119 protein-coding genes and 2 tRNA genes (2 of these 121 running past the window's edge) are annotated in these 111,599 nt (G+C 59.3%); 44 read left to right on the forward strand and 77 right to left on the reverse strand.

What is annotated here, in order from left to right:
• The 4 genes from DX908_RS05085 to DX908_RS05100 all read left to right on the forward strand — a co-directional run.
• Window positions 1–2,013 carry the 3' portion of an efflux RND transporter permease subunit gene (locus tag DX908_RS05085; RefSeq protein WP_116391339.1) on the forward strand. It extends 1,206 nt beyond the left edge of the window, so the window shows 2,013 of its 3,219 coding nt (coding positions 1,207–3,219); the start codon falls outside the window, past its left edge; its stop codon occupies window positions 2,011–2,013.
• Between the two features lie 204 nt (window positions 2,014–2,217).
• Window positions 2,218–2,292 (forward strand) — tRNA-Asn (locus tag DX908_RS05090).
• A 188-nt stretch (window positions 2,293–2,480) separates the two neighbouring features.
• The gene (locus DX908_RS05095) at window positions 2,481–4,688 is read left to right on the forward strand and encodes a TonB-dependent receptor (protein WP_116391340.1); all 2,208 of its coding nucleotides are present in this window, start codon (window positions 2,481–2,483) and stop codon (window positions 4,686–4,688) included.
• A gap of 79 nt (window positions 4,689–4,767) precedes the next feature.
• Window positions 4,768–5,448 (forward strand): Fe2+-dependent dioxygenase, encoded by a 681-nt coding sequence (locus DX908_RS05100; RefSeq protein ID WP_116391341.1) that lies wholly within the window; start codon window positions 4,768–4,770, stop codon window positions 5,446–5,448.
• A gap of 6 nt (window positions 5,449–5,454) precedes the next feature.
• On the opposite strand, the gene rfbA is transcribed toward DX908_RS05100, so the two are convergent.
• From rfbA to proS, 4 genes are all read right to left on the reverse strand, one after another.
• Window positions 5,455–6,330, reverse strand: coding sequence for a glucose-1-phosphate thymidylyltransferase RfbA (rfbA, locus tag DX908_RS05105; RefSeq protein ID WP_116391342.1), 876 nt, complete (start codon window positions 6,328–6,330; stop codon window positions 5,455–5,457).
• The gene (gene rfbD, locus DX908_RS05110; protein ID WP_116391343.1) at window positions 6,327–7,202 is read right to left on the reverse strand and encodes a dTDP-4-dehydrorhamnose reductase; all 876 of its coding nucleotides are present in this window, start codon (window positions 7,200–7,202) and stop codon (window positions 6,327–6,329) included. Before rfbD ends, rfbA begins: the two co-directional genes overlap by 4 nt.
• Window positions 7,203–7,205: 3 nt before the next feature.
• Window positions 7,206–8,249: a dTDP-glucose 4,6-dehydratase gene (rfbB, locus tag DX908_RS05115; protein ID WP_116391344.1), complete on the reverse strand. Its 1,044-nt coding sequence runs from the start codon at window positions 8,247–8,249 to the stop codon at window positions 7,206–7,208.
• Window positions 8,250–8,351: 102 nt separating this feature from the next.
• Window positions 8,352–9,692 carry a proline--tRNA ligase gene (gene proS, locus DX908_RS05120; RefSeq protein ID WP_116391345.1) on the reverse strand — a complete coding sequence of 447 codons (1,341 nt, stop codon included), beginning with the start codon at window positions 9,690–9,692 and terminating at the stop codon, window positions 8,352–8,354.
• 134 nt (window positions 9,693–9,826) lie between these two features.
• On the opposite strand from proS, the gene DX908_RS05125 reads away from it, so the two are divergent.
• On the forward strand, window positions 9,827–10,252 hold the full coding sequence (locus DX908_RS05125; RefSeq protein WP_199564592.1) for a DUF7684 family protein: 426 nt from the start codon (window positions 9,827–9,829) through the stop codon (window positions 10,250–10,252).
• A gap of 48 nt (window positions 10,253–10,300) precedes the next feature.
• Here the strand turns inward: DX908_RS05125 and DX908_RS05130 are convergent, their stop codons facing one another.
• From DX908_RS05130 to DX908_RS05205, 16 genes are all read right to left on the reverse strand, one after another.
• Window positions 10,301–11,500, reverse strand: coding sequence for a hypothetical protein (locus DX908_RS05130; protein WP_116391346.1), 1,200 nt, complete (start codon window positions 11,498–11,500; stop codon window positions 10,301–10,303).
• A 22-nt stretch (window positions 11,501–11,522) separates the two neighbouring features.
• Window positions 11,523–12,305, reverse strand: coding sequence for an outer membrane lipoprotein-sorting protein (locus DX908_RS05135; protein WP_116391347.1), 783 nt, complete (start codon window positions 12,303–12,305; stop codon window positions 11,523–11,525).
• A gap of 22 nt (window positions 12,306–12,327) precedes the next feature.
• Window positions 12,328–14,727, reverse strand: a complete 2,400-nt coding sequence (locus DX908_RS05140; protein WP_116391348.1) for an efflux RND transporter permease subunit — start codon at window positions 14,725–14,727, stop codon at window positions 12,328–12,330.
• Between the two features lie 51 nt (window positions 14,728–14,778).
• Complete coding sequence (locus tag DX908_RS05145; RefSeq protein WP_116391349.1) at window positions 14,779–15,381, reverse strand: TetR/AcrR family transcriptional regulator; 603 nt, start codon at window positions 15,379–15,381, stop codon at window positions 14,779–14,781.
• Between the two features lie 87 nt (window positions 15,382–15,468).
• Window positions 15,469–16,542 carry an EscU/YscU/HrcU family type III secretion system export apparatus switch protein gene (locus DX908_RS05150; protein ID WP_116391350.1) on the reverse strand — a complete coding sequence of 358 codons (1,074 nt, stop codon included), beginning with the start codon at window positions 16,540–16,542 and terminating at the stop codon, window positions 15,469–15,471.
• A gap of 3 nt (window positions 16,543–16,545) precedes the next feature.
• Window positions 16,546–17,316, reverse strand: coding sequence for a flagellar biosynthetic protein FliR (locus DX908_RS05155; RefSeq protein ID WP_116391351.1), 771 nt, complete (start codon window positions 17,314–17,316; stop codon window positions 16,546–16,548).
• Window positions 17,316–19,421, reverse strand: coding sequence for a flagellar biosynthesis protein FlhA (locus DX908_RS05160; RefSeq protein ID WP_116391352.1), 2,106 nt, complete (start codon window positions 19,419–19,421; stop codon window positions 17,316–17,318). Before DX908_RS05160 ends, DX908_RS05155 begins: the two co-directional genes overlap by 1 nt.
• Before the next feature lie 4 nt (window positions 19,422–19,425).
• A complete protein-coding gene (locus DX908_RS05165) occupies window positions 19,426–19,686 on the reverse strand; it encodes a flagellar biosynthetic protein FliQ (protein ID WP_116391353.1) in 261 nt (86 codons plus the stop codon).
• A 12-nt stretch (window positions 19,687–19,698) separates the two neighbouring features.
• The gene (gene fliE / locus DX908_RS05170) at window positions 19,699–20,004 is read right to left on the reverse strand and encodes a flagellar hook-basal body complex protein FliE (protein WP_116391354.1); all 306 of its coding nucleotides are present in this window, start codon (window positions 20,002–20,004) and stop codon (window positions 19,699–19,701) included.
• Between the two features lie 2 nt (window positions 20,005–20,006).
• A complete protein-coding gene (locus DX908_RS05175; protein ID WP_116391355.1) occupies window positions 20,007–20,390 on the reverse strand; it encodes a flagellar basal body rod C-terminal domain-containing protein in 384 nt (127 codons plus the stop codon).
• Window positions 20,391–20,393: 3 nt separating this feature from the next.
• Window positions 20,394–20,726 carry a hypothetical protein gene (locus tag DX908_RS05180; protein WP_116391356.1) on the reverse strand — a complete coding sequence of 111 codons (333 nt, stop codon included), beginning with the start codon at window positions 20,724–20,726 and terminating at the stop codon, window positions 20,394–20,396.
• A gap of 62 nt (window positions 20,727–20,788) precedes the next feature.
• Window positions 20,789–21,259 carry a flagellar biosynthesis repressor FlbT gene (locus tag DX908_RS05185; protein ID WP_116391357.1) on the reverse strand — a complete coding sequence of 157 codons (471 nt, stop codon included), beginning with the start codon at window positions 21,257–21,259 and terminating at the stop codon, window positions 20,789–20,791.
• A gap of 9 nt (window positions 21,260–21,268) precedes the next feature.
• A complete protein-coding gene (gene flaF / locus DX908_RS05190) occupies window positions 21,269–21,649 on the reverse strand; it encodes a flagellar biosynthesis regulator FlaF (protein ID WP_116391358.1) in 381 nt (126 codons plus the stop codon).
• Between the two features lie 61 nt (window positions 21,650–21,710).
• Window positions 21,711–23,000 (reverse strand): flagellin, encoded by a 1,290-nt coding sequence (locus DX908_RS05195; RefSeq protein ID WP_116391359.1) that lies wholly within the window; start codon window positions 22,998–23,000, stop codon window positions 21,711–21,713.
• A gap of 128 nt (window positions 23,001–23,128) precedes the next feature.
• Window positions 23,129–23,452, reverse strand: coding sequence for a hypothetical protein (locus DX908_RS05200; protein ID WP_116391360.1), 324 nt, complete (start codon window positions 23,450–23,452; stop codon window positions 23,129–23,131).
• Entirely contained in the window at window positions 23,449–23,778 is a 330-nt protein-coding gene (locus DX908_RS05205) for a hypothetical protein (RefSeq protein ID WP_116391361.1), read from the reverse strand. The genes DX908_RS05200 and DX908_RS05205 overlap by 4 nt, the downstream gene beginning before the upstream one ends.
• Before the next feature lie 89 nt (window positions 23,779–23,867).
• Here DX908_RS05205 and DX908_RS05210 point away from each other — a divergent pair, with 89 nt between their 5' ends.
• Together DX908_RS05210 and DX908_RS05215 are read left to right on the forward strand one after the other, a co-directional pair.
• Entirely contained in the window at window positions 23,868–25,157 is a 1,290-nt protein-coding gene (locus DX908_RS05210; RefSeq protein ID WP_116391362.1) for a flagellar hook-length control protein FliK, read from the forward strand.
• Window positions 25,158–25,168: 11 nt separating this feature from the next.
• Complete coding sequence (locus DX908_RS05215; protein WP_116391363.1) at window positions 25,169–25,783, forward strand: flagellar hook assembly protein FlgD; 615 nt, start codon at window positions 25,169–25,171, stop codon at window positions 25,781–25,783.
• Window positions 25,784–25,795: 12 nt separating this feature from the next.
• Here DX908_RS05215 and DX908_RS05220 read toward each other — a convergent pair whose 3' ends face one another.
• The 9 genes from DX908_RS05220 to DX908_RS05260 all read right to left on the reverse strand — a co-directional run bounded on the left by DX908_RS05220 (window position 25,796) and on the right by DX908_RS05260 (window position 31,670).
• Window positions 25,796–26,335 carry a hypothetical protein gene (locus tag DX908_RS05220; RefSeq protein WP_116391364.1) on the reverse strand — a complete coding sequence of 180 codons (540 nt, stop codon included), beginning with the start codon at window positions 26,333–26,335 and terminating at the stop codon, window positions 25,796–25,798.
• Window positions 26,335–27,030, reverse strand: a complete 696-nt coding sequence (locus DX908_RS05225) for a flagellar basal body L-ring protein FlgH (protein ID WP_116391365.1) — start codon at window positions 27,028–27,030, stop codon at window positions 26,335–26,337. Before DX908_RS05225 ends, DX908_RS05220 begins: the two co-directional genes overlap by 1 nt.
• Window positions 27,027–27,404 carry a flagellar basal body P-ring formation chaperone FlgA gene (gene flgA / locus DX908_RS05230; RefSeq protein WP_116391366.1) on the reverse strand — a complete coding sequence of 126 codons (378 nt, stop codon included), beginning with the start codon at window positions 27,402–27,404 and terminating at the stop codon, window positions 27,027–27,029. Before flgA ends, DX908_RS05225 begins: the two co-directional genes overlap by 4 nt.
• Window positions 27,401–28,186 carry a flagellar basal-body rod protein FlgG gene (flgG, locus tag DX908_RS05235; RefSeq protein ID WP_116391367.1) on the reverse strand — a complete coding sequence of 262 codons (786 nt, stop codon included), beginning with the start codon at window positions 28,184–28,186 and terminating at the stop codon, window positions 27,401–27,403. Before flgG ends, flgA begins: the two co-directional genes overlap by 4 nt.
• Window positions 28,187–28,192: 6 nt before the next feature.
• On the reverse strand, window positions 28,193–28,909 hold the full coding sequence (locus DX908_RS05240) for a flagellar hook-basal body complex protein (protein WP_116391368.1): 717 nt from the start codon (window positions 28,907–28,909) through the stop codon (window positions 28,193–28,195).
• Window positions 28,906–29,763, reverse strand: a complete 858-nt coding sequence (motA, locus tag DX908_RS05245) for a flagellar motor stator protein MotA (RefSeq protein WP_116391369.1) — start codon at window positions 29,761–29,763, stop codon at window positions 28,906–28,908. Before motA ends, DX908_RS05240 begins: the two co-directional genes overlap by 4 nt.
• Window positions 29,764–29,830: 67 nt before the next feature.
• Entirely contained in the window at window positions 29,831–30,340 is a 510-nt protein-coding gene (locus DX908_RS05250) for a magnesium transporter MgtE N-terminal domain-containing protein (protein WP_116391370.1), read from the reverse strand.
• Window positions 30,337–31,173: a hypothetical protein gene (locus DX908_RS05255; RefSeq protein WP_158548519.1), complete on the reverse strand. Its 837-nt coding sequence runs from the start codon at window positions 31,171–31,173 to the stop codon at window positions 30,337–30,339. Before DX908_RS05255 ends, DX908_RS05250 begins: the two co-directional genes overlap by 4 nt.
• Before the next feature lie 2 nt (window positions 31,174–31,175).
• The gene (locus DX908_RS05260) at window positions 31,176–31,670 is read right to left on the reverse strand and encodes a flagellar basal body-associated FliL family protein (RefSeq protein WP_116391372.1); all 495 of its coding nucleotides are present in this window, start codon (window positions 31,668–31,670) and stop codon (window positions 31,176–31,178) included.
• Between the two features lie 118 nt (window positions 31,671–31,788).
• Between DX908_RS05260 and fliF the strand changes: the two genes are divergently transcribed.
• The 4 genes from fliF to DX908_RS05280 are packed head-to-tail and all read left to right on the forward strand — an operon-like array spanning window position 31,789 to window position 35,448.
• Entirely contained in the window at window positions 31,789–33,315 is a 1,527-nt protein-coding gene (gene fliF, locus DX908_RS05265; RefSeq protein WP_116391373.1) for a flagellar basal-body MS-ring/collar protein FliF, read from the forward strand.
• Window positions 33,316–33,335: 20 nt separating this feature from the next.
• Window positions 33,336–33,611: a FliM/FliN family flagellar motor switch protein gene (locus DX908_RS05270; protein WP_116391374.1), complete on the forward strand. Its 276-nt coding sequence runs from the start codon at window positions 33,336–33,338 to the stop codon at window positions 33,609–33,611.
• Entirely contained in the window at window positions 33,608–34,366 is a 759-nt protein-coding gene (gene fliP, locus DX908_RS05275; protein WP_116391375.1) for a flagellar type III secretion system pore protein FliP, read from the forward strand. Before DX908_RS05270 ends, fliP begins: the two co-directional genes overlap by 4 nt.
• Window positions 34,363–35,448: a FliG C-terminal domain-containing protein gene (locus DX908_RS05280; protein WP_116391376.1), complete on the forward strand. Its 1,086-nt coding sequence runs from the start codon at window positions 34,363–34,365 to the stop codon at window positions 35,446–35,448. The genes fliP and DX908_RS05280 overlap by 4 nt, the downstream gene beginning before the upstream one ends.
• On the opposite strand, the gene DX908_RS05285 is transcribed toward DX908_RS05280, so the two are convergent.
• The 5 genes from DX908_RS05285 to DX908_RS05305 are packed head-to-tail and all read right to left on the reverse strand — an operon-like array spanning window position 35,449 to window position 41,162.
• Window positions 35,449–36,549 (reverse strand): flagellar basal body P-ring protein FlgI, encoded by a 1,101-nt coding sequence (locus tag DX908_RS05285; RefSeq protein ID WP_116391377.1) that lies wholly within the window; start codon window positions 36,547–36,549, stop codon window positions 35,449–35,451.
• On the reverse strand, window positions 36,546–37,526 hold the full coding sequence (locus tag DX908_RS05290) for a flagellin (protein WP_116391378.1): 981 nt from the start codon (window positions 37,524–37,526) through the stop codon (window positions 36,546–36,548). Before DX908_RS05290 ends, DX908_RS05285 begins: the two co-directional genes overlap by 4 nt.
• Window positions 37,526–38,971: a flagellar hook-associated protein FlgK gene (gene flgK / locus DX908_RS05295; protein WP_116391379.1), complete on the reverse strand. Its 1,446-nt coding sequence runs from the start codon at window positions 38,969–38,971 to the stop codon at window positions 37,526–37,528. The genes DX908_RS05290 and flgK overlap by 1 nt, the downstream gene beginning before the upstream one ends.
• A 10-nt stretch (window positions 38,972–38,981) precedes the next feature.
• Complete coding sequence (locus DX908_RS05300; RefSeq protein ID WP_116391380.1) at window positions 38,982–40,283, reverse strand: flagellar hook protein FlgE; 1,302 nt, start codon at window positions 40,281–40,283, stop codon at window positions 38,982–38,984.
• A 12-nt stretch (window positions 40,284–40,295) separates the two neighbouring features.
• Window positions 40,296–41,162, reverse strand: a complete 867-nt coding sequence (locus tag DX908_RS05305) for a flagellar motor protein MotB (RefSeq protein ID WP_116392995.1) — start codon at window positions 41,160–41,162, stop codon at window positions 40,296–40,298.
• A 104-nt stretch (window positions 41,163–41,266) separates the two neighbouring features.
• Here DX908_RS05305 and DX908_RS05310 point away from each other — a divergent pair, with 104 nt between their 5' ends.
• Together DX908_RS05310 and DX908_RS05315 are read left to right on the forward strand one after the other, a co-directional pair.
• Complete coding sequence (locus DX908_RS05310) at window positions 41,267–42,151, forward strand: FliM/FliN family flagellar motor switch protein (protein ID WP_116391381.1); 885 nt, start codon at window positions 41,267–41,269, stop codon at window positions 42,149–42,151.
• A 62-nt stretch (window positions 42,152–42,213) separates the two neighbouring features.
• Window positions 42,214–43,398 (forward strand): amino acid aminotransferase, encoded by a 1,185-nt coding sequence (locus tag DX908_RS05315; RefSeq protein WP_116391382.1) that lies wholly within the window; start codon window positions 42,214–42,216, stop codon window positions 43,396–43,398.
• On the opposite strand, the gene DX908_RS05320 is transcribed toward DX908_RS05315, so the two are convergent.
• From DX908_RS05320 to DX908_RS05350, 7 genes are all read right to left on the reverse strand, one after another.
• The gene (locus DX908_RS05320) at window positions 43,395–44,300 is read right to left on the reverse strand and encodes a CHAD domain-containing protein (RefSeq protein ID WP_116391383.1); all 906 of its coding nucleotides are present in this window, start codon (window positions 44,298–44,300) and stop codon (window positions 43,395–43,397) included. The genes DX908_RS05315 and DX908_RS05320 overlap by 4 nt on opposite strands.
• A gap of 56 nt (window positions 44,301–44,356) precedes the next feature.
• Window positions 44,357–44,430 (reverse strand) — tRNA-Gly (locus DX908_RS05325).
• Between the two features lie 77 nt (window positions 44,431–44,507).
• Window positions 44,508–45,239, reverse strand: a complete 732-nt coding sequence (locus tag DX908_RS05330) for a thioredoxin domain-containing protein (RefSeq protein ID WP_116391384.1) — start codon at window positions 45,237–45,239, stop codon at window positions 44,508–44,510.
• Window positions 45,240–45,311: 72 nt separating this feature from the next.
• Window positions 45,312–45,875, reverse strand: a complete 564-nt coding sequence (locus DX908_RS05335) for a TadE/TadG family type IV pilus assembly protein (RefSeq protein ID WP_116391385.1) — start codon at window positions 45,873–45,875, stop codon at window positions 45,312–45,314.
• Window positions 45,876–45,883: 8 nt separating this feature from the next.
• Window positions 45,884–46,447 carry a TadE/TadG family type IV pilus assembly protein gene (locus tag DX908_RS05340; RefSeq protein ID WP_116391386.1) on the reverse strand — a complete coding sequence of 188 codons (564 nt, stop codon included), beginning with the start codon at window positions 46,445–46,447 and terminating at the stop codon, window positions 45,884–45,886.
• On the reverse strand, window positions 46,444–46,881 hold the full coding sequence (locus DX908_RS05345) for a TadE/TadG family type IV pilus assembly protein (RefSeq protein ID WP_116391387.1): 438 nt from the start codon (window positions 46,879–46,881) through the stop codon (window positions 46,444–46,446). Before DX908_RS05345 ends, DX908_RS05340 begins: the two co-directional genes overlap by 4 nt.
• 225 nt (window positions 46,882–47,106) lie before the next feature.
• Window positions 47,107–47,616, reverse strand: a complete 510-nt coding sequence (locus tag DX908_RS05350; RefSeq protein ID WP_116391388.1) for a DUF1993 domain-containing protein — start codon at window positions 47,614–47,616, stop codon at window positions 47,107–47,109.
• A 108-nt stretch (window positions 47,617–47,724) separates the two neighbouring features.
• Here DX908_RS05350 and DX908_RS05355 point away from each other — a divergent pair, with 108 nt between their 5' ends.
• The gene (locus DX908_RS05355; protein WP_116391389.1) at window positions 47,725–48,399 is read left to right on the forward strand and encodes a DUF938 domain-containing protein; all 675 of its coding nucleotides are present in this window, start codon (window positions 47,725–47,727) and stop codon (window positions 48,397–48,399) included.
• A gap of 155 nt (window positions 48,400–48,554) precedes the next feature.
• Here the strand turns inward: DX908_RS05355 and rsmD are convergent, their stop codons facing one another.
• Window positions 48,555–49,115, reverse strand: coding sequence for a 16S rRNA (guanine(966)-N(2))-methyltransferase RsmD (gene rsmD, locus DX908_RS05360; RefSeq protein WP_116391390.1), 561 nt, complete (start codon window positions 49,113–49,115; stop codon window positions 48,555–48,557).
• The gene (locus tag DX908_RS05365) at window positions 49,115–49,888 is read right to left on the reverse strand and encodes a pseudouridine synthase (protein WP_116391391.1); all 774 of its coding nucleotides are present in this window, start codon (window positions 49,886–49,888) and stop codon (window positions 49,115–49,117) included. Before DX908_RS05365 ends, rsmD begins: the two co-directional genes overlap by 1 nt.
• A gap of 148 nt (window positions 49,889–50,036) precedes the next feature.
• Between DX908_RS05365 and DX908_RS05370 the strand changes: the two genes are divergently transcribed.
• The 3 genes from DX908_RS05370 to DX908_RS05380 all read left to right on the forward strand — a co-directional run bounded on the left by DX908_RS05370 (window position 50,037) and on the right by DX908_RS05380 (window position 51,995).
• Window positions 50,037–50,690 carry a YiaD family glycine zipper/OmpA-like lipoprotein gene (locus DX908_RS05370; protein WP_116391392.1) on the forward strand — a complete coding sequence of 218 codons (654 nt, stop codon included), beginning with the start codon at window positions 50,037–50,039 and terminating at the stop codon, window positions 50,688–50,690.
• 119 nt (window positions 50,691–50,809) lie between these two features.
• Window positions 50,810–51,190: a VOC family protein gene (locus DX908_RS05375; RefSeq protein ID WP_116391393.1), complete on the forward strand. Its 381-nt coding sequence runs from the start codon at window positions 50,810–50,812 to the stop codon at window positions 51,188–51,190.
• A gap of 94 nt (window positions 51,191–51,284) precedes the next feature.
• Window positions 51,285–51,995: a hypothetical protein gene (locus DX908_RS05380; protein WP_147303733.1), complete on the forward strand. Its 711-nt coding sequence runs from the start codon at window positions 51,285–51,287 to the stop codon at window positions 51,993–51,995.
• Window positions 51,996–52,092: 97 nt separating this feature from the next.
• Here the strand turns inward: DX908_RS05380 and DX908_RS05385 are convergent, their stop codons facing one another.
• On the reverse strand, window positions 52,093–53,880 hold the full coding sequence (locus tag DX908_RS05385; RefSeq protein WP_116391395.1) for an acyl-CoA dehydrogenase C-terminal domain-containing protein: 1,788 nt from the start codon (window positions 53,878–53,880) through the stop codon (window positions 52,093–52,095).
• A gap of 246 nt (window positions 53,881–54,126) precedes the next feature.
• On the opposite strand from DX908_RS05385, the gene DX908_RS05390 reads away from it, so the two are divergent.
• Window positions 54,127–56,379 carry a tetratricopeptide repeat protein gene (locus DX908_RS05390; RefSeq protein ID WP_116391396.1) on the forward strand — a complete coding sequence of 751 codons (2,253 nt, stop codon included), beginning with the start codon at window positions 54,127–54,129 and terminating at the stop codon, window positions 56,377–56,379.
• 9 nt (window positions 56,380–56,388) lie between these two features.
• Here DX908_RS05390 and DX908_RS05395 read toward each other — a convergent pair whose 3' ends face one another.
• Both DX908_RS05395 and DX908_RS05400 read right to left on the reverse strand, forming a co-directional pair.
• Window positions 56,389–57,096, reverse strand: coding sequence for a 2OG-Fe(II) oxygenase (locus DX908_RS05395; RefSeq protein WP_116391397.1), 708 nt, complete (start codon window positions 57,094–57,096; stop codon window positions 56,389–56,391).
• Window positions 57,097–57,106: 10 nt separating this feature from the next.
• Window positions 57,107–57,829 carry a metallophosphoesterase family protein gene (locus tag DX908_RS05400; protein WP_116391398.1) on the reverse strand — a complete coding sequence of 241 codons (723 nt, stop codon included), beginning with the start codon at window positions 57,827–57,829 and terminating at the stop codon, window positions 57,107–57,109.
• 132 nt (window positions 57,830–57,961) lie between these two features.
• On the opposite strand from DX908_RS05400, the gene galE reads away from it, so the two are divergent.
• Genes galE through kdsB form a run of 3 tightly spaced genes read left to right on the forward strand, consistent with a single transcriptional unit; the run spans window position 57,962 to window position 60,110 of the window.
• Window positions 57,962–58,948 (forward strand): UDP-glucose 4-epimerase GalE, encoded by a 987-nt coding sequence (gene galE, locus DX908_RS05405; protein WP_116391399.1) that lies wholly within the window; start codon window positions 57,962–57,964, stop codon window positions 58,946–58,948.
• A gap of 29 nt (window positions 58,949–58,977) precedes the next feature.
• Window positions 58,978–59,364: a VanZ family protein gene (locus DX908_RS05410; RefSeq protein ID WP_158548520.1), complete on the forward strand. Its 387-nt coding sequence runs from the start codon at window positions 58,978–58,980 to the stop codon at window positions 59,362–59,364.
• Window positions 59,361–60,110 carry a 3-deoxy-manno-octulosonate cytidylyltransferase gene (gene kdsB / locus DX908_RS05415; protein ID WP_116391401.1) on the forward strand — a complete coding sequence of 250 codons (750 nt, stop codon included), beginning with the start codon at window positions 59,361–59,363 and terminating at the stop codon, window positions 60,108–60,110. Before DX908_RS05410 ends, kdsB begins: the two co-directional genes overlap by 4 nt.
• Here kdsB and DX908_RS05420 read toward each other — a convergent pair.
• Together DX908_RS05420 and DX908_RS05425 are read right to left on the reverse strand one after the other, a co-directional pair.
• Entirely contained in the window at window positions 60,107–61,651 is a 1,545-nt protein-coding gene (locus DX908_RS05420) for an ArnT family glycosyltransferase (RefSeq protein WP_116391402.1), read from the reverse strand. The genes kdsB and DX908_RS05420 overlap by 4 nt on opposite strands.
• Complete coding sequence (locus tag DX908_RS05425) at window positions 61,648–63,318, reverse strand: ArnT family glycosyltransferase (RefSeq protein WP_116391403.1); 1,671 nt, start codon at window positions 63,316–63,318, stop codon at window positions 61,648–61,650. Before DX908_RS05425 ends, DX908_RS05420 begins: the two co-directional genes overlap by 4 nt.
• Window positions 63,319–63,463: 145 nt before the next feature.
• Here DX908_RS05425 and DX908_RS05430 point away from each other — a divergent pair, with 145 nt between their 5' ends.
• The 3 genes from DX908_RS05430 (at window position 63,464) to DX908_RS05440 (ending at window position 66,555) form a co-directional block, all read left to right on the forward strand.
• Complete coding sequence (locus DX908_RS05430) at window positions 63,464–64,237, forward strand: glycosyltransferase family 2 protein (protein ID WP_116392996.1); 774 nt, start codon at window positions 63,464–63,466, stop codon at window positions 64,235–64,237.
• Window positions 64,238–64,323: 86 nt separating this feature from the next.
• A complete protein-coding gene (locus DX908_RS05435; RefSeq protein ID WP_116391404.1) occupies window positions 64,324–64,722 on the forward strand; it encodes a hypothetical protein in 399 nt (132 codons plus the stop codon).
• Between the two features lie 150 nt (window positions 64,723–64,872).
• Window positions 64,873–66,555, forward strand: coding sequence for a putative bifunctional diguanylate cyclase/phosphodiesterase (locus DX908_RS05440; RefSeq protein ID WP_116391405.1), 1,683 nt, complete (start codon window positions 64,873–64,875; stop codon window positions 66,553–66,555).
• Here the strand turns inward: DX908_RS05440 and efp are convergent.
• From efp to DX908_RS05455, 3 genes are all read right to left on the reverse strand, one after another.
• Entirely contained in the window at window positions 66,552–67,115 is a 564-nt protein-coding gene (efp, locus tag DX908_RS05445; RefSeq protein WP_116391406.1) for an elongation factor P, read from the reverse strand. The two genes, DX908_RS05440 and efp, sit on opposite strands and share 4 nt — an antisense overlap.
• A 325-nt stretch (window positions 67,116–67,440) precedes the next feature.
• Window positions 67,441–68,187, reverse strand: a complete 747-nt coding sequence (locus tag DX908_RS05450) for a YebC/PmpR family DNA-binding transcriptional regulator (RefSeq protein ID WP_116391407.1) — start codon at window positions 68,185–68,187, stop codon at window positions 67,441–67,443.
• A 75-nt stretch (window positions 68,188–68,262) separates the two neighbouring features.
• Entirely contained in the window at window positions 68,263–69,138 is an 876-nt protein-coding gene (locus tag DX908_RS05455) for a LysR family transcriptional regulator (RefSeq protein ID WP_116391408.1), read from the reverse strand.
• Between the two features lie 84 nt (window positions 69,139–69,222).
• Between DX908_RS05455 and arfB the strand changes: the two genes are divergently transcribed.
• On the forward strand, window positions 69,223–69,642 hold the full coding sequence (gene arfB, locus DX908_RS05460; RefSeq protein ID WP_116392997.1) for an alternative ribosome rescue aminoacyl-tRNA hydrolase ArfB: 420 nt from the start codon (window positions 69,223–69,225) through the stop codon (window positions 69,640–69,642).
• A gap of 307 nt (window positions 69,643–69,949) precedes the next feature.
• Window positions 69,950–70,786 carry a toll/interleukin-1 receptor domain-containing protein gene (locus DX908_RS05465; protein ID WP_116391409.1) on the forward strand — a complete coding sequence of 279 codons (837 nt, stop codon included), beginning with the start codon at window positions 69,950–69,952 and terminating at the stop codon, window positions 70,784–70,786.
• A 194-nt stretch (window positions 70,787–70,980) separates the two neighbouring features.
• Here DX908_RS05465 and DX908_RS05475 read toward each other — a convergent pair whose 3' ends face one another.
• The 6 genes from DX908_RS05475 to DX908_RS05500 all read right to left on the reverse strand — a co-directional run bounded on the left by DX908_RS05475 (window position 70,981) and on the right by DX908_RS05500 (window position 75,947).
• Entirely contained in the window at window positions 70,981–72,003 is a 1,023-nt protein-coding gene (locus tag DX908_RS05475; RefSeq protein WP_116391411.1) for a hypothetical protein, read from the reverse strand.
• A gap of 3 nt (window positions 72,004–72,006) precedes the next feature.
• Window positions 72,007–73,368, reverse strand: coding sequence for a vanadium-dependent haloperoxidase (locus tag DX908_RS05480; protein WP_158548521.1), 1,362 nt, complete (start codon window positions 73,366–73,368; stop codon window positions 72,007–72,009).
• Between the two features lie 149 nt (window positions 73,369–73,517).
• A complete protein-coding gene (locus DX908_RS05485; RefSeq protein ID WP_116391413.1) occupies window positions 73,518–73,967 on the reverse strand; it encodes a YaiI/YqxD family protein in 450 nt (149 codons plus the stop codon).
• Window positions 73,964–74,794, reverse strand: a complete 831-nt coding sequence (locus tag DX908_RS05490; RefSeq protein ID WP_116391414.1) for a TIGR00282 family metallophosphoesterase — start codon at window positions 74,792–74,794, stop codon at window positions 73,964–73,966. Before DX908_RS05490 ends, DX908_RS05485 begins: the two co-directional genes overlap by 4 nt.
• A gap of 101 nt (window positions 74,795–74,895) precedes the next feature.
• Window positions 74,896–75,633: a methyltransferase family protein gene (locus DX908_RS05495; protein WP_116391415.1), complete on the reverse strand. Its 738-nt coding sequence runs from the start codon at window positions 75,631–75,633 to the stop codon at window positions 74,896–74,898.
• An 89-nt stretch (window positions 75,634–75,722) separates the two neighbouring features.
• On the reverse strand, window positions 75,723–75,947 hold the full coding sequence (locus tag DX908_RS05500) for a tautomerase family protein (RefSeq protein WP_116391416.1): 225 nt from the start codon (window positions 75,945–75,947) through the stop codon (window positions 75,723–75,725).
• A 136-nt stretch (window positions 75,948–76,083) separates the two neighbouring features.
• Between DX908_RS05500 and DX908_RS05505 the strand changes: the two genes are divergently transcribed.
• Both DX908_RS05505 and DX908_RS16415 read left to right on the forward strand, forming a co-directional pair.
• Window positions 76,084–77,196 (forward strand): winged helix-turn-helix domain-containing protein, encoded by a 1,113-nt coding sequence (locus DX908_RS05505; RefSeq protein WP_199564593.1) that lies wholly within the window; start codon window positions 76,084–76,086, stop codon window positions 77,194–77,196.
• A complete protein-coding gene (locus DX908_RS16415; RefSeq protein ID WP_199564594.1) occupies window positions 77,151–77,555 on the forward strand; it encodes a hypothetical protein in 405 nt (134 codons plus the stop codon). Before DX908_RS05505 ends, DX908_RS16415 begins: the two co-directional genes overlap by 46 nt.
• Window positions 77,556–77,590: 35 nt before the next feature.
• On the opposite strand, the gene DX908_RS05510 is transcribed toward DX908_RS16415, so the two are convergent.
• Entirely contained in the window at window positions 77,591–78,898 is a 1,308-nt protein-coding gene (locus DX908_RS05510) for a class I SAM-dependent methyltransferase (RefSeq protein WP_116391417.1), read from the reverse strand.
• A gap of 252 nt (window positions 78,899–79,150) precedes the next feature.
• Between DX908_RS05510 and galU the strand changes: the two genes are divergently transcribed.
• A complete protein-coding gene (gene galU, locus DX908_RS05515) occupies window positions 79,151–80,014 on the forward strand; it encodes a UTP--glucose-1-phosphate uridylyltransferase GalU (protein WP_116391418.1) in 864 nt (287 codons plus the stop codon).
• Window positions 80,015–80,020: 6 nt separating this feature from the next.
• On the opposite strand, the gene DX908_RS05520 is transcribed toward galU, so the two are convergent.
• Entirely contained in the window at window positions 80,021–80,326 is a 306-nt protein-coding gene (locus DX908_RS05520) for a hypothetical protein (protein WP_116391419.1), read from the reverse strand.
• An 84-nt stretch (window positions 80,327–80,410) separates the two neighbouring features.
• Between DX908_RS05520 and DX908_RS05525 the strand changes: the two genes are divergently transcribed.
• On the forward strand, window positions 80,411–81,022 hold the full coding sequence (locus DX908_RS05525) for a hypothetical protein (RefSeq protein ID WP_116391420.1): 612 nt from the start codon (window positions 80,411–80,413) through the stop codon (window positions 81,020–81,022).
• Window positions 81,023–81,037: 15 nt separating this feature from the next.
• Here the strand turns inward: DX908_RS05525 and DX908_RS05530 are convergent, their stop codons facing one another.
• The 5 genes from DX908_RS05530 to DX908_RS05550 all read right to left on the reverse strand — a co-directional run bounded on the left by DX908_RS05530 (window position 81,038) and on the right by DX908_RS05550 (window position 85,214).
• The gene (locus DX908_RS05530) at window positions 81,038–82,036 is read right to left on the reverse strand and encodes an AAA family ATPase (protein ID WP_116391421.1); all 999 of its coding nucleotides are present in this window, start codon (window positions 82,034–82,036) and stop codon (window positions 81,038–81,040) included.
• On the reverse strand, window positions 82,033–82,605 hold the full coding sequence (pnuC, locus tag DX908_RS05535; protein ID WP_116391422.1) for a nicotinamide riboside transporter PnuC: 573 nt from the start codon (window positions 82,603–82,605) through the stop codon (window positions 82,033–82,035). The genes DX908_RS05530 and pnuC overlap by 4 nt, the downstream gene beginning before the upstream one ends.
• 27 nt (window positions 82,606–82,632) lie before the next feature.
• A complete protein-coding gene (gene nuoI, locus DX908_RS05540; protein WP_116391423.1) occupies window positions 82,633–83,121 on the reverse strand; it encodes an NADH-quinone oxidoreductase subunit NuoI in 489 nt (162 codons plus the stop codon).
• Between the two features lie 3 nt (window positions 83,122–83,124).
• Window positions 83,125–84,177: an NADH-quinone oxidoreductase subunit NuoH gene (nuoH, locus tag DX908_RS05545; RefSeq protein ID WP_116391424.1), complete on the reverse strand. Its 1,053-nt coding sequence runs from the start codon at window positions 84,175–84,177 to the stop codon at window positions 83,125–83,127.
• A 203-nt stretch (window positions 84,178–84,380) separates the two neighbouring features.
• Window positions 84,381–85,214 (reverse strand): hypothetical protein, encoded by an 834-nt coding sequence (locus tag DX908_RS05550; protein ID WP_116391425.1) that lies wholly within the window; start codon window positions 85,212–85,214, stop codon window positions 84,381–84,383.
• A 144-nt stretch (window positions 85,215–85,358) separates the two neighbouring features.
• Between DX908_RS05550 and DX908_RS05555 the strand changes: the two genes are divergently transcribed.
• The 6 genes from DX908_RS05555 to DX908_RS05580 all read left to right on the forward strand — a co-directional run bounded on the left by DX908_RS05555 (window position 85,359) and on the right by DX908_RS05580 (window position 90,324).
• Window positions 85,359–86,774: a tetratricopeptide repeat protein gene (locus DX908_RS05555; RefSeq protein ID WP_116391426.1), complete on the forward strand. Its 1,416-nt coding sequence runs from the start codon at window positions 85,359–85,361 to the stop codon at window positions 86,772–86,774.
• 50 nt (window positions 86,775–86,824) lie between these two features.
• Window positions 86,825–87,178, forward strand: a complete 354-nt coding sequence (locus DX908_RS05560) for a DUF2200 domain-containing protein (RefSeq protein WP_116391427.1) — start codon at window positions 86,825–86,827, stop codon at window positions 87,176–87,178.
• 143 nt (window positions 87,179–87,321) lie between these two features.
• Entirely contained in the window at window positions 87,322–88,170 is an 849-nt protein-coding gene (locus DX908_RS05565; protein WP_116391428.1) for an ABC transporter ATP-binding protein, read from the forward strand.
• Window positions 88,167–88,874 carry an ABC transporter permease gene (locus DX908_RS05570; protein WP_116391429.1) on the forward strand — a complete coding sequence of 236 codons (708 nt, stop codon included), beginning with the start codon at window positions 88,167–88,169 and terminating at the stop codon, window positions 88,872–88,874. The genes DX908_RS05565 and DX908_RS05570 overlap by 4 nt, the downstream gene beginning before the upstream one ends.
• Window positions 88,875–88,877: 3 nt before the next feature.
• Window positions 88,878–89,657: an Rv2686c family ABC transporter permease subunit gene (locus tag DX908_RS05575; protein ID WP_116391430.1), complete on the forward strand. Its 780-nt coding sequence runs from the start codon at window positions 88,878–88,880 to the stop codon at window positions 89,655–89,657.
• 118 nt (window positions 89,658–89,775) lie between these two features.
• On the forward strand, window positions 89,776–90,324 hold the full coding sequence (locus DX908_RS05580; RefSeq protein ID WP_116392998.1) for an NADPH-dependent FMN reductase: 549 nt from the start codon (window positions 89,776–89,778) through the stop codon (window positions 90,322–90,324).
• A gap of 12 nt (window positions 90,325–90,336) precedes the next feature.
• On the opposite strand, the gene DX908_RS05585 is transcribed toward DX908_RS05580, so the two are convergent.
• Window positions 90,337–91,782, reverse strand: a complete 1,446-nt coding sequence (locus tag DX908_RS05585) for a M28 family peptidase (protein ID WP_199564597.1) — start codon at window positions 91,780–91,782, stop codon at window positions 90,337–90,339.
• 57 nt (window positions 91,783–91,839) lie between these two features.
• Window positions 91,840–92,733 (reverse strand): ROK family protein, encoded by an 894-nt coding sequence (locus DX908_RS05590; protein WP_116391431.1) that lies wholly within the window; start codon window positions 92,731–92,733, stop codon window positions 91,840–91,842.
• Window positions 92,734–92,819: 86 nt separating this feature from the next.
• Here DX908_RS05590 and DX908_RS05595 point away from each other — a divergent pair, with 86 nt between their 5' ends.
• The 4 genes from DX908_RS05595 (at window position 92,820) to DX908_RS05610 (ending at window position 96,423) form a co-directional block, all read left to right on the forward strand.
• Complete coding sequence (locus DX908_RS05595; protein ID WP_116391432.1) at window positions 92,820–94,052, forward strand: Gfo/Idh/MocA family protein; 1,233 nt, start codon at window positions 92,820–92,822, stop codon at window positions 94,050–94,052.
• A 133-nt stretch (window positions 94,053–94,185) separates the two neighbouring features.
• On the forward strand, window positions 94,186–94,683 hold the full coding sequence (locus tag DX908_RS05600) for a MarR family winged helix-turn-helix transcriptional regulator (protein ID WP_116391433.1): 498 nt from the start codon (window positions 94,186–94,188) through the stop codon (window positions 94,681–94,683).
• A complete protein-coding gene (locus DX908_RS05605; protein WP_116391434.1) occupies window positions 94,680–95,390 on the forward strand; it encodes a GNAT family N-acetyltransferase in 711 nt (236 codons plus the stop codon). Before DX908_RS05600 ends, DX908_RS05605 begins: the two co-directional genes overlap by 4 nt.
• Before the next feature lie 37 nt (window positions 95,391–95,427).
• A complete protein-coding gene (locus tag DX908_RS05610) occupies window positions 95,428–96,423 on the forward strand; it encodes a zinc transporter ZntB (RefSeq protein ID WP_116391435.1) in 996 nt (331 codons plus the stop codon).
• Between the two features lie 3 nt (window positions 96,424–96,426).
• Here the strand turns inward: DX908_RS05610 and DX908_RS05615 are convergent, their stop codons facing one another.
• Window positions 96,427–97,320 carry an alpha/beta fold hydrolase gene (locus tag DX908_RS05615; protein WP_199564599.1) on the reverse strand — a complete coding sequence of 298 codons (894 nt, stop codon included), beginning with the start codon at window positions 97,318–97,320 and terminating at the stop codon, window positions 96,427–96,429.
• A 16-nt stretch (window positions 97,321–97,336) separates the two neighbouring features.
• Window positions 97,337–99,439 carry an NADH-quinone oxidoreductase subunit NuoG gene (gene nuoG / locus DX908_RS05620; protein ID WP_116391436.1) on the reverse strand — a complete coding sequence of 701 codons (2,103 nt, stop codon included), beginning with the start codon at window positions 99,437–99,439 and terminating at the stop codon, window positions 97,337–97,339.
• A gap of 501 nt (window positions 99,440–99,940) precedes the next feature.
• Between nuoG and DX908_RS05625 the strand changes: the two genes are divergently transcribed.
• From DX908_RS05625 to DX908_RS05635, 3 genes are read left to right on the forward strand one after another with little or no spacing between them, the layout of a single operon-like run.
• Window positions 99,941–101,125, forward strand: coding sequence for an acyltransferase family protein (locus DX908_RS05625; protein WP_158548522.1), 1,185 nt, complete (start codon window positions 99,941–99,943; stop codon window positions 101,123–101,125).
• Window positions 101,122–101,781: a hypothetical protein gene (locus tag DX908_RS05630; protein ID WP_116391438.1), complete on the forward strand. Its 660-nt coding sequence runs from the start codon at window positions 101,122–101,124 to the stop codon at window positions 101,779–101,781. The genes DX908_RS05625 and DX908_RS05630 overlap by 4 nt, the downstream gene beginning before the upstream one ends.
• A 2-nt stretch (window positions 101,782–101,783) precedes the next feature.
• Window positions 101,784–102,092, forward strand: coding sequence for a winged helix-turn-helix domain-containing protein (locus tag DX908_RS05635; RefSeq protein WP_199564601.1), 309 nt, complete (start codon window positions 101,784–101,786; stop codon window positions 102,090–102,092).
• Window positions 102,093–102,099: 7 nt separating this feature from the next.
• Here the strand turns inward: DX908_RS05635 and DX908_RS05640 are convergent, their stop codons facing one another.
• The 8 genes from DX908_RS05640 to nuoF form a co-directional block, all read right to left on the reverse strand.
• Window positions 102,100–102,558: a GNAT family N-acetyltransferase gene (locus DX908_RS05640; protein ID WP_116391439.1), complete on the reverse strand. Its 459-nt coding sequence runs from the start codon at window positions 102,556–102,558 to the stop codon at window positions 102,100–102,102.
• A complete protein-coding gene (gene ttcA, locus DX908_RS05645) occupies window positions 102,555–103,391 on the reverse strand; it encodes a tRNA 2-thiocytidine(32) synthetase TtcA (protein WP_116391440.1) in 837 nt (278 codons plus the stop codon). The genes DX908_RS05640 and ttcA overlap by 4 nt, the downstream gene beginning before the upstream one ends.
• Before the next feature lie 73 nt (window positions 103,392–103,464).
• Entirely contained in the window at window positions 103,465–103,986 is a 522-nt protein-coding gene (locus DX908_RS16420) for a septal ring lytic transglycosylase RlpA family protein (RefSeq protein WP_199564603.1), read from the reverse strand.
• 64 nt (window positions 103,987–104,050) lie between these two features.
• A complete protein-coding gene (locus DX908_RS05655) occupies window positions 104,051–104,362 on the reverse strand; it encodes a YciI-like protein (RefSeq protein ID WP_116391441.1) in 312 nt (103 codons plus the stop codon).
• Between the two features lie 42 nt (window positions 104,363–104,404).
• A complete protein-coding gene (locus tag DX908_RS05660; protein ID WP_116391442.1) occupies window positions 104,405–105,511 on the reverse strand; it encodes a serine hydrolase domain-containing protein in 1,107 nt (368 codons plus the stop codon).
• Between the two features lie 85 nt (window positions 105,512–105,596).
• On the reverse strand, window positions 105,597–106,640 hold the full coding sequence (locus DX908_RS05665; RefSeq protein WP_116391443.1) for a GNAT family N-acetyltransferase: 1,044 nt from the start codon (window positions 106,638–106,640) through the stop codon (window positions 105,597–105,599).
• Between the two features lie 18 nt (window positions 106,641–106,658).
• On the reverse strand, window positions 106,659–107,354 hold the full coding sequence (locus tag DX908_RS05670) for a TorF family putative porin (protein WP_116391444.1): 696 nt from the start codon (window positions 107,352–107,354) through the stop codon (window positions 106,659–106,661).
• A gap of 432 nt (window positions 107,355–107,786) precedes the next feature.
• Window positions 107,787–109,085 (reverse strand): NADH-quinone oxidoreductase subunit NuoF, encoded by a 1,299-nt coding sequence (nuoF, locus tag DX908_RS05675; protein ID WP_116391445.1) that lies wholly within the window; start codon window positions 109,083–109,085, stop codon window positions 107,787–107,789.
• 147 nt (window positions 109,086–109,232) lie between these two features.
• On the opposite strand from nuoF, the gene DX908_RS05680 reads away from it, so the two are divergent.
• Window positions 109,233–110,357 (forward strand): hypothetical protein, encoded by a 1,125-nt coding sequence (locus DX908_RS05680; RefSeq protein ID WP_147303734.1) that lies wholly within the window; start codon window positions 109,233–109,235, stop codon window positions 110,355–110,357.
• A 113-nt stretch (window positions 110,358–110,470) separates the two neighbouring features.
• Here DX908_RS05680 and DX908_RS05685 read toward each other — a convergent pair whose 3' ends face one another.
• On the reverse strand, window positions 110,471–111,599 hold the 3' portion of the coding sequence (locus DX908_RS05685; RefSeq protein ID WP_158548524.1) for a YadA family autotransporter adhesin. The gene runs 647 nt beyond the window's last position; 1,129 of the gene's 1,776 nt are visible here — the last part of the coding sequence; its start codon lies beyond the right edge, outside the window; its stop codon occupies window positions 110,471–110,473.

Genomic DNA, 111,599 nt, shown 5'->3' on the forward strand with positions numbered 1-111,599 from the left:
GCGCTTATTGTGGGGGAGAGTATCCACCGCATGACAGAGCGGGGCAAAACCGGCCTCACCGCTGCTATCGTTGGCACACAGATTGTCATCAAACCGGTGGTTTTTGCTGTTCTGACCACCATGATTGCTTTCTCGCCCTTCCTGTTCATCGGCGGGGTCACGGCGGACTTCACCAAGCATATCGCCTGGACGATTATGTTTGCGCTGACATTTTCGCTGATCGAAAGCTTCCTCATCTTGCCGGCGCACTTGTCGCACATGAAGAAGCCGGAACCCAAAGGGCTGCTGAAATTTCAGGAGCAGCTGGCTGACAGCCTTCTGTGGTTCTCCGATCGGTTCTACCGCCCCCTGATTAAGCTGTCGCTCGCGGCGCGCTATCTGACGGTGTTCCTCTTCATCGGGTTCTTCGCCATTTCCATCGCGCTCGTCGCGCAGGGCCATGTGAAGTTCAACTTCATGCCGGAAGTCGAGCAGCGCTTCATCCAGATGCGCGTCGATATGCAGCGCGGCACGCCCTTCTCGCGGACGCTGCAGGTCTATGACCAGGTCGAACAAGCCATGTCGGAACTCGACGAAAAGCTCGAAGAACGAAATGGCATGCCGATCATCCAGTCCCGTGAAGTCTGGGCATGGTCGGGCGGGATGTTTGTGTTCCTCCTGATGGAAGACTCAGACAAACGCGATCAGACGCTCGGTGAAGTCGGTGATGATTTTCGGGATCTCATTGGTCCCATTCCGGATGCGGAAGATGTCAGCATCAACTCGACCTTCTCTGATAATGGCAATGACCGTTTTGTCGTCAGCCTTGAATCGACCGATCTTGAAGAACTTCAGCTCGTCGTCAGCGAAATCCGTGAATATCTCGGCCAGTATGGCGAGCTTTACGATATCGGGGACAGCTTCGAGGCGTCTCAGGAAGAACTGATCTTTACCCTGAAACCCGGTGCTGACCGGTTCGGCCTGACGATCGGGGAAATCTCAAGACAGGTCCGCCAGGCCTTCTACGGAGAGGAAGCCCAGCGCCTGCCGCGCGGTGGCCAGGACGTCCGCGTCATGGTGCGCTATCCGCTCGAAACCCGTGAGTCGCTGGAAAGCCTCTCGAGCATGCGGATCCGGACCCCTGATGGCCGCGAGATCGCCCTCTCCGCTGTCGCCGACATTTCCTATGCGCCGGCGGTGCGTCGGATCAGCCGCGTTGACCGTAAACGCTCCGTGCGCATCTGGTCACGTATTCGTGATGGCGCGGATGCCGGGCCTCTGCGGAAGGAATTCTACGGCACCTATGTGCCGCAGCTCCTCACCAACCACCCCAAGGTTGAGGTGAGCCGCCGTGGTGCGGATCAGGAACAGGCAGAGTTCATGTCGAACATCATGACACTCTACATCATGGCGCTCTTCGGCATGTATATGCTGATTGCGATCGGCTTTGGCTCTTACTTCCAGCCAATCCTGGTGCTGTTCGCGATTCCCTTTGGGTTCATGGGGGCTGTGTTCGGCCACCTCCTCATGGGCGAGAATTTCGCGATGTTCTCGATCTTCGGGATTTGCGCGGCGGGGGGCGTGGTCGTGAACGACAACCTGGTCCTCGTCGATTACGTCAACCGATTGCGAAAAGAAGGTGCAGGGGCGTTCGCGGCCCTTGTTGAGGCAGGGGTCGTCCGTTTCCGGCCTATTCTGCTCACCTCGGTGACAACCTTTGTCGGCCTTGTCCCGATCATGCTGGAAAACAGCTTTGATGCGAAGTTCCTGCGGCCCATGGTGATCAGCCTTGCCTTCGGGGTTTTCTTCGCCCTCTTCGTCACGCTGATCTTCGTGCCGGCCATGTATGCGGTGGGTGTCGATATTGCCCGCTTCTTCCGCGGCCTCTGGACCGGCGAGAAACAGCCTGCCCTTGGTGAAGGTGATTCGAAAACGCATGAGATCCCGGATATTGACCCGCATGCGCCGGATTTTGAGGATCCACATCATCACGACGGCGATGGTGACCACAAGGAATGGCAACCAGCAGAATAATGCGAGCGCGCGGATTTTCCGCGCGCCGTTAACCCCGCGTTAACTCTGGCCACTTAATCTTTAACCATCTTCTCTCCCAGGAAGATAACCCACCATACCCCCAAGGCGGCCCCGCTCCCCAGGCGGGGCCGTTTTTTATTCATCGGCCGAAAAAATGGGCTGGATTTGGCGGCACAAGCTGGTATAGCCGCCCCTCTAAAATGTTCCGGAGTAGCTCAGTGGTAGAGCAAGCGACTGTTAATCGCTTGGCCGGGGGTTCGAATCCCTCCTCCGGAGCCATCTTTTCTAGATAGTTCATACTCAGCAGCCTGATGGTTCAGCTCATCGGCACGAAACCTCACGCTGCTTGATCTCCCTCACCCGCCGTTATTGAAAATAATTCTTAAGTGCGGTTGACGATCAACGCACATGAGCCCAGAGATTGCGAATTATTCGCATTAGCGATCAAGTTCTCTTCAGGGGTATCCATGTCACAGTCTCAATCGGATGCGGCCTCCCGCCGCAACAGCATCTTTTATGGCACCGCCATGGCGCTTTTCGCCGTCGGCAGCGCGCAGGCCGCACCGTCGGGCGTGTCCGACCTCACGCCGGGCGATGATGACGATGTCATCGTCGTCGAAGGTGAAGGCGCCGATTACAAGCGTGAAGCCGACTCCCCGAAATACACCGCCGACCTGATCGACACGCCGCGCGCCGTCACCGTGATTGGCGAAGACGTGATGCGCGACCTTGCTGCCGCCTCCCTCACCGACGCCCTGCGCACCGTGCCGGGCATCACCATGGCCATGGGCGAAGGCGGGCAGCCCTTCGCCGACCGCCCCTTCATTCGCGGCAGCGAGTCGACCTCCGGCATCCTTGTGAACGGCCTGCGCGATTCCAGCGCCCAGTCGCGGGACGTCTATAATCTTGAACAAATCGAAGTCGCCAAGGGCCCGAACGGGGCTTTTGCCGGGCGCGGCGCGCCGGGCGGCTCGATCAACCTCGTCACCAAAAAGGCCCGCGCGGAGGACTTCGTCCATGTCTCTCTTCGTGGCGGCAATGCCAACCAGGCCCGTGGTGAGCTCGACGCCAATACGGTCATCACGGATGATCTCGCCCTGCGCCTCAATTTCCTGTGGCAGGAATCGGAAATCCCGGGCCGCGATGCGGTCTTTGACAATCGCTGGGGCTTTGCGCCGACCCTGACCTGGGGGCTGACCGGCCCGACCTCGGTGAAGGTCAGCTATGAGCATTATGAGAGCGACGGCCTGATCGATTACGGCCATCCGCTCGACCCCGTCACCGGCAAGCCGATCAAAGATATCGACCCCGATAACTTCTATGGCCTCGTCGTGCGGGACTTCAACAAGACCGCGCTTGATTCGGGTCTTGTCGAGTTTAGCCACCAGTTCAACGAGAATGTCAGCATCCGGAACGTGACCCGCTATGCGGAATCCTTCACAGACTATATCGCCAGCAACCCGGATGACAGCCAGGGCAATGTCATCAACGGCCTCGTCATCCGCAATGTGAAGAGCAACAATTCGCACAATGAGACGCTGGTCAATCAGACCGACCTGATTGCACGCTTCACGACAGGCAGTGTTGAGCACAGCGTCGCCACCGGGTTCGAATTCTCCTCAGAGGAAACGGTCCGCGCGACCTATCTCGTCGAGCAGCTCGCGCCCGGCGGCGTGACGATCCCCCGCGGCGGCTGTGACATGTTCGGCGCCGGCGCCCCGAGCGGATATAACTGTACGGACCTTTATGATCCGAACCCGAATGATCCATGGACGGGCAACATCACCCTGCGCGCGCCGACAACGACAGAAGTCGACACGATGGGCGCCTATATCTTTGACACGGTGACCTTGTCTGAGAACCTCCTCTTTAATGCCGGCGTCCGCTATGATGATTTCAGTACCGAGACGTCGACAGATCTTTCCAATGACGACAGCTTCGTCACCTATCAGGCTGGCCTCGTCTACAAGCCGCGCAAGAATGGCAGCATCTATGCGTCCTTCGGCACCTCAGTCAGCCCGTCGGGCGTGACCGCCGGGGACGGCAGCGAGAACATCTCAACCCGGAACGAAGACCTCGAGCCGGAAAAAGGCCGGAACTATGAGCTCGGCACGAAATGGGAGCTTTATGGCGACCACCTCTCGCTGGAAGCTGCCATCTTCCGCACGGATGTGATTGACGACCATGTGGCCATTGAGGCCGGACGCGGCGCGGCGCAGGCCGCCGTCGGCAAGACCCGGGTGCAGGGGATCGAACTCTCCGCAGCCGGACAGCTCACCGACATCTGGAGCATCTTCGGCGGCTACAGCTTCCTTGATTCAGAAATCATCGATGCTGGCCCGATCAATGAGGACACCGAAGGCAACCAGCTGCCGAACACGCCGGAGCACAGCTTCAGCCTCTGGACCTCTGTCGCCCCAATCGAGCGCCTCAATATCGGCGGCGGCGCCTTCTGTCAGTCCGAGCGCTTCGGCAACACGGCCAACACAAAAAGCGTCGACGGCTATTGCCGCTATGATGCGAACGCCAGCTACCTCTTCTCCGAAAAGGTCGCCTTCCAGCTCAACTTCCAGAACCTGACCGATGAGCGCTATTATGAGCGGGTCTACACGACCCATATGGCGACCATCGCGGCGGGGCGTTCGATTACCGGTACGCTGCGTTTCAGTTTCTGATCCGTATCTCTGACCACAAGGCCCTCTCCCATCATCGGAGGGGGTTTTCTTCTTTCCCCCTCACCTCCACTATGCGCTTATGCTAGTTCAAATCCCTGATGTTCTGACGCCGGAGCAGGTGCGCGAAGTCCGCCGCATCATTGATGCGGGCGAATGGGTCGACGGCAATATGACCTCTGGCGCCCAAGCCGCTCGTGCCAAGCGCAACCAGCAGCTTGATGAGAAATCCGCCACGACGGCAAAGGCGCAAGGCATCATCTATGACGCCCTGCAGCAAAGCCCCGGCTTCATTTCGGCGGTTCTTCCGCTCAAGGTCTATCCGCCGCTCTTTAATCGCTATCAGGGCGGGGAATCCTTCGGCAATCATGTCGATAATGCGATCCGTCCCTTGCCCGGCAAGGAAGACCGTATCAGGACGGATGTCTCAACGACCCTGTTCCTGTGTGAGCCTGATGAATATGAAGGCGGCGAGCTGCTGATCGACGATACCTATGGCACGCATTCGGTCAAACTGCCGGCCGGTCACGCGGTCATCTATCCCTCAACCAGCCTGCACCGCGTTGCAGCCGTCACTGAAGGCGCGCGTGTCGCGTCCTTCTTCTGGACACAGAGCATGGTGAGGGACGACACCCAGCGCGCGCTCCTCTATGAGCTCGACCAGTCGATCCAGTCGCTCTACCAGACGCAACCCGACGCACCCGAAATTGTGCGACTGACCGGCATCTACCATAACCTGATCCGCCAATGGGCGGAGGTTTAAGCGAGCTTACGCGCCCGATTCTTCAGCAATTCGCAGGAGATATTGTCCGTAGCCGGTTTTAGAGAGCGGCTCGGCGAGGGCTTTGAGTTGCGCTCGGTCGATATAGCCTTTGCGGAAGGCGATTTCTTCGAGACAGGCGACTTTCAGGCCCTGACGTTCTTCGATCGTCTGCACGAACGTCCCTGCTTCGAGCAGGCTGCGATGCGTGCCCGTATCAAGCCAAGCATAGCCCCGCCCCATCATGTTCGCGCGCAAATTCCCGTCATGCATATACATCTCATTGAGGGTCGTAATCTCAAGCTCTCCGCGAGCGGAGGGTTTGATAGCCTTTGCTCGCTCGACCACGGTCTCGTCATAGAAATAAAGGCCGGTGGCCGCGAAACGGGATTTGGGTTTCGACGGTTTCTCTTCGATGGAGATGACATTGCCCGACTTGTCGAACTCGATCACGCCATAGCGCTCAGGGTCCGACACCTGATAGCCGAAAATCTCCGCTCCCGTCTCAAGCGCGGCGGCATCCTCGACCATTTCCTGCAGGCCATGGCCATAGAAAATGTTGTCCCCGAGAACGAGTGCACATTTGCCCCGATCGATGAACGCTTCACCGATCAGGAAAGCCTGCGCGAGACCGTCCGGCGATGGCTGGACGGCATAGGTAAAGCTGATCCCCAGCTCCGAGCCGTCGCCCAGCAGGCGCTGGAAGCCTTCCTGCTCATGCGGCGTCGTGATAACAAGGATTTCGCGGATGCCGGCCAGCATCAGCACACTGATGGGATAATAGACCATCGGTTTGTCGAAGATCGGCAGGAGCTGTTTTGATGTGCCGCGCGTGATCGGGTGAAGCCGCGTGCCCGACCCGCCTGCGAGAACGATGCCCTTCATGACGTCCACTCCTCCACCGGCCCCAATTCTTTGATGACCAGCTGCAATTCCTTGCGCCAGTCTGCCATGGGAATGCCGAATACCTCGTGAATCTTCGCGCAATCCATGACGGAAAAGGCGGGCCGGCTCGCCGGTGTCGGAAAATCAGAGGTCGGGATTGGGGTGACGGGAATCTTGAGCCCGGCCGCCTCGAAGATCTCCTTGGCAAATTCCGCCCAGGTGACCGTCTTGTCGCCGCTGAAATGATAGATCCCGGCTTTCTCGGGCTCGACCAGCAGCGCCTCGAAAACCTGAAGGCCAGCGATTGCCGCTGACCACGCCGGAGTTGGCCGGCCATACTGGTCATCAACCACCCGCACCCCGCCATGAGCTGCGGCGAGCCGCAGCATGGTTTTGACGAAGTTCCTGCCTTGTGCGGAGAAAACCCAGGAGAGCCGGAGAATTGCGTGCGTGCCGCCTGCGGATGCAACCGCCTTTTCACCGTCGAGCTTGGTTGCCCCATAGACGCCGAGTGGGCTCGTTTGGCTCTCCTCCGTGTAGGGATCTTTTGAAGACCCATCGAAAACGTAATCGGTTGAGTAATGAACCAGCGGCACCCCGGCGCGTGCGCAGGCTTCCGCCAGAATGCCCGGGGCGACGGCATTCAGCTGTCTTGCGGCAGCCTCCTCGCTCTCTGCAGCATCGACCCCTGTGAAAGCCGCCGCATTGATCACCCCATCGATGCCAGCAAGGTCTAATGCCTTGGGATCCTGAAGGTTCATCAAGTCAAGTTCGTCGCGGCCAGGCGCTACAGCGTCCCAGCCGCACTTTGTCGCTTCTTCACGAAGATGCGTGCCGACTTGGCCCGTGCCGCCGGTAATCAGGATACGCATCGCCTACCCCTTACCGCCAAGTCCAAGCCGCGCGCCGTCAAAGCCGCGCTGGCGGATCCCTTCGGCCCAGTCATCATTCCCTAGATACCAGTCGACCGTCTCGGCCATGCCCTCTTCGAGGGTTTTGGCCGGCGTCCAGCCAAGCTCGCGCTCGATTTTTGAGCAATCGACCGCATAGCGCAGATCGTGCCCCGGCCGGTCGGTTACGAAGGTGATCAGTTTCTCATGCGGTGCATTTGCCGGAAAGCGTTCATCCATCAGTCTGCAGATCGTACGGACAAGATCGATATTGGTCATCTCTGCCCGGCCGCCGACATTATAGGTCTCGCCGGGCACGCCTTCACTTGCGACCAGCAGAAGCGCCGCAGCATGATCCCCGACATAAAGCCAGTCACGGACATTCTCGCCCTTGCCGTAAACCGGGATCGGCTTTTGACCGCGCGCGGCATCGATCACGACCGGGATCAGTTTCTCTGGGAACTGATAGGGCCCGTAATTATTCGAGCAGTTGGAGATGACGACTGGCAGACCGAACGTCTCCCCCCAAGCCCGGACCAGCATGTCGGACGAGGCTTTTGATGCCGAATAGGGGGAGTTCGGACGATAGTTTGACTCTTCGGTGAACTCGCCCGTCGCGCCGAGGCTGCCGAAGACTTCATCCGTCGAGATATGATGGAAGCGGAAACCCTCCGGGGCGCCTGCTTCCTTATAATCCCGCGCTGCTTCGAGTAGGCGGAATGTGCCGATGATATTGGTCTCGATAAACGCCGCAGGCCCGTCGATCGAGCGGTCAACATGGCTCTCGGCGGCCAGATGCATGATCGTGTCGGGGCGGAAGCCCATGACCAGCTCGGCCATGTTCTTGCCGTCGCAGATATCGGCCTCAACGAATTCATAATTCGGGCTATCTGCGATGGGCGTCAGGTTCTCAAGGTTCGCGGCATAGGTGAGCTTGTCCACATTCAGGACAGTATGGCCGTCGGCAATCGCCTGCCGGATCACGGCCGATCCGATAAACCCCGCCCCGCCTGTCACCATTAACCGCATGAACACTCTCCCCTTTTGGGCCCAGACAAGATTGGCCCCTGCCCCGCCCTATGACACGGGTCTGAGCAGATGCCAATTTCGGGCCGCAAGGGCAGACCGCGATCAAGAGATAGCGAGAGCGTCCTTCACGCGGGCCGCGATCACGTCAGCGACGCTATCGAGGGGGATGTTTTCTTTCTCGCCGGTCGCGCGAGATTTGACCTCGACCTGACCGTCTTTCAGACCGCGCGGGCCGATGGTCAGAATATAGGGCAGCCCGATCAGATCCATGCGCGCGAATTTCTCGCCCGCCCGGTCGCCGGTCTCATCGTAAAGCACCTCGACGCCTTGCGCTTCGAGCGCGGCATAGAGGCGCTCGGAGGCCGCATCACAATCTGCATCACCTGCTTTGATGTTCACGAGCCCAACATGGAACGGCGCGACGGCCATCGGCCATTTGCAGCCCTCTTCGTCGTGATAGGCCTCGATCAACGCGCCCATCAGGCGGGAGACGCCTACCCCGTAAGAGCCCATCTCGATGAAGCTCTTGCCGTCCGGTCCCTCGACATAGGCATTCATGGGCTCGGAATATTTCGTGCCGAAATAGAAGATGTGCCCAACCTCGATACCGCGGGCATTCATCCGCTCACCTTCAGGGATCGCCTCGAACTCCTCAGGTGTATGCATTTCATCCGTGGCCGCATATTTCGACGTCCACTGCTCGAACAGGGGCTCAAGGTCGCCGTCGAAATCAAGGTCGGCGGGCGGCAGGGACATGTCCATCAGATCCTTGTGGACGAAGACTTCTGACTCGCCCGTCTCGGCAAGGACAATGAACTCATGGCTGAGATCGCCGCCGATGGGGCCGGTATCGGCGCGCATCGGAATGGCTTTCAGGCCCATCCGCCCGAAGGTGCGCAGGTAGGCGGCGAACATCTTCAGATAGCTTTTGCGCGCGCCGGCCGCATCGACATCAAAGCTGTAAGTGTCCTTCATCAGGAACTCACGGCCCCGCATGACGCCGAAGCGCGGCCGCACCTCGTCGCGGAACTTCCACTGGATGTGGTAGAGCATCTGCGGCAGTGCCTTGTAGGATTTGATCCCTGAGCGGATGATCGCCGTGATCATCTCCTCATTGGTCGGGCCATAGAGCATCTCGCGGTCATGCCGGTCGGTGATGCGCAGCATCTCCGGTCCATAGGCGTCATAGCGGCCTGATTCATGCCACAGCGTTGCCGGCTGGATTGTCGGCATCAGCATCTCGACGGCGCCCGCGCGGTTCTGTTCCTCGCGCACGATCTGCTCGATCTTTTTGAGAATCCGGTGGCCAAGCGGCAGCCAGGCATAAATCCCCGCCGCCTGTTGGCGGATCATGCCGCCGCGCAGCATCAGGCGGTGCGAGGCGATCTGGGCGTCGCCCGGGGTTTCTTTGAGGAGCGGCAGGTGAAAGCGGCTGAGGCGCATGGGCTGGTTCCGGTAGAGAGATAATCAACACAAGGCCTTACCGCTACCGTGAGTGCGGTCAAGAGAGCTTAAGCCCATTCCACTCGCTCAATCGTGGTTAGAACTTGGCCGCAGAGGTGCTATCGACGACCGATATGGACCAACTAGAATATTTTCACCTGCCACCAGGGGGAACACCCCCAGAGCTGAACTGCCAACAACCTTTTGCCGCGGTCGTCGTCATCAAAGCTGATATTTCGGCAGAATGGCGTCGTTCTGTATCGAGATGGTTAGTCCAATCAGGCTGTCTTTACATGATGGCATGGGGAACAGAAAGCTCCGCATGGGACGATAGTGTGGATCACGCTAATCTTGAAGCATTTGATTATGATGAAATACCTGACGAGCATTTGGTAATGACGACTTGGCACGACAACGAACCGTTAGAAGATGTCCTCTGGTTCGCCACCAATTCACTCGAGCATCCAGTAAGAAAAATCGAGCGCCTGATATTGATCGACATCTCAACACAGGAGCGACGTATCGAGATCATGAATTCACTGGCGCGCTCAGCTGACTAAAACTGAAGAAATCATGATGAACCGCTAAACACAGCCAGAAAGCTGCGCTCAGAAATAGCGCGTCAGCCTGAGGGTGACATGGCTGTCCCGCTCGAAGGCGGCCAGCAGATTGTCATCCGCCACATTGACGAAAAAGCGGGCCTCGACCTCGCCAGTCCAGTTCTGGCCGAAGCGGCGCGACGCCTCGACGAGCCCCGAGGTTGAGCCATCCTCGACATCGGAAATCCCCCCGGCAAGAATGCTCGTGTCCTGAATATCGTTAAGCGCATAGCGCGCGCCGTAAAAGACATCATGCTCAAAGGCTGATGGGGGCGCAGTGCCCTCATCCCGGCCGTCATAGAGATATTCGACGAGGACGCCGAGATCGGCGCCGCTTTCGGTCACGCCAAAGAATGTATATTCGACCCCGCCCACGGCGGCCGCGAAGGTATCGCCCTGCCCCTCACGGACAATGCCTTCGAATTTCCACAGCCACGCATCTTTCGTATACTGTGCATCGATCCCGGCTTGTGTGATCTGCTCATAATTGGGCCGGAAGATCGTGCCCAGATCCTTGTCGACGCCCGGCACAAAGCCCGGCTCGCGCGAGGTGCCGTGAAAGAGGCTGACCCCGACATCCCAGTCACCGAAGAAATTCGAATAGCGCGCCGCCACATCGGTGTGCCATTCCTCATCATCATCCTCATAAAGCGCGCGGTCAGGATCGACAGGCACACCGAACCGCAGGCGGCCCTCCTCCCCCGGAAAGGTCCGCTCGCGGAAATAAGGCAGAAGAAAGAGATCAAGCTGACCCCAGTCTTTCAGCAGGCTGAGTTTGACCATGGGTTGGCCAAGCTTGTCCTCTTCATCGATATCTTCAACGCCGTCGGTCTGGTTGATAACATCGACAAGGTGGCGGCTTTCGGTCACGCCCCAGAAAATCTTGGTCGCGCCGATCAGCAGATCGAACTCATCCCCCGCATAGCGGTAATAGGCTTCGCGCAGATCCACATGCGTGCGATCATCATCCTCGCCATCGATGCGGGCAAAGGGCGCGAGCACGATCTGGTGCCGCCCGTCAGCGGATTCATGCACGGCTTCGGCATTGAGGATCAGCGAAGGCTGCCAGGTTTCAAGCTGTTCGGGATAGGCTGGATCCTCAACGAAAATCCGCGCCTCCGCCCCGATATCGGCATTAAACTCCCAGTCCTGCGCCGCCGCCGGGCTGGCAAGAAGCCCGCCAAGGGCCGTCAGGATGATCGCGCGCATGGGCTGGCCCTCCCCGTTTCGGTCAGCGGATCCGGTTCAGCACACCTTTGACGAAATCGCCATCGGTCAGCTCAACCGAAAAATCGAAATCGCCATAGACAAGGTCGGTCTCCTTATTGGTCTGGTGATTGACCATGGAGAGCTTCTTTGCCCGCCAGACACCGTCATATTCGGTGTAATCCGAAAACATCAGTGTCTTGAGGAGCGAGTCCTTGCGGTCGTAAAATTCGAGCTTCCGGACCTGATAGACTTCCTGATCAACATAGGAGACTTGCCGGGTGTAGCCTGAATTCTCGTAAAGCGGATAGCGCTCGACAATATCGACGGTCATGCCGTCAAGCTCACCCTCGCCCACATATTTGTACGAGTACTTATTAAGCTCCGTCGAAGTGAAATCCTCAAAGGCAAATTCTGAACCCACAAACGGCCCCGACTTGTTCGCCGAGCTGATCCGCTTGACCCGGTTGAGGGCTGGCAGGAAGAGCCATTGATCGTCCGGCTCCAGAATTTTTGCATGGCTGAGAAGAGCTGTCCCCGCCACATCGCGCGGCGTCTCGAAGATCACGAGGGATTTATCCCCGACGCTTTCGTTCTCGCGCTCCAGCGTCTTGAAGCTCAGCTCACGAGAGGTTTCCTGCCCCGCCGCATTGCGCAGGACCATGGTCGCGGTGACTTCCGAGCTGCCAAATCCGTTATCGGAACGATCCGAACGAGCCGCGACCTCATAGCCCTTCTCATCGCTCTTCTCGCGCGACATCGAGGCGCCGTCTTCTTGCGCGATTGCGGCAGGCGCAGTGACGGCCATGAGAGCCGTTGCGACAAGCAGGCTACGAGATGTTCGAGATAGAGAAGTAAGACGCATTGCCATGGTTTCCTTCATATGTCGGTTTGGGGTCACGGTCGGTCCAGATGAGGAGCGCCGGCAGGAAGAGGAAGTCGAGGATAAGGGCGAAGACAATCGACATCGCGGTCAGAAGGCCCATATCCGCCACCACCTTGAAGGTGGAGAACATCAGGAGCGTAAAGCCGAGCGACAGGATCACCGTGTTGAGGAAGATGGCGAGCCCCACCGTGCGGAAGGCATAGCGGACCGCATTCTCTGGCGAGAGGCCCTCTTCCCTACGTGCCCGGAGATATTTGGTCATCAGATGCACCGTGTCATCAACCACGATCCCAAGGCTTATCGCTGCAATCACGGCGATGGAGAAGCCAACCTGCCCGACAATCAGTGCCCATGCGCCGAATGCCGTCAGGATCGGGAGTGCATTGGGCACAAGACTAAGCAAGCCGAGCCGGAAGCTGCGTAGCGAGATCATCATGATGATGGAGATCAGGATGACGGCAATGATCGTCCCTCGGATCATCTGCTCGATATTCCGGTCGGTGATGAAGGTGAACATCACCTGCGTCGAGGTCGGCACGGGGCGTAAATCTTCAGGGAAATGCTCGGCGATATAGGCTTCGGCATCGGCAAGGAACTGCTTGGTTGCTGCCGTTGAGACACTGTCCCCGGCATTGAGATTGCCGACGGTGGCCGTCACCCGGCTTGCCGATTTGTCGACATTGATCCTGTCATTGAGATCGAGCCCGTAAGGCAGCGACAGCTCATAAAGAAGAAGGTATTGCGCAGCCAGCTCCCGGTCGTCCGGCAGGCGATAATAGGCCGGATCATCCTCATGCAGATTACGGTTGAGCCGCTTCATGATGTCGGAGATTGAATAGACGTGGGTCACGACCTCCTGCTGGCGCAGCCAGACAGTGAAATCCTCTAGCCGCGCAAGATATTCAGGGTCAGAGATCCCGCCCGGCTCGCCTGCCTCAACCGAGAACTCGATCGGGTAGAGGCCGAAATATTCGGCGGCTGCGTCACTGGCCGTGCGGAACGGGATGCGCTCGTCGAAATATTTCGTCCACTGATCGTTGAACTCGATCCGCGGGATCTGGGCGATCAAGGTGCCAGCCAGAATAATCGAGAAGAGCGCGGCAAGACCTTTGCGCCTGACGATCAGATCGCCGACCCCTTCGATGAAATGGGCGCCCGATGCCCCCTCTTCTGCCTCTTTCGGTTTGAATGGCACAAGCGAGATCAGCGCCGGCAGGAGGGTAACCGCGAGGAACCACGCCGCGCCAATGCCTGCCGCGGACATGTTCCCTAGATGCCGGAAGGGCGGTGCATCGGAGAAATTGAGCGCCATGAAACCGACAATTGTGGTCAGTGAGGTGATCCCCACGGCAAGGAAATTGATCCGCATGGCATCGATCAACGCCTCACGCTTGGCCATGCCGCTGCGCATCTTCGTCCGCATGGTCAGAAGGATATGCACGCAATCCGCCACCGCCAGCGTCAGCACGACAATGACGGAGGACAAGGCCAGCGGCGTGATCGCGACGCGCATAATGCCGCCCGTCCCGACAGCAACGGCAGCGGACAGAATGACGACCATCATCACGGCTATGGTCGCGGAGATCGACCGGATCGCCAGCATGGTCAGCAGCATGACGACGCCGAACATGATCGGCACGAGAGTTGAGAAATCGGACTGCCCGCTTTCGGTGAAGGAGACATTGAGCATGGCCACACCGGTCAGCCGCACCTCGACCCCGGGATGGTTCTCAGTCACCTGATCGCGCAATGCTCGCGCGGCTTCTGCGACTTCGAAAATCTCATTCGCGTCGTTTTCAGGATACTGAATGACGACATTGACGGCCGTTGCATCGGCATTGGGCGCAATCAACTGGCCATTGAGCAGTGGTTCGGCAAGCGCGATGCGCTTTTTCTCGACGAACTCTTCCGGGCTCAGGTTCGATGGATCCGGGATCAGATCCTCGACGATCAGATCGTCTTCTTCGGCATAGGAATGCTGGAAATTGGTCAGGCTGTCGACACGGATTGAATAAGGGATCTGCCAGCCACTGGCCGTCAATTCTGAGACGGCGAGCATCACCTCTTCATTGAAGACATCCCCGCCTTCCCTTGATCGTACAAGGAAGAAGATATTGTCGTTCTTGGTGTAGGTGTCCTGGAACGTTTCAAAGGCCGTCAGCTCCGGATTCTCTTTCGAGAAGAAGACCCGGTAATTATTGCCCTCGGTCATATGCTGGGCCTGATAGCCGATAAAGAGAGCAGCTGCGATCGTCAGTGGAATGACGAAGAAGCGCCAGGCGAGCACGAATGACGAAAGGCGGACCGCAAACTGGTCAACCGCGGTCCGGGGTCTGAGCGCCATTGGGGGTCTCCTCGCTGACTGAGACCAAATATCAGAACGATCGTTCTGACGTCAAGTGGACGGTTTCATTTTCAGGCTATCGACGATCTGATTGATTGCCAACAGAAGGGATTCCCGGCTGCGCCCCATGCGTGCCTGAACGCCGGTCGAGAAGTAAATTGCGGTCGACATCTCCGCAAAAGCCTGAGGCGAAATACTGGTCGAGGCACGGCCTTCGGCCTGCGCTTTGGCAAACCCCTTGGCGAAGAGTGCGCCGATAGCATCAGAGCATTCTTCCATCTTCGCGGCGATATCCTGGTCCTTGGCCGCAACATCCACAGCCGTCGTGCAGATCAGGCAACCGGCCGGGAACATCTCGGGGTCCAGCATTTTCGCAATCAGGGCCCTGCGAGCCGCATCGAAAGGATCGATGCCGGGTTCCTCAAGGAACAGTTGGATCTGCTGATAGGCCTCAGTGGAGTAGTGATCGAGACAGGCGAGGAAGATTTCCTTCTTGCCGCCAAAGGTCTGGTAGAGCGCATAGCGGTTCATGCCGGTCGCTTCGACCAGATCGCCAATCGACACCCCGTCATAGCCATTGCGCCAGAACAGCTCTGTTGCGACCTCGATCACATGCAGGCTGCGGCTTTCAATTTCGGCAGGGGCAATCGTCATGAACGTCTCATAGCACTAAAATACGCATAACCAGTATGTCAGCCCCGCATTATCTGTCGCCTTGGCGGTTCCGTCAAAACCGGAGCTCTAATTGTCTTTCTTCGGCTTTTTGAGCTTGTCAGCAAAGCGGATGGCCGCAGCCACCGCTTCATAGTGCTCGCGCTGGATTTCTTCACCGACCTCGACAGTTGCGTAAAGTGACCGGGCGGTCGGCACGTCGCGATAGATCGGCACATTTGCCGACTCCGCGCGCGACCTGATTTGGAAGGCCAGGTGATCGACGCCCTTGGCGACGCATCGCGGCACCTCTCCCCCGCCCCGGTTCCATTTGAGCGCGACGGCATAATGGCTAGGGTTGACGACAACGACATCGGCGGTCGGCACGTCCAGCATCTGCCGGTTATGCGCGATGCTGCGGCCCATCTCTCGGCGCTTATGCTTTTGCTCGGCGTCACCTTCATTCTCCTTGGCCTCGTCCTTGACCTCCTGAAAACTCATTTTCAGCTTTGATCTGTGTTGGGACCATTTGAACGGCACCTCGATAGCGGAAGCCGCAGCTGCGAGGATCACGGCCATGCCGAGCATGACGACCGCGATCTTGCGCATCTCAGAGAACGCCAGCGCCGGGGGCGAACCCACCGACGACATCAGCTCAGGGAACATGCCAATTGTCAGCAAGACCGCTGTCACTAGGACGACGATCATCTTGACCATGCCCTTGGTGAACTCGACGAGGCCGTTCGGCCCGAACTTGTTCTTCGCATTTTTCAGCGGGTTGATCTTGGAGAGCTTGGGCGCAAGCTTTTTGCCTGAGAAGGTGATCGATTGCTGGGCAACGAGAACGGCGATGACGAGGACCGGGGCAAGGAACAAAAAGCCCAGAAAGAACATCACGGTCGGGCCGAATGCTTCGAGTATATTAGCGCCGTTCAACAGCCAGCTGGCCGCTGCGACTGGACGGTCCCAATAGGGCAAAAGGCTGTTTGCGAACGGAATGGCGAGCGCACCTGCAAACCCCAGCGTACCGACAAGGATTCCCGTGAAGCGCGCAAGCGTCTGCAGTTCAGGGGAGGATGGAACATTACCTTCTTGCCGGGCGCGTTTTATCCGCTCCGGTGTCGGATCTAATGACTTCTCACCGCTGTCATTTCCCTCTGCCATCGCCTACCAGAATCCTCCGAAGGCTTCCATGACGCTATCGGCCCAGACGGTCAGCATGGTGGCAATCGCAAGCCCAAGAATGACGAGCCCGGCCAGTACGTTACCCGGCACACCGATAAAGGTGACCATCATCTGCGGCATGGCCTGGTTGATCAGGCCAAGGACGAGATTATAGAGAAAGTTGATCAGAAGGAACGGCAGCGCAAGACCGACGGCGAGCGCGAAGGCTCCTGACGTTCGCTCTATTGCCCAGCGCGCCAGCGCATCGGACGCTGGTACTTCGCCTAAGGGAAAGAGCTCATAGCTCCGGTAGAGGAGCCCGACGCTCGCTGTGTGCCAGTCCATGGTCACAAAAAGCGCACTGCCCGCCATGATCAGCAGCATGGAAACGGAAGTGTTCGGCTCTGCCGCCAATGTCGGGCTGAAGATCTGGGACAGCGAGATATTCTGCGCCACGATCGTCCCGGCAATGGTCAGCGTATAGATCAACACCCGGAATGAGAACCCGAGCGCAAAGCCGATCACGACCTCGAACAGCATGAGGGGCACAAGCCCCATCTGGCTGACGGCTTCAAGATGTCCCGGCACGACGAGCGGGAACAGCGCCGCCGTCAGCGCAAGGATAATCGCCAGTCGCACCCGCATGGGCACACCCAGCTCACCGATGCCGGGAATGAAGGAAATCATCGCGGCCAGCCGTGCGATCAACGCAATGCCGGCGGTGGCCACCGTCGACATCTCCGGCGGTATAGCCAGTTCAGCGAACCAGTCCATCAGGCGACCGCCAGCATACTGGGCCGCGTGCCCGGCACGATCTCCTCAAAGGCAATCACGGGATTGTTGATGCCGCGGCTACGCAACACATCGCGCACAAACCGGCGACGGGCAGACGATACCGCCACAGCGGCATACTGGCCTGCCAGCGCGGCCTTGTTGAGCGCTTCCTGGATCTCATCGCCCAGCTTCTTGAATTCATCCGCCGTCAGATTGCTCGGCAGATTTCCCTCGCCTTGCGGGGTCAGGCGTTCTTTCAGAAGCGCATCCCATTTCGGCGAGAGCTGGACCAGCGGCAGCGTGCCATCCCCGGCCCTGTACCCCTCAAGGAACTGGAAGGCGAGCGAACGCCGCACGGCTTCCACAAGATCGTCGATGGAGCTGCAATGCGCCTGATGCTCGACGATTGATTCAAGGATGAGTGGGATATTTCGGACGCTGACCTTTTCTGCCAGCAGCCCGCGCATGACCCATTGCAGGGTTTCATGGCTGACCTTGTCAGGCACAAATTCGTCAATCAGCTTGCGGTTGGCTTCAGCGCGCTGCTCATCCGAGACATCAGCAAAACAGTTGAGTGCCTCACGAAGTGCCCGGCGGGACATCAACCGCTCAAAGCCGTTCTGCACGGTCTCGAGAAGATGCGTTGCCAAGACTTCGGCGGGCTCGATGATGGTCGCGCCACGTTCTGCCAGCCGGTCGGCATCCATGCGGCTGACCCAGCGGGCCTCCGCGCCATAGACCGGCTCGGTCGTCGGGATACCCTGAATGTCCGTGTGCTCCTCGGGTTTGACGAGGGCGAGAAGCTGGTCGAGTTCGAGCCTGTCTTCCGCCACCGTCGCGCCCTGCACGCTAATCCGGTAGCGCCCCTGCCCGATGGTCGAATCAGTGACGCGGACGGGCGGCATGACAAAGCCATATCGTTGGACCACGAATTTTCTGAGCTTATCGATCCTTGCATCGAAACTCTCAGGCGCGCCGGTCAGCATGGTTGAGAGTGAGCGATCAAGCTCGACATGGATCTCATCCAGATCAAGCACATCACCGAGGGTTGATGCCTTTTTGGTCTCAACGATTTCAGGCTGCGCGTCTTCTTTCTTCTCAGCCTCTTTCTGCTCGCGTCCATAGGCAAGCCATGCCGCGTAGCCGAGGAGCCCCGCGCCAGCAGTGAACGGCAGGAAAGGCAGGCCGGGGAAAAGCGCAAAGACCGCAAGCAGGGCCGCAACCGTGCCAAGCGCCAGCGAGCTGCCCATCATCTGCTTGACCATGGCGGCATCGACGCTACCCTTGCCCTGCCCTTTGGAGAGCAGGAAACCGGCGGCAACGGAGATGATGACCGCCGGGATCTGGCTGACTAGGCCGTCCCCGACGGTGAGCACGGAGTAATTCTGCACCGCCTCGGCAAGCGAGATATGATGGACCCCAAGGCCGATGCCGATGCCCGCCACAAGGTTCAGCATGGTGATGAGAAGGCCCGCCACCGCGTCGCCCTTCACGAATTTCGACACACCATCGAGCGAACCAAGGAAGGCGGCTTCCTCCTGTTGCAGCTCGCGCAGGCGCCGCGCCTCTTCGTGGCTGATTGCGCCTGCGGCGACATCGGCGTCGATCGCCAACTGCTTGCCGGGCATGGCGTCGAGGGCAAAGCGCGCACCGACTTCGGCCATCCGCCCTGCGCCCTTCGTGATCACGAGAAAGTTCACGATGATGAGCACACAGAAGATGATGAGCCCCATAAAGAGGTTCCCGCCCATGATGAACATGGCGAACCCTTCAATGACACCGCCGGCCGCGGCCGTGCCTGTATGCCCCTCCCCGATGATCAGCTTGGTCGAAGAAATGTTGAGAGACAGCCGGAGCAGCAGCGCCATCAGCAGCACGCTGGGGAAGGATGAGAAATCAAGCGGCTTCTGGATGAACAGCGTCACCGTGAAGACGAGAATCGCCAGCCCGAAAGAGGCCGTGAGGCCAATATCAAGCACGATCGGCGGCACCGGCAGGATCATCATGATCAGGATGATCATGAGGCCAACCGTCAGAACGACGGTCGGCTGCCGAAGCGTGTCGAGAAGATTGAACCCTTTTGCTGCGCCTGCCGCTTCCGCCATGGCGCTATCCGATCAGGGGCAATATGCGGTCATCAAAAAGCCGGAGGGCGAGGTTCATCATGAAAGCCGCACTGAGCGAGAAGACGAGCAACATGACGCCGACCTTGGGCACAAAGGTCAGGGTCAATTCCTGTACGGAGGTAAGTGCCTGCAAGAGCCCCACTATAAGGCCGGTGATCAGCGCCGCGATCAGCAGCGGCGCAGACATCAGGGCCGCAGTGAAAACCGCATCACGGGCGAGATCGAGAACCTGTCCATCTGTCATCGGACGACCCTCTTAAACCGGCATTCTCAGGATATCCTGATAGGCCTCGACCACCTTGTCGCGCACGGTGACAGCAGCCTTGAGGGCAAGTTCTGCCTCAGCCATTGCCTCAACCACGGCCTGGGCACTGCCCTCCCCGCGCGCCAGTGCTTCAACGGCGACGTCTGCCTTGTCAAAAACCTTGGCGAATTCTTCAGCGGCAGCTTTCGGGCCTTTTCCGGCGGCTTCCGCGCCGGGCGCAGATGCTGTGCCTTGCGCAACCCGGTTCGCCTGGCCGTAACCGACCGATGCGCCGAGTGAAGAAAGTTCTCCAGCCATGACTATCTCCTGAGCAGGCCGATAAGTCCTGCATACATGTCACGGGCCTGACGGAAGGCTTCAAGATTTGAGTCGAATGTGCGCTTTGCCTCGCGCGCATCGGCCATCTCGACCATCAGATCCACATTACTCAGGGTCACGTAGCCTGATTCATCTGCGAGGGGATGGCCGGGATCGAGAACCGATTTCCCCTCCGCAGGGTCAAGCGTCAGCCGCTTGACCTCGACCGACGTATCGCCGCTGCCGATCCCGAAAGTCAGCAATTTGCGGTGATAGCCGGGTGTGTCGACGTTCGAGATGTTCTCGTTGACGGTCCGCAGCCGGAGGCTCTGGACTTCCATGCCGTTACTGGCAGATTTCAGGGCAGCATTGAGCGGATCAACCATGGATTACCTCCGCCCCAAAGCTTCGGTGTACATGGAGAGCACCCGCTCCCAGAGCCCGAGCGCCATGTCATGTTGCCCGCGCGCCTCGGCCAGCTCGACGATCTGCGCCTCAAGCGAGACGGAATTGCCATTGGGCTTGATCGCAGCATCCTGATCGACGCGCGTCGTCAGAACATCTCCGCCATCGAATATCTCAGAGAATTCAGCGACTTCTTTCGCGCGATAGCCGGGCGTGTTTGCCTGGGCGAGATTCTCCGTGACCGTCGCCTGCCGGAAAGCGGCGTGTTCGGCCATCGCCTTCGCAAGGTCGAGAATACCATTATTCGAGCCAATCATGGCCGAGCCCCAAATCGCGTTAACTATTTAGGAAGGTTAATGACCAGTTCGTTAACAAAAGGTTAACGGGCAACCGCCGTCCGGGGCAACTCGCAGTCTGCGAGGTTGCGGGTAAGTGCCTGTTGCTCAAGGAGGATCTTCTCAAGAAGGTGCGCCTCAAGGCCAATCACCGTCTTTAACGATCCGAGCACCGCATGATAGCGGCGAAGACCCGCCGCCTCTGTTGCCCGCGCAATCAGATCGCAGGCCGGCGTTTCTTCGAACACCATCTGCAATTCATTGAGACGATTGAGCAGATCCTGCCGCGCGTCGGTTTCCTCAACAGCGCAAGCGAGAATCATCTGGGCAAGGTGATAGGCCCGCGTCACGGGCGTCTTGACTTCATCCGGGTGGAGCGCATCCGAGAGCCGCAGCACACGGACGCTTTCGTCGATGATCTTGATCGAGGATTTCTTCGGCCCATTCTCCACAAGGCAACCGCCCACGAGAAATTTCTCGCGCGGTTTCAGTGAGAGTGTGAGACCACCAGCCATCCCCGCTCCTTACGCTGCTTCGGCCGCAGCGCTACGCAAACCTGAAGCGATCGTCCGGTTCAGATCGACAAGATCCGTCACCTGCGCTTCTCCCGCCAGAACGCGGGCGCCGTGGCGAAGCGAAAAACCGCCGAGGCTGATGAGATTGGCTTTAAGATCGTCGGGCAGCTCGTTCCCTTCGGAAGCAAGGTCGGTCATCAGTGCTGACCAGAGCTGCGAATTTCTGTGAAGGGCATTGGCCATGGCTTTGACGTCTTTGGCCTTGCCGTCCTCGCCGGCTGCCAGCTCCAGTTCGGCGGCAATCTGCGAGAAAATCTGAGCTTCGATCTGCCGCGGCGTCGCGGTGATCTTTTTTGTCTGTGAGTATCCAGCTTGTGCGAATGCTGACATTTATTTTCCGGCCCCGATTTAAGAATCAGAAGGGCGGCCGAAGCCGCCCTTCCAGTGTGGATTAACGGAACAGAGCAAGGATCGACTGCGGCGACTGGTTCGCAATCGACAGCGCCTGAAGGCCGAGCTGCTGCTGAACCTGCAACTGGCTCAGTTTCGCAGAAGCAGAAGTCAGGTCAGCGTCGGTCAGAGCCGAGATACCTGAATTCAGGTTGTCGATCAGCGAAGAGATGAAGCTCGACTGGGTGTCGATACGCTTCTGAGCCGAACCGAAAGCAGCGGCAGCATCAACGGCGGCGCCGAGGATGTCGTCGATGTCGTCAAGAGCGCCAGCAGCGTCGCTGGTCACGTCGAGGCCGGAAAGCTCAGACAGCAGACCGCCAGCGGTACCGCCAGTGGTTTCGGTATAAACCGTGATGCCGCTGAAGGCAGAACCAGTGTTGTTAGTGACTGCGATGCTGACATTGTTCTCAGACGGACGCGAAGATGTCTGAACAGAGATGCCGATATCGTCAGCGTCGAAAGTCGGGTTCGCAGCTTCAAGGTCAGCCAGCGCATCCTGAAGAGCAGCCTGCAGGCCGAGAACGACTTCGTTCGAGGTGTCGCCTTCACGAGCAACATATTGAACAACCGTGTCGTTGGCGCCGAGGATCGAGAAGTCGAGCTCGAAGGTTTCGCCGGTTGCGATGATGTCACCAGCAAAAGTCACCGTTTCCGTTTCGCCGTCAGCAGCAGCTGCGTCCGAGTCAACGTCGTTGGTGTTGTTGGTCACGCCGCCGGTCGCCGTGAAGGCGCCTTTAAAGTCAGCGATGGCAACAGCGACGGCACCAGCAGTCGCAGTTGTCTGGCTGAGGTCTTGAGCGAGAACCGAAATGCTGTCCGTCGTAACGCCAGAACCGGTGCGGTTCAGCGACGAGAGGAAGCTGACCGACGTCACAGAGTTGTCGACGAGGTTCACACCGTTGAACGATGCAGCTTCGACGATGTCCTGGATCTGGGTCTTGATGTTGTCGATGTCGGTCTGGATGGTGGCGAGGTCGCTGGCGCTCTTGCCTTGCGCGTCGACGATCAGGCCTTGCGCATCTTTCAGCAGACCAACGATGGATTCAGCACCGCTCCGTGCAACGCCAAGCGTGGACGCAGCAAGAGAAAGCGATTCCTGGACCTTACCGAAAGCAGAAACGTCGGCGCCAATCGTCGTCGAAATCGAGTAGATAGCGGCGTTCTGACGAGCGTTCTGAACTTTCTTACCGGTCGAGATCTGGTCGTTGATGGTGTTCAGGTTGGTGTTGATGCCCCGGAGGGTTTCAAGTGCAACCTGTGCGGACGAGTTAAAGTTAATGCTGGACATGTTTTCTCCAATTCAGTTTCCAAAATCAGAGTCGTCATCCTGACGAAATCGGGGAGCGCCCCGACGCAACTTCATCCGCGTTGCCTCGACACCTGTAATAGCTGTGAACTTCTAACAGGGACTTAACGTCAGACCCGGCGATTGGGATTCTCGTTTTCGACGCCCATCATGCTGCCGTCGCGGGCGTAACCGACCGTCCCTTGCCCCTGGCCCATGTTGGCAAAGCGGGTTTTCAGTCCCCGGATCGCGGTCAGTGCGGCAGACATCAGCCGTTCATTACGGCCGGCCTGCGCCCGGATATGCTCAAGTGTTGCGAGATCATCCACCTGTTCCATGGCGGAAAGCAGCTCGTCCTTACGCCGCTGGATTTCGACCAGCGCGTCAAAACGTCGTTCGAGCAGGACAGTTTCCTCGTCCTGTAAAGCCTGAAGCAATTGCTGCGCGGGACTCATACACGTCTCCCAAGGGTATCCTCGGCCTCAAAATCAGCCGTGGCCAAACGATTATAGAAGGACTCAGCGAGGCCAAATCCGCCCTGTTCGGTAATCTTTTCAGCCAGATGATCGAGCAGAAAGGTTGAGAAGGCGTCAGCAGTCTGCCCTTCTGCCCCAAAAGCTTCAGCGAGCCCTGCATATTGCAGCATCTGTCGGATGAAGACGCCCTCGAATTCCTGTGCGGATGCGCGCAATTGCGCTTCCCGCGCCTCGTCGACGACGGGTTCAGATGAGGACGCGGCCTGTGTCTGGGCAGCCGCCGAACTGGGGATAGAAGGAATCATTAACTTCTTCTTCGGCCCGATCCGTAAATCATTAGTAAACCAACTCGGTCCATTGTGGTGATTCGGATATATAGAGACGGCTTCATCCTATGATCGCTGACACGCTTCTGGCCCTGACGTCATCTACCGCTAAAGCGGCTCCCACAGGCTTTTCAGGCAAGCCCTCCGGTGACGGAGAGACATTCGCTGGCCTCATCGATATCGACAGCGCCGATGTGAAGGAAAAAGCCGCCCTTCTGGGCATCGGCCTGAAACCCGTCCTGTCCAAGGAGCTGACGGAAAGACTGACCGCAACGCCGACGCTGACCGACCCCAAGCTTGCTGTTGAAAAGGTTGCGGGCAGTACGGATGCGGCAGATGTGGCGCCTGACGCCGCCCTCCTCCTGACGACAGGCGAAGACACAGCTCTTCTGAATACGAACGATCTGCCGTCAGATAAATTCTTTGCGCCGCTCGATCGGGCCGCTGCAACACGCCTTGGCGCGTTGACTGGCCTTGCCGGCAAAGGCGCCAGCACGCCGCTTCAGGTCGCAACGGCCACGCCGCCGCCAGTTACTCTCGCTCAAGCCAATGCCGCCCTCAAAGAACAGTCAACGCCTCTGCCCGTCCTGTCGGCCCCCAAGGCTGACATTCCCGAAGGCGCGATTGTTCTGACGGCGGAGACAGGTCTGAAACCGCAATCCGATACAGCGGATAGTAAAAAGCTCCTCGCCGACCTTCTGACCGCCACTCCCAAGGCGGAAGCCGCCGCGAAGACGGAGCTGCCGACAGCCGTCAAAGCCGTCACCTCAGGCTGGCACAGCCTCGTCAGCCGCTTTGGTGAAGCGGGCGCTGGCGCACGCGGATTATTCTCTCTCGCGACACAAGGGCTGACGGGCACAGATGTCACCACTCCTCTGATCGGGGATGCACGGTCTCCTTTGGGAAATAACGCCCTCACCTTTGTCAGCCGTGTTCAGGCGAGCCCGGCCAATCCTGCCCGGCCCGAAGCTTTCCAGCAGGTCGCTGACGCCATCCGCTTACAGACGAGCGACAACCGCGTGATGTTGCGCCTTGATCCGCCTGATCTCGGCCGCGTCGGGATCGAGCTGTCCTTTGACAATCACCGTCTCGTCACGGCTGTTCTGACCGCTGACAACACGGACACAGCCGCGCTTCTCCGTCGCTCGCTCGACAGTCTTCAGCGCGAACTTTCCGCCGCCGGATTTGACGGCGTGAATATCGATTTTGCTGACGCCCAGACATCGGCGGAACAGGACGAGCTTGCCATCTGGGATCAAGACCTTGTCCTCGCGGAAACCATGCCCATTGAATATGGGTTCGAACCGGCCGAACGAAGAAATATCATTTCCGATACTCACATTGATGCGAGATTTTAGGGACAGTCATCATGCAGACAACTGATGCCACCGCCGCCGCAGCAGCCGGAACACCGGCGACCAGCAGCACCGCAGCCTCTGCCGCTCTGTCCTCTGACTTTGACAGCTTCATTCGCCTCCTGACGACGCAGGTGACGAACCAGGATCCGCTGGAGCCGCTCGACTCCACCCAATTCGTTGAGCAGCTCGCGACATTCTCCGCCCTCGAACAACAGATCGCAACCAACGCGCATCTTGAATCGATCGCTTCGCTCCTTCAGGCCCAGCTTGGTCAGGGCGGTGAGCTTCTTGGCAAGACGATCCTTGCCCCATCGATTACAGCTGAAGGCCCGTTTGACAATCTCACGATTGCCGCGCCCGGCGTTGAGGAAGGCGCTCTTGTCGTGCGCAACAGTGCTGGCGATGAAGTCTATCGCGGGCCAGTCGGGAATGAATGGACTTGGAATGGCCGGAATGCCGATGGCGATGCCGTCGGCCTCGACTTCTACACCTTCGAGATCGAAACACCTTCAGGCAGCGTGACCGCTGGCGCAATTGGCGAAGTTGACCGGATCGTCACCACGAATGAAGGACAGGTCGTTGGTCTTGGGGACGGTGTCCTCGCTTCCAACTACACAGTCCTCTAAAGGAAAGTCCGGTTACTGATCCTGCCGCGCAAAGTCGACGAGCAGGATCGACCTGACGCTCTGGTCAATGCTGACCTTGGCAGTCGCCAACAGACGCTGCTGGATCTCGCTATAGACATCAGGGTTGGTGATATCCTGATTGAACAGCCCCTCATGGGACATGGCGAGAAGCGATTTCATGAACGCATCGCGGATATTCGGCTCCCGCTGCTGCGCGGAGTCGATATTCACCTCATCCATCTCAACGCTGACATTGAGAAGAACGAGCGCCTGCACTCGGTCCGTGCCGACAACAGGCACGATGAAGTTCCGGCGGAAGTTGAAATAGCCGACACCGTCTGTATCCGCTTCGCCATGGACTTGCTTGACGCTGCCATGGCCGCCACCGCCGTGTCCGCCCCCATGGTCACCACCGCCCCCATGGCCGCCGCCGCCTTCTCCATGCTCTGCAGCCGGCACAGCGGCCGGACCGCCCTTTAGGGTCATGGCCGCAAAGCCTGCGCCGCCAACGGCAACAAGGGTAATGACGATAGGAAGGATCTTGTTCAGCATCAGAATGGTACCAGAATATCGAGAAGCTGGCTGCCCCAGCGGGGTTTTGTCGTCGCCGTTACCTGGCCCCGGCCGGTATAGACGATGTCCGCTGCTGCAATCTTCTCGTGGGTGATCGTGTTGTCCCGGGTTATGTCTTCAGGACGGACGATACCATGAAGTCGTAAATCCCTTATTTCATGGTTCACCCTGATGCGCTGGGTGCCAAGAATAACGAGATGTCCGTTCGGGCGCTGCTCAATCACCTCTGCGGCAAGCTGCAATGTGATGCGTTCCTGCCGCCGCACAGAGCCATCGCCGGAGAGATCGGCTGAACGTGAAAGATCAACGCCGGGCGTTAAGCTTGAGCCGCCCGGCAGTGTGTTCGCTGCCCATTCAGGCACCCCGAACAGCGCATTGGCGTTGAAATTCTCATTACTCGTCCGTGTCCGCTCGAGCGAGTTCTGCATCTCGGCGATTTCATCCACAGAGACGATGACGGTCAGGATATCCCCGACATTCCGCGCCCGGCGATTGCCGAACAGAGATTGCGGCTCCTGGTTCCAGAGTGACGCCGTTTGCGGACGCGCCATTTCAACAGGGGTGAACTGAGCGTTCGGCTGGATCGGCTCCTGAACCGGGATCTCCTGAATCGTATTCGAGGCACAGGCCGAAAGTACGGCGCCGATAGATGCGATGAGCAGAAGACGGATCATAAGGTCACCTGCACTGTTCCTGGACCAGTGATGATGGCCGTCACGGTACGGCGGCTCTCCAGATTCATCACAAGGATCTCATCCCCTGCCGCGCCAGTCCCCAGCGCGCGCCCTTTGGTCTCGATCGTCAGGGGACCTTTTTTTGCGATGATGCGAACGATCCCGTTGCGATCAACGAGATCTGCTTCCTTCGTGTCAGCATAAGAAAGGACACGGCCCTCAAAGACCGTCCTTGTCATCTGCCGACCGATAAAAGGATCCGTGTCCGAAGCTGCACCGGAAACATGTATGGGCTCAATAACGGTCCCCGCCGGCAATCTGGTCTGGGCGGTGACATCACCTGTAAGAAACAGAGCGGCGAGAAGCGAAATCATCTTATCCTCGTTGCAGCAGAGTACATTTCATCCGCAGCCGATAGAACTTTCGAATTAAGCTCATAGCCGCGCTGCGCTTCGATCAGGTCAGCGATCTCGGCGACGACATCGACGCCAGAATCTTCAAGATAGCCCTGATTGAGAAGGCCAAGGCCATCCTGTCCGGGCTGGCCCTGTTGCGGGTTCCCCGAGGCGGTCGTTTCACGGAACAGGTTGTCCCCCAGCGCCTCAAGGCCTTTGGGATTCACAAAAGAAGTGAGCGTCAGATTGCCTATCGACTGACCACCGACAACATCATCGAAATAGGCAAAGACTTCGCCATCCGCGCTGATTGAAACCGAGCGGGCGTCTGCCGGCACCGTGATACCATCCGCCAGCGGAAATCCGAGCGGGGTCACCATCTGGCCATTGGGATCAACTTCAAACTTGCCGTCACGCGTAAAGGCTGGCTCACCATTGGGCAGCGTAACCTCGAAAAAGCCGTTCCCTTCGATGGCGACATCAAGGTCATTCCCGGTCGGAATGATCGTCCCCTGCCCGAACTGCATCGTGATCGCTGAGGTTTTCACGCCGAGACCAAGCTGAACACCCGTCGGCACGATCGTGCCGGTCGTTGAGGAGATCGCGCCCGGATTGACGTCCTGACGGTAGAGGAGATCGGCAAAGACAGCCTGGCGCGGCGCATAGGCCGTGGTCGACATGTTCGCGATGTTGTTCGCGATCACATCAACCCGCGTCTGCTGAGCGGCCATACCGGTTGCGGCTGTTCTGAGTGCGTCCATTCCCTACTACCCCTGCTGCCTGATCGCATTGATCAGTTTTTCCAGACGCTCGTTCTCCTGCTGAACGGCGTTCTGTCCGGCCTCAAACTGCCTTTGCGCCTCGATGAGGCGAGCAAATTCCAGAACCGGATTGACGTTAGACTGTTCGATTGATCCTTGCACGATAGTCGGCTCTTCAATCGCCGTCGTCCCTTCGTCGCTGATCCACAGGTTAAAGCCTGCGCGGCGCATTTCGCCGTTCGGCGTAAAGGCGCCGACCTGCCCGAAGATCTCGCCATTCACCGACAGCGTGCCGTCTGACGCAATGGCGATATTGGTCGCATCAAGCGGCAGAGCAATCTCACCGCCGCCATTATCCGTCAGCGGAAAACCATTGGGATCAACTACCGTGCCTTCGGGGTTGAGCAGGAAAACACCAGCCCGTGTCAGGCGCTCGCCTTCCGGCGTCAGCACCTTGAAAAACCCCTCTCCTGACAAAGCAAGGTCAAACGTGCCGCCAGTCTTACGCAAGACACCGGGGGTGAAATCAACCGACCGCGCCGTCAGGTGACCCATCGACAGGCTGGGATTCCCCTCGCCCGCAGCCTTCACATATTCAGAGAAAATGACGCCTTCGGACTTATAGCCAGGCGTCGAGGCATTCGCGATATTGTTGGCAATGATCTGGGCGGTCTCGAGCAAGCCCGATTGGCGCGAGAGCATTGGTATTGAGGCATCACTCATGCCGCACTCCTCAGCGCCTGTTCGAGATCATTAAAGCTCGGCCGCATCGCAGTCGGGACGTGCCGGCGGCCCACTTCGACGCAGATATTGGGCGCATGCTTGTGAAGACTGGAAACCAGCACCTCACGGATCAATTCATAGAAGGCATGCTCTTCTTCGCGGACGGCTTCAATCCTTGTTCCAAGCGGTCCGAAGACGGAATAGGCTAGAAACACCCCGAGGAACGTACCGACCAGCGCGCCGCCAATCATTTTCCCCAGAATTTCCGGTGGCTTGTCGATCGACGCCATGGTCTTGATAACGCCGAGAACGGCCGCAACAATGCCGAGCGCCGGCAGCGCGTCGGCGATCGCGTTGACCGCATGCGCCCCGTGCAGGCGCTCTTCTTTCATCGCCTCAAGCTGCTTTTCAAGAAGCTCCTCGACCTGATGAACATCATCGAAGTTCATCATCATGGAGCGGATCGTATCGCAGAGAATGTCGACAGCCGCCTTGTCATTCTGAATACGCGGGAACTTGGCGAACATCGCCGAGTTCATGGGATCCTCAATGTGGGTTTCTATGTCGACCGGACTCTCTCTCAGCATCATGATCATCTCATGCATGAGACATAAGAGATCCTGATAGTCCTGCTTCTTCCATTTCGGACCGGCAAGCGCTGCCCCGAAGTCTCCCATTGTATGCTTGATCCGGCTCATGTCGTTGCCGACGAGGAAAGCGCCGATTGCAGCGCCGCCGATCATCATCATCTCATATGGGAGGGAGTGCAGGATAATACCCAGCTTGCCGCCGGCGATAACATAACCGCCGAACACCATGACAAGCGTAACGATCAGACCGATTACGGAAAGCATAGAATCTTAATGCGGGGTTTGGGGTGTACAAAGGGTTAAGGAAGATGAACGCGATCCTAATTCGCGCTTAAAAATCCTCCGCCACGAGAGCTTCGGTGACAGCAACAGCCTCATCATCCGTCATGCTGGCCAGGATTGCAGCGCCCTGCTCACCCGGCATGGCAGAAATGAAGCCTGCTGCGCGCTCGGCAGGCAGTGCCGCGAGGATCTTCGCAGCCTTTTCGGACGGCATCCGCGCATAAAGCAGCGCCAGCCGGGTCCGTTCGGCGGATTTCTCTTCCGCTAGTGCGGAGCGAGTGGCCTCCATCTTCTGGCGTTCTTCCTTCATTGCCATGGCGGCCATGCGCAGCTCGATCCGCTGGGCGGTCAGCTCCTGGGCTTCTTCAGACGGCGCCGACGCTTCACTCGCTTCTTCGCGGACGACGAGACCATCGGCTCTGACGATTGTGGGCATGGGCTGAGGGACAGTATCGCGGCTTGCATCCGCTGGACTGACGCTCAGCGCACCGACCACCTGCCCGCCACCGGCAAGCAGGAACAGCGCCGCCAATGTGCGCAGGATCGGGCGGTCATTCACGCTTTTGCCTGTCGACCACGGTCAAGCGGTGCCTGTTTCAGGCTGGCCTGACCCTGTTTCTGGCGAAGCCGCCGGGCAAAGCTCGCCACCGCATCATCGCGCGGCGGCATGGCCGGTGCTTCGGGCGTGTAATTCGCAAGATCGTCTTGCTGCGCCGCTTTACGGACAGCCGCTTCTTTGGCGCGCTGGGCTGCAAGTGCCCGGGCCAGCGCCACTTCGCGGGCCGTCATTTCGCGGTCGCCTGAAATCTGCGGGCGCCGGACGGCAGGCCGCTGGCGCGGCGCCTCTGTCTCTCGAACAGGCGCAATGTCAGCGGCAGCTTCATAATCCTGCGCTTTAAGCTGCGGTTGCGGCTGAACTTCCGGCTGCGGACGCAGAACAGGCTGCGGCGCAGGCGGCGCGGCCGGTGCCTTGATCTCTTTAGACTTCTCTTCGATCAGTTTGGTCAGATCGCGCGCTTCGGTCAGGCCGTCCGTCAACGACTTATAGGCAGCATCAAGCCGCTCGGTCGCTTCACCAGTCTTGGCTTTATATTCCTTCCACGTCTCACGCGCCTGGCGTTCCATCGTCTCAAGAAGGATATCGACTTTCTCTTCGCTGGCATCGACCTTGGAGAGCATGATGCGCAGTTCACTGACAGCCGCGAGCGCCTCACGGTTCAGCTTTGCGGCATTCGCTTCTACCGAGCTGACCGATTTGGTGAGGTTCACCATGGCCTGCCCGACGCCCTTGCGCAGGTTCTGCAGCGCATGCAGCCGCCGGCTCAACGTCCAGCAATAGAATGCCGAACATGTCGAGATGAACAGGAGCGCGAAGTCGAATGCCGTTGACATGATCATTTGAGCAGAAAATCCGTTACGAGAATGCTGTAGACTGCGTCGTCTCCCAACGTCGAGTGGGCCTGGTCTAAAAGTGATGCCTTGAGTTCCGGCATCGCCATCGGGTCTGTGATGAGGTCGATATCGGTCAATCGAAGCCTCTCAATGAATCTGTCCCGCAAGCGGAGGAACTGAACATCCGTCAGCTCCGGTGACTCCGGCGGTCGGCCCAGCGCTATGGTGATTCGCAGGTGATCCGCGCCCGCATCAGGTGCGAGCGACACGACGATCGGCTCCAGCGAGACATAGCTTGCGGCGCGCGCTGCCATTTCCTCAGGATCGATCGGCTTGACCTCTTCCTCGCACGGAATGACCTGCACAGGCTGAGGGGTTGCTGCGAACCAGACCATGCCGAATGTCCCAGCCGCCGCGATCACCGCAAGCGGCAAAATTGACATCAACCCGCCGGCTTTTGCGGCTTTTCCGTCGTCGTCTTTTTCTGCGTCCGCCATCTACCCAACCCTTTGACGTGTCTTTCGAACAGGGGCACGAGATCCCACTGGCAAAAGGTTAAAGCCCGGTACTGGTAAAGGGTTTGTTAAGAGTCTTATTGATAGCGCGTTAACGAAGATGAACGACGAGAATTCCACTCAGAACTGGGGACCGCTGTCGACTTGGATGCGGCTGGATTTGCGTCAGCAGATCAGCGCCATCGTCTCGACAGGGATCGTCATCTTTGGCTGCATGTTCCTCATCAAGATGGCTCGTACCGAAGGCGAGGCCCTCCTTTTCTCAGGCGTCGATGCAAGTTCCGCCGGGGAAATCGCGCTCCAGCTCGACGGCATGGCTGTTCCCTATACGGTCAAGGGCTCGGCGATCTATGTGCCGCAATCCCAGCGCGACCGCTTACGGATCGAGATGGCCCGCATGGGCCTCCCCGCCCCGAATGGCGCCGGCTACGAGCTGCTCGACAATCTCAATGGGTTCTCGACGACCGCCGACATGTTCGATGCTGCCTATTGGCGCGCCAAGGAAGGCGAGCTGACAAGGACGATCATGGCGATGCCGTCCGTGCGCTCCGCCCGCGTCCATTTAGGCGTCACCCGCAGCTCGGCCTTCCGCCGCGGACGGAACAACAAGAGCGCCTCTGTCACGATTGAGGCACCCATGTCGCTGTCGAAGGAACAGGCGACCTCAATTCAATATCTGACCGCCCTCGCCGTGCCCGATCTGATGCCGGAGAATGTCGCGGTCGTGGATACAGCGCGCGGCGTCATTGCCGGCCCTGGCGGGCCGAGCGATGAGACGACCGGCAATATGGATCAGAATGCGCGCGAGGATGCCCTCTCCAACCGGCTGACCCAGCTTCTCGAAGCGCATGTCGGCGCAGGCAATGCGCAAGTCTCCGTCGCGCTTGAGCTTGATCATTCCTCGATCGCCGAAACCCAGCGTGTCATCGATCCCGACAGCCGCCAGATCGCCAGCCGCGACCTGATGGAAGAGCGTGATGTCGAGATGACCGGCCAAGGCGTCGTCACCGTCGCGAGCAATCTGCCCGAAGGTGAGCTGAATGCCGAAGATGAGACAAACCCGATCATGCGTTCGAAACGCGATGAGAAGGTCAGCTACACCGGCACTCAGACCGAGCGCGTGATCCAGCAGCGTCCCGGCACGATCAACCGGCTGAGCATCGCGGTCCTCCTTAATGAGCGCTACACCGATGACGGCAATGGCAACCTCCAGCTTGATCCGCGCAGTCCGGAAGAACTCGCCGCCCTAGAATCACTGGTCGCCAGCGCCGCCGGGATTGATGCGAATCGCGGTGACCAGCTTTCGGTGCAGATCCTGCCCTTCGAAGTGCCCGCCCCCGTTGAGATGGGCACCCCGCCGACCTTCGTTGAAGAATTCGTGATGCCGCGAGCGATCGAGCTTGCCCAGATGGTTTTCATGGGCCTGATCGTCCTCGTCGTCGGACTATTTATCCTCAAACCGATCCTCAGCCCCAAGAAACCGAAGGGTGATGACGATCTGGACTCAGCCCCCTCGTTAGAATCGATGGATGCTGCATCTCTCCTGACCATGTTGACGAAGGAGAACCCTGATAATGCCGCGGCCATTCTTGATGACTGGTTCGAGAAAGAGGCGGACGCGGCCTGATGTAAGGCGAGGCTAAAGCCATGAGTGATGCCCTGACCGCGAGTTCGAACGATCCGCTATATGATATCCAGCTGCCGGTGACGGTGGTCGTGGGACAGGTGACCCTGTCGCTTGCCGACCTCTCCAAATGGGAAGCAGACACGATTGTTGCGCTCGGTGTGAAGACATCCGAGCCCGTCGAGCTGCAGGTGAACGGCAAGGTCGTTGCCACCGGTGAGCTCTGCGAAGGCCAGAACGGTCCGAACTCCCTCGCTGTGCGCATTCTCGACATCCGCAAGGATAGTGCGCACACATGATCCGTACCGTACTCATTCTGACGGTACTCCTCGCGCTGATCCCTGCCTTCGCCCAGACGGTGGATCCCCTGCCGCTCGGGGAAGTGCTCGACTCGCCTGAAGTCGTCGCCGCCGCAGGTTCCTTGCGGGGTCAGCTCGTCCCGCTGATCGCGATCATCACCATACTGAGCCTTGCGCCGGGCATCATCATGATGATGACCTGCCTGCCGCTGATGGTCATCGTCTTCGGCTTCCTGCGCCAGGCCATCGGCCTGCAGCAGAGCCCGCCCTCGATGATGATTACGTCGCTCGCGCTCTTTCTCACCTTCTTTGTGATGGAGCCGGTTTTCACGACCGCATGGGAGACTGCGATCCAGCCCTACCAACAAGGCGCGATCGCCGAGGGTGAGGCCTTCAACCTCGCCATGATTCCGTTCCGTGACTTTATGGAAGCGCGGACCCATGAAACGACCCTCGTCACGCTGTCTGATTCCCTGCCAGGCCGTTGGTCACAGGATGCACTCGACGGCCCACCGCTGTCGCTCCTCATCCCGTCTTTCATGCTCTCGGAGATCAAGACGGCCTTTCAGATCGGCTTTGCGATTTTTCTACCTTTTCTCGCCATTGACCTCGTCGTCGCTGCCATCCTGATGGCGATGGGGATGATGATGGTGCCGCCTGCCGTTGTCTCCCTGCCCTTCAAGCTCGCCTTCTTCGTGATGGCGGATGGCTGGACCAAACTGGCGGGAGCCTTACTCAGAGGGTATTCGGGATGAGCCAGACGTCGAAACGCTCAGGACGCAATAGCGGCAAAGCCCTGCCGCCACCGCCCCGGCGGACCTCTTCTCAAAAAGCGGCGGCGATCCTCGCGCTGCTTGATCCGGAGACGTTGCAACAACTCACGGGCCGCCTGCCCGAGAAGCACCGCGACCGCCTGCTGACCGCTGTGCGTTCCTTGCGCATGGTCGATGTCGCTGAGCAGAAACGCATTGCGGCGGAATTCGCCAAAGAGCTTGCTCGCGGCCAGAATGCTGTGCGCGGTACGGATGAAGTTGCAACCGAGCTGCGGACCGCGCTCTTCCCTGAACCTGAGCTCCTGCCAGATCTTGGCATCGAAATGCAGACCGAAACCGAGCTCGATTTCGGCGACAACAAGGTCTCGATCTGGGAAGAAGTCGGCTCCATGCCGGCCTCGGTTCTCGTCAAATTCTTCACAGGCAAATCCAGTTCGGTCATCTCGGTTGCGATGTCCTGTCTGCCAGACGACCTTGTCAGTGAGTTGATGGCAGAGCTCGACGAGCCAGCTGTCAAAGCCGCCATGGTGCATCTTGCGAATAATGGCGCCCCAAATCCGTTGGCCATTGAGGCTGTCGAAAACCTCTTGCGTGAAGGCCTGCTGCAGGGCGATGAGCCGATTGTCGAAAGTGAAGGCAATCCGAACGCGGACAAGGTCGCAAACTACCTCAACCGCATGGTCAGCTCACGCCGTGACGCCGTTCTTGACGAACTCGACAAAGAACTGAGCGCCGAGGATGCAGCCGAAATCCGCGCGAAAGTCCTCAGCTTTGGCGCCCTTTCCGATCGCCTGCCGCGCAGCGCCATCCCGCAGGTCTTGCGGGAAATCGACGAGAAAACCATGCTCACGGCCCTGCATTTCGGCAGCAAGAAAGACAAGGAAACTGTCGATTATCTTCTCGCCAATATCTCCCAGCGGATGGCCGGTCAGTACCGGGAGAAAATGGAAGAGCTTGGCGATATTGATGAGGAAGACGGCGAAAAGGCTCAGTCGACCTTTATCTGCAAAATCCTCAGCATGGCCGATGCCGGCAGTATCGACCTGATCAGCGCAATGGGCTGATTATTGCAGGACCAATTCCGCGTGGAGTGCGCCGGCGGTCTTCATCGTTTTGAGGATATCGATGATCTCACGCGGTGTGACGCCAAGTGCATTGAGCGCCGCAACCAGATCAGACAGCGTCGCCGTCTCATTGATCAGCCCGACATTCCCGGGCGCGCCATCTGTCACCGCAATCTCGGTGCGCGGCAGCGGCACTGTTTCACCTTCGGAGAATGGCCCCGGCTGGGACGCAATCGGTGTTTCAGCAATCGCGATTGAGAGATTGCCCTGCGCAATGCCGACTGCGGAGAGTTTGACCTCGCTGCCAAGCACGATGGTGCCGGAGCGCTGATCGATCACCACACGGGCGGGCGTATCGGGCCGAAGGGTCAGGCTTTCAATCCGGCTGAGCACACGCGCCGGGCTCTGATTATCCATGAACCGCAGGACCACCGTGCCAGGATCGAGCATCTGGGCCGAGCCGGTGCCGAGCGCGATGTTGAGCGCATCTTCAATCCGCGCAGCCGTTGTGAAATCCGGGTTCTTGAGCGCAAGATCCACCTTACGCAGATCACCAAAATTGAACTGCACTTCGCGCTCAACACGCGCGCCTTCAGGGATCACCCCGGCGGTCGGCGTGCCTTGCGTGATGCTGGCGGCTTCGCCTTCGGCGGTGAATCCGCTGATCAGAACCGGCCCTTGGGCCACTGCGTAGACTTCGCCATTCGCTGCCGTCAGCGGCGTCATGACGAGCGTGCCGCCCGTCAGATCAGACGCATCGCCAATCGAGGAAACGGTGACATCAATCTCGCTGCCTGCCCTTGCAAAAGGCGGCAGGGATGCGGTCACGAGGACAGCGGCAATATTATTGGGGCGGAAATTCTCATCCGAGACATTCACGCCCAGCCGCTGGAGCAGACTCGACAGGGCTTCTTCGGTATAAGGTGAATTCCGCAGCGTATCGCCCGAGCCGTTGAGGCCGACGACAAGACCATAGCCGATCAGATCGTTCGAGCGGACGCCTTCGATCGTGACGAGGTCTTTGAGACGCACATCCGCTGCCCCCACTGATCCCGTGAAGAGAAGAACAGCGGTGAAGGCAGAGAGAATGCGTTTTATCATCTTACAAAATTCGTCAGTGTCAGCCGGGATATCCGGGCCGTGACCGTATAGGCTGTTTGCAACTGAAGTTCGAGGTTCTGAACCAAAGCTGCAGCTTCGTAAGGATCGGCGCCGGCGAATGTGTTTTCAGTTTCGGCCAGTATAAGCCGCTCCTGATTGACGGCGTCAATCGAGTTATCGATCAGGTTTTGCTGGCGGCCAAGTTCCGCCTCATGCTGAATAAGCAGCGCTTCGGCGTTTCGTACAAGGGTCACCCCTTCACGGGCGAAGTCGACCTGCCCTTCCTGCGGCGCATAGGCCACACGGACGAGCCCTTCGAGGGCTGTACGGAAGGACTGGTCATCCGCTTTCAGCTGGAAGCTGACCGTGCCGCCTGTCGGCAGGCGAACAGCGGAGGCAAACCCTGCCCCGCCTTGATAAATCAGCGTGTCGAAATCCCCACCCGGCGCAAAGAATGTATCGATCGCCGTATCAAGCGTTGCCGCATCGGTGGCGCCCGCCAGAGACGCCTCAATGGCAGTGAAGAACTCATCCGCGGTCGATGTGGCGGCGGATTCGACACTGTCGCCACTGAAGAGGTTCCGTCCGGCGTAAGAGGAATTGAGGGAGGTAAAGATCTGGCGGATCTGCGATTTAGCATCTGCCGAGATCGTCGTGTTGACGAATTCGTCCGTCACGAGAAGCGAGTCCGTCTCAACCGCATAATCGGTCAGCGCGGTGCGGATCTGATGCAGCGGAATCTGCGTTGCGGACAGACGGTTATTGGACAGGGTCAGCCGGTCGATCGATGTATCGGCATCGGCCAGTGCCTTGGCGACGATGTTATAGTCGCCCGCCTCAACACCCAGCACACGACCGAGATTCTGTTTGCGCCCGGTGACGAGTTCGACCGAAGCCTGGGTCAGGTCGCGCCGAATGTCGGCGAGAGGACCGCTGAGCGAATTAAATCGCAGGGCGTCTGGAAAACCGATTTTCATCACGAAATCCTGATCAGTTGATCGACGAGCGACGAGATCGTTTCAATGACCTTGGCGTTCGCCGCATAGGCCTGCTCGATCAGGATCAACTGCTGGAGCTCCTGATCCGTATCCACACCAGTTGCAGCGATCTCGGCATTCACGGCAGCATCAAAACGGATGCCGGCATAAAGCGCGCTGTCTTCGCGGCGTTGCAGGTCGTAATTAAGTTCAGAGGACAGCCCCGAAACAAGGCTGACGGCCGATTGCTGGCCGACACCGCCAAGTGCGCCGGGGGTCGGCTGAAGCCCGGTAAAGGCATCAACAAGGCGGTTGATCTGATCGCCATTGCCCGCAGGACCAGGCGCGACAGCACCAAGACCATCGCGGATGCGGTAAAGCTCCCCACCCTGATCAGGATCAATCGCGGCATTCAGCCTCAGACTGGAGGCAAGTCCGATATCGCCATCAATGGGCGGTGTTGCCGAACCCACCGTAAAGAGACCGACTTCGCCGGCTGTCTTGGTCGGATCGACGCTGTCATCGGAGAAGCGAGAAACGAGATCATAAGCCAGCGCATCAAGGCTGTCGTTAAAGGCCGGAATGCGGTTGTCGCGTGTCTCGAACAGCGCCGTGATCTGCCCGCCCCGGATTGCCTGTGAGCTGGTTGAACCAGGTGTGATATCTGTTCCGTCCACGACCAGTCCGGAAAGCCCGCCGCCAAGTGTCTGGTTCCGCGCCACAAGCACGGAAGGCGAAAATTCGATTTCCCGAGCCTGCGTGGCTAGCAAAGTCACCCCTGAATCAGTGACGAGATAGATCCCCTCACCGACCGGCTGAACTTCAACCGGGATAATAGCATTGACGTCATCGATCAGGCGCTGGCGCTCATCAAGGACATCAGGCGTCAATTGCTGACCGCCAAGCCCGTTCAGCTCTTCAAGGCGTTTCAGCGCATCATTCACTTGCTGGACGGCGCGGCCAATATCAGTGTCGGCTTTCGTACGCAGATCGACACTGCGACCTGCCAGCTCATCGAATTCGCGGATGATATCTTTTGCCGTATCAACGACCTGCCGTTGCAGGACGGTGCTTTCCGGCGTTGCCGCTGCATCTCGCAGGGCCTGCTCGAAACGGGCATAGGTGCCGAATAGACCATCCGTCGCCCCCGGCTCTCCGAGAAGCGCAGCGATCTGCCCTGCGGCCGTAGCGCGTTCACTGGCAAAGGCGTTATCGCCTTCCAGCTTCATCCGTTGAAGCGTCAGATACGGATCACTGTCGCGCAGGATCTTGTCGACCTGCACGCCGACACCGTTCCCGGCGACGATCTTTTCACTGACACTGACTGTGCGACGGACATAACCATCCGTATTCGCATTGGCGATATTGTTTGCGACCGTCTGCGCCCTTGTCTGGGCGGCGGTGAGGCCGGATACGGCCGTGGAAAGTGCGCTAGAAAGTCCCAAACTCTATACCCTACCTGATAATATTGGTGGTCTCCTGCAGGATCTCATCCACAGTCTGAATGATCCGTGCATTCGAAGAATAAGCCCGCTGGGTCTCGATCAGCGCTGTCAGTTCTGATGCGATGTCCACAGTGGATTCCATAAGACTGAAGCCGACAGTCTCACCGACCGGGCCTGTGCCTGCGTCCCAAAGATACATGCCGCCCGAGTCCTGGCTGAGACGGAACGCCTGGTTATTTTCAGCGATCAGACCGTTGGCGTTCTGAACAGCAGCAACCGGGATCTGATAAAGTGTCTGGCGGAAGCCAGTGTTATAGACCGCCTGCAGAAGACCTGATGAGTTGATCTCGATGCCTTCAAGCTCACCTACCGAAACACCATCAAAGTCGAGATTGGCAGGCGTGAAGTTCGCCGCCACCTGAACAAGGCCGCTGATGTCACCGGACTGGCCGACAAAGACATCAACCGGACCAGATGGCAGGTTCACATTGATGCGGCCCGTTGCCGGGTCATAGACAAGGCCGCCGCCTGTCGTGGTCACTGTATCAACAGAGCCACCATTGGCCGGGTTGTCCTGGAAGGTAATGTTGAACGTCCCGACACTGACGGGCGTGCCCGAAGAGTTATCGAGGAATTCGACATTCCATTCGTTGCTGGCGCCGGTCGCCGGCACGACCGGCGTGAAGATCGCCGTCATCGTCTGGTTACGACCAAGGTTGTCGATGTAATCGACCGGCATATCATAGACGGTACCGGCAGCCCCTGCGACTGTCTGGTCAGCGGGCAGGTTGACGCCCATGTTAATCAAGGTCGTCGGGCTCGACTGGAACTGGCTGGTATTTACACGAACGGGTTCGAGGTCAGCGACCCCCTGACGCGTAACCGCGCCGATATTCCCGTCAGGGCCTGCGCGCCAACCAAGAAGAACAAGGCCGCCCGGCGTTTTCAGATAGCCGTTCTGGTCCTGCTCGAAAGAACCCGTCGTCGTCAGCAGAAGGTCCCGGTTCGTATCATTGATCGCGCCCTCTTCGGTCACGGGCAGGAAGCCCGGTCCGGCAATGGCAAGGTCGGTCGCGTTCCCGGTGGTAATGAGTGAACCCTGCGCGCTGACTTCGCGGGAGGTCAGCACCCGGACACCGCCGGCCGCAAAAGAGCTCGAATTGCCCTCGATCACCAGAGACACAAAATCCGTCTCCGCCCTTTTATACCCGTAAGTGTCTGCGTTCGCGATGTTATTCGCGATCGTGCCGAGCCGGGTCGAGTTCACGGCGAGGCCCTGGACACCTGCATTCAAGGACGAAGAAATTGTCATTTGGGCGCTCCGCTAATGATCCAACGACTCATCATGCGCCGGGGCGGTTAACGTTTCGTTTCCATTTTCGGCGTGTGACGGCGTGTCGTGCCGCTCGACCGGCACCTCTGCATCTTTAAGCAGGATGGAGATCCGGCGGTTCACCGGGTCGAGTGGATTGTCCGAAATCGGATCACGGTCAGCCCGCCCTGAAACCTCAATAATCTTTCCCTGCGGCACGCCTGCTTCGAGGAGAAGACGCCGGGCCGTATTGGCTCTGTCCGCACTCAGCTCCCAGTTCGTATAGCTGTCGGTGGCATAGGCCAGAGAGTCCGTATGCCCTGAAATCTGCACGACCGCGCCGCTGCGCTTGACCGCATCAGCCGCCGCCAGCAGCAGGACTTTAAGATCTTTCGACGCTGCAGCAGACCCGCTTTGGAAAAGCGCGCTCCCCGCCGCATCAACCAGCTCAATGACGGTGCCCTCTTCGGTGATCCGGACCTGAACACGCCCCTCGGCATCGATCAGTCCAGCACGCTGGGCCATTTCGGTAATTTCCTGCTCAAGTTCTTCACGCATCGGCATGGCCTGATTGCGTTTGCGGTTGTCCTGATACTCCCCACTGCGCGCTTTTTTCTCGAGCGTCAGGATCGAGTCGCCGTTCAGCGCATCGGTCCCGCCCCCTGAAGAGGCCGCAATCGGAATTGTCGTATTGAAATAGTCCGCAATCCCCTTACGCTGGTCCTCAGTCGTTGCACCGAGCAGCCACATCAGGAGGAAAAATGCCATCATCGCGGTCACGAAGTCGGCATAAGCCACCTTCCACGCGCCCCCATGGTGCCCGCCGCCCGCGATCACCTTCTTCCGCTTGATGATGATTGGCGTCGTATGATCGCCCATCGCTTCACTCCCAGAAAACTCAACCGCCGCAGCAAAACACATTCGTGTAAAGCCGCCATTAACCGTGACAGCTATTTAGTCAGAAGTTCGTGAAGGACTGATTGATGTCATCGTCTGAAGAAGGCCATCTGAGCCGTTTGACAGGACCGACACCGCGCATGCCGCAATATCTGCGGGGCGCGGCCGATACCATGATGTCCCGCACCGAGGTCGTTGCGGAGACGGTCTCGCACTTCCTGCGCAATCCTGTCCGTTTGGGCGATGCCAATGTGCGCCGCTGTGATCCGAAAGAAATCGAGGATCAGGCAGCCGACATGTTCGATCTGGTCGATCACGCCGGCAAGATCACCATGCGCCTTGGATTGAGCGCCGCGACCATTTCATCCGTCACCCGCTCGCTATTCGGCGGTGACGTCACTGAAAAGCCCGTGCTGAGCGGGATCGGCCTCTCCTTTTGTCGTCAGGTCGCTGCAACTCTGCTCAGCGGCAAACCGGCTGGCGCATCTTCCGGAGGCGATGACGACGACGATGTCGAAGAAGCCGATCCGTTGGAAGGCTACAGCATCATCAAGGCTGAGCCCGGGACGATCGGCCATCGACCGCTACTCGCCATGTCGATGAAACTGTCACTAATCCAGCCGCCCGATCTTGAGATCACCGCTTTCTTCCCGCGCGGCTTCTCTGACAAGCTTTCCGCCCCAGACCGCGCGCTAGGCGATGCGCTCCTGCAGGTGCTGAGCTTTCCGATCACCGCCATTGCGGGCCGCACGAAAGTGCCCTTCGGTGAGATGCGCAAATGGAAAGCGGGGGATGAAATCCAGCTGCCGGGCGCGGAGCTCTCGAAAATGCAGCTCATGGTCTCGGCTGGTACCAAGACCGAAACACTTGCTTATGGTGAGCTGGGCGCAGCTGACGGCGCAAAATCGATCCGCGTGAACGAGATCGCAGCCAAACCCACAGCGGTCATAAATCGTCAGGCCGCAGGCTGATCCCCTTTCCACAGCCGTCAGCCTCGCTTATCCCTCATCACTGAATGTGAAGGAGAAGCCGCATGTCCCAGTTCGATTCGCTGACCCCGCGTCCGGCGGACGCCCTGCTCGGCCTCATGGCCGCGTTCCGCGCGGACCCACGCGAAGAGAAGATCGACCTTGGCGTCGGTGTCTATCGCGATGATGCCGGGCAGACGACGATCATGAAGGCCGTGCGCGAAGCCGAGCGCCGCCTCGCTGAGACTTCACAGACCAAAGTCTATGAAAGCCCGCGCGGCAATCAGGATTTCACCGCCGCGATCGACCGCTTCATCTTTGCCGATGACGAGACCGCCAACCGGCAGGGATTTGCAACGCCGGGCGGCTCGGGCGCTTTGTCCCTGGGGATGAACTTCATCAAGCGGATCACCCCGGACGCGACCGTGTGGATCAGCGATCCGAGCTGGCCAAACCATCCGCATATTGCTCGCACGGCGAGCCTCAATGTCGCAAGCTATGCCTATGCCCAGCCCGCTGATCCCGGTATCGATCTCGACAAACTGATGGAAAGCCTGTCAGCGGCAAAGCCGGGTGATGCGATTATCATTCAGGGGCCGTGCCACAACCCGACCGGCATTGATCTTGATACGGCGCAATGGAAAGCGCTCGGCGCCTTCTGTGCCGAGAAAGGCCTCATGCCTTTCATCGATATGGCCTATCACGGCTTTGCCCAATCACTTGATGAGGATGTGCTCGGGGTCCGTGCCTTCCTTGGTGAAGTGCCAGAGGCCCTCTTCAGCTATTCCTGCTCGAAGAATTTCGGGCTCTACCGTGACCGGGCTGGCTGCCTTCTCCTGAAAGCTTCATCGGAAACGGGTGCACAAAATGCTGGCACCCACCTTGCCGATATCGCCCGCGCGCTCTGGTCGATGCCGCCAGCGCACGGCCCGGCCATCGTCTCCACCATCCTCGGGGATGAAGCACTGACCACTATGTGGAAGACGGAGCTTGTCGAGATGCAAGACAGGATGGGCACGCTCCGCCGGGCGCTCGCCGAGTCAATTCATCCGAACTCGAACAGTTATGATCCGTCGGTCCTGACCTCCCAGAATGGCATGTTCTCGCAATTGCCGCTGGCGAAACCCGTGATCGAAGAGCTGCGCGAGAAGGAAGGGCTCTATATTCCCGGCTCTGGCCGGATCAATATTGCCGGGCTCTCCATGGCGCAGACCTCACGAGTGGCTGAGCTGCTCTCGCCGCACCTTTAACCTGCGCGGAGGAGGCAGCCCTCCTCCCGCCACACATTCCAATAGGCCGCACAGCGCCGCGCAAACTGGGCCGGTTCTTCAGCGAAAAGTTCGCGCCCGGCTTCGATCACGCTTTCTTCAAGCTCAGACAGACGCGTCTTTACCGGCCCATTGAGGAATGCGCTCGCCGCCTCATCGGCATCACTCTCAAGCAAAGCCTGCAACACACTTAAATCGTGATGCTCGCCCAGATCATCCGTCAGCTGATCGAGAGCGAAGATTCTTGGGCCGAGCCCTTCCGGCCAAACCTTTTTGATCAGCCTCATTTGCAGCCAGTGATGCTTGGCCGATTTGCGCCAGGCATGAAGGTCTTCGGCATCGTCCGTCTCGGCGGCCTGCCGCAGGCGTTTGACCGCCTTGGCATAGGTCTTCTTGAGCCCTGCCTCGAAGGCCGCAGCGCCTTTCTTCTCAAGCTTCCATGACGGCAGCCGCACAAGAAACGCCCTCAGCTCCGTCTCTGTTTCAAGGAGCGAGATGCCAAGCCCGGCATCACTTATCGCCCGGCGCTGCTCGATGAGCCGTTCACGGATCGGGGCACAGAGCGCATCACTTAAATGTGCCGAATAGCGGATGGTCATCTCATCGAATGTCTCGATCATCACCGCGGCATCGCGCGCTTCACTCAGGCGACGCCCCGCTTCTCGCAAAGTTGCGTTCTCCTCCTCATAGGCAGGAAGAACCGGCCTGACGAGGCGGATCAGCGTGCGCAGCTTTTTGATCCGTCGGCGGACCGCATAGACTTTTTCATCAAGAGACAGCGATGTATCGCCAAGTGCATTCAGTGCAAGGAGAGTTTGCGCTTTTCCAATGCGCTTCAAGCCGGCAAGGACCGACTTATCGGATTTTCTGAAGCTATAGGCCATAGGCTTGGGTCATCTTGTCTCCAGAACGGTTGCGGAACCGGACAGGTTCCAAGATCTGGAGCGGGTAACGAGAATCGAACTCGTAACTTAAGCTTGGGAAGCTCGCGTGATACCTTTTCACCATACCCGCTTGGAGCCGCGGAAATTCCATCAACTGCCCACTCATGTCAATGAGAAGTTGATGGGCGTCCCCCTTATTCAAAGGCCCTATTCCCAGGGCAGCGCCTCATAGGACGGCAGCTCGCCCGCCTCGCCCGCTTCCTGCAGCCGGAGCAGTGCGGCGGGATAATCCTCCGAGAAATTATAGCGCAGCGGTTTGAGTGCTTTCCAGTCGGCAAGGAATTCCTCGCCGTCGAAATCTTCATAGGCGCCGATCTTCTGATAACCGACACGGATACGCGCCGCGGTTTGTGCCGCCCACGCATCGATCGCCTCACGACCCTCCGTCGGTTGCGGGACCCCATTCTCAGGAGAGCTGTGCGCGGTCAGGTAATCGGCGACCTCTTCCGCACTCAGCTGATAGGCATCGCGGAAGATGTAGTGATCGTCCCAATTGACGACCTTACCTGTCTCCGGATCGACGATCAGGAGCGTCGGGGTATGCATATAGATCGGCAGGCCAAAGCGCTGAGCCGTCGTAAAGCCCCGCTCGAAATTGCCAACATTGATCAGGACCGTCTCGAAATGCGCCTCGATCACTGTCTTTGCCAGCGGGTCGTCGAGGGCAGCGACCAGCGCCTTTGAATCATGGCACCAGTTCGCGCCCAGCACGATGAGCGCAAGGTGATCAGATGCGCTAGCCGCTTGCAATACGGCTGAGACATCCGCCGCCTCATTATAAGTGTCGGGGAACGGCCCCGCCTCGATCCGGTTGGCGCCTGTCGCGCAAGCCGCAGCAAAACTGCAGAGGAACACAACAAGAAAGAAAGGCTGACGCATGCCCGCACTCCGCTAGTCGACAAGCCGCAAGGCTAGCGAGCCGATTGCGCAAGGGAAAGCCGATTGGCGGATTTAAATTGTCGACGGGATCCGAAGGACGAAACGCGGGCGGCGGAAGGTCAGCTGTGACATCTGCTGCTTGTCGAACATGCCAAAATCAAATCGCGGGGTGTGCTCGATATAAACCCGCGCCACGATCAGGCTGTCGCCCTTTGGAATGACCGGGAGGTTCATGTCCTCGAGATCGTCTTCCTCGATCACCGTCGTGAAGTCGTTGGAGTAACTCCAGTCGATGACCCGTGCATCCGGGTCCGATTCAGACACCGGATTCGAAATACTGGTCATTGTCACGGTCGTGCCTTCATCGGCTGCATCCCCGACAAGCGCGCGCGCGACATCATACATGTTATCGCGCAACGTCGTGTTCATGACTTGCGATCTGGTGATCAGGTCAACGACGGTGGTCGAGGCCTTGGTGACGGATTTGCGCGCCTGGAACCCCTCAAAGGCGGAGATCGAGCCAAAATAAGCTGTGATCAGCACCGGGAGGATCAGGGCAAATTCGGTGGCCGCCGTCCCCCGCCCGTCGCGGCGGAAACGGCGATGAAGTCCTCTCATGACATCAGCAATATGCATGGCTCACCTCAGAAGGGTTCGTTCTGGAATGCGGAGGCCGAGACGAACTCGAACTTGCCATTGTCCGAACGTGTCATCTGAAGCCCTGCGCCCAGACCGGGGAACAGAATGTCCGTTGTCAGACAGATCCGCATGAACATCGTGTTCGAGCTGCCGCCTGGCTTGAAAGACACGGTCGGCTCAATGTCCTCATCAGAGCCAGCCTCCTGGCATTTCGCACTTGTGCCAGGCACGGTCGTAAAGTCAGTGATCGGGGTCAGCTCTACAATCAGGCTGTCGACGCAGTTGGGCTGAAGGCGGCTGACATATTTGCAAACGGTGTCCTTGATGTCGGCACGCGTGACGACACCGGAGGTCGCCGCCCCGACATAGACCTGCTTTGTGGCTGCCGCTGTGCCGATATCGAGCAGCGACGCCTTGGCGAGGACCATGCCGGTTTCGATCATGCCGAGTAGCAGCGCAATGTGGACAGGCCCGACAAGCGCAAATTCGATGGCCGCCGCGCCTTTGCGCTGGCGAAGAAATCGCCGGATGAGCCCCGGCCTCTTACGACTGACAGATTTTGACGTCATGTAGCGGCTCCCTCTCCAAGAACCGGGCAGGAAACGCTGCCTGATGTCGGCAGCGCGGAAATCGTGATGTCGATCAGGAGGTCCGGCGCGAAATGAGCCGGGACCGTCTCGCTCAGCTCAAGCGATTCAATGCCGATATACCGCAGGAATTGTGTTTTCATCCGTGCACGGGCAACAACACCGCCCTCTGCTTCGTCGAAGACAGCGTCTGGCACGATGATCTCGACACTTTCTGGCGAGATGTGGCCGTCGATATTCGAGACGACATAGGTCTGAACCGCTGCCGTGATCAGGTCCTGCCCGCCGAGCAATCGGGCGCGCTCTATACCGTCGGAGAGAACAGTACGGAGTTGCGATTGCGCTGAAGAATATCGGGCAAAATCGACCGCACTGAATACGAGACCGAACAATGGAACCGCGACGACAGCAGCCATCAACGTGACATTCGCACGTCTCTCATCCCAAATTTTTCCCAGTGACCAATACACGGTCGACTCCACCACAGAACATAACCCGCGGGGATAATCTCAAAGAAAGGGTAATAGCCGGTAAAGAACGGCTGCTTTTAGTCTATTTAATAAAACTCTCTTTATTAAGCTTAATATTGGATAACCAATAATACCACATACTGCTCAATAATTTTGTAGCGCCGGTAATATTCAACCGCCGAGGAAGTCCCTTTTTCCAAGCGGCACCCCGCATGACCGCAACAATCCATAGGCTGTGGATGCGTGGAAATAGAGGTTGGGAAGTATAAAATGGCACAGATAAGCCTGTCTCGGCAGAGTCATGGTTTCACCGTCACGGCCGACCGGGAAAGTCACTGTGCCATCTGGGTCAGCATCAATCGACGCATCGTCAAGATCCTTGATATATGCCGATGCCCAGGACGCACGCTCGCGCAGGTCCGCAAAGCTCTTCTCCGTGTCATCCTTGCTTGGGATCTCGACGCCAGCCAGCCGTGCCATTCCTCGAGCAGAAATATCACTCGCAATCTGGATCTGACGGCTCATCGGAAACATGTCCGGCGCAAGCCGCCAGCCGAGCAGAACTGCCTCGTCTGTGCCGCGCTCAGCTGCGTAGGCTTCAGCCTTTGTCAGGATGTTGATAAGTGACCCGAATGTGCGACCAGTTGTGCTCTTTGCAAGCTGAGAGAGTGGCAAGCTCATTTTTGTCTTCCTTATTTTTCCTGACGACTGGCGTCGTTCAGCGCTGCTCTACACTACCGCCAGCAACGAAAAAAACTGCTATCGGCAGCCAGACAAGGAATAAATGTTATGACTCATGAACATCACAGCGGCTCCAATGGAAAGCAGATCGCGCTTGAGGAGCGTATGGCGCATGGCGCGAAATTGACCTCCCCATCTGTGGCCAGAAACCGCGATGTTATTCTGGAAGCCTTCAGAAAGCATATGCCGACGAATGGTCTCATTCTTGAAATCGCCTCTGGCACAGGTGAACACGGAGCTTATCTGACGAAAGCCTTGCCCGACCTCATCTGGCAACCTTCAGATCCGGACGAAAACTCTCGCGTTAGTATTACGGCGTATGGAGAGGATATATCTGGCGGGCGTCTCCATCTGCCATTCAGCATCGATGTGACCGAATATGGTTGGTGGGACTCTCCTGACATCGGCAATATTGATGGCATGGTGTCAATCAACATGACGCATATCACCCATTTCAATGCGACTGAGGGTCTTTTCCGAGGGGCAGCAGCCCTGCTCAAACCAGGCGAGAGATTATTCTTCTACGGACCATACTCTATCAACGGCGAAATGGCAGAAAGTAACCGGGCATTCGATGCTGACCTCAAACGCCGAGATCCCGAATGGGGCGTGCGTGACCTCGAAGCTCAGATCCTGCCACTCGCGCATAATCACGCCTTTCACCTCATTGCTGCCGAGCACGTCCCGGCCAATAATATGGTAGTGGTGTTCGAGAAGGGGTGATGCGAATTGCATTCTCTCAGCACGCTAATCCCTGCAATGGCGGGGATCTGCCTTATGATCAACGCCGTTACTCTCTGAGAGAGCGACAACACCCTGACATTTACATGAATGAGCAGATGCCCGTTTGCACGGGCATGAGCGAATATTCGGCTTCCTCAATTTAATTTCAGAAACCGGATCACGCTGTCGCCAAAAGCGCGTTCATCATCGAGGGTAAATCCGTCAGCGGAGGGTGCATCCTCTCCCTTGCCCTGCTCAACAACGCAGAGCGCCCTGGAGGACAGCCAGTGCCCGTCACGAAGCGCTACCAGTGCCGGTTCGATCAGGCCCTGCCCGTAAGGTGCATCAAGGAAGGCGAGCGTGAAAGGCGCGCCCATGCCAGACGGCTTCTCCCCCAGATGGGTCGCCGAGCGGCGGTGAATACGCGTCTTGCCGGTGAGGCCCAGCGCCTCCTGATTATCGCGGATCGCACCGCGTGCGGCGGCCGCTGTCTCAACGAACAGGCAGAACTCCGCCCCGCGTGAGACCGCCTCGAACCCCAGCGCGCCGGAGCCGGCGAATAGATCAATGACCCGCGCGCCTTCAAGCTCGAAACCTTCCTTATGCGTCAGGATATTGAACAGGCTCTCGCGCGTCCGGTCGGTCGTCGGCCGTGTCGCCATGCCTTTCGGCGCCACAATCGACCGCCCCCGGAATTCCCCGCCGACAATGCGCATCAGGCGAGCCCTACCTCTTTCGCCTTTTTCGGGCCGAGCTGTTCGATAAGCTGCTTGCGCGGCACTTCCTCGATCTCACCGAGCTTGAGTGCGCCAAGCTGGAACGGTCCGTATGAGGTGCGGATCAGCCTGTTCACGGTCAGCCCCAGATGACGGCAAATCGCGCGGACCTCGCGGTTCTTCCCTTCACTGATCGCGATCGTCAGCCAGCTGTTCCCGCCCTGCTGCTTGTCGAGTTTCGCCTCAACCGGCCCATACTGGACGCCGTCGATTTCGACCCCGTCTTTGAGTGCCTCCAGCGCCCGCTCATTCGTCCGGCCATAGGCCCGCACGCGGTAGCGGCGCTTCCACCCTGTCGAAGGCAGCTCAAGAAGACGCGCAAGGCCGCCATCGGTGGTGAGAAGCAGCAATCCTTCCGTCGTCAGATCAAGCCGCCCAACCGAGATCACCCGCGGCATCCCGGCGGGCAGCGCCTCGAACACCGTCGCCCGCCCTTGTGGATCCTTATGCGTCGAGACGAGATTGTCAGGCTTGTGATAACGCCACAGCCGCACGGGCTCTGCCTTGCCGATCCGTTCGCCATCGACGCGGATGTCCTGACCGGGCAGAACCTTGAAGGCCGGGGTGTCGAGCGTTTTCCCATCGACCGTGACCCGCCCTTGAGTGATCAGCTTTTCCGAATCGCGGCGAGAGGCGACACCGGCCCGAGCAAGCACTTTGGCGATACGCTCGCCGCTATTTTCCGATTCTTTCGATTCAGATTGTTCAGTCATTTGAAAGCCTTAATTGGAACTTCTCACGCAGTGAGCGCGTTGTAACTTTTGGTGGCTGGAAAACCCGCTTGAATGGGACCACCTGCCCCGGCAAATATCTAACCTGCGTCCGCCGCGCGGGGGGCGGCAGAAACGAAGGAATTTACTCATGAAAAAGCTTGCTATTGGCCTTATGGCGCTCGCTTCACCGCTCGCCCTTAGTGCTTGCACGACGACTGATCCCTATACCGGCGAACAGAAAGTGTCCAACACTGCGAAAGGTGCCGGCCTTGGCGCCCTTGCTGGCGGTGTCATCGGCGCGATCGCCGGGGATGACGAAGCAGCTCTCGCCGGCGCAGCCGTTGGTGCGGCCATCGGTGGCGGTATCGGCAATTATATGGACCGTCAGGAAGCCGAACTCCGTCAGGAGCTCGCCTCGACTGGTGTTCGCGTTCAACGGAACGGCGACAACATTCGCCTGATCATGCCGGGCAACATCACCTTTGCAACGGCACAATCGGACGTTCGCCCGGAATTCTACGCGACCCTGAACTCGGTCTCGAAAGTCCTTGCCAAATACAACAAGACGAATGTCCTTGTTGAAGGGCACACGGACAATGTCGGCGCCGACCAGTACAACCTTGATCTCTCGATCTCCCGCGCCGAAAGCGTCGGCAACTACCTCGTCGCTCAAGGCGTTGCCGTGCCGCGCATCCGCGCCCTTGGCTATGGCGAAACCCAGCCGATTGCCGGGAACGAAACCGATCACGGCCGTCAGCAGAACCGCCGGGTCGAAATCCAGCTGACTCCGATCCAGGGCTAAGCCGGACGAAAATCTCTATCGAAAAGCCCCGCTGAGAAGCGGGGCTTTTTTTGTGGGCAATAGCTGGACGCCGCCCAAATGTTCATATATTGTTCCATCACTTTAATGGGAGATATCCAATGATCGGATATGTGACTTTCGGCACGAATGACCGCGAGAAATCAGCGAAATTCTATGACGCCATCGCCAAGGAGATGGGCGTCGGCCGAATGATGGACAATGACACCTTCATCGCTTGGGGGGAGATGGGCGGCGCCCCGGGTGTCGCCGCGACCAAGCCCTTCAATGGCGAAGCCGCAACGGTTGGCAATGGCACCATGGTCGCGCTGCAGGCGAAAGACGAAGATCAGGTCAAGCGGATCTATGAGGCAGCGCTCGCCAATGGCGGCACCGACGAAGGCGCCCCCGGTCCGCGCGGCGAAGGCTTCTACGCCGCCTATTTCCGTGATCCTGACGGCAACAAGCTCAACGCCTTCCTCGTGACCGGCCCGATGGGCTGATCTGTTACCAGATCTCCACTTGACTACGCTTGTAATCATTGATTGACTACAAGCGTAGTCATTTTGTCCCCGGACAAACGGGAAGGAGATCCCCATGTTTCGAATGCGCCCTCTTCCGCTGGTGCCCAGCGTGCTGGCCCCGATGGCCTTTGGCCTCATCAGCCTGATATCCGGCAGTGACGCCGATGCAAGTGAACAGCACGCCTCCAGCAGTCACCATGTCGTGACCACCGGCAGCGGCTCCAACTTCCATTTCATCAGCACCTCGAGTGCCGTTCACGAGAACGAAATCGAGATGGTCTTCCTGAGTGATCCGTTTGCGGAGCTCCCCAAGCCGCCAAAACCCCATCACGAAAAACGCAAAGCCAAGAAAAAAGCGCCTAAGCCACCCGAGCCCCCTACTCGCGGCGGCGACGATGAGGCTTTTGAGAAATCCATGGAGAAGTTCGAGCGCTCCATGGAAGAATTTGAAAAAGAGATGGAGGACTTCGGCGAGGAGATGGAAGCCTTCGGCGAAGCCATGGGCGAATGGGGAGAGAAGATGGGCGCCGTCGGTGAGACCATGGGCGAGATCAGCGAGGACTGCATCGATCACATTGAAGATAGTGACGCCCCCACCGTCTTGACCGGCCGCGTCGAGGACACAGGCCAGGTCGTCAAGGCCGTCTGCGCCTCCGGCGGCAAGGAGCGCTACATGTCAGACGAGCTCGAACGCTTCGTCTTGCGCCACCCTGATCTGACTGATGAGGAAAAAGACTACTTCATGGACCACCGGGATGATCCGAGTACGGTTCACATGGACTAACCCTGATCCGTGTGCCCCGAAGACCCCTCGCGCCTTCGCCGACGCGGGGGGTCTTTTTATTCAGGCGATTTCAATTCCAAGCGGACGAGCCCGCCACTTAGAAAGCTTCTGCCGGCAGGGCCATCATTGCTTCAGCGCCAGCTTTCACCCGCACCAGATGCGTCGTCGACATCGGCAGCAGACGCGAGAAGAAGTACTGCGCCGTGATCAGCTTGTTATCGTAATAAGGATCATCCCCGCCGGCTTTCTCCAGCGCGGTTTTCGTCATCATGCCCCACATATAGCCCATGGCGACGAGCCCGAATAGGTGCAGGAAGTCGTGTGACCCCGCCCCTGCATTATTCGGGTTCTGCATCCCGTTAGCCGCCAGCCACTGGATCGCTTCCTGTAGCTCGCCCTTGGTCGCCTCGATCTGGCCGATATAGCCGTCGAGCACATCCGATGTGCCCTTATTGTCCGCACACCACTCGGTGACCTCTTTAAGGAAGGTCTGCCAGTAGCGCCCGCCATCGGCCATCAGCTTACGACCGACAAGGTCGAGCGCCTGAATGCCGTTGGTGCCCTCATAGATCATGGCGATCTTGGTATCGCGCAGGAATTGGGACATGCCCCATTCTTCCGTATAGCCGGAACCGCCGAAGACCTGCATCGCATCGCAAGTCGCCTCAAACCCCTTATGGGTCTGATAGGCTTTGATGATCGGCGTCAGCAGCGCCATGTAATCATCCGATTTCTGGCGCGTGCCTTCGTCTTCGGCCTTGTCCGCAAGATCCGAATGGATCGCCGTCCAGTAGGTCAGCGCTCGCGCGCCTTCAACGAAGGCACGGCTATCCATCAGCATACGGCGCACATCAGGGTGCACGATGATCGGGTCGGCCGGCTGCTCGGGCGCTTTCGGGCCGGTCAGCGAACGCGACTGCAGACGGTCACGGGCAAAGGCGGCAGCATTCTGGTTGGCAACTTCGGCGGCCGCCAGCCCCTGCATGCCGACGCCAAGCCGGGCTTCGTTCATCATCACGAACATGGCGCGCATGCCCTTGTTCTCTTCACCGATGAGATAGCCCGTCGCTTCGTCATAATTCATGACGCAGGTCGCGTTGCCGTGAATGCCCATTTTCTCTTCGAGGCCGCCGCAGGAAACACCGTTCCGCTCGCCCGGATTGCCATCCGCATCGAGAACGAATTTCGGCACGATAAAGAGCGAGATGCCCTTGATGCCGTCAGGCGCACCTTCGATCCGGGCAAGGACGAGGTGGATGATGTTCTCGGACATGTCGTGCTCACCGGCCGAGATCCAGATCTTCTGGCCGGAGATCTTGTAGGTGCCATCATCCTGCGGCACGGCTTTCGACCGGATCAGCCCCAGATCCGTCCCGCATTGCGGCTCGGTCAGGTTCATCGTGCCGGTCCATTCGCCGGTCGTCATTTTGGGCAGATAGGTCTGCTTCTGCTCATCTGATCCGTTCTGATAGATCGCGCGCCAAGCACCGCCTGACAGGCCCGGATACATCGCGAAGGCCTGGTTCGATGCACTGGTCATTTCCGAGACGGCATATTGCAGCGCCAGCGGCAGGCCCTGCCCGCCATATTCGGGGTCCATCGCGATCGTGCCAAAGCCGTTCTCGCAGAACTGCTGATAGGCATCCTTGAATCCGGTCGGTGTCGTCACCGAGCCGTCATCATGCCGGACGCATCCTTCCTGATCGCCGACGCGGTTGAGCGGGGTCAGCACATCGCGGTGCCATTTGCCCGACTCTTCGAGGAAGGCATCGATCACGTCGGGCGTCGCATCAGCAAAGCCCGGCAGGTTTGAATATTTCTGCAGGTCGAAACAGTCATGCAGCAGGAACTGCATGTCACGGGTCGGGGCGTCGTAAATCGGCATCGGGGGCTCCCTTGGCTTATCCTTATGAAGACCGCGAAGCCCGGCATTGAAAGCCGCTTCTGCAGTCAATCTCTCCACTGTCTAATCGAGGCCACACCAGCGGTAAAGGCCCCTCTCCACTCCCATGCAGCAAGATGTGGAAAGATGCGTTAACCGAGGTTAGGTTTTTGTTAATACCGGCCCTTCACCTCCCATACGAAGCAGCTTAGCCATTTCTTTTGCTGTAAGTTTGGGGGCAAATACGCCATGCCGAACCGCCAAGAGGCACCTGTGAAATCGAATGTGCCATGGAGCGTGAAGGGGATCGATCCTGAAGCACGCGTCGTCGCCAAGGAAGCCGCTCGCAAGGCCGGGATGACTCTCGGCGAGTGGATGAACACCATGATCCAGAAAGTGGGTCAGGATGACGTCGATGGTGAGCCGGGTGGCGGCACAGGCGGCCTGGAAATCCCGCAGGCAAGCGGCGTCAGCGCCGAGCAGATCCGCACGGTCGTCGATAGCCTCAACCGCCTCAATGAACGCCTGCAAACAACGCAGGAGCAGGTCCGCCGCTCTGAAGAACAATCTCGCGCCGCGGCCAGCGGCCTGAACCTCGCCGTCGAAACCGTCTTTGAACGCCTCAAACGGCTGGAGCGGGAGCGCAAGGCCGGTGCGCCGAGCGACATTATCGATCGGGTAGAACGGCTTGAAGAAAGCGACGCCGAGAAGCAGCGCATCGACAGCCTCAAACGGCTGGAGCAGGCCCTCAGCCAGATGGTCGAGCAGTTCGAATCGACCCGTTCGGAGGCAATCTCCCGCGTCGAGGCGAATGAGCATGCCGTCACACGGCTCGAAGGCCGTGTCGATATTCTCGATGAGCGGGTCACCGCTGGCTTTGAAGAGGTCAATGACGCGCTGACCGCGATCGGCGGCCAGCTTGACCACACTGAACGCACCGCCAAGGCGGTCCTCCTCGAGGCGAAAGAAGCCGCTGGTTCGACCGATGCCGAATTCGTGGAGCGTACCGGCAAGAAGCTGCAATTGCTCGGCAATGAGATCAAACGGTCCGGCGACCAGATCTCAGCCGTTGAGAATATGGTCTCCTCCCTCACCGAGAAGATCGAAGCCGCCGAACGCCGCTCCGCTGACGGCATCGCCGATGTCTCGGCTGAGCTCGACGCCCTGCGCGAAGAGCTGATGGCTGCCGGGCTTGATGCCTCGGAGAACGAAGAAGCCGAGCGCTGGAACGAAGTTGCGCGGGAGGCTGAGGAAAAAGTCGCCTCGCTGCAGGCATCTTATGAGGACATGATCTCGCGGATGGGCGAAGCCGAGGCAGATATCGCCCCGTCGCCTGCCACATCAGCGAGCGATGCCATGGCCGCGCTCGATGAAGCCGATCAGGAAGCACTGGGCTCCCCTGCCGATGATGAAGGCGATGAGTTCGATTCGATCTTCGGCCCCGACACGCTGGCTGCTGAACCTGAAGATGATTTTGACGATACGCCCCTGACCGCCGGACGGACAGAGGATGATCTCTTCCCGGAGGAAACGGCAGATCACAAACCGATGACCGCGCGCGAGAAAATCATCGCCGCGGCCCGCGCCCGGCATGAACGCCTTGCCCGTGAGCGCGACGAACAGGGTCGGCTTGAGCTGATCGATGAAGCCTCGCCTGAAGAAACCACGATCATCGATGATACGGCGCTGCCGCATGAGGCAGTCGACGAAAATGGCCAGAATCCGAAAGTGGGCCTGCCGCTTGTCGTTCTTCTCGGTGTTGTGCTGCTTGGCGCTATTCTCGTCGGCGGTTACCTGATGACCCGCGGCGGTGGGGACACGGATGTACCGGCCGTTGAGACGGGCTCTGCCAATGCCGTCTCCGAACCTTCGGCAAATGGCGGCGATGCCTCACTCTCCGCCCCGCCCCCTGATGGCGCCGTCCTTTATACGCAAGGCAAGCAGGCGCTCGCCAATGCAACGACGCCGGATGAATTTGCCGACGGATTCAACAAGATCCGCGAAGCGGCGATCTATGGCAATGTTCCTGCCCGTTACCGCCTCGGCGAGCTTTACTTCACCGGTCAGGGCACGGAGCAGGATCTGCGCAGCGCCAAGACCTGGTTCACCGAAGCCGCGCTCAGCGGCAATGCCGCCGCCATGCATCGCCTTGGCAGCCTTGCCATTGACCCCAATTTCGACGGCCAGAATTTCGAGGAAGCCCTCGATTGGTTCAGCCGCGCCGCCGATCTTGGCGTGATCGACAGCATGTATAACCTTGGCTACCTCTACGATCCGAGCACGGATGGCTATCTGCCGACAGAGCTGCGCAATGGTGAGGAATCCTATTTCTGGTATTCGATCGCTGCGCGTCAGGGTGACCCCGTCGCCAAAGGGGATGCCGCCAGTATCGCCGCAAAACTCAGCAGCAAGCAGATCGAAGCGGTCGATGGCCGTGTCCGCAACTGGACGCCGCGCCCTTACGATCCGCGCGTCAATGACGGGCTCCAGATCATCAACTGACCCGGCCCCTCAGGCTGCATCGTGGAAGATGATGCCGAGCGTCATGCGCTCGCCATCTTCGACGATGCTCACCCCATGCCGAAGCTGGCTTTTTGACCAGCCGCGCTTTGTTGCCCGCGGTTTTTCCCTCACGGGGAAAATCGCGCAATCCCCCTGCCCGAGCCGCACGACATAGGCGCGCGATTGTAGGCGCGGCCGGTTCTCGACCAGCACAAACTCGCCGCCTGAGAAATCCTTCTCAGGATCGCTCAGCATGATGACGGCCTGAAGCGGAAAATGAACTTCGCCATAAAGATCCTGATGCAGGCAGTTATAATCGCCGGATTTATATTTGAGCATCAGCGGTGTCGGTTTCGTCTGGCCTGCCGCCCGGCAGCGATCCAGCAGCTCGACATGATCTTCTGGCCATGCGGGGTCCTCACCGAACCGTTCCGCCCATTCATTCGCGATCAGGCCCAGCGGCGGATAAAGCGCGGACCGCAATCTCGCGACGACCTCGGGCAAGGGGCTCGCAAAATACTGATAGACGCCCTCCCCATAGCTGTAGCGCGCCATGTCGATCCTTGAGCGGAACATCTCCCGCTCTTCAAACAGGGGCTTAAGGCCCGCGCATTCCTCAGCTGTCAGAAGGCCGGGGAGCTTCGCCATCCCCCGCTCATCAAGCGCGGTGGACGCCGCCGCCCAGTCGGTCTTTGCTATCCGGTCTTCAAGGCGCATGACCTTTGCCTCAGGTCGTCACGAAACGGCGCTTTTCACCATCGAGAATTGCCGCTGTCAGCCGGGACGACCAGAAGGCGCCCGTATCAAGATTGATCCGCCAGGGGAGGTTTTCAGCCTTCTTCACCGGCGTGTGGCCATGCACGATGACGGGGCCGGAGAAATGATGCTCCTCGGCCTGCAAAAACGGCTCGCGGATCCACAGAAAATCGCGCTCGGACTGCTCCTCGATCGGCCGGTGTGGATCAATCCCTGCGTGGACGAAGAGATAAGGCCCTATCTCCTCATAAAGCGGCAGCGACATCAGGAAATTGAAATGGCTGTCTGGCAGCACATTCGCGAATTCTTCCTGCAGCGAGACCAGATCTTCCGCCGCCCGCGCCTTGATCCCATAGCTCATCAGGGTCTCGGCTCCGCCCCATTCGAGCCATTCAGCAGTGTCTTCAGGCGCGGCCAGAAAATCGAGCATCGCCTGTTCGTGATTGCCGCGCAGGAAGACCGTATCCGGGTAGCGATCCTGAAGCCCGAGCAGCATGTTCAGAACCTCGCGGCTCTCTGCGCCCCGGTCGACATAGTCACCAAGAAACACCAGCCGGTAGGGCTCGTCGCGCAACTTTTTCTCTAAGCGCCGCAACAGCTTGGCAAGAAGGTCCGCGCGGCCATGGATATCCCCGATCGCCACCAGCAGGGGGCTTTCCTCGGGCATATCTGTTTGTGGCACGGCGCTCATCATCAGCCGGTGTTCCTACACTGCTTGGGGCGTGCCGCAAATTGGCACGGTGTTGCTATAGGGCATTTGACGCCCCGCTATTCAGTTTAGTACCGAAAACCGCTACAAGGTTCCCAGTTTCCAAAGGTGTAGACCATGACCATCGCGGTGACAGGCGCCACGGGATATCTAGGCACGCATATGCTCCTGTGTCTGATGGATCGGGGTGAGGATGCCATCGGCTTTGCCGCCGAGGGTGAGCTGCCGCCTGCGCTCGCCGGAAAGGTAACGCTGGAGACTGTCGCGCTGGATGATTCGGCAACTCTCTCTGCGAAATTCTCCGAGCACCGGATCACAGGGATCATCCATTTTGCCGGCGACGGCACGATCCCCGCTTCGCTGATCGACCCGCTCAAGGAATATGAGCGCACGCTGGTCGCGACCCTCACCATGCTGCGCGCGGCGTCCAACGCTCGCTGCGAGCATGTGGTATTTTCATCGACCGCCTCCGTATACGGCGTGCCTGACCGGATGCCGATCCGCGAAGAGACCCCGCTCAATTCGATCTCGCCCTATGGCGCGGCGATGGCGATGGCTGAGCGGATCGTCACCGATTCCTGCCGCCCCGCCTGTCTGTCGACCGCGATCCTGCGTTACTTCAACGTGGCCGGCGCCGACCCCAAGCTGCGCGCCGGGGAAGCGGGCCATCCGCGCCATCTGATCAAGGCCGCCGCCCAGATTGCAACCGGCATCCTTGATGAGCCGCTCAAGATTTATGGCGATGATTACGACACGCCGGACGGCACGGCGATCCGCGACTATATCCATGTCAGCGACATGGCCGAGGCCCATGCGGCGGCGCTTGATCACCTTGTGCGCGGCGGCGATCCGGTCATCCTCAATTGCGGCTATGGCGAGGGAGTGTCCGTGCGCGATGTGATCGAAGCGGTCCAGCGCGTCTCGGGTGAGAAACTCGACACCATGGCCAGCCCCCGCCGTCCGGGCGATCCACCGATCCTGATCGCCGATACGGCTGCGATCCGCAGCGTGCTCGGCTGGAGCCCGCGCTATGACGATATCGACCAGATCGTGCGTACAGCGATCGAATGGGAGAAGAAGGACGGAGGCCTCGCGCCCCAGTGAGAATCTCATTGCGTTCGATTGCCCGAGTGATGGCGGTCAGTTTCGCCGTGCTCATCACCATTCTCAGCCTGACACCGGAAACCGAAGATCTCGACGGCGCCACTGACATGTTCGGCTGGGTCATGGATTTGATCTTCGGGCATCCTGAAATGGGCGACAAGCTGGCGCATTTCACCGCCTATGGCGCCCTCGCGGTGACAGCGGCCATCGGCTTTGCCCAGAGCGCGCGCGGAATTTTCGCCGTATTCGTTGCGACTTTTCTCTTCGGTACGCTGATGGAGTTCGGGCAAGGCTTTATCAGCGAGCGGGAGACGGACAGCCTCGACCTTATCGCCAATTTGGGAGGACTTGCCGCCGGTATCGTCGCAGGCGCCCTGCTCGGTCGCTATCTTCCCAACGATGGACACCCCGCATGACCCGCGCCCTGATCGTTATTCCCGCCCGCTATGCATCAAGCCGCTTGCCCGGCAAGCCATTGCTCGCCGAAACCGGCAAACCGCTCATTCAGCATACGGTTGAGCAGGCGATGAAAGTCAATGGCGTAGAGGTCGTCGTTGCGACCGATGATGAGCGGATCATCGAGGCTGTGAACGCCTTTGGCGGCAATGCCGTGATGACTGACCCCGCCCATCAAAGCGGTACGGACCGGGTCGCCGAAGCCGCGCGCGGTCATGATGCAGAGATTATCGTCAATGTGCAGGGCGATGAGCCGGAGATTGACCCGGAGGTCATATCCCTCCTCATTGAAACCCACGCAGCGGCGCAAACCTCAACACGCCCGGCCTTTACCTCAACTCTTGTCTGTCCGTTCCCGGAGGATACAGACCCAGCAGGGCCTAATGCGGTGAAAGCTGTCCTTTCGGCGCCAGATGATTCAGGGGTCCGCTCGGCGCTTTATTTCTCGCGCAGTCTCATCCCCTACCCTCGGTCGGGCGAGGCACGGCCCTTCCTGCATCTGGGGCTCTACGCCTTCACCAAAGAGAGCCTTCAGGCCTTCCCCACCCTTTCCCGCACACCGCTAGAGCAGACCGAAAGCCTCGAGCAATTGCGCATCCTTGAGCATGGCCACCGCATTGCCTGCGGTGTGGTCCGGGAGGCCGCCCCCGGTATTGATACGCCTGAGGATTATGCCGGGTTCGTCAAGCGGCAGGCCGCTCTCTAGCTTCGGCCGTGACACCCGCCGAGGGAGTCAGGGTCATATCCCGTCACTTCGAAAAGCTCGATTGTCCGCTCCGGACGGCCCCGGCGTTCATCATGCAGGTCGATGAAATTCGTTCCGACCAGATCGATTGTTTCGAAACGCCCCACATACCAGCAGAAGCCGACAGCCCATGGCCGCAGGAGGATGTAGTTTCCGTCCGTCTTCGGCTCAAAAGCAAAGACATATTCGTAAGTGTTGTCCGGGCGATTATTGAGGTCCGCGACCATCATCGGCGGGTGGTCCTTGCCGCGCCATTCCCAGTTGAGGTGCGCGGCAAACTCCCGTTCATCCGTGATCACCGCATCATAACCCTGCACGCTTTGAAGAAGCTCTGCCCCTTGTTGCTCCCAGCCACGCAGGCGCTTGACGGATTTTGACATGCCCATCGCATCTGCGAGACTGAAATTGAGAAGCACGGCAGTGAAGAAAAGCCCGATCACCACATGAAGGCCGAGCGAGCTGCGTAAGACCCAAACGCCTTTGCCGCCCTCGCGGCGCAGGAACCATGCCGGCAGCAGCACCGTCATCGCAGGATAGGCTGCCATCGCCCAGTTGGCATGGGCGCGTGACAGGAACGCCTGCACACAGATGATGATCAGCGGAGGCAGAATAAAGGAGAGAAGGAAGAGATCCCGCCCCTTGCCATCGAGGAGCAGCCGCCGACGCAGGGTGAAAAGCCCGAACAGGAACGCGCCAAAAATGATCGGGCCAGCCACCCCGAATTGCCCGGCTACAAAATCAAGCAGCTCGTCGGGATGGGCGAGTTGCCCTGACCAATTGGCGTTATCTGCCGTGTGGCTGAGGGTCTGAAGCCCGTTCGCAAAATTCCACCAGATATTGGGCGCGAAGATCACTGCCGCCACGAGCAGCGCCAGCGCGATCTTCCCCGGACGGAAGGTCCGTCTTGCATAGGGCGAGAGCACCAGCGCGATGACCCAGCCTAGCGGGAAATAGATCATCGCATATTTGGAAAGGAACCCCATCCCGATCGCCGCACCAAGACCAACCGCCCACCATGTGCCCTGCTCCTTCGGTGTCTCGGCCAGACCGACGAGGCAGAAGAGAGCTGCACTCCAGCAGAGGAGCAGCGGCACATCGGTTGTAATCATCGTGCTGCCCAGCATGATCGCAGGCAGGAAGAGCCAGAGCATCGCGGCCCAGATCGCGACCCGGTCACCATAGAGCTTGCGCCCCACCCCGTAGAGACAGAGCGCCATGGCGCCGATCATCAGGGGGCTGAGGAACCGGACGGCCCAGACATGATCGCCGAAAAGCCCTGTCGTCAGGGCAATCGACCAGGCGATCACCGGCGGCTTTGAGTAATAGCCCCAGTCGAGCTCCTGCCCCCAGAACCAGTATTGTGCCTCATCAGGTCCAAGGCTCGTCTGGTAGAGAAACAACAAGACAAGGCGCAGGAATGTGACCGCACCGACAGCGATGAGCACGGTCAGGGTCGGCCTGTCTTCCATGACGGCAAGGGCTTTACGGATATTCTCGATCATGGGGCAGACAGACGGAAAAGAGTGAGCCGGATGTTCCGGTTTTTCGAATAGTTGAAGCCTTCAATGCTCGCGATGCGAACGGGCATCCGGCCTTCGGGGAAAGAGGAAAGGAAGGCAAGCTCGTCCCGTTCTTCAACGACGATGGCGCGGTTGGGGGCAGTGGTCAGCCACAAGGCGCCCTCTTTGGGGCGCAGCAGTTTCGTCTGTGTCCCGAGCGTGAAGACGGCCGAAGGTTCGGAATAGCCAACCAGCGCGATGGGCCCTGTATTATCCTTGAGCGGATGGGCCTCATGCGCATCGAGCATTTTGGCCAGTGCGGGTGTCATGGCGAGCCGGTCGAGGGTCGGCAGCACGCCTTCGAAAGTCCCCCACGCAAACAGGGCGCTGGCGGCGATGGCGGCGGCCAGTGCCGGGCCGCTCCGCTTGATGATGGCGAGCACGCTCGCGCCGAGACAGACAACGCAGATCAGTGCCGCCCCCAGATAGTGCCAGATCGTCAGCCCCGCCGTGGAGAAATGATTGGCAAGGATGAGGATCGCTGCCACCGAGCCGAGCCCGATGATCGCATAGATCACCGCGCCCGCAGCCCTCAGTCCACGGTATTTTACCTCCGGCACGGTCGCGATCAGCTGCCCGCAGATCAGCGCCAGCGCCGGGTAAAGCACCATCGGGTAATGCGGCAGCTTGGTTTGCGAGATTTCGAACAGGAGCCACATCGGCACCAGCCACGCAAAGCAGAAAAAGAACGGCCCCTCCTTCCACCGTTCGCCCGCATGACGCCCTGCAGCAAGAATGAACAGAGCCGCCGGCCAGAACATCCCCCAGAAGAGAAGGAAATGCGCGCCCGCCGGGGCGGCATGGCTTTCCTGCGGCTCGGAAACCTTGCTCAGCATGTCGATCCCGACCGCCTCGGCGAAGAATCGCCCCTCGGTCGCAATGCCAATGGCAATCGCCCAGGGCGCAATCATCGCCAGCAGGAGGAGCACACCCGACACCGGCTTGAGATGCCGGATGAAGGCCCACCAGTCTTTTCGCTCAAGCTGGAAGATTGCGATCCCGGCCAGCGTGAAGAGCGCCACCGCCGGCGCAATTGGACCCTTGATCAGGATACCTGCGCCCATCGCTGCCCAAAATCCGAGCGCGATCCTATACTGCGCCTTGCCCATCTCACTTGTCAGCATCCAGGCCAGTGCCGCCTGCATTCCGCAGACGCATGCGAGGAGGACTGCATCGGTCTTGGCGATTGACGCCTCCCCCATCACGACGGGCGCGGCGGCCAAAAGCAGCCCCGCGGCAAGTCCCGGCCTTCGCCCGAAGAGCGCGCAGCCCGCTATATAAGTGAAGATCGAGGCGAGCATCGCGCCGAGCAGGCTCGGCAACCGGTAAGCCCAGAGCGGCCGGTCCTCGACATCGGCAAAAGTCAGGACCGAGCCCGCCTGCAGCCAGTAAATTCCGACAGGCTTTTTATTGCGCTCCTCATCCTGAAAACGGATGCGGACATAATCGCCAGTCTCGATCATCTGTGTCGTGGCCTGAACGAAGCGGCTTTCATCGCGGTCGAGCGGCGGCACGGTCATCAGGCCAGACAGGCCCGCGACCAGCGCAAACAGCGCGATCAGAACGATGTGCCCACCGCTGGGGGCCTTGCGCGACCCGCTGATGATCATTCGTTCGTCATCCTACGCCTCAGGTCCGGCCTCCCTAGCCATTCCCGCCCACAATGGCGAGGGCCGCGCAAAAGATGTGGCAAAAGGATCATTTCACGTGGACCCGGACTGGCATCATTGAATGGAGCGTGCTCTAGAGCCCGCCATGTCAAATACGCCTGCCTCTATCTTTGCCTTCGACAGATCCAGTGACGATGCGATCGAGCTGTCGGTTGTCGCGCCAATGTATAATGAAGAAGGCGGCGCCGAGATCCTTGTGCGCGAGATCGCCGAAGCGCTGGCTGGCCGGTCATTTGAAATCATCATGGTCGATGATGCCTCGACTGACGGAACCAGGGCTGTCCTCAAATCCCTCAAGGACGAGATCCCTCAATTGCGCGTCCTTTGCCACGCAAAGAATTCAGGCCAGAGCCGTGCGGTCCGCACAGGCATTTTGGCCGCCAAGGCGCCGATCATCGCGACACTCGATGGCGATGGTCAAAATGTGCCGGGCGATATTCCAAAGCTTTTCGACATCCTGACCCGTCCAGACGCGCCCCAGCTCCTCGCTATGGTCGGTGGCGAGCGCCAGAAGCGTCAGGACAGCGCGGCCAAAAAGCGCGCTTCCAAATATGCCAACCAGATCCGAAAATGGGTCCTCAAAGACGAAGCGAACGACACGGGCTGCGGGCTTAAAGTCTTCTGGCGACAGGCTTTTTTACGCCTGCCCTATTTCGATCACCTGCACCGCTACATCCCGGCTCTCATGGTCCGAGAGGGCTTTTTGACCGAATTTGTGTCGGTCGCTCATCGGCCCAGAGAACACGGTCAGTCAAAATATACGAATTTTGGTCGCGCAGCAGTGGCCGTCCGGGATCTTTTTGGCGTATCGTGGCTTATCGCACGGTCCCGGCACCCGCATGAGATCGAAGAGTTATAGGGGGAAATTCTATGGCAAATCCGCGGGTAGCACCGATTCCAGGTCTGGGATACGATGACGAGGAACTTCAGCGAGGAAAGTCGTCCATGTTCTCCATGATACCGTTGCTGGCGCTCAGCCTGATTATTTACGCTGTTGCCAATGTCCTTGATGGGGAAACCTTGTGGACGACGCAGGAGCTGTTCACCTTGGCGATGCCGGCCGGCAATGACTGGCTGGTCACCTTTGGCGATGCCTTCATCATTTTCTCAATGCTGCTTTTGTTCATCGAGCTGCTTCGCGCGACGAGCACCGGGACGGACAGCATCGTCAACCACTTCCTCTCCGCGATCCTTATGGTCGCCAATGTGCTGCTGTTCGTCATGGTCTCGAGCTTCGGGAACTCGGTCTTCTTCATCTATATGGCGATGACCTTCCTCGACTTCATGGCTGGCTTCATCATCACGACGAAAGCCTCTCGCCGCGACTTCGGCGTCGCCGCCTAGCGCAATTCCTCTCAGCTGGCCTGTTCGGTTTCCGGACAGGCGGCTGAAAAACGTCAGTAATTCAGCGTTCCTTTACGCCCTGTCCCTATGGTGCTGGGGATAACTCGTGCCGTTTCCGGCGCGGGATGGGCCACAGGATAAGAACAGCGGATGACTGCGCAGACACATTTTGCCAGCGAGACAGTCGGTCTCGCCCTCGAAGCGACCGGCCAGACCATGTTTGAATATGATCCGTCGACAGGCGATCTTGCCTGGGCAGATCTCAGCGCGGCCCGTTCGGTTTTCGGTTTCGAAGAGAATGTTAGCGCTCCCGGCATGTCCGAGCTGCTCTCCATGCTTGGCGATGAACACCTCGTCCAGCGTGAGCGCGCCGTTGAAACGGCCCGCGCGGAGAAAAGCGCCTACACGATTGAATACGCGCTCGGTGATGAGGCCGAGGGTCCTTGGGTCGAGGAGCGCGGCACCTGGCTGCCGCATGGCGGCACCGACAAGCTGATTGCCATGGTCCGCCGGATCGATGAGCAAAAGCGCCGCGAGAAAAACCTCAGCTATCTTGCTTCATACGACGAGCTGACCGGCCAGTTGAACCGTATGCGGTTCATCGAAATTCTCGAAGAGACAATGCGCGGTGTCAAAACCGGCACGCGGCACGACGCCCTCTTCTTTGCGGGCATCGACGATGTCGGCACGATCAACAACGATTTCGGCATCGACGTTGCCGATCAGGTGATTGTCGAAGTCGCGCAGCGGATTGACCGTGCGCTTGGCAATGGCGGCATTTTTGGCCGTGTCGCCGGAACCAAATTCGGCATCCTCGTTCATGAGGGGTCGCCGGACACGGTTCTGAAAACCGCGCGCAACATCATGAATGCCATGAGGGAGAGCATCGTTCTCACACAAGCCGGCGGCATTGGCGTCTCGGTATGTATCGGAGCAACCTATCTGACCAAAGAGTCTGGCTCGGCAGCGCAGGCGCTCTCTTGCGCAGAAGCTGCTTTCGATCAGGCCCGCCGTCAGGGCGCATCGAGCTTCCAGCTTTTCCGTGAGGACACGGATCTTGCCAGCCAGCGCCGCAAGAATAACGAGATGTCTGACGTCATCCTGCGGGCCCTGAACGACCGCCGGATCTATCTGGCCTATCAGCCGATCGTTACAGACATCACCAGCGAAGTGACGAAATATGAGTGCCTCATCCGCATGCGTGATGAGAATGGATCGGAAGTTCCAGCCCCGTCATTCATTCCGGCGGCCGAGCGTCTTGGCCTTGTACATTTGCTGGATCGCCGCGTGCTTGAGCTGGCGACAAAGGATCTGGCGCAAAACCCGGATATTGCCCTCAATGTGAACCTGTCCTGGGAGACAGTGCGCGATCCGGTCTGGGCAGAGGGCTACCTCTCCCACCTGCGCGCAAATGCTCGGGTTTGTGATCGGCTCACCATCGAGCTGACCGAGACCCAGATGGTCGATGCCATCGAATCCTCAAGAGAATTCGTTGCCGCCATCAAATCCTTCGGCTGTAAATTCGCGATCGATGATTTCGGCGCGGGCTACACCTCGTTCCGTAACCTCAAGGCACTCGACATCGATGTCCTGAAGATTGACGGCTCGTTCGTGTCGGGTGTCTCGACGTCGCGCGAGAACCAGCTCTTCGTCCGTACCCTGCTCGACCTTGCCCGTAATTTCGGGATGAAGACCGTCGCTGAATGGGTCGATGACGAAAATGACGCCCAGCTCTTGAAAGCGCTCGGCGTCGATTATCTGCAGGGCTATTATATCGGCAAGCCCGCTCCTCTTCCCCGCGCGGAAGGCGAGGAAGAGCGTCTGGCGGTTTAGTCCGCCCGCTTCACATATTCGAGCGTCTCGGTATTGACGACGATCTTCACGTTGCCGCTGATATGCGGCGGCACCATCACACGCAGGCCATTCTCAAGCACAGCCGGCTTGTAGGAGCTTGAAGCCGTCTGACCTTTGACCGTCGGCTCGGTCTCGGCAATTTCCAGCACGACCTGTTCCGGCAGGCTGACCCCGATCGGGCGGCCCTCGAAACTCTCGACCGTGACATTCATGCCGTCCTGCAGGAAAGCGGCCTGGTCCCCGAGAAGATCCGCAGGGATGCTCACCTGGTCATAGGTCTCTGTGTCCATGAAGACGTGCTGTTCGCCCTCTGCATAAAGATAGCTGAAGTCTTTCTGCTCAAGGCGGACACGCTCAACTGTTTCAGATGAACGGAAGCGCTCATTCAGCTTGCGCCCGTCGATCAGGTTTTTCAGTTCGACCTGCGCATAGGCTGGCCCCTTGCCCGGCTTGACCGCGTCGACCTTGACGGCCTTCCACAAAGAGTCCTGGTGCTGAATAACATTACCCGGACGAATTTCATTACCGTTCAGTTTCATAGGGGAACTCGTGCGCCTTGCGTTGAGATAAATTGAATATTCGCGCGCCTCTACCGGCTGCCGGTGACGACGGCAAGAACCTGAAAAGGCTATATTTGCTCGAAGCAATCATGCTGCGCCGCAGCAACTATTTCTCTTGTGTCAGTTCAGTGACTATGAAATAGAGATGGGGAAGAGCCACTCGTCAGAAGCGGCCAGGGACGAAACGGCCCAATCCCAACAAGAGCGAACAACGCTCGGTCCGTTGAACCATAATACCCCATTACTCGGACACCGCGCTCGGTAGCGCGGTGTCTTTCTATATAGGGCTTGGTTTTACTGGGCGTCAGCCAGCCAGCTTTTCCATGGCTTCATCACTGATCTCGAAATTCGCATAGACATTCTGGACGTCGTCTAGATCATCAAGCGCATCGAACAGTTTCATCATGGTCTCGGCCTTGTCATCAGAAACCGGCACCATCATCTGCGGCCGCCAGGACGGCGCGGTATTCTCTGCCTCACCGAATTTCGCTTCGAGCGCAGCAGCAACATCGCCGAGATCTTCAAGCGCGGTGTAGATGGTGTGCCCGTCTTCTGAGCTTTCAACATCATCGGCGCCGGCTTCGATGCCAGCTTCCATGACGTCATCTTCCGAGCCGATCTCGGCCTTGTATTCGATCTTGCCGACCCGGTCGAAACCGAAAGAGACAGAGCCCGTTTCCCCCAGCGAGCCGCCATTCTTGGTGAAAGTCGAACGCACTTCAGAGGCCGTGCGGTTCCGGTTGTCGGTCAGCGCCTCGACAATGACGCCGACACCCTCAGGCCCCCGGCCCTCATAGCGGATCTCTTCATAGTTCTCGCCGCCCGCATCGGCGGCCTTGTTGATCGCGCGCTGGATCACGTCTTTCGGTACGGATTGCGACTTCGCGTTGTTCACGGCGAGGCGCAGGCGCGGGTTCATGTCAGGGTCCGGCGCGCCCATTTTGGCAGCCACCGTGATCTCTTTGGCGAGCTTGGAGAAGATCTTCGAACGCTTCGCGTCCTGCCGCCCCTTACGGTGTTGGATATTCGCCCATTTTGAATGGCCTGCCACGGCGTCCTCCGAAACTCATTGATAAGACTGTCAAGATCGCGGCGGTCTAGACGCCTCAATCCCGGTGGGCAAGCATCAGCATTTGAGCGCCCCGGCGAGGTAATCAATGAAGGTCCGAAGCCGTACCGGCATATGCGCCATGGGCGGATAAACAGCATGAAGCCGGCTCACCCCCCAGTCAGTCTCGGGCAGGATTTCAATGAGCTGGCCCGCCTCGATCGCGGGCGCGAGGATAAAGCGCGGCTCGCGGACAAAGCCGAGCCCCCGGACTGACATCTCGCGCAGCATCTCGCCATTATTGACCCGGAAGACCGGGCGCGTGGTCACCGTCTCACCATCCCCGAAGGTCCAGATATGGCTGTTGGGGACATTGGTATAAACGACCGACGGCGCGCCCGCGAAATCCGCTGGTTTCTCGAAAGGCCCATGCTGTTCAATCAATGAGGGCGGACCCGCCACCGCCATCGTCACCGGGCAGAGCCGTTTGGCGATCAGCGAGGAATCGCTCAGCTCTCCAATCCGGAGCGCAAGATCAAAACCTTCCCCGACCAGATCGACCCGGGAATCGGTGAGTTGCAGATCCAGCTCCACACCTGGGTTTTCATCGACAAAGCCTTTGAGGACATCCGGCAGCGCGGTCAGCGCGAATGAGAATGGCGCGGACAGCCGGATCCGGCCGGTCAGCGTCCCCGCCCCGATCTGCAAACCGCCTTCGAGATGCTCGACCGAATCCAGAATGTCATTCGTGCCGGCAAGGTAGGTTTCCCCCGCTGGCGTCAGGGTCAGGGTCCGCGTCGTCCGGTGAACGAGCTGAACGCCTAACCGCTCCTCCAGCGCCTTGAGGCGGCGGCTGACAGCGGAAGGGGCAACATCGAACTCCGCGGCGGTCGCGGTGATGGAGGCGGTGCGGGCGATCGTCTGAAAGACGCGCATATCATCGAAACGGTCCATGACGGCCTATGTAGGGAGGAATGCGGCCCCCGCCTATCTCCGAACTTGACCCTTCTGCCCTTTGCGGGGGAAGCGGCCCCCATCATGAGGATTACCGACACGCTGCTGATCGACGAAAATGAGCTGGAGGAGGCTTTCGCCCGCGCCTCCGGCCCCGGCGGGCAGAATGTCAACAAGGTCGAGACGGCGGTGCAGCTGCGGTTTCGGTTGAGCGCAAATACCTCAATCCCGGAGGACGCAAAGCTCCGTCTGCGCCGTATGGCGGGCTCCCGGCTGACAAAAGACGGCGACATCCTGATCGAGGCATCGACCCATCGCCGTCAGGGCGTCAATCGCGACGAGGCCCGGCGCAAGCTGGCCGCCCTCATCCGTGCCGCCCTCCCCCGCCCGAAAACGCGGATCGCCACCAAACCGACAAAGGCGTCGGTCCGCCGCCGGCTCGATGACAAGAAAAAACGGGGCTTACTGAAGAAAGGCCGCAGCGGGGATATAAAGGGGGAGTGAGGGGGGAGCATGAACTATCACGGCGGCTGACAGAAAATTCTCCCATCACTACTGATTAGCTAACATCTTCAATTTCCGTATTGGTACTGAAGAGGGAAGTGTGATGGAAGGCTTGTCGCAAGATTATAGATTGGCCGCGCATAGACGTATCGTGCAACACTTCCTAAGCTTCCCGGAATGCTCTCCTAAATCCGAGCTCTTGCGTGTGTTGCTTCCGAGACATTTTGAAGTGGGGAGATATAATGGAGTGCCAAATACAGTGGCACAGGGACTTAAAAAGGTCACGCCAAACTAACGAGATGGCTTCATGAGCACCATCAACCAGTCGAACATAACGCGCCTTACCAAAGAGATCGCAACCCTCCGACAAGCCGATGCGCGCGAAGCGGAAAAGGAAGCCAACTTGCTCGCCAAAGCAAACCGCGCCCAAGAAGCAGCCAGCCGAACAAAAAGTCCATCCACGGCACAGACCAAAATGAAAGAGCTTGAGCGCGCATCTAAGGATATGGCGTCCATTCAGAAAAAACGCAGCAGTATCGCCGGGCGGATAGCTCAGAAGACAAGCGACTTGACTCGTTACCAACAACATCAGGCGCGAGACGACGAGAAAGCGCGCAAAAAGATCGCAGACGAGCAAAAAAGGCTTATTCGCGAACGTGAGGCTCACGAGCGGCGGATCAAGAGCGAGGTACTAAGCCGCTCAGCACAAACCCAAAAGAGATATGATCATAACACTGATGAATATGACTTCTTCATATCACATGCAAGCGAAGACAAAGATGGGTTTGTCCGCGAACTTGCAGAAGCATTACGCGATAAAGGCGCACGTGTCTGGTATGATGAATTCTCCCTGAAAATCGGTGACAGTTTACGCCGCAACATTGATCAAGGATTGGCGAGTTCTCGCTTTGGCGTTGTCATTTTATCCGAGAGCTTCTTTCGTAAGGAGTGGCCAAACAAAGAGCTAGATGGGCTGACAGCCCTCGAAGTCACTGGCGAAACACGCGTTCTGCCAATATGGCATAAAGTATCGAAAGATGAGGTTGCACAGTATAGCCCCATGCTCGCGGATAAAGTGGCCCTCAATACTTCTTTAAAAGCGATCGATGAGATCGCTGACGAATTAATAGGGCTTCTCAAATAGTAATGAGCCGTGGTCTTAATAGACCTGCTGCGGCGCATAGGACACAATGAATGAAAGGCAAAACGCCTTCACCCCGCTCTCTTCACCCGCGTGACCATCTCATCGAGCATTGAGAGGAACCGGGAGCGATCCTTTTTCTGAAAAGGCGGCGGGCCGCCGATCTGATCACCTCCGCCGCGCATACTCGCCGTCGGTCAGTATCCGTATCGCAGGGACAAAAGTGCCTGCAATTCATCCCGGTTGAGCAGCGGGATAGTCTCGAGTGTGACCACGGCTTCGCTGTAATTGATGCCAAGGTTCGCCGACAGGCCGCGGGCGAGGAAATATTGCGCGCCAAGAGCGCCCGACGCCTCTTCTTCCCCCTCGATCTCGCCGTAATGCCCTTCGGCGGACAGGACGATATTTCCGAACTGATACTGCCAGCCCGCCGATGAGTACCACCGGTCCGCCTCAACCCCGAGGGCCTCAAGGCGTTCTGCACCAAGACCAATACTGATATTGCGACGACCATAGCTGTGCTCGAATGTACCGGTCACAGAGTCCGTCTCAAAGACAGTCACCCCGTCATCGGAGCGGAAATCACCATTGGTGTATCGCAGGCCATAGCGGTAGCCCGCAACGCCAACCGGCCGCGCCCAGACCCAGCCAAAATCAACATCACCATTCTCATCAATAATCGTACTCAGCCGCGAGGGGCCGAACTGTCCGACATATCCGCCGCCCCAGTCATCCAAGCCGCCGAGTGGACCATCAAAGGCGAGACGGGCATTCCCGGCCCCGCGAAGCCGCCGCGTCTCTTCCTGAACGATATCCGCGACTTCGCCGCCGACAATCGTTCCCCATGATCCGCTGATGAACCCGGCAATATTATCCGTATAGCTATCTTCATCGAAGATGGTTTCATATTGCCCAAAATAGGCAAGCCCGACATTCCACCGGATCGGCAATTGCGTCACCGCGCTCATCTCGAAATTCGCGGTCAGCCTGCCGTCGAGATCATCTTTCCTCGAATTATTGAGATCGGCATCAAGCGCGCCGTCGATCAACCCGTTCAGGCTGAAGGTGATATCGCCGAACTGAGCGGCAAGGGGCTCCTCAAAGGAGGAAAGCCGCTCCCCATTCAGGCGGAAATCCTGGGTCATGGCGGAGGCTGCGAGGGCGGCACTGGCGCAGGTTGCGGCAAGGCCGCCCGCAAGCAGTCTGATGAAATGACGCATCGCTCAGACTTTCCTCTGGAACATGGTTTCAAATGCCTGCTGCGCGATCTGGCGGCCCGCCTTCATCGCGGCGGTATGGTCCAGCCGCCAATGCACCCCGCCATAAAGCCGGCTCCACCCGTTCTCCTCGGCGGCCTGCGACAGGCTGGTCCATGTCCGGCGTGCACCGACAATCTGGGGCCAGCCGACCTGATCGGGGGATTCATGGGAAAAGGTGACATTGTCCGTGCCCAGGAGCAGCGCGGTCATTTCCGTCCCGGCCGCCCCGAAGGTCGAGTGCCCGGAAGTGTAGGACGGGAAATTTGGTGTCGGGATGAAACTTTCCCAGCCAGCATCCTCCACGATCCGTTTATCAGGATTACCGAATGCGGCCGACCGGGTGCGGATCGCTGTCGAGGGCCGCAGAATGTCATGGTGATATTTGCTGTCCCAGGAATTGATGGCCGCATCGCATTGCGTCATGCCCAGAAGCGCGAACGCCCTTGCCGTATCGAGGAAATCAAACCCGCGCGACTGAAGCACCTGAACGGCGATGAAAAGGAAGTGGCCTGGCGGCGTAATACCCCACGGGCCATCTTCCCAGAAAAGCGCGATTTCAGATTGATCCTCCGTACGCATTGTACTCTTTGCCCCGCCAATCTGCCTGATGAGATCATAGTCCTCGGCAAATTCGGGGCTAGCCGGATCATAAAAGGGCTCGGGCCGGAACTGGCCGGTGTGGCGCAGTGTCCAGGGCTTGATATGACCGAAGCCCGGATAAAGGCCTCGGCCATAGCTTGAGATTCTCGGCCCCGTCTGAACGCCATAGGCGGCACTCGTCGGATCCCAGTTCACCTGATCGTCACGACGCGGATACCGGCCCAGATAATAGTCTACCTTATTGGGCTCCGCGCCATCGCGGGTTCGCATACGAACGATTTCAAGCCCAACGCGGCGCCCCCATTCGGCGCCGAGCGTCTTGGCTGCCCCATCGGGGATCCTGTTCAGGAATGTTTTGCGTTCAAAGATGAAGGGCTGCTGGAAATTCTCAGCCGCCGCGGCAGCAAAGGCGGCCCCGTAAGCCGCTTCCGGATCGGCGCCTTTGGGTCCCCTGCCGATGCCGAAAGGCTCCTCATACCGACCGATAATGGCATTGGCGGCCAGAAAGCCCGCAACCATCGGCGCGGCGTAATTATAGGCAGCGCGCGGCGGCGCAACGCGCTGGTCCCGCGTCTGCTGCAGGACGATATCAACCCAGTGATAGACCGTGTTGTGATTTTTCTGCTCCAGCACCGCGGTCAGATAGGACGGCGATGTCCCAAAATCTGACGCACACCCCGTCAGGAATGCCCCTGTCCCGAGCGCCGCGGCGCCCAGTTTCAGCATGTCCCTTCGGTTTATGTGAGCCCTATCCGAAACTGCTTCATCCGGCAGTGACTGCCGGGCTGGAAATTGCTGTCTGTCCACATCTTGCCCCTGTTTCCAATACGCCGGAAACGTTGGGGTCATTATGCCCTGATAAGATGAAGTTTATCTCAACCTTGCCGCAACACTCGCGTGACCGTCTCATCGAGCGTTGAGAGGAACCGCGAGCGGTCCTTTTTCTGAAATGGCGGCGGGCCGCCGATCTGATCGCCGCCGCCGCGCAAATCCGCCATCACTGCGCGTGTGGCAATCGCGCCGCCGATGGAATCCTCCGTGAACGGCTTTCCATTGGGCGCCAGTACCGCTGCGGCACCTGCTTTCAGGCACCGGTCCGCCAGCAGGATATCCGCCGTGATGACGATATCTTTGGGGGTGACTAACTCGACGATCCGGTCATCGGCGGCATCAAAACCGTCACTGACGACCTCGATGGTGATCAGCGCATGTTGCGGAAGACGCAGATAGGCATTTGCGACAAGCTTGACCGGCACCTGATAGCGGAAGGCGACCTTGTAGATTTCTTCCTTGACCGGGCAGGCATCGGCATCAACTAGGATCATTGATCCCCTGCCCGTGCTGGCGGCAAGGTTTCAGCCAGCCGCCCACCAACCCGCAATGCCCAGGCCCCGGTTGAAAGACCCGTCTTATCATCCGTGTCCACCACAATGCCGCAAATCGTCGCCGGACCCGCCGCTGGCTGCATCCGCGCGGAGCGCATCTTGGTCACGAGCTGTTCAATCGGCACGGTCTTGTCCATGCCAATCACGCTGTCGTAATCGCCGCACATCCCGGCATCGGTCTGATAGGCGGTGCCCGCCGGCAGGACCTGCACATCGGCGGTCGGCACATGGGTGTGCGAGCCGCAGACCAGTGACACCCGGCCATCAAGATAGTGGCCTACGGAGTATTTCTCGCTTGATGCCTCGGCATGGACATCCACCACAATGGCATCCGCCTCGCGGCCCAGCTTCACCCCTTCAAGCTCGCGCTCGATCGCGGGCACCATGTCATCGACGGGGTTCATGAAGCGCTGGCCATGCACCTGGATCACCAGCACCTGACGCCCATCGCGCGAGGTATATAGCCCCGCCCCGCGCCCGGGGTTCGAGGCCGGATAATTGGCGGGCCGAAGAAGCCGCGTCTCCTGATCGAAAAAGGGGATCTCATCGCGCTGGTCAAAGGCATGGTTGCCGGTCGTCAGGCAGTCCGCCCCCGCATCGAAGAGGTCTTCGGCGATGCCGCGCGTGATGCCGAACCCGCCGGCCGCGTTCTCCGCATTGATGATGATGAAATCGAGCCCGAGAGAGCGCCGCAACTCCGGCAGCTGGCCGATCACGGCCTCGCGACCTGTCCGGCCCATAATGTCCCCCAGAAATGCGATCCGCATGAAAGCTCCTTCACCACCCCCTTCTTAGATGCGCGTTACCACCAGATGAGGAAACTGACGACCCCCCGGGGGATCGCCTTTTGCGCGAAGGCGAGGTCCGCCTAGTAAACCCCTGGCACGACCCGCGGCGTTGACCGCTGATAGGCCCGGTATGCCTCACCCAGTTCCTTCACCAGCGTCCGCTCCTCAAAATAGATGCCGACCAGCACATAGACCGTCATCGCCAGATTGAAGATGAGACGGCTGACCGTCAGGACCGGCACTGACCACAGCGCGATCAGGACACCCGTCATCATCGGATGACGCACCAGCCTGTAGAGCAATGGTGTACGGAAGATCTCGCCCTTCGGCTGCACCTGCCGCACCATCTGATAAGCCTGCTGGAGCCCGAAAAGCTGGAAATGGTTGATCAGGAAGGAGGAGAAAAGAACGATTCCCCATCCGAAGAAATAACTCCCGGTCAGGATTTGCCCCCAGGGCGTGCCCGATAAATCCCACAAGACCCCGCCGACCGGACGCCAGAATAGGACCAGCACCGCCGTCATCAGAGCCACAAATAACAGATAGGTACTGCGCTCAATCGCGGGCGGTACGATCCTTGTCCAGACGGCTTTAAAGATCGAGCTGGCCATGAAACTGTGCTGGCTCCCCCAGATCAAGATCAGAGCCAGATTGAGAAATATTGCGGCTGGGGCAGCCCATTGCGGGGCCAGCCCGGAGGCGGTGTTGATCGTCACCGGGACATAAAGATCGGCGATAAAGAGGATCAGATAGATCAGTGTACCAACACCGATCGCATAGGATAACAGGCTATAGCCGAAGACGAATGTTTTGGACATGAGGTCTCTCTCCTGAAGGGGGGCGGCCATCCCCGTTCGCAAGCAATGCAGAAACGCACCGGCTGCGAAAAGAGGATGGCCGAGCTGCGTCAGGCAGCTTTGCCTGCGGCCAGAGCATGAACGGCCGTAGCATTCAGCAGATTGCCTCCGATGGCCCAGTCATTGCCCTTCACTTCGTTGATCCGGACCCAGGTGACCTGGCGCATATTCTCGCCCTCGACGGCGACCATCGCGTCGGTCACGCGCTGGATCATGTCTTCTTTTTGGGCCGGGGTGAAAACGTCTTCGATCACGTCAATCGTCACAAGAGGCATGGTATCTTCCTTTTTGCTGGCCTCGGCAGACAGCGCCGCGGCATCTGCAACACCACTAGCGTTCGGGAGGGGGCCAATCCTGAAGGAGGCATGGAGAGTTGGTGGAGATTGCCTGAATTGCGCTATACTTGGCGCGATGATCCATTCCTTTGGCATATTCGAGCTGGATATTGATGCAGTGGAGCTGCGCCGGGAGGGTGCGGCTGTGCCCATCGAGCCGCAGGTCTTTGCGCTGATCGTCCTTCTGGTCGAAAACCGCCACCGGATGGTTTCGAAGGATGAGATCATCGAGACCATCTGGAATGGCCGCATCGTCTCTGAATCCGCCATAACCAGCCGCATCAAATCCGCGCGCAAGGCGCTCGGCGATGATGGCAAGGCGCAAAAGCTGATCCGCACCGTGCACGGAATGGGCTTCCGCTTTGTGGGCGAACTTGATCCGCCTGCGGTGAAGGCCGAAATCACCGCCGAACCCGAGATAGAGCCCGCACCGGTCGAGACGCCCTCTGCCAAGCCGTCAATTGCTGTCCTGCCATTCCGTCAGATCGGCGTGATGGGCCCCTATGCCGGGATCTCGGACGCCATTCCCTATGAGCTGATTTCCTCCCTCTCCCGCCTTCGCTGGCTCAAGGTCATCGCGCGCGGCTCCTCCTTCCGCCTCCGCTCGGCCGATCCCGACCTTGCCGAAATCGGCGGTTACTCGGCGTCCGCTATTGCGTCTCTGGCGCGGTCGAAGTTCAGGGATCGAACATCTCCGTCACCGTCGATCTGGCGGAGACCGAAAGCGGCACTGCCCTCTGGGGTGAGCGGTATGACGCCCGGATCGAAGATGTTCACACCGTTAGAGAAGAAATCAGCTCACGTATCGTTGCGGCCCTCGAAATCCAGATTTCCGCAAATGAAGCACAGGCCGCGCGGCTCAAATCTCCTGACAGCCTTGATGCGTGGTCGGCCTATCATCTGGGGCTCCAAAATCTTTATCGGTTCACCGAAATCCACAACGCCAGAGCACTTGACCTGTTTGAGCGGGCGGTCATTCTCGAACCAGATTTCGCACGGGCCCATGCGGGACTCTCATCCGCGCATTTCCAGAATGCCTTCCTGCGCTATGTGCCCGACCGTCGGCAATCCGCGCTTCTTGCACGCAAACATGCCGAGCAGGGGCTCGAACATGACCCGCTCGATCCGTTTGCGAATTTCTCGATGGGCCGGGCCCACTGGGTCGAGGATAATGTCCTTGGCGGTATAGGCTGGCTCGAGCAATCGGTCTCGCTCAGCCCGCTTGACCCGTTCCGCTATGCCATGCTCGGGGTGAAAGCCTTCACACGGATTATCGAGGGGGATTACGCTCAAGGCGCAAATCTGGCCGATGCCGCCGCCAGCGCCCCGGGCGCCCATGCCCTGATCGCCGCCATCGCGGTTGTCGCCCATGAAATGAACGGTGACAGAGAAAGCGCCGCTCGTTGGCTTGCCAGCGCGCTCTCACGAAAACCGGATCTCAGCTGCGCCGAATTCTTCCAGGCCTTCCCGTTCGACAATGCCCGTCTCAGGACCGAGATCACCCGCGCTTTGGTCGCAACCGGGATCCCGGAGGAACCAGCCAGCTAGCTGGTCCTCATCAAATGTCGGATCGAAGTTGAGCGTCAGCCCGTCTGGCTGACAACGCGGAGGCCCGGCCCCCGTCCGCCGCGCATCGCGGCCAGCGCCGCGCGCAACGTCTCGACACTGCCCGGCCCGTCCGTGACGGCGAGCGCCCGCCCAAGCTCGGCGGCGTAATTCTCTCGCGTCACGACCGTCAGCTCGGGCTCGAAGAAGACAACCCGCATCCCTGCCATGATCTGATCATACCAGCGCTCCAGCGTTTCGCGGCGGCGCCATGCTGGCGCGATCAGCACATCGGCCGGCACATCCTGCGCCATGTCCTCGGTGATGACTTCCGGGAAGCCCTCACGCGGTACGGCACCGATATGGGCACTGATCACATCATAACCAAAATCAGCTGCGCTGAGCGTCGCAAAGACCGGCGCATCCGTGCCCAGAACATAGGCATGTTCATCGGCGCGGATCATGGCGTCACGCATCGACGCAATCTCGCGGTGGCGCGCAGCTAGCCGCATCGAATAGGCCCCCACGGCCTGACGGCCGGTCAGGGCCAGCGAGCATTCCTCATCCCAGAGCCGGGCCAGATGATCGAGCCAGGGCTCGTAATCATGACCACGGTAATCCTCATGCACCATAAAGAGGCGGATTGAGCCGGCGGCCCGCTCCGTCATTGTCCCCCGGATAATCCGGAACCCCGCCCCGCGTGCCAGCTTTTCAAGCTGCGCGAGGGAATAAATCGCATTGGCATCGGCATGGAAGGGGCTGGCCAGCGTCCGCGTCAAAGCGAGTGCCGCATAAGGCGTCTCGATGACGAAAACCCCGTCTTCGACCAGAAGCCCGCGCGCAGCTTCAAACACCGCCCTCGGATCATTCTGCGTTTCAAGATAGCCGATCGCCGTGATAACGTCATAGCCGTCCGGCGCCTCTTCGAGCAGCCGGGCCTGGCATTCTTCATCAAGCAGGTCAGCGGCAATGCCGGTGCCCCAATCGGTCGGCCCTGCCCATTCAAGCCGTTCATCGAGCCCCACCGGCGCAACCCAGCGCGGATAAGCCGACAGAAGATCCCCATCCCCACACCCCAGATCCAGCGCGTGCCCCTCACGCGTTGAGATCATTTCAAGGACGCTGCCCACAACATCACGCAGGCGATATTGCTCCGTCCACGAAAGGTTCAGCGAAGAGCTGCCCAGCTCCTCTGTTCCCACGGTTGCCCGCTGCAGCAGGCCGCAGCCATTCTCGCCTTTATTGTCACCGCAATAGACCCAGGCATTCTGGGTATCCAGCGTGAACGCCGGGCTAAGATGCTTACCACCACATAGACGGCATACGGACTGAAAACTGGATGTCATTAGGAACGAACCACCTCGCTGCACGAGAGAGGTTCTGCACCATTACAGTTAAATCACGATGAAGCCGACGTTCAGACATTGGCAGGGAGTCTTAAGAATATCCGACCAAATGCGCTGCCATCGTATACGAATCTTTGCGGGGCTCCGTCGCTTCAAACCGCAGCGTTACGGGTCCGTCTCTTGTTCCCGCCCGCGCTGGGCGCTATCGGATATCAAAACATCCGGCCTTTGGCCCACCTTGGGAGCTTAACCATGTCCGCCATCCGCAAAGCCGTCATTCCCGTCGCCGGTCACGGCACACGCGTCCTGCCCGCGACCAAGTCGATCCCCAAGGAATTGCTGACTGTCGTTGACCGCCCGCTTATCCACTATGTCGTTGATGAGGCTCGCGAAGCCGGGATCGAGCACATCGTTTTCGTGACCGGGCGCGGCAAGGGCGCGATCGAGGATTATTTCGACCATGCGGTCGAGCTCGAAGACGCGCTTCAGGCCAAGAACAAGACCGAGATCTATGAGGAGACGATGACCAGCCTGCTGCCCGCAGGTGCTGCCTCCTTCACCCGCCAGCAGGCGCCCAAGGGCCTCGGCCATGCGATCTGGTGCGCGCGCGACATCATCGGCAATGACCCTTTCGCGATCCTGCTGCCGGACGTCATCATCCAGGGCCAGCCGGGCTGCCTCAAGCAGATGGTTGAGTCGTACGAGCCCGGCTCGAACATCATCGCGGTCGAGGAAGTCCCGCAGAATGAAGTCAGCAGCTACGGCATCATCGCGCCGAAGGGCGAAGTTTCAGGCCGCACGATTGAGATGTCCGGCATGGTCGAGAAACCGGCCGTTGCGGACGCTCCCTCGAACCTCTCGATCACCGGGCGCTATATTCTGCAGGCGGATATTTTCCCGATCCTCGCCAATACCGGCAAGGGCGCTGGCGGCGAAATCCAGCTCACCGACGCCATGGCCGAGCTGATGGAGAAACAGCCTTTCTATGCCTATCGCTATGAGGGGGAGAGCCATGATTGCGGCTCGAAGCTCGGCTTCGTCAAAGCCAATGTCGCCTACGCGCTCGCACGCGAGGGCCTTGCAGGCGACCTGCGGGAGTGGATGAAGGGGCGGTAGCCCCTCTTATCCGATCAGAGCGGCGACCGCGAAATAGACGCACAGCCAGAACGCGCCGCAGGTCATCGCCACAAAGGCAATCATCCGGCGTTTGGACCAGGGCTCACCGTCGAGCTCGGCCTGCGCAAATTCCCGGCCCAGTGTCTGCTGCATCCGGCGCGCTGGCGAGACGAGCGGCACCCGATCATCGATCGAGAGCGGGACGCTTGCGGCTGAAATCGGATGAACACGCGCTTCGCGAGCAGACTGAGCCTCTGCTTCGGGAAGGTCCCCCACCGGGATAAATTCGTTTTGACGCACTGGGCTGGCCATGGCGCTACCTCCAAACGCTACCCCCAGACGCTAAATTCAGCGTGCTTAAAGGGACGTAAAGCTGAGTCGGTCTAGAAGCGGCTGATGCGAAATAGTCACACAAAAGATAACGCAAGGCTCCTGCGGAAGTTCACGACAGCCCTCTTCGGCCTAGGCGCTGCCTTGTCTTTTCTGGGCGCGTGGAAGGCAGGACCGGCGCTGGCCGGGCTGTCTGTGGATAAAAAACCCGATTCGGGACGCGGGCCCGCCTATTACGCTCATTATACGCTGGCCGCGCTAGAGGCCGGCGAATCAGAGAACGCGCTCCTGTCGGCGCGCGCTGAAACGACCATTGCGCCCGATTCGGCAGATGCATGGCAGCGGCGGGCGCAAGCTGCCGTCAGTTTCAATGACGGGCCGGACCGCGAAGCCCTCGCCTCGCTGATCGAAGCCTACCGGCTCGATCCTTTCCCCAGCCCGCGCGACATGGTGTGGCGGGTTGAGTTCGCCGCGCGCCATGAAGTGATGATGCCGAATGTATTGATGCAGGCGACCCTCGCTCAGATCGCTGTGCTGGAGCGGATGCCCTCCAGCTATGAGCGCCGACGCCAGTGGTGCCGAGATTTTCCCGACGGCACGATTGCCGAGGCCGTCTGCGCAACGACACCGGGCGTCTGGCGCAATGGGGTGCAGCAGGGTGTCAGCGACGAAAGCTGAGCGCGCCTTTGCGCCCTACCCCCACGGCCGGTGCGGCGGCATGTCCTCGATGGCTTTGATTGCAGCCTCTTCGCGTGCGGCCCAGGATGTCCCTGAGATCTTCTGGTAAGGCACACCGGCGCGGATCAGCACATCCTCCGCAATCTTCGCAAAACGCTGGCGCGTTTCATCCTCGCCATAGATGCGGGTGCCGTCATCGACCCATGGCACATCCGGGTCGAGGAGGAGATAAAGATCCGCAGGCGGAAATTGGGTCAACTCTGCCCGCCCTTCCCCTAGCATCATCTCATGCCAGGCGGCGGTCATCAGCGCATCGGTATCGATGATCAGCCTGCCGCTGCCCCACGGCGCGGCAGCCGCCGTCATCGCCGCCTGCGTGGCGCCGATATGCAGCAGCTCATCGCTCGTCAGCTCCGTACCGTTCAGCTCGCAATAGATCCTGCCATATTCCGGCACGACGCTGGTGCCGAAATGCCGGGACAGCTTTTCGCCCAGCATCGTCTTGCCGGTACTCTCCACCCCATGAAGACAGATCGTCTGGCAGGCCGACTTGCGCACTGGCCCCGGCAGCCATTGCCACTGCCCCAGCGGATCATTGCGAATAGCACTCGCCGACACACCGCCTAGCCCAGACTGATCCTCCCCCATGATCCGTCCACCGACGGGAATGAATTTGGCCCCCACCTCTTGCGCCAAGCGCTGGCCATAAAGCTCGCCCGCAAAAACATAATCGATCTGCTCAGGGTGCGCGGTCTTCACGATGCCCTTCCATATCTCCCAGAAATCGGGATCATCCTCCGGCAACTGAGGAACCACGGCGTCATGCCCGATGACCCGCGCCCTCGGGAACAGCTCCTTCATCCATGAAAGGCGCATCTCGCCGGGGATCGGATCATCCGGCAGCCAGCAGACAAGCACCGTCAGCTCATCGCATGACGCCGCCGCCGTCTCGCAAAGCTCCATATGCCCCGCATGGGGCGGCATGAACTTGCCAAGGACAAAGCCCCGGGTCACGCCGCGCCCGCCGCCCGGCGATGGGTCCGCATCCAGCCGATCAGCCCCGCCGTCGCGAGCACGAGAAACACCGCATAAAGACCAGCCGTCACGTAAAGCTCGCGCGAAATGAAGAGCCCCACGGCCAGCACATCGACCGCGATCCACAAGACCCAGTTCTCGATCCGGCGAAAGGCCATGAGGAACTGCGCCGCAATACTGAACCCGGCAATCGTCGAATCGGCGAAGGGCGCCGCCGCATCGGTATAGCGCGCCATGGCCCAGCCAAGCGACACACTGAATATGGCCGCACCCGCAATCCATGCCGCCCGCCCCGGCCATGACAGCCACGAGACCGCGACCCCGCCGCGCACCTCATCGGCCCGCGCCCAGTTCCACCAGCCATAAATCTGCACAATGAGGAAAAAGCCCTGCAGCAGCATGTCCGAATAAAGCCGCGCCTCGTAAAAGACGAAGGCGTAAAGACACACCATCGCGATGCCGAACGGATAGTTCCACACGCTGCGGCGAACGATGAGACTGACATTGATGACGCCGAGCAGGGCCGCGATGATCTCAACCGGATTCATGCGCGCGCCCCTGCCCCGAAATCCGGCTTACCGGTACGGCGCGTCGAGCTCGATATTCTTGGCGAGCAGGCGCTCCCAGCGATCCCCATTCGCGAGCAGCCGGTCCTTGTCATAGAACAGCTCTTCGCGGGTCTCGGTCGCGAACTGGAAGTTCGGCCCTTCGACGATCGCATCGACCGGGCAGCTTTCTTGGCAAAAGCCGCAATAGATGCATTTGGTCATGTCGATGTCATAGCGGGTCGTACGGCGCGAACCGTCGGCGCGTTCCTCCGCCTCGATCGTGATCGCCTGCGCCGGGCAGACCGCTTCACAGAGCTTGCAGGCAATGCAGCGCTCTTCCCCATTGGGATAGCGGCGCAGTGCATGCTCCCCGCGGAAGCGCGGCGAGATCGGCCCGCGCTCGAACGGGTAGTTGATCGTCTTTTTCGGCCGGAAGTAATATTTCATCCCGAGGAAGAACGCCCCGAGAAAATCCGTCAGCATCGCGCCTTTCAGCGCCTGGGCAATACGGGCCATGACTTACCCCCTCCAGCTCTGGAACCAGTCAGCCAGCCCCGGCAGATAAAGCATCAGGCCGGCCATAATGACCAGATACACAATCGATGTCGGCAGGAAGATCTTCCAGCCAATGCGCATCAGCTGGTCGTAGCGATAGCGCGGCACGATGGCCTTCACCATCGCAAACAGGAAGAAGAAGAATACGACCTTGAGGCCGAACCACAGCGGGCCGAGGAAGGCCGGCAGGCCGGGGATCGGCGAATGCCAGCCGCCAAAGAACAGGATCGTCAGCATTGAGCACATCAGGACGATGTTGAGATACTCACCGATCATGAAGAGGAGATACGGCGTTGAGGAATATTCGACCTGATAGCCCGCCACGAGCTCTGATTCGGCTTCCGGCAGGTCAAAGGGCGGCCTGTTGGTCTCCGCCAGCGCCGAGATGAAGAACATCACAAAGAGCGGGAAGAGCGGAATGAAATGCCAGTTCAGAAGGCCGAGCCCACGGTCCTGTGAATTGACGATATCGGTCAGGTTCATCGAACCGACAAGCAGCAGCACCGAGATGATGATGAAGCCGAGCGAGACTTCATAAGACACCATCTGCGCGGCGGACCGCAGGGAACCGAGGAACGGATATTTCGAGTTCGACGCCCAGCCGCCCATGATGATGCCGTACACACCCAGCGAAGAGACTGCGAAAAGATAGAGAATGCCGACATTGATATCGGCGACGACAAGCCCCTGCCCCACCGGCACGACGGCCCAGCCAATAAAGGCGAGCACGAAGGTGATGAAGGGCGCGACCAGGAACACCGTCTTGTCGGCGCCCGCGGGCACGACGATTTCCTTGAGCACGAATTTGAAGAAGTCCGCGAAAGACTGAAGCAGGCCGAAGGCGCCCACGACATTGGGGCCTTTACGCATCTGCACAGCCGCCCAGACCTTGCGGTCAAACAGCAGCAGGAAAGCGAGGCTCACCAGCAGGACGACCATCAGGCCGAGGGTCTGCAGGGCGGTCAGAATGGTCGCCCAGATGGGGTGGGACCAGTCGCGGTGCACAAGATCGATCATAGTGCGCGCGTCTAGCGAGGTTGGAGCCGGAGGGGAAGTGGGCAGGTGACGCAGGGGACGGTGAGTTTTGAAGGGTTCGTCGCTGGACGCACTCCTTCCTCCCGCTCATCCCGCGGCATGACCGCGGGATCTCTGATGCTCCCTCTTCAACCGAGACCAGATGCCGCCTTTGCAGGCATGAGCGGAAGGAAAGCGACAAACCATCAAACCGTCACCTCATCCCCTTCCCGCTTCGCCTTTTGGCCTGCGGGGAAGGTCCAGCCGAGCCAGCCCGCCAGCCCGCCGATCAGAAGGCCTGCTGTCACGATCACGCTGTCCGATAGGGCCGCAAAGTCCTGCGACAGGCCCTCAACCCAGAACGCCGCATCGCCGAGAACCTTGTAGCCAAGGAACATGGCGAGCGTCGCGCCCAGCCCCACGCCAAAGGGAATGACCGGCTTGCCGGCCCCGCCGTCCCGAACCATCAGGATAATGATGAAAAGACAGGCGAGACCAAAGCTGAGATCAACCGACCAGCCGAATTTGTAGAGCTCCTCCGGCGAGCGGATCCAGAAACCGGGGACGAAATTCGCAAACAGGCGCGCAATAGACGGGCCGACCAACAAGAAGACCGTCGAGAGCATGTAACGGGCATGTCGGTCAGGGAACCGCCGGTTCCTTAGACCCAGAAAATAGAGAAACGGAAAACCGATCGAGGCGGCAAGGTCCGCGACCGCGAGCGGGATGCCGAACATCGGCGTGAAGGGCGACGGGCTGAGCAGCGTGATCTTCGTGACCAGCAGCCCGGCGGCAACAAACAACGGCACCAGCAGGAGGCTCGCCCGCCCCGACCAGGCATGAACGCGCCACGACCGATGATGGATCGACCAGCTCTGGGTCACCAGCAGCACGATCCACAACGTTGCGGTGATCCCGTGAAAATGATGCGCGGCGGGCGCTTCGCGCAGCGCCGAGAAATAGCTGGGGTGAAAGGCGATGATCGTCACCACGAAGAACGCGGCGACATAGAAATGGGCGCGAGGAAATGGCAGCGTCACGGGAGGGCCTCCGGTTTAAACGACCGCCCCTTCATTCCCTGCCGCGCGAGGAGTGCGAAGGCGGCAAGCAAGGCTATGCCTTGGAAAACCGCTCATGGCCGCAATTGGCCGCTGGGGCCGGCTTTGCTATATCGGGGGCCGGTGATGAAGGACGAGATTTTGACCGAGACGACCCCGCCCTCCGCCGCCGGCCGCCTCGTCGGCTGGAAACGAATCGCCGCGCATCTTGGCTGCGGCGAGCGCACGGCCCGGCGCTGGGGCGCCGAAGAAGACCTGCCGGTCCATCGTCAGGCCCATGAAAGCCGCAGCACCGTTTTTGCCTATCCGGCGGAACTCGACCACTGGCTGGCGTCGCGGACAGCGGCGCCCGGAGTGGAGGAAGCCGCGCCGTCTTCTCAACAAGGGCTGCGTTTCGGCTGGCTACGGTCGCGTCTGGTCCTCGCCCTCCTCGCAGGCCTCGCCGCTGTCATCTTCGCTGTAGTGACGCTCAGCAGGGAGCCCGCCCCTTCGGCCGACGGTTTCACCAGGGACCCAGAGGCCGCCGACCTTTATGAGCGCGGCCGTGCCCTCTGGCAGCAGCGCGGAGAAGAGCCTAACCGCAGGGCGATCAGCCTCTTGTCAAAGGCTGTCGAGCAGGATCCCGAATTCGCCGAAGGCTGGGCCGCGCTTGCCTCGGCCTGGGCGACCCTTCCGACCTATTCGGACGACATTTCCAACCGGCGCGCGGAAGATGAAGCAACCCTGGCAGCCAATCGCGCCCTTTCCCTGAACCCGAGACTTGCCGAGCCGCGTAGCCTGATGGTGACATTTGCCCAGCGGCATGGCGACTGGGCCGAATCTGAACGGATCTATGAAGAAGCGCTGGCGGCGGACCCGGACAATCCGACCGTGCTCCTCTGGTATGCGGGGCATTACCGCGAGCTTGGCATGTTCGAGCAGGTCGATCTCCTCCTCGCAAAGGCACGCGCTCTTGATCCGAACGCCCCGCCGATCCGGCTCGAAACCGCGATGAACACGCTGCACAATGGTGGGCTCGATGAAGGCGAAGCGATGCTTGATGAGATCTGGTTCGATCTCGGCCTTCACTCCCCCATCGTCTGGACGGGCAAATGGCTCGCCTTTCTCAAACGCGATGACCGAGACGCCCTTGCAGCGTGGACGGATGAAATGCCGTTCAATGCACCCAAGCCCCTCTTCCGCCGCTTTGCACAAATGAGTGAAGAGGCAAGCAGTGCGGATCGAGAGGCCCTTGCCGCCGACATCGTGACGGCTTCAGCGGACAATCTTCCGCCCTGGCTTGCCTATATCATGCTCGAGCATCTGGGCGAGACGAACCGCGCGCTCGATATTGCCGAGCGAAAGGCCGAGACCGGGCAGTTCTATAATTCAGTCGTCCTCTTTGATCCCTTCATGACCGAAACGCGGCAGACGGAACGCTTTGCGAGGATCACCGAACGTCTCGGTTTTCTTCCCTACTGGCGAGAGAATGGTGCGCCCACGCTCTGCGCCGCCGAGAAGAACGCACCGTTCTGCCGCGCCATTGCGGGCAAGGACGAATAGGATAAGCGCCTCGCATTGGCATCCCTGCGCTCCGCGCCTAAACTCTCCCCATGACCAAGCACCGCATTTTCACGACCAGCTTCGCCAGCGTCTATCCGCATTACATCACCAAGGCGGAGAAAAAGGGACGCACCAAGGCGGAAGTCCACGAGATCATCCGTTGGCTGACGGGCTATGACGAAAAGGGGCTTGCCAAAGTGCTCAAAGACGGCACCGACTTTGAGCACTTCTTTGCCGAAGCGCCCGCCCTCAACCCCTCGCGTAAGCTGATCAAAGGCGTCGTCTGCGGCATCAGGGTCGAGGAGATCGAGGATCCGCTGATGCAGGAGCTCCGCTATCTCGACAAGCTGATCGATGAGCTGGCCCGCGGCAAGAAGATGGAGAAAATCCTGCGCACGGAGTAATCCTTCGCTCAGCCGACGCATAACCGCTATGCGAGGAGCGCCCACTCCCCAAGGTGACAAACCCGCCGCTCGCGCCTACATGTCCCTTGCCCGAATGGGCGGTTTCAGAGGGGCACCGGCAAGGCCGGGACCAGCGTGAACCGATGATCAGGGTTGAAGATGTCGGCTTTGCCTATGGCAGCCAGCCGCCCGCAATTGACGGCCTCTCTTTCGAGATCGCGAAAGGCGAGATTTTCGGCTTTCTGGGGCCCAGCGGCGCCGGCAAGACAACGACGCAGAAGATCCTCCTCAAACTCCTCAAGGGCTACTCGGGCACCATCGAGGTGATGGGCCGCCCGCTCTCCTCATGGGGCCGCGCCTATTTCCAGAAGATCGGCGTCTGTTTCGAATTCCCCAGCAATTACGCCAAGCTGACCGCGCTTGAAAACCTGCGCTTCTTCGCCGGATTCTTCTCCGGCCCCACCGCCGACCCAATGCAGTTGCTGGAGGAAGTCGGCCTTGGCCATGCGGCAAACCAACGTGTCGAGCAGTTCTCCAAAGGCATGCAGATCCGGCTGAATGTCGCGCGCTCCCTCCTCAACAACCCCGAGCTTTTGTTCCTTGACGAGCCGACCGCAGGGCTTGATCCCGCCAATGCAAGAGCGATCCGTGATCTGATCGCCCGTCGTCGGGATGAAGGCGCAACCGTCTTCCTGACGACCCATGACATGGCCGTTGCCGAGGCGCTATGCGACCGCGTCGGCCTTCTTGTTCATGGAAAGCTGGCCGCACTTGATGCGCCAAGGACTTTGCGGCTTGCCCATGGCGAACGGAAGGTCGAGGTCAGCTATGTGCTGGAGGGGCAGCCGGGGACGGAGATTTTCGATCTCGACGGTCTCGATACGAATGAGCGCTTCACGCATCTTCTGCACAATGCCCATATCGAGACCCTGCACACGCTGGAGCCGACGCTGGATGATGTCTTCATCAAGCTTGCGGGGCGGACGTCATGAAAGTCTTTGCGCAGGCTGTCCGGCATGATCTGCGGATCCTTTACCGCACGGGATATATCGTCACCACGGTGATCATTCTTGGCCTGCTCGCGCTCGCCGCCTCACGGCTTCATTTCACGGCCATGAGTTCAGTTGCGATGCCGCTGGCGGCGATCGTCCTCATTCTGGGGATCATGACGCCATTCCTATCGGTCAGCATCATGTTCCTCAGCGAGCGGAATGAAGGCATATTGACCAGCCTCGGGGTCATGCCCGTCCGGCCATTGACCCTGCTTCTCGCTCGCACATTGGTTCTGTCGGTTCTCGCAGGCACGGAGATGTTCGTTCTCTTCTCGATCGCTTTTGGCAGCTCGATTGATATGGGTCTCCTCATCATCGGGCTTTTGTCACTCGCGATCCCGTCGGTCCTTTTCGGGGTGACAGGCGTGTCGCCATTCACGGCGCTGCATGAATTCATCCTGCCCATGACCTTATGGGTCCTGTTCCTCAGCCTGCCCGCCTTCCTCACCTTGCGCGGGGTCGATCCCCAATGGCTGCTCTGGCATCCCATGGCCCCGGCCCACCGGCTGATCAGCGCGGCCTTCGGCTCGACGGAGCCCGGCACTCTTCTTTTCGGGCTTGCGGGTTCGGCCATCTGGACGCTGATCGCCGGCTCACTCGCATTGCGCAGCCTTGCGCGCATGCGGCTGACAGCGGTGGAGTGAGCCATGGCCGGACCGCCGCTCCAGTTTTTCCGCTCCCTGATCGCCTCGGATTTGCGCAGCATTTCGCGCAATAGCCTCCTGCTCCTACTCACCTTCACACCGCTCCTGATGGCGGTCGTTTTCCGCCTGACAGTACCGAATGTGGCCATGCTCGAAGACCTTGTCGCCAAACAGGGCTATACGGATATTGAAGGCCTCCGCGGTTTTCTTGAGACGGCCCTCGGTCAGATCCACCCGGTCCTGATGTCAATCTATATCGGGCTCAGCTCCTCCCTCGTTGGCAGCGTCTACGGACTTCTTCTTGTGGAGGAGCGTGAGGACCATGTCCTGCCCAGCATCCGGGTCATGCCGGTTGCCTTCAGCACCTATATGATCGCGCGGCTGATCCTGCCGATCCTGTTCTCGATTGCCGTCACCACTCTTGCTTATCCGATTGCCGGCATGGCGCCGCTGCCGCTCGGCACGATCTTCGTGATTGCCGCTGCCGGCGCCAGCATGGTGCCGATGGCCACCCTCGCCGTTGTGGCCATCGCGCCCGGCCGGGTGACCGCGCTGGCTATGGTCCGTGTTCTGAGCCTTGTTGCGATCCTGCCGATCCTGACCCGGTTCATCGGCCCACCCGCCGAATGGATCTTCATGCCGATAGGCAGCTATTGGCAGATGCAGGCATTGTGGACCGCCATCGAAGGCGGCGAAATCGGCGCCCAGCTCGGCATTTGCGTGGCGGTCAATTTCCTCTTCGCTCTTGTCTTCTACGCAATATTCGCGAACAAATCCGAGTAGAAGCCCTGCAATTTGGTCTGGTTTGTTGCGCTCTGTGCAATAGTATCATGCCGGCGAAGTGGGCGACGAGTGTTCGAAAGATTCCTAGATGAAGGTCAGAATTCAAACGGGAACGACCATGAACATCATCGCCTTTGCCGCCAGCAACAGCTCGGCCTCGATCAACAAACAGCTGGCCAGCCATGCCCTCAGCCTGCTGACCGAAGAGATCTCACCCGATGCGGGTGGAGATCTGCTCGACCTCAATGACTTTGAAATGCCGATCTATAGTGAGGATCGGGAAAAGGCAGACGGTATTCCGGAGCAGGCGGTCAGTTTCCGCCGGAAGGTCGCAGAAGCGGATGCCGTTATCATCGCCTTTGCGGAGCACAATGGCAGCTATTCGGCGGCCTATAAGAATATCTTTGACTGGGCATCCCGGCTCGAAGGGAAAGTTTATCAGGACAAGCCTGTCCTTCTTCTCTCGACTTCACCAGGCGGCAGAGGCGCAAAATCGGTGCTGGAGCAGGCCACCGCCGCCATGCCGCATTTCGGCGCAACGGTCGTGGGGGCCTTGTCCGTGCCCAGTTTCCACGACCATTTTGACAAATCAGAAGATCGGCTTACGGATGAAGCCCTCTCAACAGAGCTTCGCGCCCTGCTCAGCCAGCTTGCTGAGCAAGGTTAAAACCGGCCCAGCCTATTGCGCGCCGTCGGCGACATCTTCCGTCGGCGCCGCTTCCTCAGCAGGCGGCTCACGGAACGGCCCCGGCATATTCGCCGCCATCCACGTAAAGGCGGCATAGGCCGCGACATTCTGGGCAAGTTCATCAGGGTCGATCTTGTCCAGCGTGTCATCGGGCGTGTGGTGAAGATCGAAATAGTCCCAGCCATTCTGGCGAAGTGACGTGACCGGGACGCCAGCGATCCGCAGCGGGATCACGTCCGGACCACCGCCCGCCATATTGTCACCGCGCGCAATGCCAAGCGGCTCGAGTACGCGCGCCATGGCCGCCGCCTTGTCGAGCTGGCTTTCACCATAGCGTGTCTGGAACTGATAAATCTTGCCGGCGCCGAAATCGCTTTCCGCGCCCATTACATGCTTGTCGAGTTCCGCCGCATGCGCCCGCGCATATTCAAACGCACCCAGCAGGCCGACTTCTTCTGAACCGAACAGCACGATACGGATCGTCCGCTCCGGTTTTTTACGCTTGTCGAGCATCAGCTTGCCCGCCCCGACAACGATGCCGACACCTGCACCATCATCAACGGCGCCCGTGCCAAGATCCCAGCTATCGAGATGCGCGCCAATCAGGACAATTTCGTCCGTCCGCCCCGGTATTTCCGCGATCACATTGCCTGAGGGTGCTTTCTCGCGAGTCTGAACCGATAGCTCGAATAAAACCGTCACCGGTCCGTCACTCATCTCCAGGGCGCGTGCCAGCTGGTCAGAATCAGGCGCAGACAGCGCCGCCGTCGGCACTTTCGTGACATCCTTTTCATAAGACATCAGGCCTGTATGCGGGAAGCGGTGGTGATCCGTCCCCACACTGCGGATCAGGGCCGCCTTCGCGCCGCGCTTGCCGGCTTCATTGGCAGCTCCGGAGCGTTTAGCAACGGCGACACCGTAGCCCGAGCCATCTTGCGTGCGCACCATGGGCTCATCGACAAAGACGATCTTGCCCGCCAACGTGTCCCCTTCAGGATAATTTTTCAGCTCGGTCATCGTCTCAAAACGGACGACCTCACCTGTCACACCGCCTTCAGGCGTGGCGACTGACCCACCGAGACCCGTAATCTCCAACTCTTGCGGAAAAGGAGAAACGATTGCAGCGGCTTCCTTCTCGCGCGCCCAATATGGGATCTCGAAAGTCTCGATACGAACATTCTTGAAACCGAGGGATTTGAGGTGATCAACAGCCCAGTCACGTGCCCGCGCTTCCGCCTCGGACCCTGCGAGCCGCGCCCCGACCTTGGTCGTCAGTTCTTCGACCGTTCTATATCCTTGATCGTCCGCGAGCGCTTTCTCGATCAGCTTCTTCGCATCCGCCTCAACTTTCGGCGGCAGCGGGCTTTCGGCTTGCGCAAAAGCAGACGCCGTCAGGGCGGTCGTGGCGGCCATCAGGGCCAGAAAGGTTTTCGGCATTGGGCTCTCCCTCATTTGGGCGCGGAAGGTAGCCGGTGTCGTCCGGCACCTCTTGCGTCACTTGCCCGCATGTCTAGGCCCCGCCTCCGCCCCGGGCAAGACCGAGGCCGCAAGGCAAAGAGCGCCAGTGATCCCCGCATCATCCCCCAAAGACGGCGCCGCGATATAATCACGGACCGACGGAATGGAGACATAGCCAGCCAGAAGGCTTTCCATCTGCTCACGGATGACATCAATCAGGCCCGGCGTCTTCATCACCCCGCCGCCGAAAAGGATCCGGTCGGGCCGGTGTGTCAGTGTGAGAGTCAGAGCGAGCTGCGCCAGATATCCGCCGATCAGCTCAATCGCCGGGCCAGGGTCGGCCATTTCATTTAGCCCCATCCCCCATCGCGCCTTGATCGCAGGCCCCGACGCCAGCCCCTCAAGACAATCCCCATGGAACGGGCACGCGCCTTCGAACGGATCGCGCTCACCGTCCCTGACCGGACGAATATGGCCCATTTCATAATGCCCTGCACCATTCAAAGATTGTCCATCCCGCAGCACACCTGTACCGATACCTGTGCCGACCGTCACATAAGCGAGCGTGCGGCACCCCTGCCCCGCCCCGTGACGCCATTCGGCAAGCCCCGCACCATTCACATCCGTATCAAGATCAATGGGGCAATCAAGCCCCTCAAATGCATCGAGATAACTCACCCCCGTCCAGCCGGGCTTGGGTGTTTTCAACATCTCTCCAAATTGCGGTGAAGACGGATCGATATCTACAGGTCCGAAACTTGCAATCCCAAGCGCATCAAGCACTCCGTGCCCCCGGAAAAATTCCCGTACCGCCTTCAGCGTCTCATCCGGACTCGTCGTTGGAATGACGCATTTTTCCAGCGGGCCGTCCGTCCGGTCCGCAACGGCACAGATAAATTTCGTGCCCCCTGCTTCGATGCCTCCCAGCATGACTGTATTTCCTCCCCGCCCCGCCCCTGACAGGCGCGCGGTCTTCGAATATGCTGCCCTATGTGAACGCTAACAAAGGGCCGTCCATGACACAGTACACGCCTTCGCGCCGCCATCTACTAGGGGCCGCCGCCAGCGGGATCGCCGCCGCGCCGTTCCTCTACGGCCCTGCCACTGCCCGAAATATCGCAGCCAGCGCCCCGCCTAAAGCCGAGGGCCAGCCCATGCCGCGCGGGGTCCGGCTGCCCGCCTCCCCGCCGCCTGCCCCCAAAGGACAGAGCATCGGCCTCGCCATTGTCGGGCTCGGCGGTTACGCGCTGAACCAGATAATGCCGCGCATTGCGGAGGCCGATCATTGCCACCTCGCGGCCGTCGTCTCGGGCAATGCGGAGAAAGCCGCCACGGTCGCCGCGGCCTATGGCCTGCCCGAAGACGCGATCTATTCCTATGACAGTTATGAAGAGATCGCGGGCGATGACCGGATCGACGCTGTCTATGTCATCCTGCCGACCGGTCTTCACACAGAGTTTGTGCTCAAAGCCTTCACCGCGGGCAAGCATGTCATCTGCGAAAAGCCAATGGCACTCACATCTGCGGAATGCGAGGACATGATTGCGGCGGGCAAGGCAGCAGACCGCAAACTGATGATCGGCTATCGCTGTCATTTTGAGCCCTATAACCTCAAAGCCATGGAGCTGATGCGCGAAGAGGCCCTCGGCCCCTTGCGTGTGATCCGTACCGCGCATCATTACCGCTCCGGCCCTTCGACCCCGGCAACGAACTGGCGGCACAATCGCGCGCTGGCTGGCGGCGGGCCGCTTGAAGATTACGGCCTCTACGGCATCCAGGCCGGGCTTTATCTCTCCGGCGAGATGCCCGTGCGGATCAGCGCCAGCACGCAGCAGCCAGCAAATGACCCGCGTTTTGCCGAGATATTCGCTCATACGGCGAGCCAGATGATCTTTCCCTCCGGTGCCACCTCCCAACATTCAACTTCCTATGATGGGGCGGGCGCAAATATGGTGACCGTCCGTGGACAGACGGGCTTTCTAACTATGGAGCCGGCAACAGGGTATGGCGGGCACGAAATGATGCTGCGCAAGGGCCGCTCGACCGAGACCCTGACGCCGGGTAATCCTTCGATCCAGTTCGCCGCCATGCTCGATCATTTCGGCCTGTCGGTGATGGAGGGGACTGAAATCCTCACACCCGGCGAGATGGGCCTGCGTGATACGCGGCTGATCGAGGCGATCTATCGTTCCGCCGAGACTGGCCGGACGATGGCGCTCAATCCCGATGCGACCATGACGGAAGGCTGACGCGCGGAGGCGCCGAACGCCGTCCTAAGTCACTGGCCCGCAGGCCGCTTTCTCCCTTGCCTGTGCAAGGAGCCTGCGTCTTCCCCTCTATTACATAACATGTTATATAACATGTGTGATTGAGGGAGCATCCATGTCGGACGACATCATTCGGGATCTCGGGCTCTTATGCCTTGGCACACGGCTCAAGCGCTTGGGCGAGCGGCTGCAGGGTGAGACTTTGGGCATGATCGATGAGGCGGACCTGACGATCCAGCCCAATCAGTGCCCGGTCATTGTCGCGCTCCACCGGCTCGGCCCTCTCTCGATCGGCGAGCTGGTCGGCACGCTCGGCATCAGCCAGCCGGCCGTCACCCGCACGGTCGGCCTTCTCACCGAACAGGAGCTGGTCGAGATCAGGCGAAGCACGGAGGACCAGCGGCGGCGCGAGGTTCACCTGACCGCCGAAGGCGCCAATTTCGCCCGGCGGGCGGACACGCATCTCTGGCCCGTCATCGAAGCGGCGGTGACCGAGCTGTGTACGGATCTAAAAGGCCCCCTCCTCCGCCAGCTTGCAGAGATCGAAGACCGCCTCGACGCCCTGCCACTGCGCGATCACCTGACCGCGAAGAAGGAGGCGAAAGCAAGATGACCGACACACTCCTTGATCGGCCAATCTGGTCCGCGCTCGCCACCCGCCAGGCCCATCTCGCTCTCGCCCATGGGAAGGCCCGCCGCTATCTGCCCCAGATTAGCCCGCTTGCTGCAATTGAAGATCCGGACGACGCTGATGCGCTGGGACGTCTCTGTCTGCCCGACGCTTCCATTATCATCCTTGATCGGAAGGGTATCACTGTGCCGCGCCATATGCAGGTGCTGCGCCGCGCAACCGGCCTGCAGATGGTCGCGCACGACCCTGTGCCGGCACCGGAACCAAGAGACGACATCCTTCCCCTCGGGGCCACGGACGCCGCAGAGATGGTTGCGCTCGCTAAACTGACCGAACCCGGCCCGTTTGAAATGCGCACCCATGAATTTGGCGGTTTCATCGGTATCCGCATCGATGGCCGTCTCGCTGCCATGGCGGGTGAGCGGATGAAACTGCCCGGTTTTACGGAGGTCAGCGGCGTCTGCACCCATCCTGATTTCAGGGGCCGCGGCTATGCCGCTCATCTTTCCACCATCGTCGCCGCGCGGATCGCGGCACGCGGTGAGACAGCCTTCCTTCATGCTTATGCGGATAATCAGGCCGCTACGTCCCTCTATGAAAAACTGGGGTTTTCACCGCGCTGCGAGATGAAAGTTGCCATGCTGGGCCCCGCCGAATGGCGGCATGACGGGGCGCGCGAACAGGGTTAGGCAGGGACGAATCATTTTCGTAACCCTGACCGCTCCTATGATACAGCCTGCCCCTGACCTTCCGACCCTGCCCGAAAAGGCTGTCCTCTACGCCTATGACATCTTTCCCGACGGCACCTCTTCGCCGGTCGAGCGCGAAGGACTTATAGCCACTGCGGCGGATGGCGCGGCCTATCGCTGGATCCACCTCAACCTTGCCTGTCCGGAAATCGTGCCATGGATAGAGCATGAGGCGGATGACGTTGTTGCGACTTCTCTGACGCTGGAGGACACGCGCCCGCGATGTGCGCAGCACAAGGACGGGTTTCTCGTGAACCTCCGCGGAGTGAACCTCAACCCGGAGAGCAAGCATGAGGACATGGTCTCGATCCGCCTGTGGGTCACGGAGCGCCTGATCGTTTCTGTCCGTATCCGGAAGCTGATGGCTATCGTTGCCATTCATGAGCAGGTTGACCGGAACGCCTCCCCCCATTCAACCGCCAACTTTCTCTCGCGGCTGGCTGCGGGGCTGACCTCCAAGATGGATCCGGTCATCACCGACCTCTCCGACACTGTCGATGAATTTGAGACCCATACGCTGGATGAAGAAAACATCTCACGCAGTGATCTTGCCACCATTCGCCGCAAGGCGATCATCCTCAGGCGGTATATTGCGCCCCAGCGTGATGCGCTGAACACGCTTGCCTTTTCTGCAAGCGACATGATCGATGACCGGACACAAGCCAGCCTGCGCGAGGCCACCGACCGAGTTATGCGCATGGTCGAGGAACTTGATGCTGTGCGCGAACGCTGTACCATTCTGAAAGATCAGCTGACGGACCAGCGTGCTGAGGAAATGAACGCAAGGCTGATGGTTCTGTCGGTTGTGACCGCCATCTTCCTGCCCCTGGGCTTCCTGACAGGGCTTTTCGGCATCAATATTGGCGGGATGCCGGGGACCGAGAACGCAGCGGCTTTCTGGATATTTGCAAGCGTGTTGACCGCCCTCGGCCTCATCCAACTATGGTGGTTCCGCCACAAGAAATGGTTCTGACACCTAGAGTGTACGGTGAAAATCCATCACCGCCCGGAAGACCTCTCGCGGCGCTTCGACCTGCGGGTAATGCCCCACGCCTTCGAGCGGCACGACATCCGCATCCGGGATTAGTCGCGCAAATTCCTCGAGCAGATGCCGGCCGGAGACAGGATCCTCGAGCCCGTTGATGAGCCGCATGGGCACGGCAGGTGTCTTGATCGGGTCCGTCCAGCGCGCCTCATTCGCGCGCCGCTGCGCCATGTAATCAAGGAGCGCCGGGATAACCTTCACGCCGTCTTCTGTGCAGATCAGCGACCAGTAAGCATCAAGCTCTTCATCCGTGGGCTGTGTATCCGGCCCGAAGATCGCCGAGAAGCTTTTGCCAAAGGACCGTCGCGACATGAACCGCGCGATCAAGGGCCCCAGCGGCCCTGCCATCAGTTTCTGGATCGGCCGTGGCCGGTGCGCATGGGGGAAAAGCCCGCCATTGAGGAAGACGATGCTTTTGATCGTGATGCCCTCGAGCGAGCCTTCAGCTGCGCGTGCCAGCAGCTCCTGACCGACCGTACACCCATAATCATGAACGAGGAGATGCACTTCATGCACGCCCCGCGCCCGCAGCAGTGCGGCATACGCCTCAGCCTGGTCGGCGATCAGATAGCGGTGGCCGCGCGGCTTATCGGAGAGCCCGAAGCCGAGCATATCCATCGCATGAAGACGGAAATGCCATGAGAGCGGCCCCCAAAGGGCCGCCCAGTCCCAGCTAGATGTCGGAAAGCCATGGATCAGGAGGAGGTCCGGCCCCTCGCCTGTTTCCCAGCACGCATATTGGTGCCCGCCATGGACAAAGCTGCTCGCTGAGTCAACGCAAGAGCCAACAGGAATGACCGGGCCGGGACAGACGGAAAACGTCACCCCGGGCACGTTGATATTATTCCGCAGCCAGCATTTTGGGCGCCGCCGCAAACATCGCGGCACATTCAGCCATTGTCTTGCTCGCCCGAGCGACCGGGTTGGTCAGCCAATAGCCATCGAGCCCCGGTGTGAAGACTGGATCGCCGCTCACGCTTGCATAAAGATCCGCAGACGGCGCGTCGGCCATCTCGACCGTGCCGATGGAGCCGAAAATCTCGTTATCCTCGATCAGCGCCTGACGCAGCGTGAAGAGGTCATCATAGGGCAGCGTCTTGCCAATGACCTGGCTGAGCGCCCGCAGGATCGCCCAGTTCTCACGCGCTTCGCCGAAGGGGAAATAGGCGCGCATCGCCATCTGCACGCGGCCTTCGGTATTGGTGAAGATACCGGATTCCTCGGTGTAGGCCGCCCCCGGCAGGATGACATCGGCAACCCGCGCGCCTGCATCGCCATGATGGCCCTGATAGATCACAAAGGCATTCTCAAGCCGCGATGTGTCAAACTCATCCGCGCCGAGATTATAGACGATCTCGATGTCACCGGCCTCGACTGCATCGATAATGCCGCCAAAGGACTTGCCGCCCTCGCCCGGCACGAAGCCAAGATCGAGTGCCGCCACCCGGCTCGCCGCGGTGTGAAGGATATTGAGCCCGTTCCATTCGTCGCCGATTGCCCCAACACGGGACGCCATATCGAGCACCGCTTTGTACGCGGCCCCGCCATCGCGCAGCGCGCCCTGGCCGACAATGATCATCGGCTTTTCAGCCTTGCAAAGCTTGTCAAAGAAGTCCTGATCCATATTACCGATCACGGACGGATCAGCGCCCAGATAGGCATAGTCATAGGTCAGGTCCGTCGCCTCACCGATCACGCCGATTTCAAGGCCCATCTTGTCGAGGAAATTCTTCCGGATACGGGCATTGAGAACCGGTGCTTCGATCCGCGGATTGGTGCCGACCAGCAGGATCATGTCCGCTTCGTCGATCCCGGCAATGGTCGAGCCAAAGACATAAGAGCCGCGTGGTGCGCGCGTGCCATCAGGCAGAACGCCCAGCGCCGAGCCGTCCTGACGGCAATCGCGGTTCACAACACCCAAGGCATCGGTCAGGTCTTTGAGCGCCTTGATCGCCTCTGCGGAGACAAGGTCGCCAACCAGCGCGCCGATTTTCTCAGGCGCCGTCCCGTCGATCTTTGCACGGATCGCTTCGAAGGCTTCGCTCCAGCTTGCGGGGCGCAGCTTGCCGTCTTCGCGGATATAGGGCGTGTCGAGCCGCTGGCGGCGCAGGCCGTCCCAGATGAAGCGCGACTTGTCGCCGATCCACTCTTCATTGATGTCGTCATGAATACGCGGAAGGATCCGCAAGACTTCGCGGGCCCGCGCATCGACGCGGATATGGCTGCCGAGCGCATCCATCACATCGATGGTCTCGGTTTTCTTCAGCTCCCAGGGCCGCGCATTAAAGGCATAGGGTTTCGAGGTCAGCGCACCGACCGGGCAGACATCGATCAGGTTCCCGGCAAGCTCCGTCTCGACCGCTTTTTCAAGATAGGTCGTGATCTGCGCATCCTCACCGCGATTGACGAGACCAAGATCGCTGACGCCCGCAACTTCGGTCGCAAAGCGCACACAGCGGGTGCACTGGATGCAGCGGGTCATGATCGTCTTGATCAGCGGGCCCATATATTTCTCATCGACCGCGCGCTTGTTCTCTTCGAAGCGCGACGTGCCCCGGCCATAGGTGATCGCCTGATCCTGCAGGTCACATTCGCCGCCCTGATCGCAGATCGGGCAGTCGAGCGGGTGGTTGATGAGGAGAAACTCCATCACCCCTTCGCGGGCCTTCTTGACCATCGGCGTGTTGGTGAAGAGCTCGGGCGGCTGGCCGTCCGGGCCGGGCCGCAGATCGCGCACATTCTGCGCGCACGAAGCCACGGGTTTGGGCGGCCCGCCCTTCACTTCGATCAGGCACATCCGGCAATTGCCCGCGATCGAGAGGCGCTCGTGATAGCAGAAGCGGGGGATTTCCTCGCCCGCGGCCTCACAGGCCTGCAGCAGGGTGAGCGCCGGATCGACGTCAATTTCTTCGCCATTGACTTTGATGGTGCGGAGATCGGTCATGAAGAACTGTCAGCTTGATTACGATGGATTCCGGCCCGTTTACGCCAAATCGCGCCGGATGGAAGGGCCCCAGTGACGCGGGGCGCGGCTTTTAGCGGGAATGCTCCAAAGCCCACTCATCTCATGGTCCGGGACGAGGAATGAAGGAGCCAGAGCGCCCCTCTCTCCGCCCGCACATCCCCGGCCCGGATCAGGTCCGGGCTAAACTCCGGCGGGGATCTGCCTCGAAGGCACCGATCTCTCATCTTCGATAAGCGAAAAGACAGAACCCAGAGCTCATCACTCAAAACCAGATGCCCGCCTGCGCGGGCATGAGCGGAGGGAAGGAAGGGCTTTAAACTCCTCCTCCACCCCAAAACCCGCCTGAAAACCCCTCTCCCACCCCTTTCAACCGCCCGGATTTCCTCACTTCCTCAAAAAAGTTTTGATGAACTAGTTTACTTCATGAACTGGTTCACCCACATAGAGCCGGCACACACTCAACCACGGGAGGGGAGAGGCATGTCCTCCACCACGTCACGCATTCACGCACTCGATCTTGTCCGCGGGCTCGCCCTGATCATGGGCATCGCCTTTCACGCCGGGCTCAGTTTCTATCCGGGCCAGCAGGTCTGGGTCGTCATGGACAGCCAGCGCGCCGAAGGCATCGCCTGGACCGGCTACTGGCTTCACATGTTCCGCATGACGACATTCTTTCTGATGGCCGGCTATTTCGGCCATATGGTCTATCACCGCCGGGGTGCAGGATATTTCATCCGCAGCCGCCTCAAGCGGATCGCCCTTCCGATGGTCGCCTTCTGGTTCCCGCTCCTCGTCGCCATGGGCACGGCAATGGGCTGGGGCTTCAGCAAGCAATATGGCATCCCGATGGATCAGCTGCCGCCCCCGCCGCCACTGACGGCTGAGACCTTCCCGCTGACCCATCTGTGGTTCCTCTACCTGCTGCTCGTCTTCTATGTCGTGATGCTGGTCGCGCGCCTGCCGCTGGCGCTCCTCGATCGCAATGGGACGCTTCGGCAGTCTGTCAGTAGCCTGATCTCCAAACTGCTCGGCTCGCCCCTCCTCGTGCTCCTGCTCTCTCTCCCCGTGGCAGCGAGCCTGTTTATGCATGAAGGGTGGGTCGAGTGGTTTGGGGTCCCAACCCCTGACATCGGCTTTGTGCCGAATACCCCGGCGCTTGTGACTTATGGTCTGGCCTTCTGGCTCGGCTGGGTGCTCCAGCGCGAAAATCACGGGCTGATCCGGCTTTCAAAGCTCTATCTGCCTTATCTGGCAGTCGCGCTCGCGCTCACGGTTGGCGCGCTTTACATCCTGCACGGCATGGAGCGCACGAGCCCCCAGCTCGATGGGAATGACAAGCTCATCTACACAGGGCTCTATGCACTCGCCATCTGGTTCTGGACCTTTGGCTTCATCGGTCTTGCCCTTCGCTTCTTCAATCGCCGTGGGCCGGTCGCGCGCTATATCGCCGACTCATCCTATTGGCTCTATCTCATCCACCTGCCGATCATCATGGCGATGCAGGTCTGGATGCTGGACTGGAGCTGGCCGGCATATGCAAAATACGCCTTCATCCTGGGTACCTCGATCCCAGTCATGCTGCTGAGCTATCAGATCATGGTCCGGCACACGATCATCGGTAATCTGCTCAACGGCCCGAGAAAGAAGAAGGAAGCATCATCATGACGGCGGAAAACGAAGTCTCGCAGGACGCCCCTTCGATTGATCAGGCCCGCGACGATCTTGCTTATCTCAGCTCGATCGTCGCCGACCGGAAGCCCTCGCTTCATGCCGCAGGCGTCCTTTATGGCTGGGCCGGCATTCTCTACGGCGCACAATGCCTGATCTCCTGGATCGGCATGGTGACGCCGCTCGAATATCCCCCCCTCCTCCATCTGGCCATCGGCATCCTGCCGACGGTCATTTTCCTTGTGATCTGTGTCGTCGTTTCTCGCACGAACAAGGTCAAAGGCTATGGCACGGGCTTCACCACCCGTGCCATCAGCAGCGTTTTCGGCGGGGCGGGCCTTGCCAATTTCGCGCTGGTCGCGGTCTTTGCGCTCGCGGCCTTCCGTCGGGAGGATTACACGCTTTGGCTCTTCTACCCGGTCAGCGTCTGCGCCCTGCAAGGGGCCGTCTGGTATGCCGCCGCCGTCATGCGGCGGCGCTGGTGGATGGGATTTGTCGCGGCTGGTTGGCTCGTCTCAGCCGTCGTTGCCAGCCTCTTCACAGAGATGCCGCAGCATTACCTCCTTGTCCTGACCATTGCGCTCTTCGTCCTAATGGCGTTTCCGGGCTATGCGTTCATGCGGATCAGCCGGACTGAGGAGGCCAGCGCGTAAACGTGGCCGACTCAAGCATCGAAAAGATTGACGACATTATCCACGGTCGTCTGCGTATGGGCATCATGGCCTATCTGATCAATGCTGATGCCGCTTCCTTCAGTGAGCTGAAAGAGGCGCTGTCCGCCTCTCAGGGCAATCTGTCCGTGCAGATCAGGAAGCTGGAGGATGCAGGTTATATCTCCGTTGATAAGCGGATCGCCGACCGAAAACCCCTGACGACCGTGCGTCTCACCGATGAAGGCGAGAAGGCGTTCAAGGAATATATCAAGGCGCTGACGGATGTGCTCGGCCTGCCGCCAAAGACGTAAGCTCTGATCAGAGCTCTTTCGTCATGCACATGCTGAAGCCGTTGTCCTCATACTCGCCAAAGGGTGGACATTCGACAAACCCGAACTTGCGATAAAGCGCGTGCGCGGCATGAAAGGGCGCCGTCCGGCCAGTCTCAAGACTGATCCGCGTAGCGCCATCATCAGTCGCAATCTCAAGAAGATGCGCAAGAATCATCCGGGCGACACCGCGGCGGAGTTGATCAGGCGCCGAGCGCATCGACTTGATCTCGGCATGATCTTCACTGAGCTTTTTAACCGCGCCAATGCCGAGGAGCATCTCCCCTTCCCAGACGCTGAAGAAGCGGACACCAGGCTGACGCAAGCCTTCTTCGGGCAGGGCAAAAACCATGTCGGGCGGCGAGTTCCGCCGGGCCTCTTCAATGTGAAAGATGAGCAGCGCTTTTACCGCCGGATGATCAAGCCCGCCTTCAGTGATCTTCATCATGCCCCACCCGGCCTGAGCCCGGCAAAATCGAACAGTTCGGGATCAAGCAGATGCCCCGGACGGGTAGTGGTAAGCGCCCTGAAGATCGTCTCTTTGCGTCCCGGATGGCGCTCTTCCCACCGGGCCAGCATCTCTTTGACCTGCTGGCGCTGCAGCCCATCCTGTGAACCACACAGCGTACACGGAATGATCGGATAGGCCATGGCGCGCGCAAACTGAGCGATATCCTCCTCCCCGGCCAGCGCCAGCGGGCGCAAGGTGAGAAGATCGCCTTCATCATTCAGGAGCTTGGGCGGCATCGCCTCTAAGCGACCGCCAAAAAAGAGATTGAGGAAGAAGGTCTCAAGGATATCATCACGGTGATGGCCAAGCACGATGGCCGAACACCCCTCCTCCTGCGCCACGCGATAGAGATGCCCCCGCCGCAGACGCGAGCAGAGCGAACAGAGGGTTGCTCCCTCCGGTGTCTTCTCAATAACGGTGGAATATGTGTCTTTCGTCTCGATACGGAGTTTGATGTCGAGCGCATCAAGATAGTCCGGCAGGACATGTTTGGGGAAACCCGGCTGGCCCTGATCGAGATTGCAGGCGACCAGATCCGCCGATAACCGCCCCTGCGCGATCAGGTCGAGAAGCACCGTCAGAAGCGCATACGAGTCCTTCCCGCCTGACAGGCAGACCAGCCAGCGCGGCCGCGCCTCTCCGGCCGTCATGCCGTAGCGGTTGATCGCTTCTTCTGCCTGCCGCGCCAGACGTTTGCGCAGGCGGCGAAAGCCAACCGTGTCAGGGGCATTACTGAACAGCCGGGAAAGGGGCTTGGTGTCAGACATCATCGCGGCACATCAACATCATCAAACAATTCATCGAGCATCATCTCCTCCCGGAGACCTCTCAACAAGCAAAGAATTATCTGATGTAGATGCAGACTTCTGTCGTACCGTCAATGACAAGGCCGATATCCTCTGCCGCGACGCGCGAAATATCCGTGATCCTGCCGGGCGTGAACGGCCCCCGGTCATTGACGACGACATTGACGGAGCGATTATCATCCGTCCGCACAACACGTATTTTTGTGCCGAAGGGCAGCGTCTTGTGAGCGGCTGTATATTTCAGCGGATCATAGGGCTCGCCGCTTGAAGTCCCGTTCCCGGCGAGAGAATCCGCATAGTAGGATGCCCGGCCGCATTCAAAGGGATCCCCAGAGGGCTGCGGCACCGGCGTCTTGATGACTTCCGGTTTGCTCGTCGTCTCAGGCACAGTCTCGCGAGTGGCAGGTTTCTCGACTTGATCCGTGGCCACATCATCTGCCGCCGCCGGCAAAGATACAGGATCATTATCGATGCCGAAAAACTCCGCACCGAACGGCACGAGGAAAGCCAATCCCCCGATGATCAGGGATGCTCGTATCCGTCCAATAAAGCTCTTCACGGCCTCACCCCCGCAAAACAGGGGGCTAGAATACGCCTAAAAGGGGCTTACTGGCAAATTGGCGTTAAACTATCACAGACCAGGCGGCCTCATCGCCGACCACCGTCATCCACTCGCGGATCGACCAGGAGGTCACAAGACCGTTGGTGACGTAAGGATCTGCCTGAACAAAAGCCCGTACATCACTGTCATCAGGGCATTTGAAGATCAGAACTGCCTTATCCGCAGGGTCGACCAGGGCTCCCCCTAGCACGAGCCTCCCATCGGAAGCGTAGAGCTGCGCGAGGCCGAGATGTTCAGCCCGATAGCCGCCACGACGATCAAGATAATCGCTCGACAGCTCATAAGTCAGGAGGAAATGTTTATCGTCAGTCATCTCCTCCATCTAGGGACGGAGGAGATGATCGCCAAGTTGTGATTAGCGGGCCGCGTCGAGCTTCCGCTCGATCAGGGGCTGGATCGCCTGCTCGAGCTTCACGCTCTCTGTTGCTGGGCGCAGACCGCCCTTAGGGCGTTCCTGAATGGCAATGACACCATAATAGCCGCGCCCCATGTCGATCCAAGGAGTCCAGCCGAATGCGCCGGGGCTTGAGACGATCGGAGTTTGGGCACAGCTCTCCGTAAACGTCCCATCACATTCAACCCACATGCCATGCGCATAGTGCCAGTCGAGCCCTTCCGTCCCGGCGGTCACCGGCCGCACTTCAAACCGCGCATCCGCCGTGCGGTCCTTCGTCCAGTCATCAAGATCCGTGACAATCTTCCCTTCAAGGATCGATTGAAGAAGGCGCGCTGTATCTTCCGCCGTTGACCTGGCCCCACCGGAGGCACGCGCGTTTTGCGGGCTCGGTGCGATGAATTGCGTCTTGGCGCTCAACCCGGCAGGCCGGGCGACAGTTTCGCGGAACAGCTGGTGATAGGCTTTGCCCGTTGCCTGTTCGGCCATGGCGGCGGCAATCTGCATATGAGCCGGGCCATAGAAAAAGGCTTCACCCGGCGCTGTGCCCTGTCCCTTATTATAGAACTCCATGGCGCAGGCATCGACCGAACTCTTCCGGTCACGGATGCATCCGCGCGACTCCGCGCCATCATTAAACCCGGAGGTGAAGGCGAGAAGCTGGCTGAGCGTGACGTCCGAGCGGGGATCCGCCGGATCTTTCGTCCACCAGTCGAGATAATCCTGCGGCTGATCATCCCATGACATCACCCCTTCTTCTACGAGGCGGGTGAAGGTCAGCCCGGTCAGCATCTTGCTCGCCGAGGCGATGAAATACGCCTCATCACGGGGCAGATTGCCTTTCTCATATTCGTAGAAAATGCCGTCCGTCGTGCCGATGATGACGCGGATATTCTCAAACGGCGCCGCCTCAATCGCGGCATCGACATCGCGCCACTCGGTTGCGGCAGGTAGCGACGAAGCGGCGGGCATTTGTGAGGAAGCCGCTTCGCCGCTGGCTGCACAGGCGGAGACCATGCCTGTCGCCAGGCCAAGAAGAAGTAGTGAGACGCGATTTCTAGTGGGCATTTCGGTTCCTCCCTTGGCCACGGCTTCACACTGCCGGGCCTATGTAACTTGAGTGTTACATCTATGTACCGAAGAGTAACAGACCTCAAATCCCGAAGGCAGGGGCGTAATGAAGCTTTGCCCCACTAATGCCTGTGAGTTGACCGTTCGGATCCGAAAGCATGAAGGCATCGCCCACTTCGGCAAAGGGGGATTGAAGGTGTGCCCGCGCCGCCGCGGCGGAAAATCCGAACCTCGGATAATAGGCGGGATGCCCGAGAACGACCGTCACACCGGCGCCTTGCCCCTGCCACCAGCTCAGCGCCGCCTCGCACAGGATCATGCCGAGGCCTTTCGACTGTGCATCAGGCCGCACCGAGACCGGCGCCAGTGACGCCGCCATGATCTCACCGTTCAGCGTCTCAAGCGGCAGGCGGGAAAGCGCGACATGCCCGGCGACCTGTCCGCCCTCAATCGCTACAGCTTCGAACAGCATGTCATCATCGGCACGAAGACGGGAGACGAGGTCCGCTTCGTCCTCCTGCCCGAAAGCGGCACGGATCACATCGAGAGAAGCAGCTGCGCTTTCGTTCGTCAGCTCTGTGACGATCTTCGGACCTGCCCGTCCCTCACGGCGGAAGATAAATTCATGATCCTCATGAGCGCCGACAAGAAATGTGTACTCGCCGCATTTCTCGAAGCCAAAGCGACGATAGAGTTTCTGTGCACCGTCATTATCGGAATAGACACCAACATAGAGCGGATCATGTCCCCTCCCCTCCAACCAGGCGAGCATGGCGCGGTGCAATCGTGAACCTAGCCCCTGCCCCTGATGGCCCCCGCGGACATAGATCCGCTTGACCTCTCCGTCCAAAGAGCCCGGATCTTCGACCGGTAATGTGTTGGGACCAGCAACGCCGTAGCCTGCCAGCGGCCCGTCGCCATTGCGGATCACCCAGATCGCAACATCGCGCTCTGATAGAGCGTGGGCGTACCATTCAGGCGAGTGAAACTCGCTGAGGAAGGCTTCCAGATTTTCAGGGGTATAAAGATGACCGAATTTTTCGGTGAACGTCTCCCGGCCGATATCGGAGAGGGCTAGGGCATCTTCTGCATCGGCGCGGGAGAGTAGGAACGGAGACTGCGTCATGCAGTCTCCGTAATCGAGTTACATGCTTTTGCCGACCGAAAAGACCAGCGTGGACGTATTATCCATGAGGGCCGTCGTGCCGTAGTAAGTCAGGCCAAGATCAAGACCCGTCTTCGGACAGGAGTATGTCGCACCAGCGCTATAGTCCTGATAATCCTGGTTCATATTCTCTTCGAAGCTGCTGACACCATAAGTGAAGTCGACAGAGACGTTCTCGCCGGCCGCATAGCTGAGCGAGCCGAGATAATAGAGAGACTCACCGGTCTCGCCGTAGAATTCCGGCGAATAGGCAACCGAGATGCCAGCATCGAGGACGCCGCCGAACGATTTCGACAGGCCGCCATAGATTTCATAGAAATCCTGCTGGCCGCCGCCGATATCCGGGGAGTCCGGATAGGCGTAGTAGATTGCGCCCACATCATAGGAAATCGTCTCGGTGATGCTGCCCGCATAACCACCATAGAAGTCGATCTCCATCGTGGTGTCGTCGCCGAAATCGACGCTCGATGCCCAGGTGCCGCCATACCAGCCGCCATAGGAGACATCGAACCCGCCCTGAATGGCAGGTCCGTCATCCGTCTGGGTGATCCCGCGATAGACATAGTTGGTCGTGAGCGCGACATTCGCGCTGACTTCCGCCTCCTGGGCCTGAACGCCCGTTACTGATGCCACGATGGCGCCAAGCGCCACGACAGCCCGCAAACCCTGCTTCATTTTACCGCTCCTTGCTTGTTCCGGCGAAATTTCCCGCCCCGCCGGTCCCCCGGCCGAATCCAGCAAAAGCTAAATGCCGCACTGCACACTCGTAAAGCATTTTTTGCTAAGTGATGCTGTAACGCACAATATTGTGGCATTTTTGCACGTATTATTGGCGCGTTTTCGCGACTAACGGGCACAGAATAGCCATTCTGCGCATTAATCGGCGAGGATTCATGCCGGTCACATTGATTTCTGAATTGGAGTCCGCGCGGCGTTTGGCACGCAGTGCGCCCACGCGAGTCGGCTGGCGATCAGCCTTCGCGGTCTATGCGAACCGCGCAGCTTTGAGATCCCACCGGGTTGCTACCGGCAGGATGAAGTAAATCAACAGAACCGCGATTCCATAGATAAAGAGAATGAAGAGGCCGCAGCACAAGAGTGCAGCGTCTATTCCGCCGCCATCACCGCCACATGCGGCTTGTTCGCGCGATAGGCCGTGATCTTGTCTTCGATCTCATGGCGGAAATGCTGGATCAGGCCCTGAATCGGCCAGGCCGCGGCATCGCCGAGCGCACAGATCGTGTGCCCTTCGATTTGCCCTGCCACATCGAGCAGCTTGTCGATCTCCCACATCTCCGCATCGCCCTTGGCCATGCGGGTGAGAACCCGCCACATCCAGCCTGTCCCCTCGCGGCAGGGCGTACACTGACCGCAGGATTCGTGCTTGTAGAAATAGGCAATCCGGGCAATTGCTTTGACCATGTCGGTCGATTTATCCATGACGATAACGGCGGCGGTGCCAAGGCCCGACTGATGCTCACGCAGGGCATCGAAATCCATCAGCACATCATCGCAGATGTCTTTAGGCAGACAGCGCACGGACGATCCGCCGGGGATCACCGCTTTGAGATTATCCCAGCCACCCTTCACGCCGCCGCAATGGGTTTCCAGCAGGTCTTTGAGCGAGATCGACATCTCCTCTTCGACATTGCAGGGCTTGTTCACGTGACCTGAGATACAGAAAAGCTTCGTGCCCGCATTATTCTCGCGACCAAAGCCCTTGAACCAGTCGGCCCCGCGGCGAAGGATCGTGCCAACAACAGCGATCGATTCCACATTATTGACCGTGGTCGGACAGCCATAAAGCCCCGCGCCCGCCGGGAACGGCGGTTTCAGGCGCGGCTGGCCTTTCTTGCCTTCAAGGCTTTCAAGAAGGGCCGTTTCCTCGCCGCAGATATAGGCGCCGGCGCCATGGGAAAGATAAAGGTCGAAATCCCAGCCATGAATATTGCCCGGCCCGATCAACTTCGCCTCATAGGCTTCGTCGATGGCTTTCTGGAGCTGCTCGCGCTCGAAGATATATTCGCCGCGGATATAGATGTAGCAGGCATTCGCCTTCATCGCGAAGCTGGCGATCAGGCACCCTTCGATGAAGAGATGCGGATCATGCCGCATGATCTCGCGGTCCTTACAGGTGCCGGGCTCAGACTCGTCGGCATTGACGACGAGGTAATGCGGCCGGTCCTTCACTTCTTTGGGCATGAAGGACCATTTGAGACCCGTCGGGAAGCCCGCCCCGCCCCGGCCGCGAAGCCCTGAATCCTTGATCTGCCCGATGATCCAGTCTGGGCCCATATCGAGCATGTCCTTGGTCGCATTCCATGCGCCGCGCTTTTTCGCGCCTTCAAGGAAAGGGTCCTGAAGGCCATAGAGATTGGTGAAAATGCGGTCTTTATCCTGGAGCATCGAAGGGTCCGGTCATCAGAATTGTCGATTGGCCGCGACGGTTAGGCGGAAACGGCGTGACGGGCAAGGCGGCACAGGCGCGCGAACTTGTCCACAAGGCCCGAATTGGGCTTATTCTCTCACCTGATTGGGACAGGGGAGAACATTATGAGCAGGTCGTTGAAGGGTCTGTTGGCGGGACTGGCGGCAGTCAGCATCGGTGTGATGAGCGCGCAAGCCACTGAACCCGATTATGGGGATGCCGCGACCTGCTACCCGCTCTATTTCGCCGCTCAGGATAATATCGACAGCCTGCGACTGCTGGGTGCCGAGGACTGGGACCATCTGGGCGAAGCCCAATTCGACCAACGCGCCGCAAAGGCCAGTGAATTTCTAGGTTTTGCCAGCATGGCGTCTGCCGAATTCACCAGCCAGAATGAGTCCCAACGGCTCCGCCTCGCGCTCATTCAGACAAACAGGCCGACGATCAACGGCATGATGGCGCAGCTCGCTCATTGCGACAGAGTTTTCGGCATGACCCCGGTCATCACCCCGAAAAGCGATCGCGCAAAGGAGATCGTCTCTCGTCAGGACCGCATGCGTGACATCCCGGCAGCGGAAATTGTCGCCTGTTATCGGACATATGACGGCGGTGCGAAAACTCAGGCCGTGAAGCAGTCCCCTGTCGCCATGCTGTGGAACAATGGCGCCACGATCAATTTCAGCCTGCGCCAGTCCCAGCTTGAGCAGCGCGTGGATGTGCAAAGCGCTTTTGCCAACATCCCGATGAGCGAAGTGAATGCAGACAAGGCCACCCTATGGGAAGGCAAACTGCCCGCCGCCGTCGAGGGGCAGGACAATGCGGCCCAGAACGCCTTCTGGAAGGATGTCGCCGCCTGTGACGCGAAATTCGAGATGGGCGCGCGGATTGAGCCAAGCAAGCTTGCCAATCCTAATCCATCGCATGCGGAATGTTCGTCGTCCTATGCAGCATTGCGCGGTATCTACCAGACGAACCCGCAGGCGGCAGGCTACTTCCAGCAGCGCGGCATCCATGCCGCCCGGTTCATCAAACTACTTGATCCATCAAAGACGGATCAGGAAATCATCGCCGCACTCGACGCCAAGGCGATGGAAAAACTGAGCACTTTCCAGCTGCCTGACGGCCAGATGGACTACCGCCAGGTCGCCCGAACCTTTGCAGAGGTCGAAACCTGCGACCATCTTTACGGGTTGGAGCCGACCCAGATGCCAGAGGACGTCTACAGACAATCGCGTATGCAGCGGGATTAGAAGTGAGCCTTCATCGCGAAGGCCCAGCGAAGTTGCAGGAGAGGTCAGCCATCCTCAATCGGCACGGGAATTTCCGGCCCACCTCCCCCACTTCTCCGCTTGGGGCTATGGGGTCAGAATTGCCAACCAACCCCTGCCGAAGCGCCGAGATTGTTCGCTGAATTGTAGTTGGCCCCGACTTTCAGCAAGGCATGACCTTCAGCAAAAGCCCGTGAGAAGCCGAACGCGACCCCGTGTTGGTTTTCATAGAGACCGACGCCGAGCGCGAGCATGCTCTTGCCTCGCTCATTTGCCTGAGGCAGGCCAGCTGCGGCCAACGCACTGGCGGTGCCAGCATTTGAATGCCGCTCGAGCGCATCGAAACTGAGATTAATGTTCTCAATCTGCTGGTCCGTATACGCCATCGACTGAGCCACTGCATCGTTCAGCCCCTCATTGAGCTGCTCGACATTGACCGCATCCGTCGGCGCAACGCCTCTTGCGACATTCTGCAGCCGAACAGGATCGCCTCCCGGACCAAAAGTCACAGCCTGCCCTCCCGCATCATACTGGACGGAATTTGCAGAAAGAACGAGCGCCTGATCAGCCGTTGCCTGTGCTGAGGCGACATTCTGATTGGTCTGCCATAGCTGGCCGCCATTGACGGCCTGTGTTGATCCCTCACTGACGTCTCCGTCCGCCACATTGCTGACGACAACAGCTCCGCCAGAAGCCCCGACAAAGGTGACATTATCTGTCTGCGTTCCATCATTAGGCTGATCGGGCGTAGCAGGATCCGCGTAGACGACAGCTCCCGTGCCGCCGCTGGCCGTGAAGTTGTTGAACTGCTGCTGCAGATTATTGATCGCTGTTGTGTTGAAGGTAACCGCCTGGTTGGTGGCAAACAGCTGCGCACCCGTGACAGCATCGCTTGATGCTGCTGACAGGGAACCGTCAATAAGGTTGGTCAGGCGCGTTCCCCCTGCCCCGGCCAGGGTGACCGTACCGAAGCTGCCGTCATCATACTGAACGCTATTGGCGGTCTCCCCATCGATCGCTGCTTCGATTGTGGTGTAGGATGTTCCATCCACGGTGAAGGGTCCGTCCACCTGTTGGCTCACCGGGTTGAACGATACGCCGCCCCCGATGAGTGCCGCAACAGAGACACCAACCGGGCCCAGATCGCCCGTTGGCGTCCCGCCAGCCGCAGCATTGAGCGCAGCAATCGCTCCGCCTACGGTATTATAGCCTACGCCGTTGACC

The organism is Parvularcula marina, assembly GCF_003399445.1.
GTDB lineage: Bacteria > Pseudomonadota > Alphaproteobacteria > Caulobacterales > Parvularculaceae > Parvularcula > Parvularcula marina.

Coding starts and splice junctions, on each gene's coding strand:
- DX908_RS05465 (WP_116391409.1), top strand. CDS start 69,950: ATGAGCACCATCAACCAGTCGAACATAACGCGCCTTACCAAAGAGATC.
- DX908_RS05440 (WP_116391405.1), top strand. CDS start 64,873: ATGACTGCGCAGACACATTTTGCCAGCGAGACAGTCGGTCTCGCCCTC.
- DX908_RS05430 (WP_116392996.1), top strand. CDS start 63,464: ATGTCAAATACGCCTGCCTCTATCTTTGCCTTCGACAGATCCAGTGAC.
- DX908_RS05355 (WP_116391389.1), top strand. CDS start 47,725: ATGACTCATGAACATCACAGCGGCTCCAATGGAAAGCAGATCGCGCTT.
- DX908_RS05330 (WP_116391384.1), bottom strand. CDS start 45,239: ATGCGTCAGCCTTTCTTTCTTGTTGTGTTCCTCTGCAGTTTTGCTGCG.
- DX908_RS05125 (WP_199564592.1), top strand. CDS start 9,827: ATGGACCAACTAGAATATTTTCACCTGCCACCAGGGGGAACACCCCCA.
- DX908_RS05660 (WP_116391442.1), bottom strand. CDS start 105,511: ATGCCCACTAGAAATCGCGTCTCACTACTTCTTCTTGGCCTGGCGACA.
- DX908_RS05455 (WP_116391408.1), bottom strand. CDS start 69,138: ATGGACCGTTTCGATGATATGCGCGTCTTTCAGACGATCGCCCGCACC.
- DX908_RS05500 (WP_116391416.1), bottom strand. CDS start 75,947: ATGCCTCTTGTGACGATTGACGTGATCGAAGACGTTTTCACCCCGGCC.
- DX908_RS05300 (WP_116391380.1), bottom strand. CDS start 40,283: ATGACAATTTCTTCGTCCTTGAATGCAGGTGTCCAGGGCCTCGCCGTG.
- DX908_RS05580 (WP_116392998.1), top strand. CDS start 89,776: ATGAACATCATCGCCTTTGCCGCCAGCAACAGCTCGGCCTCGATCAAC.
- DX908_RS05345 (WP_116391387.1), bottom strand. CDS start 46,881: ATGGCTGCTGTCGTCGCGGTTCCATTGTTCGGTCTCGTATTCAGTGCG.
- DX908_RS05595 (WP_116391432.1), top strand. CDS start 92,820: ATGACACAGTACACGCCTTCGCGCCGCCATCTACTAGGGGCCGCCGCC.
- DX908_RS05280 (WP_116391376.1), top strand. CDS start 34,363: ATGAGCCAGACGTCGAAACGCTCAGGACGCAATAGCGGCAAAGCCCTG.
- DX908_RS05290 (WP_116391378.1), bottom strand. CDS start 37,526: ATGAAAATCGGTTTTCCAGACGCCCTGCGATTTAATTCGCTCAGCGGT.
- DX908_RS05195 (WP_116391359.1), bottom strand. CDS start 23,000: ATGTCCAGCATTAACTTTAACTCGTCCGCACAGGTTGCACTTGAAACC.
- DX908_RS05525 (WP_116391420.1), top strand. CDS start 80,411: ATGCGAAATAGTCACACAAAAGATAACGCAAGGCTCCTGCGGAAGTTC.
- DX908_RS05145 (WP_116391349.1), bottom strand. CDS start 15,381: ATGACGATTGCCCCTGCCGAAATTGAAAGCCGCAGCCTGCATGTGATC.
- DX908_RS05335 (WP_116391385.1), bottom strand. CDS start 45,875: ATGCATATTGCTGATGTCATGAGAGGACTTCATCGCCGTTTCCGCCGC.
- DX908_RS05565 (WP_116391428.1), top strand. CDS start 87,322: ATGATCAGGGTTGAAGATGTCGGCTTTGCCTATGGCAGCCAGCCGCCC.
- DX908_RS05270 (WP_116391374.1), top strand. CDS start 33,336: ATGAGTGATGCCCTGACCGCGAGTTCGAACGATCCGCTATATGATATC.
- DX908_RS05560 (WP_116391427.1), top strand. CDS start 86,825: ATGACCAAGCACCGCATTTTCACGACCAGCTTCGCCAGCGTCTATCCG.
- DX908_RS05680 (WP_147303734.1), top strand. CDS start 109,233: ATGAGCAGGTCGTTGAAGGGTCTGTTGGCGGGACTGGCGGCAGTCAGC.
- kdsB (WP_116391401.1), top strand. CDS start 59,361: ATGACCCGCGCCCTGATCGTTATTCCCGCCCGCTATGCATCAAGCCGC.
- pnuC (WP_116391422.1), bottom strand. CDS start 82,605: ATGAATCCGGTTGAGATCATCGCGGCCCTGCTCGGCGTCATCAATGTC.
- proS (WP_116391345.1), bottom strand. CDS start 9,692: ATGCGCCTCAGCCGCTTTCACCTGCCGCTCCTCAAAGAAACCCCGGGC.
- DX908_RS05510 (WP_116391417.1), bottom strand. CDS start 78,898: ATGACATCCAGTTTTCAGTCCGTATGCCGTCTATGTGGTGGTAAGCAT.
- DX908_RS05200 (WP_116391360.1), bottom strand. CDS start 23,452: ATGAGTCCCGCGCAGCAATTGCTTCAGGCTTTACAGGACGAGGAAACT.
- DX908_RS05165 (WP_116391353.1), bottom strand. CDS start 19,686: ATGACAGATGGACAGGTTCTCGATCTCGCCCGTGATGCGGTTTTCACT.
- fliE (WP_116391354.1), bottom strand. CDS start 20,004: ATGGCTGGAGAACTTTCTTCACTCGGCGCATCGGTCGGTTACGGCCAG.
- DX908_RS05180 (WP_116391356.1), bottom strand. CDS start 20,726: ATGATTGGCTCGAATAATGGTATTCTCGACCTTGCGAAGGCGATGGCC.
- DX908_RS05655 (WP_116391441.1), bottom strand. CDS start 104,362: ATGACTGACGATAAACATTTCCTCCTGACTTATGAGCTGTCGAGCGAT.
- DX908_RS05285 (WP_116391377.1), bottom strand. CDS start 36,549: ATGATAAAACGCATTCTCTCTGCCTTCACCGCTGTTCTTCTCTTCACG.
- DX908_RS05305 (WP_116392995.1), bottom strand. CDS start 41,162: ATGGGCGATCATACGACGCCAATCATCATCAAGCGGAAGAAGGTGATC.
- DX908_RS05155 (WP_116391351.1), bottom strand. CDS start 17,316: ATGGACTGGTTCGCTGAACTGGCTATACCGCCGGAGATGTCGACGGTG.
- DX908_RS05495 (WP_116391415.1), bottom strand. CDS start 75,633: ATGTCCAAAACATTCGTCTTCGGCTATAGCCTGTTATCCTATGCGATC.
- motA (WP_116391369.1), bottom strand. CDS start 29,763: ATGCTTTCCGTAATCGGTCTGATCGTTACGCTTGTCATGGTGTTCGGC.
- DX908_RS05665 (WP_116391443.1), bottom strand. CDS start 106,640: ATGACGCAGTCTCCGTTCCTACTCTCCCGCGCCGATGCAGAAGATGCC.
- DX908_RS05175 (WP_116391355.1), bottom strand. CDS start 20,390: ATGGTTGATCCGCTCAATGCTGCCCTGAAATCTGCCAGTAACGGCATG.
- DX908_RS05425 (WP_116391403.1), bottom strand. CDS start 63,318: ATGATCATCAGCGGGTCGCGCAAGGCCCCCAGCGGTGGGCACATCGTT.
- nuoI (WP_116391423.1), bottom strand. CDS start 83,121: ATGGCCCGTATTGCCCAGGCGCTGAAAGGCGCGATGCTGACGGATTTT.
- efp (WP_116391406.1), bottom strand. CDS start 67,115: ATGAAACTGAACGGTAATGAAATTCGTCCGGGTAATGTTATTCAGCAC.
- DX908_RS05225 (WP_116391365.1), bottom strand. CDS start 27,030: ATGATCCGTCTTCTGCTCATCGCATCTATCGGCGCCGTACTTTCGGCC.
- DX908_RS05315 (WP_116391382.1), top strand. CDS start 42,214: ATGTCCCAGTTCGATTCGCTGACCCCGCGTCCGGCGGACGCCCTGCTC.
- rsmD (WP_116391390.1), bottom strand. CDS start 49,115: ATGCGCATTGTCGGCGGGGAATTCCGGGGGCGGTCGATTGTGGCGCCG.
- DX908_RS05205 (WP_116391361.1), bottom strand. CDS start 23,778: ATGATTCCTTCTATCCCCAGTTCGGCGGCTGCCCAGACACAGGCCGCG.
- nuoF (WP_116391445.1), bottom strand. CDS start 109,085: ATGCTCCAGGATAAAGACCGCATTTTCACCAATCTCTATGGCCTTCAG.
- DX908_RS05490 (WP_116391414.1), bottom strand. CDS start 74,794: ATGCGGATCGCATTTCTGGGGGACATTATGGGCCGGACAGGTCGCGAG.
- rfbB (WP_116391344.1), bottom strand. CDS start 8,249: ATGCGGTTAATGGTGACAGGCGGGGCGGGGTTTATCGGATCGGCCGTG.
- DX908_RS05570 (WP_116391429.1), top strand. CDS start 88,167: ATGAAAGTCTTTGCGCAGGCTGTCCGGCATGATCTGCGGATCCTTTAC.
- DX908_RS05210 (WP_116391362.1), top strand. CDS start 23,868: ATGATCGCTGACACGCTTCTGGCCCTGACGTCATCTACCGCTAAAGCG.
- DX908_RS05390 (WP_116391396.1), top strand. CDS start 54,127: ATGCCGAACCGCCAAGAGGCACCTGTGAAATCGAATGTGCCATGGAGC.
- arfB (WP_116392997.1), top strand. CDS start 69,223: ATGAGGATTACCGACACGCTGCTGATCGACGAAAATGAGCTGGAGGAG.
- DX908_RS05375 (WP_116391393.1), top strand. CDS start 50,810: ATGATCGGATATGTGACTTTCGGCACGAATGACCGCGAGAAATCAGCG.
- DX908_RS05140 (WP_116391348.1), bottom strand. CDS start 14,727: ATGGCGCTCAGACCCCGGACCGCGGTTGACCAGTTTGCGGTCCGCCTT.
- DX908_RS05630 (WP_116391438.1), top strand. CDS start 101,122: ATGACGGCGGAAAACGAAGTCTCGCAGGACGCCCCTTCGATTGATCAG.
- DX908_RS05160 (WP_116391352.1), bottom strand. CDS start 19,421: ATGGCGGAAGCGGCAGGCGCAGCAAAAGGGTTCAATCTTCTCGACACG.
- DX908_RS05255 (WP_158548519.1), bottom strand. CDS start 31,173: ATGTCAACGGCATTCGACTTCGCGCTCCTGTTCATCTCGACATGTTCG.
- DX908_RS05610 (WP_116391435.1), top strand. CDS start 95,428: ATGATACAGCCTGCCCCTGACCTTCCGACCCTGCCCGAAAAGGCTGTC.
- DX908_RS05135 (WP_116391347.1), bottom strand. CDS start 12,305: ATGGCCGTCACTGCGCCTGCCGCAATCGCGCAAGAAGACGGCGCCTCG.
- DX908_RS05575 (WP_116391430.1), top strand. CDS start 88,878: ATGGCCGGACCGCCGCTCCAGTTTTTCCGCTCCCTGATCGCCTCGGAT.
- DX908_RS05150 (WP_116391350.1), bottom strand. CDS start 16,542: ATGGCAGAGGGAAATGACAGCGGTGAGAAGTCATTAGATCCGACACCG.
- DX908_RS05485 (WP_116391413.1), bottom strand. CDS start 73,967: ATGATCCTAGTTGATGCCGATGCCTGCCCGGTCAAGGAAGAAATCTAC.
- DX908_RS05410 (WP_158548520.1), top strand. CDS start 58,978: ATGGCGGTCAGTTTCGCCGTGCTCATCACCATTCTCAGCCTGACACCG.
- DX908_RS05100 (WP_116391341.1), top strand. CDS start 4,768: ATGCTAGTTCAAATCCCTGATGTTCTGACGCCGGAGCAGGTGCGCGAA.
- DX908_RS05320 (WP_116391383.1), bottom strand. CDS start 44,300: ATGGCCTATAGCTTCAGAAAATCCGATAAGTCGGTCCTTGCCGGCTTG.
- DX908_RS05605 (WP_116391434.1), top strand. CDS start 94,680: ATGACCGACACACTCCTTGATCGGCCAATCTGGTCCGCGCTCGCCACC.
- DX908_RS05350 (WP_116391388.1), bottom strand. CDS start 47,616: ATGAGCTTGCCACTCTCTCAGCTTGCAAAGAGCACAACTGGTCGCACA.
- DX908_RS05475 (WP_116391411.1), bottom strand. CDS start 72,003: ATGCGTCATTTCATCAGACTGCTTGCGGGCGGCCTTGCCGCAACCTGC.
- DX908_RS05395 (WP_116391397.1), bottom strand. CDS start 57,096: ATGCGCCTTGAAGACCGGATAGCAAAGACCGACTGGGCGGCGGCGTCC.
- DX908_RS05625 (WP_158548522.1), top strand. CDS start 99,941: ATGTCCTCCACCACGTCACGCATTCACGCACTCGATCTTGTCCGCGGG.
- DX908_RS16415 (WP_199564594.1), top strand. CDS start 77,151: ATGGGCCGGGCCCACTGGGTCGAGGATAATGTCCTTGGCGGTATAGGC.
- DX908_RS05400 (WP_116391398.1), bottom strand. CDS start 57,829: ATGATGAGCGCCGTGCCACAAACAGATATGCCCGAGGAAAGCCCCCTG.
- DX908_RS05310 (WP_116391381.1), top strand. CDS start 41,267: ATGTCATCGTCTGAAGAAGGCCATCTGAGCCGTTTGACAGGACCGACA.
- nuoG (WP_116391436.1), bottom strand. CDS start 99,439: ATGACCGATCTCCGCACCATCAAAGTCAATGGCGAAGAAATTGACGTC.
- DX908_RS05420 (WP_116391402.1), bottom strand. CDS start 61,651: ATGATCGAGAATATCCGTAAAGCCCTTGCCGTCATGGAAGACAGGCCG.
- DX908_RS05590 (WP_116391431.1), bottom strand. CDS start 92,733: ATGCTGGGAGGCATCGAAGCAGGGGGCACGAAATTTATCTGTGCCGTT.
- DX908_RS05385 (WP_116391395.1), bottom strand. CDS start 53,880: ATGCCGATTTACGACGCCCCGACCCGTGACATGCAGTTCCTGCTGCAT.
- DX908_RS05095 (WP_116391340.1), top strand. CDS start 2,481: ATGTCACAGTCTCAATCGGATGCGGCCTCCCGCCGCAACAGCATCTTT.
- fliF (WP_116391373.1), top strand. CDS start 31,789: ATGAACGACGAGAATTCCACTCAGAACTGGGGACCGCTGTCGACTTGG.
- DX908_RS05340 (WP_116391386.1), bottom strand. CDS start 46,447: ATGACGTCAAAATCTGTCAGTCGTAAGAGGCCGGGGCTCATCCGGCGA.
- DX908_RS05220 (WP_116391364.1), bottom strand. CDS start 26,335: ATGCTGAACAAGATCCTTCCTATCGTCATTACCCTTGTTGCCGTTGGC.
- DX908_RS05670 (WP_116391444.1), bottom strand. CDS start 107,354: ATGAAGCAGGGTTTGCGGGCTGTCGTGGCGCTTGGCGCCATCGTGGCA.
- DX908_RS05520 (WP_116391419.1), bottom strand. CDS start 80,326: ATGGCCAGCCCAGTGCGTCAAAACGAATTTATCCCGGTGGGGGACCTT.
- rfbA (WP_116391342.1), bottom strand. CDS start 6,330: ATGAAGGGCATCGTTCTCGCAGGCGGGTCGGGCACGCGGCTTCACCCG.
- ttcA (WP_116391440.1), bottom strand. CDS start 103,391: ATGATGTCTGACACCAAGCCCCTTTCCCGGCTGTTCAGTAATGCCCCT.
- DX908_RS05240 (WP_116391368.1), bottom strand. CDS start 28,909: ATGAGTGATGCCTCAATACCAATGCTCTCGCGCCAATCGGGCTTGCTC.
- DX908_RS05365 (WP_116391391.1), bottom strand. CDS start 49,888: ATGACTGAACAATCTGAATCGAAAGAATCGGAAAATAGCGGCGAGCGT.
- DX908_RS05480 (WP_158548521.1), bottom strand. CDS start 73,368: ATGCTGAAACTGGGCGCCGCGGCGCTCGGGACAGGGGCATTCCTGACG.
- DX908_RS05130 (WP_116391346.1), bottom strand. CDS start 11,500: ATGCGCGCGATCATCCTGACGGCCCTTGGCGGGCTTCTTGCCAGCCCG.
- fliP (WP_116391375.1), top strand. CDS start 33,608: ATGATCCGTACCGTACTCATTCTGACGGTACTCCTCGCGCTGATCCCT.
- DX908_RS05215 (WP_116391363.1), top strand. CDS start 25,169: ATGCAGACAACTGATGCCACCGCCGCCGCAGCAGCCGGAACACCGGCG.
- flaF (WP_116391358.1), bottom strand. CDS start 21,649: ATGTCAGCATTCGCACAAGCTGGATACTCACAGACAAAAAAGATCACC.
- DX908_RS05585 (WP_199564597.1), bottom strand. CDS start 91,782: ATGCCGAAAACCTTTCTGGCCCTGATGGCCGCCACGACCGCCCTGACG.
- DX908_RS05640 (WP_116391439.1), bottom strand. CDS start 102,558: ATGATGAAGATCACTGAAGGCGGGCTTGATCATCCGGCGGTAAAAGCG.
- DX908_RS05260 (WP_116391372.1), bottom strand. CDS start 31,670: ATGGCGGACGCAGAAAAAGACGACGACGGAAAAGCCGCAAAAGCCGGC.
- DX908_RS05600 (WP_116391433.1), top strand. CDS start 94,186: ATGTCGGACGACATCATTCGGGATCTCGGGCTCTTATGCCTTGGCACA.
- nuoH (WP_116391424.1), bottom strand. CDS start 84,177: ATGATCGATCTTGTGCACCGCGACTGGTCCCACCCCATCTGGGCGACC.
- DX908_RS05380 (WP_147303733.1), top strand. CDS start 51,285: ATGTTTCGAATGCGCCCTCTTCCGCTGGTGCCCAGCGTGCTGGCCCCG.
- DX908_RS05555 (WP_116391426.1), top strand. CDS start 85,359: ATGAAGGACGAGATTTTGACCGAGACGACCCCGCCCTCCGCCGCCGGC.
- flgA (WP_116391366.1), bottom strand. CDS start 27,404: ATGATTTCGCTTCTCGCCGCTCTGTTTCTTACAGGTGATGTCACCGCC.
- rfbD (WP_116391343.1), bottom strand. CDS start 7,202: ATGCGTATCCTGATTACCGGCGGCACGGGCCAAGTCGGCACGCATCTT.
- DX908_RS05185 (WP_116391357.1), bottom strand. CDS start 21,259: ATGGCTGGTGGTCTCACACTCTCACTGAAACCGCGCGAGAAATTTCTC.
- flgG (WP_116391367.1), bottom strand. CDS start 28,186: ATGGACGCACTCAGAACAGCCGCAACCGGTATGGCCGCTCAGCAGACG.
- DX908_RS05505 (WP_199564593.1), top strand. CDS start 76,084: ATGATCCATTCCTTTGGCATATTCGAGCTGGATATTGATGCAGTGGAG.
- DX908_RS05370 (WP_116391392.1), top strand. CDS start 50,037: ATGAAAAAGCTTGCTATTGGCCTTATGGCGCTCGCTTCACCGCTCGCC.
- DX908_RS05435 (WP_116391404.1), top strand. CDS start 64,324: ATGTTCTCCATGATACCGTTGCTGGCGCTCAGCCTGATTATTTACGCT.
- galE (WP_116391399.1), top strand. CDS start 57,962: ATGACCATCGCGGTGACAGGCGCCACGGGATATCTAGGCACGCATATG.
- galU (WP_116391418.1), top strand. CDS start 79,151: ATGTCCGCCATCCGCAAAGCCGTCATTCCCGTCGCCGGTCACGGCACA.